This window comes from Escherichia sp. MOD1-EC5495 (genome assembly GCF_002965965.1).
In the GTDB taxonomy this organism is placed as follows: domain Bacteria; phylum Pseudomonadota; class Gammaproteobacteria; order Enterobacterales; family Enterobacteriaceae; genus Escherichia; species Escherichia ruysiae.
The window spans coordinates 1-112,760 of record NZ_PTRI01000003.1 but is presented as its reverse complement, the minus strand read 5'-3'; the positions used below and the strand labels follow the sequence as shown (position 1 = coordinate 112,760).

The 112,760-nt window shown below is 50.0% G+C and carries 130 protein-coding genes and 1 pseudogene (1 of these 131 running past the window's edge); 76 read left to right on the top strand and 55 right to left on the bottom strand.

The annotated features are described in order from the left end of the window. The 4 genes from ghrA to BEG40_RS03760 form a co-directional block, all read left to right on the top strand. Window positions 1-148: the final stretch of a glyoxylate/hydroxypyruvate reductase GhrA gene (gene ghrA, locus BEG40_RS03775; RefSeq protein ID WP_105284903.1), read on the top strand. Its footprint begins 791 nt before the window's first position; 148 of the gene's 939 nt are visible here — the last part of the coding sequence; its start codon lies beyond the left edge, outside the window; the stop codon is at window positions 146-148. A 54-nt stretch (window positions 149-202) separates the two neighbouring features. After that, window positions 203-940: a phosphatase gene (locus tag BEG40_RS03770; RefSeq protein WP_000283652.1), complete on the top strand. Its 738-nt coding sequence runs from the start codon at window positions 203-205 to the stop codon at window positions 938-940. Between the two features lie 23 nt (window positions 941-963). Continuing rightward, the gene (gene ycdY, locus BEG40_RS03765) at window positions 964-1,518 is read left to right on the top strand and encodes a molecular chaperone YcdY (protein ID WP_001001895.1); all 555 of its coding nucleotides are present in this window, start codon (window positions 964-966) and stop codon (window positions 1,516-1,518) included. A 101-nt stretch (window positions 1,519-1,619) separates the two neighbouring features. Continuing rightward, window positions 1,620-2,111, top strand: coding sequence for a DUF1097 domain-containing protein (locus tag BEG40_RS03760; RefSeq protein ID WP_032147879.1), 492 nt, complete (start codon window positions 1,620-1,622; stop codon window positions 2,109-2,111). A 62-nt stretch (window positions 2,112-2,173) separates the two neighbouring features. Here the strand turns inward: BEG40_RS03760 and csgG are convergent, their stop codons facing one another. From csgG to csgD, 4 genes are read right to left on the bottom strand one after another with little or no spacing between them, the layout of a single operon-like run. Next, entirely contained in the window at window positions 2,174-3,007 is an 834-nt protein-coding gene (csgG, locus tag BEG40_RS03755) for a curli production assembly/transport protein CsgG (protein WP_001189336.1), read from the bottom strand. A 26-nt stretch (window positions 3,008-3,033) separates the two neighbouring features. Next, entirely contained in the window at window positions 3,034-3,450 is a 417-nt protein-coding gene (gene csgF, locus BEG40_RS03750) for a curli production assembly/transport protein CsgF (RefSeq protein WP_001264079.1), read from the bottom strand. 23 nt (window positions 3,451-3,473) lie between these two features. Beyond that, window positions 3,474-3,863: a curli production assembly/transport protein CsgE gene (gene csgE / locus BEG40_RS03745; protein ID WP_000833234.1), complete on the bottom strand. Its 390-nt coding sequence runs from the start codon at window positions 3,861-3,863 to the stop codon at window positions 3,474-3,476. Between the two features lie 4 nt (window positions 3,864-3,867). Then, window positions 3,868-4,518 carry a biofilm master transcriptional regulator CsgD gene (csgD, locus tag BEG40_RS03740; protein WP_000481491.1) on the bottom strand — a complete coding sequence of 217 codons (651 nt, stop codon included), beginning with the start codon at window positions 4,516-4,518 and terminating at the stop codon, window positions 3,868-3,870. 756 nt (window positions 4,519-5,274) lie between these two features. Here csgD and csgB point away from each other — a divergent pair. The 6 genes from csgB to clsC all read left to right on the top strand — a co-directional run bounded on the left by csgB (window position 5,275) and on the right by clsC (window position 9,093). Beyond that, entirely contained in the window at window positions 5,275-5,730 is a 456-nt protein-coding gene (gene csgB, locus BEG40_RS03730) for a curli minor subunit CsgB (protein WP_010345644.1), read from the top strand. Between the two features lie 40 nt (window positions 5,731-5,770). Then, a complete protein-coding gene (gene csgA, locus BEG40_RS03725) occupies window positions 5,771-6,229 on the top strand; it encodes a curli major subunit CsgA (protein ID WP_000771421.1) in 459 nt (152 codons plus the stop codon). Window positions 6,230-6,287: 58 nt separating this feature from the next. Next, complete coding sequence (gene csgC, locus BEG40_RS03720; RefSeq protein WP_000992819.1) at window positions 6,288-6,620, top strand: curli assembly chaperone CsgC; 333 nt, start codon at window positions 6,288-6,290, stop codon at window positions 6,618-6,620. A gap of 116 nt (window positions 6,621-6,736) precedes the next feature. Continuing rightward, complete coding sequence (locus BEG40_RS03715) at window positions 6,737-7,042, top strand: YmdA family protein (RefSeq protein ID WP_000489601.1); 306 nt, start codon at window positions 6,737-6,739, stop codon at window positions 7,040-7,042. 94 nt (window positions 7,043-7,136) lie between these two features. Further along, on the top strand, window positions 7,137-7,670 hold the full coding sequence (gene ymdB, locus BEG40_RS03710) for an O-acetyl-ADP-ribose deacetylase (RefSeq protein ID WP_016158043.1): 534 nt from the start codon (window positions 7,137-7,139) through the stop codon (window positions 7,668-7,670). Continuing rightward, entirely contained in the window at window positions 7,612-9,093 is a 1,482-nt protein-coding gene (gene clsC / locus BEG40_RS03705) for a cardiolipin synthase ClsC (protein ID WP_123058454.1), read from the top strand. The genes ymdB and clsC overlap by 59 nt, the downstream gene beginning before the upstream one ends. A 7-nt stretch (window positions 9,094-9,100) precedes the next feature. Here the strand turns inward: clsC and mdoC are convergent, their stop codons facing one another. Continuing rightward, window positions 9,101-10,258 (bottom strand): glucans biosynthesis protein MdoC, encoded by a 1,158-nt coding sequence (mdoC, locus tag BEG40_RS03700; RefSeq protein WP_016158045.1) that lies wholly within the window; start codon window positions 10,256-10,258, stop codon window positions 9,101-9,103. A 392-nt stretch (window positions 10,259-10,650) separates the two neighbouring features. On the opposite strand from mdoC, the gene mdoG reads away from it, so the two are divergent. The 3 genes from mdoG to BEG40_RS03680 all read left to right on the top strand — a co-directional run bounded on the left by mdoG (window position 10,651) and on the right by BEG40_RS03680 (window position 15,098). Beyond that, window positions 10,651-12,186, top strand: coding sequence for a glucans biosynthesis protein MdoG (mdoG, locus tag BEG40_RS03690; protein WP_105284946.1), 1,536 nt, complete (start codon window positions 10,651-10,653; stop codon window positions 12,184-12,186). Beyond that, entirely contained in the window at window positions 12,179-14,722 is a 2,544-nt protein-coding gene (gene mdoH, locus BEG40_RS03685; RefSeq protein WP_010351277.1) for a glucans biosynthesis glucosyltransferase MdoH, read from the top strand. Before mdoG ends, mdoH begins: the two co-directional genes overlap by 8 nt. Before the next feature lie 148 nt (window positions 14,723-14,870). Next, window positions 14,871-15,098: a YceK/YidQ family lipoprotein gene (locus BEG40_RS03680; protein WP_001237191.1), complete on the top strand. Its 228-nt coding sequence runs from the start codon at window positions 14,871-14,873 to the stop codon at window positions 15,096-15,098. Here BEG40_RS03680 and BEG40_RS03675 read toward each other — a convergent pair whose 3' ends face one another. The 3 genes from BEG40_RS03675 to lpxL all read right to left on the bottom strand — a co-directional run bounded on the left by BEG40_RS03675 (window position 15,099) and on the right by lpxL (window position 17,872). Beyond that, window positions 15,099-15,473, bottom strand: a complete 375-nt coding sequence (locus BEG40_RS03675) for a MysB family protein (RefSeq protein WP_000180062.1) — start codon at window positions 15,471-15,473, stop codon at window positions 15,099-15,101. Between the two features lie 82 nt (window positions 15,474-15,555). After that, window positions 15,556-16,782, bottom strand: coding sequence for a multidrug efflux MFS transporter MdtG (mdtG, locus tag BEG40_RS03670; protein ID WP_000050574.1), 1,227 nt, complete (start codon window positions 16,780-16,782; stop codon window positions 15,556-15,558). 169 nt (window positions 16,783-16,951) lie between these two features. Continuing rightward, on the bottom strand, window positions 16,952-17,872 hold the full coding sequence (gene lpxL / locus BEG40_RS03665; RefSeq protein ID WP_010351771.1) for a kdo(2)-lipid IV(A) lauroyltransferase: 921 nt from the start codon (window positions 17,870-17,872) through the stop codon (window positions 16,952-16,954). A gap of 224 nt (window positions 17,873-18,096) precedes the next feature. On the opposite strand from lpxL, the gene trhO reads away from it, so the two are divergent. Next, the gene (gene trhO, locus BEG40_RS03660) at window positions 18,097-19,149 is read left to right on the top strand and encodes an oxygen-dependent tRNA uridine(34) hydroxylase TrhO (RefSeq protein ID WP_105284902.1); all 1,053 of its coding nucleotides are present in this window, start codon (window positions 18,097-18,099) and stop codon (window positions 19,147-19,149) included. A gap of 39 nt (window positions 19,150-19,188) precedes the next feature. Here the strand turns inward: trhO and BEG40_RS03655 are convergent, their stop codons facing one another. The 9 genes from BEG40_RS03655 to mdtH form a co-directional block, all read right to left on the bottom strand. Further along, window positions 19,189-19,764 carry a YceI family protein gene (locus tag BEG40_RS03655; RefSeq protein ID WP_105284901.1) on the bottom strand — a complete coding sequence of 192 codons (576 nt, stop codon included), beginning with the start codon at window positions 19,762-19,764 and terminating at the stop codon, window positions 19,189-19,191. A gap of 1 nt (window position 19,765) precedes the next feature. Further along, window positions 19,766-20,332, bottom strand: coding sequence for a cytochrome b (locus BEG40_RS03650; RefSeq protein ID WP_001131605.1), 567 nt, complete (start codon window positions 20,330-20,332; stop codon window positions 19,766-19,768). Window positions 20,333-20,593: 261 nt separating this feature from the next. Then, window positions 20,594-20,707, bottom strand: a complete 114-nt coding sequence (locus BEG40_RS03645) for a YceO family protein (RefSeq protein ID WP_001253739.1) — start codon at window positions 20,705-20,707, stop codon at window positions 20,594-20,596. Between the two features lie 47 nt (window positions 20,708-20,754). Then, a complete protein-coding gene (gene solA / locus BEG40_RS03640; RefSeq protein WP_105284900.1) occupies window positions 20,755-21,873 on the bottom strand; it encodes an N-methyl-L-tryptophan oxidase in 1,119 nt (372 codons plus the stop codon). A 114-nt stretch (window positions 21,874-21,987) separates the two neighbouring features. Continuing rightward, entirely contained in the window at window positions 21,988-22,242 is a 255-nt protein-coding gene (bssS, locus tag BEG40_RS03635) for a biofilm formation regulator BssS (RefSeq protein ID WP_000414435.1), read from the bottom strand. A 276-nt stretch (window positions 22,243-22,518) separates the two neighbouring features. Next, complete coding sequence (dinI, locus tag BEG40_RS03630; RefSeq protein ID WP_001217754.1) at window positions 22,519-22,764, bottom strand: DNA damage-inducible protein I; 246 nt, start codon at window positions 22,762-22,764, stop codon at window positions 22,519-22,521. Between the two features lie 73 nt (window positions 22,765-22,837). Beyond that, a complete protein-coding gene (gene pyrC / locus BEG40_RS03625; RefSeq protein ID WP_105284899.1) occupies window positions 22,838-23,884 on the bottom strand; it encodes a dihydroorotase in 1,047 nt (348 codons plus the stop codon). 105 nt (window positions 23,885-23,989) lie between these two features. Beyond that, window positions 23,990-24,550, bottom strand: coding sequence for a lipoprotein (locus tag BEG40_RS03620; RefSeq protein WP_105284898.1), 561 nt, complete (start codon window positions 24,548-24,550; stop codon window positions 23,990-23,992). 171 nt (window positions 24,551-24,721) lie between these two features. Then, on the bottom strand, window positions 24,722-25,930 hold the full coding sequence (gene mdtH, locus BEG40_RS03615; RefSeq protein ID WP_000092223.1) for a multidrug efflux MFS transporter MdtH: 1,209 nt from the start codon (window positions 25,928-25,930) through the stop codon (window positions 24,722-24,724). Window positions 25,931-26,165: 235 nt separating this feature from the next. Here mdtH and rimJ point away from each other — a divergent pair, with 235 nt between their 5' ends. The 4 genes from rimJ (at window position 26,166) to murJ (ending at window position 29,978) form a co-directional block, all read left to right on the top strand. Continuing rightward, window positions 26,166-26,750, top strand: a complete 585-nt coding sequence (rimJ, locus tag BEG40_RS03610; protein ID WP_000468197.1) for a ribosomal protein S5-alanine N-acetyltransferase — start codon at window positions 26,166-26,168, stop codon at window positions 26,748-26,750. Window positions 26,751-26,760: 10 nt separating this feature from the next. Continuing rightward, complete coding sequence (locus BEG40_RS03605; protein ID WP_000877098.1) at window positions 26,761-27,408, top strand: YceH family protein; 648 nt, start codon at window positions 26,761-26,763, stop codon at window positions 27,406-27,408. A gap of 1 nt (window position 27,409) precedes the next feature. Then, a complete protein-coding gene (locus BEG40_RS03600) occupies window positions 27,410-28,333 on the top strand; it encodes a Gfo/Idh/MocA family protein (protein ID WP_105284897.1) in 924 nt (307 codons plus the stop codon). Window positions 28,334-28,442: 109 nt separating this feature from the next. Then, window positions 28,443-29,978 (top strand): murein biosynthesis integral membrane protein MurJ, encoded by a 1,536-nt coding sequence (gene murJ, locus BEG40_RS03595; protein WP_105284896.1) that lies wholly within the window; start codon window positions 28,443-28,445, stop codon window positions 29,976-29,978. A 39-nt stretch (window positions 29,979-30,017) separates the two neighbouring features. Here the strand turns inward: murJ and flgN are convergent, their stop codons facing one another. The 3 genes from flgN to flgA form a co-directional block, all read right to left on the bottom strand. Further along, window positions 30,018-30,434 (bottom strand): flagella biosynthesis chaperone FlgN, encoded by a 417-nt coding sequence (flgN, locus tag BEG40_RS03590; RefSeq protein ID WP_105284895.1) that lies wholly within the window; start codon window positions 30,432-30,434, stop codon window positions 30,018-30,020. A gap of 4 nt (window positions 30,435-30,438) precedes the next feature. Next, entirely contained in the window at window positions 30,439-30,732 is a 294-nt protein-coding gene (gene flgM / locus BEG40_RS03585) for a flagellar biosynthesis anti-sigma factor FlgM (protein ID WP_000020871.1), read from the bottom strand. A gap of 75 nt (window positions 30,733-30,807) precedes the next feature. Beyond that, entirely contained in the window at window positions 30,808-31,467 is a 660-nt protein-coding gene (flgA, locus tag BEG40_RS03580) for a flagellar basal body P-ring formation chaperone FlgA (RefSeq protein WP_000880636.1), read from the bottom strand. A 153-nt stretch (window positions 31,468-31,620) separates the two neighbouring features. Between flgA and flgB the strand changes: the two genes are divergently transcribed. The 11 genes from flgB (at window position 31,621) to flgL (ending at window position 41,553) form a co-directional block, all read left to right on the top strand. Next, the gene (gene flgB, locus BEG40_RS03575) at window positions 31,621-32,037 is read left to right on the top strand and encodes a flagellar basal body rod protein FlgB (RefSeq protein ID WP_000884707.1); all 417 of its coding nucleotides are present in this window, start codon (window positions 31,621-31,623) and stop codon (window positions 32,035-32,037) included. A gap of 3 nt (window positions 32,038-32,040) precedes the next feature. Continuing rightward, window positions 32,041-32,445 (top strand): flagellar basal body rod protein FlgC, encoded by a 405-nt coding sequence (flgC, locus tag BEG40_RS03570; RefSeq protein ID WP_001196460.1) that lies wholly within the window; start codon window positions 32,041-32,043, stop codon window positions 32,443-32,445. Window positions 32,446-32,456: 11 nt separating this feature from the next. Next, window positions 32,457-33,152, top strand: coding sequence for a flagellar hook assembly protein FlgD (flgD, locus tag BEG40_RS03565; protein WP_000020457.1), 696 nt, complete (start codon window positions 32,457-32,459; stop codon window positions 33,150-33,152). Between the two features lie 24 nt (window positions 33,153-33,176). Further along, on the top strand, window positions 33,177-34,382 hold the full coding sequence (flgE, locus tag BEG40_RS03560; RefSeq protein ID WP_000885863.1) for a flagellar hook protein FlgE: 1,206 nt from the start codon (window positions 33,177-33,179) through the stop codon (window positions 34,380-34,382). Between the two features lie 19 nt (window positions 34,383-34,401). Further along, a complete protein-coding gene (gene flgF / locus BEG40_RS03555; RefSeq protein WP_000349337.1) occupies window positions 34,402-35,157 on the top strand; it encodes a flagellar basal-body rod protein FlgF in 756 nt (251 codons plus the stop codon). A 137-nt stretch (window positions 35,158-35,294) separates the two neighbouring features. Then, window positions 35,295-36,077 carry a flagellar basal-body rod protein FlgG gene (flgG, locus tag BEG40_RS03550; RefSeq protein ID WP_000625837.1) on the top strand — a complete coding sequence of 261 codons (783 nt, stop codon included), beginning with the start codon at window positions 35,295-35,297 and terminating at the stop codon, window positions 36,075-36,077. A gap of 52 nt (window positions 36,078-36,129) precedes the next feature. Beyond that, a complete protein-coding gene (flgH, locus tag BEG40_RS03545; RefSeq protein ID WP_010351791.1) occupies window positions 36,130-36,828 on the top strand; it encodes a flagellar basal body L-ring protein FlgH in 699 nt (232 codons plus the stop codon). A gap of 11 nt (window positions 36,829-36,839) precedes the next feature. Continuing rightward, a complete protein-coding gene (gene flgI / locus BEG40_RS03540; RefSeq protein WP_000589294.1) occupies window positions 36,840-37,937 on the top strand; it encodes a flagellar basal body P-ring protein FlgI in 1,098 nt (365 codons plus the stop codon). Then, window positions 37,937-38,878 (top strand): flagellar assembly peptidoglycan hydrolase FlgJ, encoded by a 942-nt coding sequence (gene flgJ / locus BEG40_RS03535; protein WP_016158060.1) that lies wholly within the window; start codon window positions 37,937-37,939, stop codon window positions 38,876-38,878. Before flgI ends, flgJ begins: the two co-directional genes overlap by 1 nt. A 65-nt stretch (window positions 38,879-38,943) precedes the next feature. Then, window positions 38,944-40,587 carry a flagellar hook-associated protein FlgK gene (flgK, locus tag BEG40_RS03530; RefSeq protein WP_000096515.1) on the top strand — a complete coding sequence of 548 codons (1,644 nt, stop codon included), beginning with the start codon at window positions 38,944-38,946 and terminating at the stop codon, window positions 40,585-40,587. Window positions 40,588-40,599: 12 nt separating this feature from the next. After that, window positions 40,600-41,553, top strand: coding sequence for a flagellar hook-associated protein FlgL (flgL, locus tag BEG40_RS03525; protein ID WP_001212794.1), 954 nt, complete (start codon window positions 40,600-40,602; stop codon window positions 41,551-41,553). A gap of 195 nt (window positions 41,554-41,748) precedes the next feature. On the opposite strand, the gene rne is transcribed toward flgL, so the two are convergent. Next, window positions 41,749-44,937, bottom strand: a complete 3,189-nt coding sequence (gene rne / locus BEG40_RS03520) for a ribonuclease E (protein ID WP_105284894.1) — start codon at window positions 44,935-44,937, stop codon at window positions 41,749-41,751. Window positions 44,938-45,508: 571 nt separating this feature from the next. On the opposite strand from rne, the gene rluC reads away from it, so the two are divergent. Further along, window positions 45,509-46,468: a 23S rRNA pseudouridine(955/2504/2580) synthase RluC gene (gene rluC, locus BEG40_RS03510; protein ID WP_024191101.1), complete on the top strand. Its 960-nt coding sequence runs from the start codon at window positions 45,509-45,511 to the stop codon at window positions 46,466-46,468. Between the two features lie 116 nt (window positions 46,469-46,584). Here rluC and yceF read toward each other — a convergent pair whose 3' ends face one another. Further along, entirely contained in the window at window positions 46,585-47,169 is a 585-nt protein-coding gene (yceF, locus tag BEG40_RS03505; protein ID WP_010352275.1) for a 7-methyl-GTP pyrophosphatase, read from the bottom strand. Window positions 47,170-47,367: 198 nt separating this feature from the next. Here yceF and yceD point away from each other — a divergent pair, with 198 nt between their 5' ends. The 14 genes from yceD (at window position 47,368) to ptsG (ending at window position 59,874) form a co-directional block, all read left to right on the top strand. Beyond that, window positions 47,368-47,889, top strand: coding sequence for a 23S rRNA accumulation protein YceD (gene yceD, locus BEG40_RS03500; protein WP_001174481.1), 522 nt, complete (start codon window positions 47,368-47,370; stop codon window positions 47,887-47,889). Window positions 47,890-47,940: 51 nt separating this feature from the next. Beyond that, the gene (gene rpmF, locus BEG40_RS03495) at window positions 47,941-48,114 is read left to right on the top strand and encodes a 50S ribosomal protein L32 (RefSeq protein WP_000290727.1); all 174 of its coding nucleotides are present in this window, start codon (window positions 47,941-47,943) and stop codon (window positions 48,112-48,114) included. Window positions 48,115-48,194: 80 nt separating this feature from the next. Beyond that, window positions 48,195-49,265 (top strand): phosphate acyltransferase PlsX, encoded by a 1,071-nt coding sequence (plsX, locus tag BEG40_RS03490; RefSeq protein ID WP_000197577.1) that lies wholly within the window; start codon window positions 48,195-48,197, stop codon window positions 49,263-49,265. A 67-nt stretch (window positions 49,266-49,332) separates the two neighbouring features. Further along, a complete protein-coding gene (fabH, locus tag BEG40_RS03485; RefSeq protein WP_000288127.1) occupies window positions 49,333-50,286 on the top strand; it encodes a beta-ketoacyl-ACP synthase III in 954 nt (317 codons plus the stop codon). Window positions 50,287-50,301: 15 nt separating this feature from the next. After that, window positions 50,302-51,231: an ACP S-malonyltransferase gene (gene fabD, locus BEG40_RS03480; protein ID WP_105284893.1), complete on the top strand. Its 930-nt coding sequence runs from the start codon at window positions 50,302-50,304 to the stop codon at window positions 51,229-51,231. Between the two features lie 12 nt (window positions 51,232-51,243). Then, a complete protein-coding gene (gene fabG, locus BEG40_RS03475) occupies window positions 51,244-51,978 on the top strand; it encodes a 3-oxoacyl-ACP reductase FabG (RefSeq protein ID WP_001008544.1) in 735 nt (244 codons plus the stop codon). Between the two features lie 210 nt (window positions 51,979-52,188). Further along, entirely contained in the window at window positions 52,189-52,425 is a 237-nt protein-coding gene (acpP, locus tag BEG40_RS03470; protein ID WP_000103754.1) for an acyl carrier protein, read from the top strand. Between the two features lie 88 nt (window positions 52,426-52,513). Continuing rightward, a complete protein-coding gene (fabF, locus tag BEG40_RS03465; protein ID WP_000044679.1) occupies window positions 52,514-53,755 on the top strand; it encodes a beta-ketoacyl-ACP synthase II in 1,242 nt (413 codons plus the stop codon). A gap of 118 nt (window positions 53,756-53,873) precedes the next feature. After that, entirely contained in the window at window positions 53,874-54,683 is an 810-nt protein-coding gene (gene pabC, locus BEG40_RS03460; RefSeq protein WP_000478661.1) for an aminodeoxychorismate lyase, read from the top strand. A gap of 2 nt (window positions 54,684-54,685) precedes the next feature. Continuing rightward, on the top strand, window positions 54,686-55,708 hold the full coding sequence (yceG, locus tag BEG40_RS03455; protein ID WP_105284892.1) for a cell division protein YceG: 1,023 nt from the start codon (window positions 54,686-54,688) through the stop codon (window positions 55,706-55,708). Continuing rightward, the gene (tmk, locus tag BEG40_RS03450; RefSeq protein WP_001257009.1) at window positions 55,698-56,339 is read left to right on the top strand and encodes a dTMP kinase; all 642 of its coding nucleotides are present in this window, start codon (window positions 55,698-55,700) and stop codon (window positions 56,337-56,339) included. The genes yceG and tmk overlap by 11 nt, the downstream gene beginning before the upstream one ends. Further along, complete coding sequence (gene holB, locus BEG40_RS03445) at window positions 56,336-57,340, top strand: DNA polymerase III subunit delta' (protein WP_105284891.1); 1,005 nt, start codon at window positions 56,336-56,338, stop codon at window positions 57,338-57,340. The genes tmk and holB overlap by 4 nt, the downstream gene beginning before the upstream one ends. A 10-nt stretch (window positions 57,341-57,350) precedes the next feature. After that, complete coding sequence (locus BEG40_RS03440) at window positions 57,351-58,148, top strand: metal-dependent hydrolase (protein WP_000480283.1); 798 nt, start codon at window positions 57,351-57,353, stop codon at window positions 58,146-58,148. A gap of 292 nt (window positions 58,149-58,440) precedes the next feature. Then, entirely contained in the window at window positions 58,441-59,874 is a 1,434-nt protein-coding gene (gene ptsG, locus BEG40_RS03435) for a PTS glucose transporter subunit IIBC (RefSeq protein ID WP_000475698.1), read from the top strand. Window positions 59,875-59,933: 59 nt separating this feature from the next. Here the strand turns inward: ptsG and fhuE are convergent, their stop codons facing one another. Beyond that, a complete protein-coding gene (gene fhuE / locus BEG40_RS03430) occupies window positions 59,934-62,123 on the bottom strand; it encodes a ferric-rhodotorulic acid/ferric-coprogen receptor FhuE (RefSeq protein ID WP_105284890.1) in 2,190 nt (729 codons plus the stop codon). 333 nt (window positions 62,124-62,456) lie between these two features. On the opposite strand from fhuE, the gene hinT reads away from it, so the two are divergent. The 8 genes from hinT to BEG40_RS03390 all read left to right on the top strand — a co-directional run bounded on the left by hinT (window position 62,457) and on the right by BEG40_RS03390 (window position 68,729). Then, the gene (gene hinT, locus BEG40_RS03425) at window positions 62,457-62,816 is read left to right on the top strand and encodes a purine nucleoside phosphoramidase (RefSeq protein WP_000807125.1); all 360 of its coding nucleotides are present in this window, start codon (window positions 62,457-62,459) and stop codon (window positions 62,814-62,816) included. A gap of 2 nt (window positions 62,817-62,818) precedes the next feature. Next, window positions 62,819-63,196 carry a YcfL family putative periplasmic lipoprotein gene (locus tag BEG40_RS03420; protein ID WP_001225286.1) on the top strand — a complete coding sequence of 126 codons (378 nt, stop codon included), beginning with the start codon at window positions 62,819-62,821 and terminating at the stop codon, window positions 63,194-63,196. A gap of 13 nt (window positions 63,197-63,209) precedes the next feature. Further along, window positions 63,210-63,851: a penicillin-binding protein activator LpoB gene (gene lpoB / locus BEG40_RS03415; protein WP_000164442.1), complete on the top strand. Its 642-nt coding sequence runs from the start codon at window positions 63,210-63,212 to the stop codon at window positions 63,849-63,851. After that, a complete protein-coding gene (gene thiK, locus BEG40_RS03410; RefSeq protein WP_105284889.1) occupies window positions 63,832-64,656 on the top strand; it encodes a thiamine kinase in 825 nt (274 codons plus the stop codon). The genes lpoB and thiK overlap by 20 nt, the downstream gene beginning before the upstream one ends. 10 nt (window positions 64,657-64,666) lie before the next feature. Continuing rightward, a complete protein-coding gene (gene nagZ / locus BEG40_RS03405) occupies window positions 64,667-65,692 on the top strand; it encodes a beta-N-acetylhexosaminidase (protein WP_000529325.1) in 1,026 nt (341 codons plus the stop codon). Between the two features lie 22 nt (window positions 65,693-65,714). Then, window positions 65,715-66,257 (top strand): alpha/beta hydrolase YcfP, encoded by a 543-nt coding sequence (gene ycfP, locus BEG40_RS03400; RefSeq protein WP_000587922.1) that lies wholly within the window; start codon window positions 65,715-65,717, stop codon window positions 66,255-66,257. A 401-nt stretch (window positions 66,258-66,658) separates the two neighbouring features. Further along, a complete protein-coding gene (gene ndh / locus BEG40_RS03395; RefSeq protein WP_105284888.1) occupies window positions 66,659-67,963 on the top strand; it encodes an NADH-quinone dehydrogenase in 1,305 nt (434 codons plus the stop codon). A gap of 226 nt (window positions 67,964-68,189) precedes the next feature. Beyond that, window positions 68,190-68,729 carry a glycine zipper 2TM domain-containing protein gene (locus BEG40_RS03390; RefSeq protein WP_010350841.1) on the top strand — a complete coding sequence of 180 codons (540 nt, stop codon included), beginning with the start codon at window positions 68,190-68,192 and terminating at the stop codon, window positions 68,727-68,729. A gap of 61 nt (window positions 68,730-68,790) precedes the next feature. Here the strand turns inward: BEG40_RS03390 and comR are convergent, their stop codons facing one another. Continuing rightward, window positions 68,791-69,423: a TetR family copper-responsive transcriptional repressor ComR gene (comR, locus tag BEG40_RS03385; RefSeq protein WP_105284887.1), complete on the bottom strand. Its 633-nt coding sequence runs from the start codon at window positions 69,421-69,423 to the stop codon at window positions 68,791-68,793. A gap of 240 nt (window positions 69,424-69,663) precedes the next feature. Here comR and bhsA point away from each other — a divergent pair, with 240 nt between their 5' ends. After that, window positions 69,664-69,921, top strand: coding sequence for a multiple stress resistance protein BhsA (gene bhsA / locus BEG40_RS03380; protein WP_105284886.1), 258 nt, complete (start codon window positions 69,664-69,666; stop codon window positions 69,919-69,921). Between the two features lie 80 nt (window positions 69,922-70,001). Here the strand turns inward: bhsA and ldtC are convergent, their stop codons facing one another. From ldtC to BEG40_RS03365, 3 genes are all read right to left on the bottom strand, one after another. Further along, on the bottom strand, window positions 70,002-70,964 hold the full coding sequence (ldtC, locus tag BEG40_RS03375; protein ID WP_105284885.1) for a L,D-transpeptidase LdtC: 963 nt from the start codon (window positions 70,962-70,964) through the stop codon (window positions 70,002-70,004). 143 nt (window positions 70,965-71,107) lie between these two features. Then, a complete protein-coding gene (gene mfd / locus BEG40_RS03370) occupies window positions 71,108-74,554 on the bottom strand; it encodes a transcription-repair coupling factor (RefSeq protein ID WP_105284884.1) in 3,447 nt (1,148 codons plus the stop codon). Between the two features lie 127 nt (window positions 74,555-74,681). After that, a complete protein-coding gene (locus BEG40_RS03365) occupies window positions 74,682-75,752 on the bottom strand; it encodes an acyltransferase family protein (RefSeq protein WP_105284883.1) in 1,071 nt (356 codons plus the stop codon). 260 nt (window positions 75,753-76,012) lie between these two features. On the opposite strand from BEG40_RS03365, the gene lolC reads away from it, so the two are divergent. The 5 genes from lolC to cobB are packed head-to-tail and all read left to right on the top strand — an operon-like array spanning window position 76,013 to window position 80,927. Continuing rightward, window positions 76,013-77,212, top strand: coding sequence for a lipoprotein-releasing ABC transporter permease subunit LolC (gene lolC / locus BEG40_RS03360; protein WP_000284717.1), 1,200 nt, complete (start codon window positions 76,013-76,015; stop codon window positions 77,210-77,212). Beyond that, window positions 77,205-77,906: a lipoprotein-releasing ABC transporter ATP-binding protein LolD gene (gene lolD, locus BEG40_RS03355; protein ID WP_001033695.1), complete on the top strand. Its 702-nt coding sequence runs from the start codon at window positions 77,205-77,207 to the stop codon at window positions 77,904-77,906. The genes lolC and lolD overlap by 8 nt, the downstream gene beginning before the upstream one ends. Continuing rightward, entirely contained in the window at window positions 77,906-79,150 is a 1,245-nt protein-coding gene (gene lolE, locus BEG40_RS03350; protein WP_001251372.1) for a lipoprotein-releasing ABC transporter permease subunit LolE, read from the top strand. Before lolD ends, lolE begins: the two co-directional genes overlap by 1 nt. Window positions 79,151-79,178: 28 nt before the next feature. Further along, complete coding sequence (nagK, locus tag BEG40_RS03345; protein WP_105284882.1) at window positions 79,179-80,090, top strand: N-acetylglucosamine kinase; 912 nt, start codon at window positions 79,179-79,181, stop codon at window positions 80,088-80,090. A gap of 15 nt (window positions 80,091-80,105) precedes the next feature. Then, window positions 80,106-80,927 (top strand): Sir2 family NAD+-dependent deacetylase, encoded by an 822-nt coding sequence (cobB, locus tag BEG40_RS03340; RefSeq protein ID WP_105284881.1) that lies wholly within the window; start codon window positions 80,106-80,108, stop codon window positions 80,925-80,927. Between the two features lie 138 nt (window positions 80,928-81,065). On the opposite strand, the gene BEG40_RS03335 is transcribed toward cobB, so the two are convergent. Genes BEG40_RS03335 through potA form a run of 6 tightly spaced genes read right to left on the bottom strand, consistent with a single transcriptional unit; the run spans window position 81,066 to window position 86,178 of the window. Further along, on the bottom strand, window positions 81,066-81,851 hold the full coding sequence (locus tag BEG40_RS03335; RefSeq protein ID WP_000714341.1) for a TPM domain-containing protein: 786 nt from the start codon (window positions 81,849-81,851) through the stop codon (window positions 81,066-81,068). Beyond that, window positions 81,848-82,309, bottom strand: a complete 462-nt coding sequence (locus BEG40_RS03330; RefSeq protein WP_010352234.1) for a DUF3592 domain-containing protein — start codon at window positions 82,307-82,309, stop codon at window positions 81,848-81,850. Before BEG40_RS03330 ends, BEG40_RS03335 begins: the two co-directional genes overlap by 4 nt. Before the next feature lie 57 nt (window positions 82,310-82,366). Further along, window positions 82,367-83,413: a spermidine/putrescine ABC transporter substrate-binding protein PotD gene (gene potD / locus BEG40_RS03325; protein ID WP_000759337.1), complete on the bottom strand. Its 1,047-nt coding sequence runs from the start codon at window positions 83,411-83,413 to the stop codon at window positions 82,367-82,369. Further along, a complete protein-coding gene (potC, locus tag BEG40_RS03320; protein WP_000580316.1) occupies window positions 83,410-84,204 on the bottom strand; it encodes a spermidine/putrescine ABC transporter permease PotC in 795 nt (264 codons plus the stop codon). The genes potD and potC overlap by 4 nt, the downstream gene beginning before the upstream one ends. Further along, on the bottom strand, window positions 84,201-85,058 hold the full coding sequence (gene potB, locus BEG40_RS03315) for a spermidine/putrescine ABC transporter permease PotB (RefSeq protein WP_000799415.1): 858 nt from the start codon (window positions 85,056-85,058) through the stop codon (window positions 84,201-84,203). Before potB ends, potC begins: the two co-directional genes overlap by 4 nt. Continuing rightward, window positions 85,042-86,178: a spermidine/putrescine ABC transporter ATP-binding protein PotA gene (gene potA, locus BEG40_RS03310; protein WP_000531593.1), complete on the bottom strand. Its 1,137-nt coding sequence runs from the start codon at window positions 86,176-86,178 to the stop codon at window positions 85,042-85,044. Before potA ends, potB begins: the two co-directional genes overlap by 17 nt. A 249-nt stretch (window positions 86,179-86,427) precedes the next feature. On the opposite strand from potA, the gene pepT reads away from it, so the two are divergent. Beyond that, a complete protein-coding gene (gene pepT / locus BEG40_RS03300; RefSeq protein ID WP_000359429.1) occupies window positions 86,428-87,654 on the top strand; it encodes a peptidase T in 1,227 nt (408 codons plus the stop codon). A 48-nt stretch (window positions 87,655-87,702) separates the two neighbouring features. On the opposite strand, the gene roxA is transcribed toward pepT, so the two are convergent. The 8 genes from roxA to rluE form a co-directional block, all read right to left on the bottom strand. Beyond that, complete coding sequence (gene roxA, locus BEG40_RS03295; protein WP_000456504.1) at window positions 87,703-88,824, bottom strand: [50S ribosomal protein L16]-arginine 3-hydroxylase; 1,122 nt, start codon at window positions 88,822-88,824, stop codon at window positions 87,703-87,705. A gap of 75 nt (window positions 88,825-88,899) precedes the next feature. Next, window positions 88,900-90,360 (bottom strand): two-component system sensor histidine kinase PhoQ, encoded by a 1,461-nt coding sequence (gene phoQ, locus BEG40_RS03290; protein ID WP_105284880.1) that lies wholly within the window; start codon window positions 90,358-90,360, stop codon window positions 88,900-88,902. After that, window positions 90,360-91,031, bottom strand: coding sequence for a two-component system response regulator PhoP (phoP, locus tag BEG40_RS03285; protein WP_001265481.1), 672 nt, complete (start codon window positions 91,029-91,031; stop codon window positions 90,360-90,362). The genes phoQ and phoP overlap by 1 nt, the downstream gene beginning before the upstream one ends. 157 nt (window positions 91,032-91,188) lie before the next feature. Beyond that, the gene (purB, locus tag BEG40_RS03280; protein ID WP_105284879.1) at window positions 91,189-92,559 is read right to left on the bottom strand and encodes an adenylosuccinate lyase; all 1,371 of its coding nucleotides are present in this window, start codon (window positions 92,557-92,559) and stop codon (window positions 91,189-91,191) included. Between the two features lie 3 nt (window positions 92,560-92,562). Then, window positions 92,563-93,204: a high frequency lysogenization protein HflD gene (hflD, locus tag BEG40_RS03275; RefSeq protein WP_001297479.1), complete on the bottom strand. Its 642-nt coding sequence runs from the start codon at window positions 93,202-93,204 to the stop codon at window positions 92,563-92,565. Between the two features lie 35 nt (window positions 93,205-93,239). Then, the gene (gene mnmA / locus BEG40_RS03270; RefSeq protein ID WP_010345559.1) at window positions 93,240-94,346 is read right to left on the bottom strand and encodes a tRNA 2-thiouridine(34) synthase MnmA; all 1,107 of its coding nucleotides are present in this window, start codon (window positions 94,344-94,346) and stop codon (window positions 93,240-93,242) included. A gap of 53 nt (window positions 94,347-94,399) precedes the next feature. Then, entirely contained in the window at window positions 94,400-94,861 is a 462-nt protein-coding gene (gene nudJ, locus BEG40_RS03265) for a phosphatase NudJ (RefSeq protein ID WP_105284878.1), read from the bottom strand. A 9-nt stretch (window positions 94,862-94,870) separates the two neighbouring features. Beyond that, on the bottom strand, window positions 94,871-95,524 hold the full coding sequence (gene rluE, locus BEG40_RS03260; protein WP_001248659.1) for a 23S rRNA pseudouridine(2457) synthase RluE: 654 nt from the start codon (window positions 95,522-95,524) through the stop codon (window positions 94,871-94,873). A gap of 171 nt (window positions 95,525-95,695) precedes the next feature. Between rluE and icd the strand changes: the two genes are divergently transcribed. Then, window positions 95,696-96,946 carry an NADP-dependent isocitrate dehydrogenase gene (gene icd, locus BEG40_RS03255; RefSeq protein WP_000444487.1) on the top strand — a complete coding sequence of 417 codons (1,251 nt, stop codon included), beginning with the start codon at window positions 95,696-95,698 and terminating at the stop codon, window positions 96,944-96,946. 101 nt (window positions 96,947-97,047) lie between these two features. Here the strand turns inward: icd and BEG40_RS03250 are convergent, their stop codons facing one another. The 14 genes from BEG40_RS03250 to BEG40_RS03180 form a co-directional block, all read right to left on the bottom strand. After that, window positions 97,048-98,190 (bottom strand): phage integrase Arm DNA-binding domain-containing protein, encoded by a 1,143-nt coding sequence (locus tag BEG40_RS03250; RefSeq protein ID WP_105284877.1) that lies wholly within the window; start codon window positions 98,188-98,190, stop codon window positions 97,048-97,050. After that, window positions 98,180-98,416: an excisionase gene (locus BEG40_RS03245; RefSeq protein ID WP_000088652.1), complete on the bottom strand. Its 237-nt coding sequence runs from the start codon at window positions 98,414-98,416 to the stop codon at window positions 98,180-98,182. The genes BEG40_RS03250 and BEG40_RS03245 overlap by 11 nt, the downstream gene beginning before the upstream one ends. A 139-nt stretch (window positions 98,417-98,555) precedes the next feature. Next, window positions 98,556-98,795, bottom strand: coding sequence for a DUF4222 domain-containing protein (locus BEG40_RS03240; protein WP_000488406.1), 240 nt, complete (start codon window positions 98,793-98,795; stop codon window positions 98,556-98,558). A gap of 47 nt (window positions 98,796-98,842) precedes the next feature. Further along, window positions 98,843-99,061: a TraR/DksA family transcriptional regulator gene (locus BEG40_RS03235; protein WP_000763385.1), complete on the bottom strand. Its 219-nt coding sequence runs from the start codon at window positions 99,059-99,061 to the stop codon at window positions 98,843-98,845. Between the two features lie 98 nt (window positions 99,062-99,159). Further along, a complete protein-coding gene (locus BEG40_RS03230) occupies window positions 99,160-99,375 on the bottom strand; it encodes a cell division protein ZapA (protein WP_198600201.1) in 216 nt (71 codons plus the stop codon). A gap of 76 nt (window positions 99,376-99,451) precedes the next feature. After that, window positions 99,452-99,643, bottom strand: coding sequence for a DUF1382 family protein (locus BEG40_RS03225; protein WP_000548537.1), 192 nt, complete (start codon window positions 99,641-99,643; stop codon window positions 99,452-99,454). Continuing rightward, window positions 99,616-99,798, bottom strand: coding sequence for a DUF1317 domain-containing protein (locus tag BEG40_RS03220; RefSeq protein WP_105270523.1), 183 nt, complete (start codon window positions 99,796-99,798; stop codon window positions 99,616-99,618). The genes BEG40_RS03225 and BEG40_RS03220 overlap by 28 nt, the downstream gene beginning before the upstream one ends. Beyond that, window positions 99,795-100,475, bottom strand: coding sequence for a lambda exonuclease family protein (locus BEG40_RS03215; RefSeq protein WP_000186848.1), 681 nt, complete (start codon window positions 100,473-100,475; stop codon window positions 99,795-99,797). Before BEG40_RS03215 ends, BEG40_RS03220 begins: the two co-directional genes overlap by 4 nt. After that, window positions 100,472-101,257, bottom strand: coding sequence for a phage recombination protein Bet (gene bet, locus BEG40_RS03210; protein ID WP_000100847.1), 786 nt, complete (start codon window positions 101,255-101,257; stop codon window positions 100,472-100,474). Before bet ends, BEG40_RS03215 begins: the two co-directional genes overlap by 4 nt. 5 nt (window positions 101,258-101,262) lie before the next feature. After that, on the bottom strand, window positions 101,263-101,559 hold the full coding sequence (locus BEG40_RS03205) for a host-nuclease inhibitor Gam family protein (RefSeq protein ID WP_000995441.1): 297 nt from the start codon (window positions 101,557-101,559) through the stop codon (window positions 101,263-101,265). A gap of 75 nt (window positions 101,560-101,634) precedes the next feature. Then, window positions 101,635-101,841, bottom strand: a complete 207-nt coding sequence (locus BEG40_RS03195) for a phage encoded cell division inhibitor protein (protein WP_000233576.1) — start codon at window positions 101,839-101,841, stop codon at window positions 101,635-101,637. Between the two features lie 484 nt (window positions 101,842-102,325). Next, window positions 102,326-103,258, bottom strand: a complete 933-nt coding sequence (locus BEG40_RS03190) for a hypothetical protein (protein ID WP_001288169.1) — start codon at window positions 103,256-103,258, stop codon at window positions 102,326-102,328. Beyond that, window positions 103,255-103,728, bottom strand: coding sequence for a DUF6932 family protein (locus BEG40_RS03185; protein ID WP_000414677.1), 474 nt, complete (start codon window positions 103,726-103,728; stop codon window positions 103,255-103,257). The genes BEG40_RS03190 and BEG40_RS03185 overlap by 4 nt, the downstream gene beginning before the upstream one ends. Window positions 103,729-103,809: 81 nt before the next feature. Continuing rightward, the gene (locus tag BEG40_RS03180; RefSeq protein WP_001295669.1) at window positions 103,810-104,502 is read right to left on the bottom strand and encodes an XRE family transcriptional regulator; all 693 of its coding nucleotides are present in this window, start codon (window positions 104,500-104,502) and stop codon (window positions 103,810-103,812) included. Between the two features lie 110 nt (window positions 104,503-104,612). Here BEG40_RS03180 and BEG40_RS03175 point away from each other — a divergent pair, with 110 nt between their 5' ends. From BEG40_RS03175 to BEG40_RS03105, 16 genes and pseudogenes are all read left to right on the top strand, one after another. Then, complete coding sequence (locus tag BEG40_RS03175) at window positions 104,613-104,840, top strand: helix-turn-helix domain-containing protein (RefSeq protein WP_000184665.1); 228 nt, start codon at window positions 104,613-104,615, stop codon at window positions 104,838-104,840. Between the two features lie 30 nt (window positions 104,841-104,870). Continuing rightward, window positions 104,871-105,410 (top strand): toxin YdaT domain-containing protein, encoded by a 540-nt coding sequence (locus BEG40_RS03170; RefSeq protein WP_001182866.1) that lies wholly within the window; start codon window positions 104,871-104,873, stop codon window positions 105,408-105,410. After that, window positions 105,407-106,426 (top strand): replication protein, encoded by a 1,020-nt coding sequence (locus BEG40_RS03165; protein ID WP_077871966.1) that lies wholly within the window; start codon window positions 105,407-105,409, stop codon window positions 106,424-106,426. The genes BEG40_RS03170 and BEG40_RS03165 overlap by 4 nt, the downstream gene beginning before the upstream one ends. Next, a complete protein-coding gene (locus tag BEG40_RS03160; protein WP_016248608.1) occupies window positions 106,423-107,124 on the top strand; it encodes a replication protein P in 702 nt (233 codons plus the stop codon). The genes BEG40_RS03165 and BEG40_RS03160 overlap by 4 nt, the downstream gene beginning before the upstream one ends. Further along, window positions 107,121-107,423 (top strand): annotated as a pseudogene (locus BEG40_RS03155) (protein ren). The gene BEG40_RS03160 and the pseudogene BEG40_RS03155 overlap by 4 nt, the downstream one beginning before the upstream one ends. A 67-nt stretch (window positions 107,424-107,490) precedes the next feature. After that, a complete protein-coding gene (gene emrE, locus BEG40_RS03150; protein WP_001070446.1) occupies window positions 107,491-107,823 on the top strand; it encodes a multidrug efflux SMR transporter EmrE in 333 nt (110 codons plus the stop codon). A gap of 64 nt (window positions 107,824-107,887) precedes the next feature. Beyond that, on the top strand, window positions 107,888-108,010 hold the full coding sequence (locus BEG40_RS21675; protein ID WP_032240663.1) for a hypothetical protein: 123 nt from the start codon (window positions 107,888-107,890) through the stop codon (window positions 108,008-108,010). Window positions 108,011-108,067: 57 nt separating this feature from the next. Then, complete coding sequence (locus BEG40_RS03145) at window positions 108,068-109,594, top strand: recombinase family protein (RefSeq protein WP_105284876.1); 1,527 nt, start codon at window positions 108,068-108,070, stop codon at window positions 109,592-109,594. Window positions 109,595-109,705: 111 nt separating this feature from the next. Continuing rightward, window positions 109,706-110,029, top strand: coding sequence for a P22AR C-terminal domain-containing protein (locus BEG40_RS03140; protein ID WP_000338660.1), 324 nt, complete (start codon window positions 109,706-109,708; stop codon window positions 110,027-110,029). Window positions 110,030-110,203: 174 nt separating this feature from the next. Next, the gene (locus BEG40_RS03135) at window positions 110,204-110,986 is read left to right on the top strand and encodes a hypothetical protein (protein ID WP_001348590.1); all 783 of its coding nucleotides are present in this window, start codon (window positions 110,204-110,206) and stop codon (window positions 110,984-110,986) included. 94 nt (window positions 110,987-111,080) lie between these two features. Beyond that, window positions 111,081-111,182: a hypothetical protein gene (locus BEG40_RS03130; protein ID WP_072097297.1), complete on the top strand. Its 102-nt coding sequence runs from the start codon at window positions 111,081-111,083 to the stop codon at window positions 111,180-111,182. After that, window positions 111,179-111,634 carry a DNA base-flipping protein YbcN gene (gene ybcN / locus BEG40_RS03125; protein ID WP_016243517.1) on the top strand — a complete coding sequence of 152 codons (456 nt, stop codon included), beginning with the start codon at window positions 111,179-111,181 and terminating at the stop codon, window positions 111,632-111,634. The genes BEG40_RS03130 and ybcN overlap by 4 nt, the downstream gene beginning before the upstream one ends. Further along, window positions 111,634-111,804, top strand: a complete 171-nt coding sequence (locus BEG40_RS03120) for a NinE family protein (protein ID WP_000224907.1) — start codon at window positions 111,634-111,636, stop codon at window positions 111,802-111,804. The genes ybcN and BEG40_RS03120 overlap by 1 nt, the downstream gene beginning before the upstream one ends. Next, window positions 111,797-112,087 carry a DUF1364 domain-containing protein gene (locus tag BEG40_RS03115; protein ID WP_105284875.1) on the top strand — a complete coding sequence of 97 codons (291 nt, stop codon included), beginning with the start codon at window positions 111,797-111,799 and terminating at the stop codon, window positions 112,085-112,087. The genes BEG40_RS03120 and BEG40_RS03115 overlap by 8 nt, the downstream gene beginning before the upstream one ends. Then, window positions 112,084-112,446 (top strand): crossover junction endodeoxyribonuclease RusA, encoded by a 363-nt coding sequence (gene rusA, locus BEG40_RS03110; RefSeq protein ID WP_016248611.1) that lies wholly within the window; start codon window positions 112,084-112,086, stop codon window positions 112,444-112,446. Before BEG40_RS03115 ends, rusA begins: the two co-directional genes overlap by 4 nt. After that, window positions 112,443-112,583 (top strand): YlcG family protein, encoded by a 141-nt coding sequence (locus BEG40_RS03105; protein ID WP_000971070.1) that lies wholly within the window; start codon window positions 112,443-112,445, stop codon window positions 112,581-112,583. Before rusA ends, BEG40_RS03105 begins: the two co-directional genes overlap by 4 nt. Window positions 112,584-112,760: the final 177 nt, after the last annotated feature.

Genomic DNA, 112,760 nt, shown 5'->3' with positions numbered 1-112,760 from the left:
CTGGCAACATCCACGCGTGACAATAACACCACATGTCGCAGCCATTACCCGACCCGTTGAAGCAGTGGAGTACATAGCACACACCATTACACAACTCGAAAAAGGGAAGACGGTCAGCGGACAAGTCGACCGTGTACGAGGCTACTAATAAACCATACGGATTCCTGCTATCCTTGGCGGGAATTGAATACAGGAGAGAGTTATGTATCCCGTCGACCTTCATATGCATACCGTTGCCAGTACACATGCATATAGCACATTAAGTGATTACATTGCCCAGGCCAAACAGAAAGGCATTAAACTTTTTGCAATCACCGATCATGGCCCTGATATGGAAGATGCACCGCATCACTGGCACTTTATTAATATGCGTATCTGGCCGCGAGTCGTCGATGGGGTGGGGATCCTGCGTGGCATCGAAGCCAATATCAAAAATATTGATGGTGAAATTGATTGCAGCGGCAAAATGTTTGACTCGCTGGATCTGATTATTGCTGGTTTTCATGAACCGGTTTTTGCGCCGCATGATGAAGCTACGAATACTCAGGCCATGATTGCCGCGATGGCGAGTGGGCATGTGCACGTGGTTAGCCATCCCGGAAATCCACGATATCCAATTGATTTTAAAGCTGTTGCTGAAGCTGCTGCTAAGTATCAGGTGGCGCTGGAAATCAATAACTCCTCATTCTTACATTCGCGTAAGGGCAGTGAAGATAACTGCCGTGCGGTTGCCGCTGCGGTGCGCGATGCCGGAGGTTGGGTCGCGTTAGGATCGGATTCTCATACCGCTTTTACCATGGGCGATTTTGAAGAATGCCGTAAGATCCTCGACGCAGTGGATTTTCCGGAAGAGAGAATATTGAATGTTTCGCCACGCCGTTTGCTGAATTTCCTTGAATCTCGCGGTATGGCGCCGATTGCGGAATTTGCTGATCTTTAATTGCTATTAACGGAAATAAATTAATGAACGAGTTTTCTATCCTGTGTCGTGTGCTGGGTTCGCTCTATTACCGTCAACCGCAGGATCCTTTACTGGTTCCGCTGTTTACCTTAATTCGTGAAGGGAAACTGGCGGCGAACTGGCCGCTGGAACAGGATGAATTGCTGGCGCGTTTGCAGAAAAGCTGTGATATGGCGCAAGTTTCTGCCGATTACAATGCATTATTCGTCGGTGATGAATGCGCAGTTTCACCTTATCGCAGCACCTGGGTTGAGGGAGCCACAGAAGCGGAAATCCGTACTTTCCTTTCTGAACGCGGGATGCCGTTAGCGGATACGCCAGCCGATCACATCGGTACTTTGCTGCTGGCCGCTTCCTGGCTGGAAGATCAGTCAACAGAGGATGAAAGCGAAGCTCTGGAAACACTGTTTAGCGAGTACTTGTTGCCCTGGTGCGGCGCATTTCTCGGAAAAGTAGAGGCTCATGCGACTACACCGTTCTGGCGCACCATGGCACCACTGACCCGCGATGCAATCAGCGCAATGTGGGATGAACTTGAGGAAGAATCAGAGGAGTAAATGTGATCGGAATCACTCATTACTGCAATCTATATATAGCTGTTGCATAAAATGCGTGCTCGATCTCATTCATAGTCGCGTTTTCTGCTATTATGCGCGGCATGAACATACTTCTCTCTATTGCAATCACAACAGGCATTCTCTCCGGTATCTGGGGCTGGGTGGCTGTTTCCCTTGGCTTACTTAGCTGGGCAGGTTTCCTGGGCTGCACGGCCTACTTTGCCTGTCCGCAAGGTGGGCTAAAAGGGCTGGCTATTTCCGCTGCAACACTGCTTAGCGGCGTGGTGTGGGCGATGGTTATTATTTACGGCAGTGCTCTGGCACCACATCTGGAAATTCTCGGTTATGTCATAACCGGTATTGTCGCTTTTCTGATGTGTATTCAGGCGAAACAGGTGTTGTTGTCGTTTGTTCCGGGGACGTTTATTGGCGCATGTGCGACGTTTGCCGGGCAAGGGAACTGGAAGCTGGTGCTACCTTCGCTGGCGCTTGGGCTGGTGTTTGGTTACGCAATGAAAAACAGCGGTCTTTGGCTGGCGGCGCGCAGTGCTAAGTCCGCTCACCGTGAGCAACAAGTCAAAAATAAAGCGTGAGGAGCACTCACGCTTTAGATTGAATCGTAAAGGGCCGGAATAAACTCCGGCTTTTTTATGTATCAGGATTCCGGTGGTACTGATAAGTGACGGTATTTCACCAGAATGTCATTCTGCCGCTCTGATTTATTCTGCAAATCCCACAAGCCACGGTCGATGCCGTCGTTAATCAGGAAGATAACGCCTGTTTCGATGGCGGACATTAGACAGAGCATAACCGGTTCGTTAGAGGTATAACCCACTTCCCCTTCCAGTAACCGCTGGTAGTCAATAAAGCGGAAGACACCCGCCTGGACTTCATACGAAAGGATCGTCTTACTGGTGTTCACCGAAGAGAGGATCTCACCGGTACTCACATTGACGACGCGCAGGTTCACGGCAATCTGATCAAGTTGGTATTGCGTATCTGCACCAATACCAAAATATCTCGCCCCAACACCGCCCGATTTGACGTTGCTTTCATAACCAATAATGGAGCCTTCAACCATGATATTGGCTGCGGTCAGCGATTGAAGCGGGATTCGGTTGTTTACCGCGACAGTGCCGTTTTCCTGTGCCGCACGAATAATCTTGCGTTCGTTGAGCAGGTTTTGTAAGCCCTGACGTTCCAGCGGTATAAACCAGCGAGAATCTTTCAATGCCGTGACCAGCATCGCAGTGGCGCTTTGCGGAACAGCAGTGGAGAAGTTACTCGCCGGGTAGGGTTTAAATTGCCCGGTTTCGTCCTGAATGTTGTATACCGAAACAAAGATCTTACCCGTTGGCGCTGGCAGGTGGGTCAAATCTTTGTAGCTCTGGGCACGAGGCATTAATGTCGGTCTGGCGGCTTCTTTAGGTGGGGCGGTTAAGCATCCGCTCAGCAACATGACGGCAACCAAAACAAATAAGCGCTGCATGATTATTTTCCTTATGAAGCTGGGGCTTAAAAATCGGTTGAGTTATTTTGTAAACCCGAAACCTGGATGGTCGAGGTTTGTCCTGTCTTGCGATCCGTCACATTCAACTGCAATTGACCATCGCGGTTGGCAATATCAACAATATATTCATTGGTCACCATTCTTCCTGGCTGACCCGTATTAATATTTGTCAGCAACCCACCTAAAATTTGGGACTGGATGGCTTGAGTAAAGTTATCTAACGCCGATGGCGTTTCAATACCAAAGTCATCGTCATAGCTCGGATCTTTATACGAGTTCTGCGCCTGGGCACTATTTAATAAAAAAGCACCGTTATTCGGGTTACCACCAAAGTTTGGATTGCGGAACTGGAAAGTCATATTTCCTGCCCAACTTAACGGTGAAATAAGCATGAGTAGAACTACTGCATGTTTGACACGCATTGCAGCCTCCGAACAATTTTTATTTAAAATTCATCATGCGCCAAATCGCCCGTACTCAATAACGCCTGATTTATCTGGCGACGATTTAGTGCTTCTTCAGTTTGAATCAGTGCAAAGACAACAGTTTTCTCGAAGTCTCTTTTCAATGGGAATAAAAATGTCTGGAAAATAACGTCCTGATTCACCGTTATTGTGATCCAGCTTCCCCATCGTGCACTGGGTCTTTCATTAATTGTTAAGTTACCGGTGTAGTCACTTTCCCATTTATCACTAAAGGCACGGTAAAAATCATGGCCAATAGAGGAAACGGTATGGTCAGTTAACAATCCCGGTACTTCTACTTCAACGGCGTGAACATTTCCCGCAGCGAAGAGAAGTTCTACTGCTACAATCCAGCATAAATAACGTTTCATGGCTTTATCGCCTGAGGTTATCGTTTGCCCATGAGACCGCTTGTGTTCGGTTTTTAACTGCTATCTTTTTGAAAAGATTATAAAGATGCGTTTTTACCGTGTTTTCGCTGATGAACAGCGAACGAGCAATCTCGTTATTGGAGGCGCCGATACGCAGCTTATTAAGGATCTCTTTTTCCCTATGAGTAAGGAGGGCTGATTCCGTGCTGTTATAACGATAGTTACCGGAATGTGTAATCAAGTAACTGGCAAGCTTTTGCGTAAAGTAGCATTCACCACGTAAGACGCCTTGCAACCCATTGACTACGCGTTCTTGATCCTCCATGGCGTAAAAAACACCATTGATATGCGGCCAGTTTTCAATGTCGCGGTACGGGTAATCATCTGGAGTATTTAACAACAGCGTTTTAATGTTGTTGTGTTTTCTGCTTAATGTATCCTGCCAGTAATGAATGAGCTTTTTATCTGCTTCCATCATATCCAACAGAATAATGCAGCCAGAAGATATATCGTCCAGAGAACGTTGAATATTATGCAGTTTTCCTGTGATTGCCAGCGATTGTTTTAAATGCTGCAATAACGCGGTCGCCTGCAAAGAAGGTTTAGTGATCAACAGTAATGTATGACCATGAATACTATGGACTTCATTAAACATGATGAAACCCCGCTTTTTTTATTAATCGCACACCTGACAGCTGCCTTTATAAAATAGAGGCACCAGAAGTACTGACAGATGTTGCACTGCTGTGTGTAGTAATAAATCAACCCTAAATGGGTAAAATATAAAACTAATGGATTACATCTGATTTCAATCTAGCCATTACAAATCTTAAATCAAGTGTTAAACGTGTAACAAAATGTAATCTGGAATTTTAAAATGTTAACGAAGCGTGGTTATAGAGTTTAGAATTGATAGAAAAGTTGTACATATGGCTTTTATTGCACAATTTTAAAAAGTCATACAAATGACGCTAAGTCTATAATTATGCATATAAAAATTATTTCCACATAGTTCTTTTGTCGTGTGAAAATTTCTTACTTTCGCTGATGTTGCCCTTGGACAAATTTTTGCCGTAAAAAGACGCTGTTTGTCACGGCTTGTCAAACAGACATATCGACGTAATCTTCGCGAACCATGAAGGAAGGCTGCCAGTTGATTTTTTGCTGTCAAAAAACGGTACTTTAAAAGAAAACAAAATAATTTTTGCGTAAATAACAGCGTATTTGCGAGAGTTTTAATACTTTGGTATGAACAAAAAAAGCAAAATACAACGCGCGGGTGAGTTATTAAAAATATTTCCGCAGACATACTTTCCATCGTAACGCAGCGTTAACAAAAAACGGTTTGCGTTAACAACCAAGTTGAAATGATTTAATTTCTTAAATGTACGACCAGGTCCAGGGTGACAACATGAAAAACAAATTGTTATTTGTGATGTTAACAATACTGGGTGCGCCTGGGATTGCAGCCGCAGCAGGTTATGATTTAGCTAATTCAGAATATAACTTAGCGGTAAATGAATTGAGTAAGTCTTCATTTAATCAGGCAGCCATAGTTGGTCAAGCTGGTACTAATAATAGTGCACAGTTACGGCAGGGAGGCTCAAAACTTTTGTCGGTTGTTTCGCAAGAAGGTAATAGCAACCGGGCAAAGATTGACCAGACAGGAGATTATAACCTTGCATATATTGATCAGGCGGGCAATGCCAACGATGCCAGTATTTCGCAAGGCGCATATGGTAATACTGCAATGATTATCCAGAAAGGTTCTGGTAATAAAGCAAATATTACGCAGCATGGTACTCAAAAAACGGCAATTGTAGTGCAGAGACAGTCGCAAATGGCTATTCGCGTGACACAACGTTAATTTCCATTCGACTTTTAAATCAATCCGATGGGGGTTTTACATGAAACTTTTAAAAGTAGCAGCAATTGCAGCAATCGTATTCTCCGGTAGCGCTCTGGCAGGTTCTATTCCTCAGTACGGCGGTGGCGGCGGCAACCACGGTGGTGGTGGCAATAACAGCGGCCCGAATTCAGAGCTGAATATTTACCAGTACGGTGGCGGTAACTCTGCTGTTGCATTGCAGGCTGATGCCCGCAACTCTGATCTGACTATTACCCAGCACGGCGGCGGTAACGGTGCAGACGTTGGACAAGGTTCTGATGACAGCTCAATTGAACTGACTCAGCGTGGCTTCGGTAACAGCGCCACTCTTGATCAGTGGAACGGTAAAAACTCTGAAATGACTGTTAAACAGTTCGGTGGTGGCAACGGTGCAGCAGTTGACCAGACTGCATCTAACTCCAGCGTCAACGTAACTCAGGTTGGCTTTGGTAACAACGCGACCGCTCATCAGTACTAATACAGAATTTGTATGACAGAAACAGGGCGCAAGCCCTGTTTTTTTTCGGGAGAATAGTATGAACGCGTTATTACTTCTCGCGGCGCTTTCCAGCCAGATAACCTTTAATACAACTCAGCAAGGTGACATGTACACCATTATTCCTGAAGTTACTCTGACGCAATCATGCTTGTGCCGGGTTCAGATATTGTCACTACGCGAAGGCAGCTCGGGACAAAGTCAGACGAAGCAAGAAAAGACCCTTTCATTACCCGCTAATCAACCCATTGCCTTGACGAAGTTGAGTTTAAATATTTCCCCGGACGATCGGGTGAAAATAGTTGTTACGGTTTCTGATGGACAGTCACTTCATTTATCACAACAATGGCCGCCCTCTTCAGGAAAGTCTTAATGTATTGATAGTTGAGCATAAAACGAGCCGGAAGAGAACGGTCTGATGCGAATCGACCAACCTGAAAGCATGGATAACCCCCTCAAGGATGATTAATCATTGAGGAAACAGAATAGATGTTCAGACCGTTGTTAAACTCCCTTATGCTCGGCAGCCTGGTTTTTCCTTTCTTTGCAACAGCGGAAAGCAATGCGCAAGGTGGCGTGATTCATTTTTATGGTCAAATCGTGGAACCCGCGTGTGACGTGATGCAAACGCCAGTTGAAATGACTTGTATGCAAAATGGTCCAGTACAGAGCAAAACGTATTCCAGCAAAGAGCTAATGAGTGGCAAAGTTAAAAATGCGCAAATTGCCTCAGTAAAAGTGCAGTATCTTGATGAGCAGAAAAAGCTGGCTGTGATGAACATCGAATATAACTAAGTTTCTGAACGACTCACGCTACTGACAAGAAAAATGCGATTTACCTAAAAACACTGCTGTACACTTAAGAAACAAGAGGGTGTAAGGAGGCGTTATGAAATCGCGTATTCATGTTGTGCAGGGTGATATTACTAAACTAGCCGTTGATGTTATTGTTAATGCGGCTAATCCGTCACTAATGGGGGGCGGCGGCGTTGATGGCGTTATTCATCGCGCAGCCGGCCCAGCGTTGCTGGATGCCTGTTTGAAAGTTCGCCAGCAACAGGGCGATTGCCCCACGGGACATGCAGTGATTACTCTTGCAGGCGATCTCCCCGCCAAAGCTGTTGTGCATACCGTTGGGCCTGTGTGGCGCGGTGGCGACCAAAACGAAGACCAGTTATTGCAGGATGCCTATCTCAATAGTCTACGACTGGTAGCGGCAAACGGCTATGCGACAGTGGCTTTTCCTGCCATCAGTACCGGCGTTTATGGCTACCCGCGTGCTGCAGCGGCTGAAATCGCAGTAAAAACCGTTTCAGAATTTATTACCCGTCACGCTTTACCTGAGCAGGTATACTTTGTCTGTTATGATGCAGAAAATGCCCACCTCTACGAAAGACTCCTTACCCAACAAGGAGATGAATGATTTGCCCCGGCTGGCGAGCGCGGTGCTGCCGCTGTGCTCGCAACATCCTGGGCAGTGCGGCATTTTCCCCCTGGATAAAAGTCTGGATGCGTTCGCTACACGATATCGTCTGGCAGAAATGGCGGAGCATACTCTGGATGTTCAGTATTACATCTGGCAGGACGATATGTCGGGGCGATTGCTATTTTCGGCTCTGTTAGCCGCAGCGAAGCGTGGCGTTCGCGTCCGTTTGTTGCTGGATGACAATAATACTCCCGGTCTTGATGATATTTTACGCTTGCTCGATAGTCACCCGCGTATTGAAGTTCGACTTTTTAATCCTTTCTCTTTCCGCCTGTTACGTCCGCTTGGTTATATCACCGATTTTTCCCGCCTCAATCGTCGTATGCACAATAAAAGTTTTACCATTGATGGTGTGGTGACGCTGGTGGGCGGGCGCAACGTTGGCGATGCCTATTTCGGCGCGGGAGAAGAGCCACTTTTTTCAGATTTAGATGTCCTGGCAATAGGGCCGGTTGTTGAGGACGTTGCCGATGATTTTGCCCGCTACTGGTATTGCAAATCAGTTTCACCGTTGCAACAGGTGCTGGATGTTCCCGATGGCGAAATGGCTGACCGTATTGAGCTACCTGCGTCCTGGTACAACGACACCGAGACACATCGTTATTTGCGCCAAATGGAGTTAAGTCCATTTATAAATCAACTGGTTGACGGAACGTTGCCGCTAATCTGGGCAAGAACGCGTTTATTAAGTGATGATCCGGCAAAAGGGGAGGGCAAAGCAAAACGGCATTCACTGTTACCGCAGCGCCTGTTCGATATCATGGGCTCACCCCGCGAACGTATTGATATTATCTCTTCCTATTTTGTGCCAACGCGCGCGGGTGTGGCGCAGCTTTTACGAATGGTGAGAAAAGGAGTTAGGATAGCCATCTTAACCAATTCACTTGCCGCTAACGATGTCGCTGTCGTTCATGCCGGGTATGCCCGCTGGCGAAAAAAATTGCTCCGCTATGGCGTGGAGTTGTATGAACTGAAGCCGATGCGGGAACAGAGCGGCACGTTGCACGATCGCGGTATAACCGGTAATTCCGGCGCAAGCCTTCATGCCAAAACATTCAGTGTCGATGGCAAAATAGTGTTTATCGGCTCATTCAATTTCGATCCGCGTTCAACATTGCTCAATACTGAAATGGGCTTCGTGATAGAGAGCGAAGCGCTGGCACAATTAATCGATAAACGCTTTATTCAGAGCCAGTATGATGCGGCCTGGCAGCTCCGTCTGGATCGGTGGGGACGAATCAACTGGGTCGATCGCCATGGGAAGGAGGAAATTATCCTCAAAAAAGAACCCGCCACCAGTTTCTGGAAGCGGGTTATGGTCAGACTAGCGTCAATATTGCCCGTTGAATGGTTATTGTAAGTATGGTTTAGCGAGCTGGCGCTTTGTCATTCTCGCGTTTTACGATCGGTTTGCCGGAGAACAAAAACTTCAACAACGGAATGCGTAAATGAATTTCGTACAGAATTATCGCAATCCCTACCACAAATATCAGACCGCAGAGGAAACCCAGCAGATTTGATGTGATGTGCGGAGTGATGTAAGCACCGAAAAAGAGCGTTAATGGGTGATGAACCAGATAAATAAATAGCGATGCGTTTACAAAATAGGTTACCCGCGCCGACTGAAAATTAAGCAAACGGTGGCCGAAGGAGAAGACCACATTCACCATCCACAGGCCGAGCACCATCGTGATCACTGACTCGGTTTCATACATCCAGGCATCGCCGCTGCCGTAGCGTTGATTGAGCAAATAAGCAACAAATGCCAGTGCTGCTGCGAGAGTGCATCCACGAGACGGTGTGGTAAACAAGGCCTTAAGATTAGGGAAAATGAAAGCCAGCGCACCGAGAATAAAGAACGGCATATAAAACAGCGTCTGCATGAAAATAAAATTGAACATGCCATCGCTTAATATGGGTGGATAAACGATAAATAACGTTCTTCTTATTGCTGCATAGCCAATTCCCAGACAGAAAAATAGTATCGATAGCTTAACCATCGAGAAATTTTTATTCGTTTTATCTGAATTTTCTAAATTATTTCTTATTCGTTTAAATATCCATACGCAAAGTGTCGTCATAACGACCAACACCAGTAAAAACCACAGGTGCGAAATTAATTCCCAGGCCAGCGTATTATATTTGTCATACAATGATAGCCCAGACCAGCTTTCCGCTTTGCCTTTGACATATTGCAGCATAATGAATTGCGGCAAGGTGAGCAGGGGAATAGCCGTTAACATCGGGATCCCTACACGTTCAACGCGCACTTTCCACCATTTTTTCAATGGGTAGCGTAAAAACAGCATGTAGGAAAAATATCCGGAAATAACGAAAAATACCTGCATACGGAAGGCGTGGATGAAATCGTTAAAAAGCGTCAGCCACCATGACGGTTCTGCGCTATTCACATGCCAGGTGTGGCTTGAATAGATTAAAGAAATATGAAAAGGGATCCCTAACAACATCAACCATGCGCGGATGGAGTCGAGGAAATATTCACGCTGCGCGGGTACTGGATTCATATATGGTTAACTAATCTCGGATTTTTCGTCTTATCCCTGCCGGGTAATGCCTTTAGGCTTTTGCCGTAACGACACTGACCTGCCGCATGTGGTGCCGGCTTCAAATGTGTTTTTGCGCGGCATAGCCGCAATCACTAACCAAAATGGAAGCGCCTGTAAGACGGTTGATAAATAAATTTGCTGGCAAACCCTACACGAACTCGCTCCTTCTGTCTTTAGGAGAAGCACGGAAAGTGAAAACGGTTGCAATCAGGTGCTTAATCCATGAGCCGGCACGCTGAATAATACCGGGATTCTGTTGTCGGAATGGCTGGTTATCCATTAAAATAGATCGGATCGATATAAGCACACAAAGGGGGAAGTGCTTACTTATTATGAAACATAAACTACAAATGATGAAAATGCGTTGGTTGAGTGCTGCAGTAATGTTAACCCTGTATACATCATCAAGCTGGGCCTTCAGCATTGACGATGTCGCAAAGCAAGCTCAATCCTTAGCCGGGAAAGGCTATGAGGCGCCTAAAAGTAACTTGCCCTCCGTTTTCCGCGACATGAAATACGCGGACTATCAACAGATCCAGTTTAATCATGACAAAGCATACTGGAACAATCTGAAGACCCCATTCAAGCTCGAGTTCTACCATCAGGGTATGTACTTCGACACACCGGTCAAAATAAATGAAGTCACTGCAACGGCAGTAAAAAGAATCAAATACAGCCCGGATTATTTCACTTTCGGCGAAGTTCAGCATGACAAAGACACGGTAAAAGACCTCGGTTTCGCCGGTTTTAAAGTGCTTTACCCGATCAACAGCAAAGATAAAAATGATGAAATCGTCAGTATGCTCGGGGCCAGCTATTTTCGCGTGATTGGCGCAGGTCAGGTTTACGGTCTTTCTGCCCGAGGCCTGGCAATTGATACCGCGTTGCCATCAGGTGAAGAATTCCCACGCTTTAAGGAGTTCTGGATCGAGCGTCCAAAACCGACCGACAAGCGTTTAACGATTTATGCGTTGCTTGATTCGCCGCGTGCGACAGGCGCTTATAAGTTTGTTGTTATGCCGGGACGTGACACGGTTGTTGATGTGCAATCGAAAATCTACCTGCGCGATAAAGTCGGCAAACTGGGGGTTGCACCGTTAACCAGTATGTTCCTGTTTGGGCCGAACCAGCCATCTCCGGCGAATAATTATCGTCCGGAATTGCACGACTCCAACGGTCTGTCTATCCATGCTGGTAACGGTGAGTGGATCTGGCGTCCGCTAAACAACCCGAAACATCTGGCGATCAGCAGCTTCTCGATGGAAAACCCGCAAGGCTTCGGCCTGTTGCAGCGTGGCCGCGATTTCTCCCGCTTTGAAGATCTCGACGATCGTTACGATCTCCGTCCAAGCGCGTGGGTGACACCGAAAGGGGAGTGGGGCAAAGGCAGCGTTGAGCTGGTGGAAATTCCAACCAACGATGAAACCAACGATAACATCGTTGCTTACTGGACGCCGGATCAGTTACCGGAACCAGGTAAAGAGATGAACTTTAAATACACCATTACTTTCAGCCGTGATGAAGACAAACTTCACGCGCCTGATAACGCCTGGGTGCAGCAGACGCGTCGTTCAACGGGGGATGTGAAACAGTCGAACCTGATTCGCCAGCCTGACGGCACTATCGCCTTTGTGGTCGATTTTACCGGCGCAGAGATGAAAAAACTGCCAGAGGATACTCCGGTCACTGCACAAACCAGCATTGGCGATAATGGTGAGATCGTAGAAAGCACGGTGCGTTATAACCCGGTCACCAAAGGCTGGCGTCTGGTAATGCGCGTGAAAGTGAAAGATGCCAAGAAAACCACTGAAATGCGTGCTGCCATGGTGAATGCCGATCAAACGTTGAGTGAAACCTGGAGCTACCAGTTACCTGCCAATGAATAAGACAACCGAGTACATTGACGCAATGCCCATCTCCGCAAGTGAGAAAGCGGCATTGCCGAAGACTGATATCCGCGCCGTTCATCAGGCGCTGGATGCTGAACACCGAACCTATGCGCGAGAGGATGACTCCCCGCAAGGGTCGGTAAAAGCACGTCTGGAACAAGCCTGGCCAGATTCACTCGCTGATGGACAGTTAATTCAAGACGACGAAGGGCGCGATCAGCTTAAGGCAATGCCGAAAGCAAAACGTTCTTCTATGTTCCCCGATCCGTGGCGTACTAACCCGGTTGGGCGTTTCTGGGATCGTCTGCGTGGGCGCGATGTGACGCCGCGCTATCTGGCGCGGTTGACCAAAGAAGAGCAGGAGAGCGAGCAAAAGTGGCGTACCGTCGGCACCATCCGTCGTTACATCCTGCTTCTCCTCACTCTGGCGCAAACCGTCGTCGCTACCTGGTATATGAAGACCATCCTGCCTTATCAGGGGTGGGCGCTGATTAATCCAGTTGATATGGTCGATCAGGATCTGTGGGTTTCCTTTATGCAGCTTCTGCCTTACATGCTGCAAACCGGTATTCTGATCCTCTTCGCTGTTCTTTTCTGCTGGGTGTCTGCCGGTTTCTGGACGGCGTTGATGGGCTTCCTGCAACTGCTTATTGGTCGCGATAAATACAGTATTTCCGCTTCAACCGTTGGCGATGAACCGTTAAATCCGGAGCATCGCACAGCATTGATCATGCCTATCTGTAACGAAGACGTGAATCGCGTTTTTGCAGGTCTGCGTGCAACGTGGGAATCAGTGAAAGCGACCGGTAATGCCAAACATTTTGATGTTTATATCCTGAGTGACAGCTACAACCCGGACATCTGCGTGGCAGAACAAAAAGCCTGGATGGAGCTGATCGCCGAAGTGCAGGGTGAGGGCCAGATTTTCTATCGCCGCCGTCGCCGTCGCGTGAAGCGTAAAAGCGGTAACATTGACGATTTCTGCCGTCGCTGGGGTAGCCAGTACAGCTACATGGTGGTGTTGGATGCGGACTCGGTGATGACCGGTGATTGTTTGTGCGGTCTGGTGCGCCTGATGGAAGCCAACCCGAACGCCGGGATTATCCAGTCGTCGCCGAAAGCGTCTGGTATGGATACGCTGTATGCACGCTGCCAACAGTTTGCGACCCGTGTCTATGGGCCATTGTTCACTGCTGGTTTGCATTTCTGGCAGCTCGGCGAGTCACACTACTGGGGGCATAACGCGATTATCCGCGTGAAACCGTTTATCGAGCACTGTGCGCTGGCGCCGCTGCCTGGCGAAGGATCATTTGCGGGTTCAATTCTTTCGCACGACTTCGTGGAAGCCGCACTGATGCGCCGTGCAGGCTGGGGGGTATGGATTGCTTACGATCTCCCTGGCTCTTATGAAGAGCTGCCGCCTAACCTGCTTGACGAGTTAAAACGTGACCGCCGCTGGTGCCATGGTAACCTGATGAACTTCCGTTTGTTCCTGGTTAAAGGGATGCACCCGGTTCACCGCGCGGTGTTCCTGACGGGCGTGATGTCTTATCTTTCCGCACCGCTGTGGTTTATGTTCCTCGCGCTCTCTACCGCATTGCAGGTCGTACACGCACTGACCGAACCGCAATACTTCCTGCAACCACGGCAGTTATTCCCGGTCTGGCCACAGTGGCGTCCTGAACTGGCGATTGCGCTGTTTGCCTCGACGATGGTGCTGCTGTTCCTGCCGAAGTTGTTGAGTATTTTGCTTATCTGGTGCAAAGGAACGAAAGAGTATGGCGGCTTCTGGCGAGTTACGTTATCGCTGCTGTTAGAAGTGCTGTTCTCCGTGCTGTTGGCGCCGGTGCGTATGCTGTTCCATACGGTATTCGTGGTTAGCGCCTTCCTCGGCTGGGAAGTGGTGTGGAATTCCCCGCAACGTGATGACGACTCTACCTCCTGGGGCGAAGCGTTTAAACGCCACGGCTCACAGCTGCTGCTGGGGTTAGTGTGGGCGGTCGGTATGGCGTGGCTGGATCTGCGTTTCCTGTTCTGGCTGGCACCGATTGTCTTCTCGCTGATTCTGTCACCGTTTGTTTCGGTGATCTCCAGCCGTACAACCGTTGGGCTGCGCACGAAACGCTGGAAACTGTTCCTGATCCCGGAAGAGTATTCACCGCCTCAGGTACTGATCGATACCGATCGTTTCCTTGAGATGAACCGTCAACGTTCTCTCGACGATGGCTTTATGCACGCAGTGTTTAATCCGTCGTTTAACGCTCTGGCAACGGCAATGGCCACCGCGCGTCACCGCGCCAGTAAGGTGCTGGAAATCGCCCGTGACCGCCATGTTGAACAGGCGCTGAACGAGACGCCAGAGAAGCTGAATCGCGATCGTCGTCTGGTGCTGCTAAGCGATCCGGTGACGATGGCTCGTTTGCATTTCCGCGTCTGGAATTCCCCGGAGAGATATTCTTCATGGGTGAGTTACTACGAAGGGATAAAGTTGAATCCACTGGCATTGCGTAAACCGGATACGGCTTCGCAATAAAAGCGTAGATGCCTGCAATATATTGAATTTGCAAGGCTTCGTAGGCCGGATAGGGGCGTTCACGCCGCATCCGGCAAAACAACAAGCACTTTGTCAGCAATAAAAATACCGGCGTAATGCCGGTATTTTTTTACAGAAGAGGGTTCAAATGCGCTTAATTGTAGTAGGCATCATGGTTGCTTTGCTGAGTGGTTGTGGCAGCATCATTAGCCGCACCATACCGGGACAGGGGCATGGCAACCAATATTATCCCGGCGTGCAATGGGATGTACGTGACTCCGCATGGCGCTATGTCACGATCCTTGATCTCCCATTCTCTTTAGTCTTTGATACCTTACTGTTACCGATCGACATTCATCACGGAGCATATGAGTAATTAACGCTCATCCCACTCATCGGCTGCTGCGCGTCCTTCTTCGGTATCCAGCGGTGGCTCAAGCTGGAATTCACCTTCGTCCCATTCATGCAGAGTATTTTCTTCCTGCCATTCCTGGCGGATTTCAATCTCATCATAGTCGCCATCAAAGATGCTTTGTGCGGCTTCTCCACTAAACATGGGCAGGCATTCACCTTCTTCGCCTTCATCGGCGAGAAACTCAACCTGCCACATAATGTCGCCATCTTGCAGAATATATTTCTGGACATTGAACTGTTGCACATTCGCTTCTTCGGCGTCGATGCCGGGGTTGTCAGCAAGAAATTCTTCGCGTGCGGCATCAATGGCTTCTTCAAGCGTTGCGTACATAGTCATCACGACTCTCCCTTTGATTTGCTGAGGTGTTCAGGGAAAGAATAGCTGATTCTCCGCTTTTGCAAGTATGAAAGGCGAAAAATCAGTTCGATACCTGGGGGAGTCGGCGACGGCGCAGGCTGTTCCACGAATAGACCGCGTTAAACAAAACGACTCCGGCGGTAACCAGAAATACAGCACGAAAGCCGTAGTGTGCTGAAATAGCTGCGCCCATCAACGGCCCCGTAACGTTGCCAATATCGCGAAACGACTGGTTGTAGCTGAAAATGCGCCCGGCGATTTGGTTGGTCGAATTATAAACCAGCAACGTTTGTACGGCGGGGAGCAGAGCGCCGTCTGCGGCGCCGAGCAAAAAGCGTAAAATCCCCAGTTGCAGTGGTGTCTGGACATAAGACATTGGGATCAACAGCAGCACAGAAAAGATCAGCGCAGTTATCAGGATCTTTTCTGGCCCGATACGATCGCCAAGTTTACCGAGTCGTGGAGCACTTAGCAGTGCAGCCACGCCGGGCACGGAGGCGATCATGCCGCTAATAAAGGCGATATTACTGACATTTCCTGCCAGTTCGCGGACATACAGCGTCAGGATTGGCGCGATAGATCCAGTAGCAATCTGGATAATTAATGTTGTGACAAACAGGCTAAGTACCAGTTTCGGATTTTTAAGCGATGTTACGACTTCCCGCATGTGCAGCATCTCTTTTTTGCTGACGGGCTGGAATTTTTCTCTGATACAAAACAGGGTGACGAAAAAGCAGAGTATGAGCACACTGGCGGTAATAAAGAATACCGGACGTAAGCCGTAGTTATCAGCGAGTAAGCCACCAGCCATCGGGCCGAGCAACGCGCCGCTAACGCCGCCGGTGGAGAGCGTACCCAGCGCCCAGCCGCTTTTATTACGCGGTACTTGTGTGGCGATAAGAGCATTGGCGTTGGGGACAAATCCGCCAAGCAAACCAAGCAGCGCCCGCAGGATCAAAAACTGCCAGATATTTTGCGCCAGCCCCATCAGCACCATCACGATGCCCATGCCAAGAGCAGAGCGCAATAGCATGATTTTTCGGCCTTTGCGGTCGGCAAGTCCACCCCAGAAAGGGGAGGCGATAGCGGAAAATAAAAAGGTAATACTGAAGACAATTCCCGACCACATATTCAGCGCGCTGTGGCCAGTGACGCCAAGTTGCTCAACGTAGAGGGGTAAGAATGGCATCACCAGACTGAAGGCGGCACCGGTAAGAAAACAACCTAGCCAGGCAACGATCAGGTTTCGTTTCCAGTTTATGGGGGTGTCATTTTCACAGAGTGACATAGCAATCCGCTGTTGGTGCGCCAGGCGCGGTGAATAAAAGGAGAAAAAGTAAGCACACTAATTATGCGCCTGACTTATAGGTGACGCAATGTACAGAGCTTTTATCGCTAAATCAGGGGGGGGGCAGCGGTAATGCCGGATGCAGTTCGAAACATCCGGCAAGGGAGATTTAATAGCGTGAAGGTACGCCTTCCGGGCGCGTTTTAAAGCGACGATGCAGCCACATGTACTGTTCCGGTGCCATCATGATGCATTTCTCGACCACTTTATTCATCCACGCTGCGGTGACTTCGGCGTTATCCAGAGGCGGTGAACACTCTGGCGGCAGCATGATCAACTGATAGCCTTTGCCGTCTGGCTTACGACGCGGAACGAACGGCACCAGGCACGCACCAGACATTCTCGCCAGCATCCAGGTGCCACTGGTGGTCGCCGCCTGCTCAACAGCAAACAGCGGCACGAAAACGCTCGAGCGCGGACCGTAATCGTGATCCGGCGCATACCAGACCACTTCGCCTTTCTTTAGTGCCCGGATCATGCCTTTTAAATCTTTGCGATCAAGCATCGATTTATTCGAACGCAGGCGCCCCCAGGTTTGCAGCCAGTCGAGCAACGGATTATCGTTTGGGCGATAGACGCCGATACCCGGTTCCTGCATACCAAATTGCCTTGCGCCCAGCTCCAGCGTCAGAAAATGGATGCCGACCAACAGAATGCCGCGCTTTTGCGCCTGCACGTCACGGATATGTTCCATGCCAATCACTTCCGTCCAGCGGGCAATTCGACGATCCGACCAGAACCACGCCATGCCGGTTTCCATCAACCCCATACCAACGGATTCGAAATTCTTCACCATCATTTCATGGCGTTCTTGTTCGCTCATCTCCGGAAAGCACAGTTCCAGGTTGCGATATACAATTTTGGCGCGACGTTTCATAACATGTAACGCCAGTCGTCCTGCCGCAATGCCAAGGCGGTAGATAATCGGGTAGGGTAACTGAACGACTAACCAAAGTACGCCAATACCCAACCAGGTTAACCAATAACGCGGATGAAGCAGTGCGGTGGAGAACTTGGGTAGATTCGTCATATCAATCCTGTCTTTCAACCTATACGGGCAATTGTATGTATTGTCGCATTTTTTCGTCCGCAACCAAAATTTGTGACCGAAGACTGGGCGAAATTACCGCGTATGTAAATCATTAATAATTTTTAATGCGCAAATGTAGCGTAAAATGTATGGATGTTAATTGCCGATAATTGCTATATCATGCTGCGGATTTTTACTTTCCCACCCCGCAGGAACCGTACACCATGCCAGTGTTACACAACCGCATTTCTAATGACGCGCTGAAAGCCAAAATGCTGGCCGAGAGCGAACCACGCACCACCATTTCGTTCTATAAATATTTCCACATTACCGATCCCAAAACGACCCGTGATGCTTTATATCAGCTATTTACCGCGTTGAATGTCTTTGGACGGGTCTATCTGGCGCATGAAGGGATCAACGCACAAATCAGCGTACCGGCGAGCAACGTAGAGACATTTCGCGCACAGCTTTATGCTTTTGATCCTGCTTTAAACGGTTTACGTCTGAATATTGCGCTGGATGATGACGGGAAATCCTTCTGGGTGCTGCGCATGAAGGTTCGCGACCGAATTGTTGCCGATGGTATTGACGATCCTCAATTTGATGCCAGTAACGTGGGGGAATACCTGCAAGCAGCGGAAGTGAACGCCATGCTTGATGATCCCGATGCGCTGTTTATCGACATGCGCAACCACTATGAATATGAAGTGGGGCATTTTGAAAACGCGCTGGAAATTCCGGCAGATACCTTTCGCGAACAACTGCCAAAAGCGGTTGAGATGATGCAGGCGCATAAAGATAAAAAGATCGTGATGTACTGCACCGGTGGTATTCGTTGCGAAAAGGCCAGTGCCTGGATGAAACATAACGGATTCAATAAAGTCTGGCATATTGAAGGCGGGATTATTGAATACGCTCGTAAGGCGCGTGAACAAGGTTTGCCTGTCCGCTTTGTTGGTAAAAATTTTGTTTTTGACGAGCGGATGGGCGAGCGGATCTCTGACGAAATTATTGCGCATTGTCATCAGTGTGGCACACCTTGTGACAGCCATACCAATTGTAGAAATGATGGCTGTCATCTGTTGTTTATCCAGTGTCCGGCGTGTGCCGAGAAATTCAAGGGCTGTTGTAGTGAGATTTGCTGTGAAGAAAGTGCATTACCGCCTGAAGAACAGCGCCGCCGTCGTGCCGGGCGAGAAAATGGCAATAAGATCTTTAATAAATCGCGTGGACGCCTGAACACGACGCTGATCATTCCTGATCCAACAGAATAAACATTCGTGCCGGATGCGTCATCCGGCAACATCTATGCATTACTTCTGCTGTACGCCTTCTACCGAAATAATCAGATCAACCTCCTGCGAAGCTGGACCTAAATCAGTATTAATGTTGAAGTCTTTCAGCTTAATTTTGCCTTCTGCCTCGAAGCCCGCACGTTTACCGCCCCACGGATCGTCGCCCTGACCAATCAATTTTGCTTCCAGCGTTACTGGTTTGGTTACGCCATTTAGTGTCAGATCACCCGTAATATCCAGTTCATCACCGTCTTTCTTCACGCTGGTAGAAGTGAACGTCGCCTGCGGATATTTTGCGGTATTGAGGAAATCTGCGCTGCGAAGATGCTTATCACGTTCGGCGTGATTGGTATCGACGCTGGTGGTGTTAATTGTCACATTCACTTTATCAGCCGCTGGATTCTTTTCATCAAAGGTAAAAGTACCGTCGAAATCTTTAAAGGTGCCATATAACCAGCTATAGCCAAGATGCTGGATGCGGAAATTGACAAAGGCGTGCTGACCTTCTTTGTCAATTTTGTAATCGGCGGCGATAGCTGAACCGGCGGAGAACATCAGGGAAGCAAAGGTTAAACCAAGCAGGCTTTTTTTCATTTTATACTCCATAGTCAGATGACGATTTTCCCAGCATACGCTTCAGGGTGTCGTCTTTATCGATGAAATGATGCTTCAGGGCCATAAATCCGTGCATAACGGACAGTACGACGACGCTCCACGCGAGCCAAAAATGCAGGGCACCGGCAAGGTCAGCCTGTGCGCCAGCATCGGCAAGGGTCGCGGGGATGTCAAACCAGCCAAAAACGCTGATCGGTTTGCCATCGGCGGTCGAGATGAGATAGCCGCTGATGCCAATGGCGAAGAGCAAAAAGTACAGCGTGAGATGTCCAATTTGTGCGCCGAGACGCGTCATGGGCGAATAACTTTGCAATGGACCAGGCGGTGGGGATATAACGCGCCACAGAATGCGTATAACCAGCCCCATCATTAACAGAATACCGACGCTTTTATGCAGCTCTGGTGCTTTGTGATACCAGCCATCGTAATAACTGAGCGTTACCATCCATAGTCCTAAAGCAAACATGCCGTAGATAATGATTGCACTCAGCCAATGAAAGGCCATCGATATAACACCATAGCGTTTGGGGGTATTTGTAAGGGGCATAAATGCATCCGAAACTTATTTGCGAAAGAATGAAAATGGCGCGTTGGAGAATGAATTGCAACTGAAAAATAACAATTCGAATGATATTTATTTTTATTTCAATAATTTTGATTTAATAATGAAAGAATCTTCATAAGTTTAGTGGTTTCAGGATGAGGTATGTCAGGGGAATGCTACCAGGACAGAAATAAAGTTATTCAATTTTTCACGCCAAATGAAAGAGAGATTAAGGTTTTGTCAATTTATGTCAGTGGGGTGCGGTTAAAAATAAAACACGTAGATCAGATCCATAATTGCCAATAATCCCCAGAGAAAAAGATATAGCATGAGATGCTCGCGGATATTATTAATGAGATAGTTCACCAGCCGACGCATTAAAAACTCCTGTAAAAACGGCCTCATTTTTGAGGCCGTGATGATGATTATTTGAAGCGGGCAAGTCTGAATGGCGTCAAATCAAAATCGCTATTTATGCCTTGCGCAAAATCGGCGGCTATTTCCCCTAATACCGATGCAAATTTAAATCCGTGTCCACTCAGACCGGTAATCAGCAGCGTATTATCGTGACCGGGCAGGGTGTCGATAATAAAATCTTCATCAGGTGAATTATCGTAGGTGCAGGAAGCGCCGTACAGGCAGCAACCAATGCCCGGCAGTATGCTACGTAAGAAGGGAAAGGCTTCAGAACCGTCACTGGCGATTTCAGCAAACGGAACGCGTTCGTCTGCTGAATGAATCACCTGTCCACCATTGTGTTTGCCAATTTTTAGGGCGTCATTTTCGGCGGGAAAGCCGTAATATTGATCGCCATTGGGCAGTTCTCCGGTAAAGGCCGGAAATTTATTTTTCATACTATAACGACCATCGGCCTGATACCAGGCGAACACTTTGCGTACTGGCTGGACAGGGAGTTCTGGCAGCAGGTCTTTTACCCAGGTTCCCGCGCAGACGATCGCTTTTTTCGCCTGATACTCGCCTTCAGCTGTTGTAATGGTTACGCCGTTGTCATCATGGTGAATAGCGGTAACCGGGCAATTAAACAGTTGAGCACAGCCAGCTTCATTCGCCAGTTTGATCCAGGTTTTAATCGCCAGTTCGCTGCGCAGAAAGCCAGAATCAGCCTCAAACAAGCCGATGTAATTGTCAGGAACGCGTATTTCAGGCCAGCGAGCCATAATGGCCTGCGCATCCAGTTTTTCGACGTTGAGTTGCCATTGTTCCGCGCTGTGGGCGACATTGGCGAGGAATTCGGAGTCGGCAGGGCCGAGGTTGATGACGCCAGAGCGCACAAAAACGGGGTCTTCTTCGTTGTAACGGGTGAGTTCATCCCACAGGGTTTGCGCGCGAAGTACCAACGGAACATACTTTTCGCCTTCACCATAAGCATGGCGAATTAATCGTGTATCACCGTGGTGGCTGCCGTGTTGGTGCGGCGGCATATGGGCGTCGGTCATCAGCACTTTCAAACCGGCCCGAGTGGCATAATACCCGGCTGCAGCGCCTACGGAACCGCTGCCAATAATGATGAGATCGTATTTCATTTTTTTCTCTCTGCTCTCATGGTTTAAGCAGAGTAATTAAGTGAATGCAGATATACAACCCAGAAATAGTAAAGGCACCAATCTGGTGCCTTTTGGGTGGATGGTCATGTCAAGTTAATGACGACGATACTCATTTACATGGAAATCACCAGATTCAATTTTGGCTATTCCTGCTTCTAATATCGAAATAAATTGTCTGGCAACATCAGTAGTTAACCAGAGTGTCTGACCAACTTCAGTCCCTTCCTGCTCGGACTTATTTGGGGTCTGGTAGTGCAAACGCAACATCAGAGCATCATAGCTATCAACGGTGCTGATGTCCCACCCTACGAGCGGATGAGTCTGAATGACTTCATTGTTTTTTTCCATCATGGCCCCCTAATTCGTGTTACTAGACAACGTTATTCGAGGTTCAATGCATTTTTATCTGAAGCAACTTCAGTATACCAATAAGTAAGGGTATCCACAGAATTTTTAAAGGGGGAAAGAGATATTTTTTTGTTTTTAAGATTTATATGAACAATAAAACAGCATGTCATTCATATTTTTTTAGCATATCGTGCAATTATTTTGAGGAAGTGTAGAAATTTTGTGCTGAAAATAAAAAAGCCGGGGCGACCCGGCAAAAACAAACATTACTGCATATTATTCGCTAACGAACCAGTCATCTGCGCTTTCCCATGTTTCTTGCAGAATTTCGCTAATGCGCTGTTTATCTTCTTTTGTTGCGCCAATAACCGATAAATTATTGGCTGCGGCATAACGAACAGAAACATGACCTTCGTTATCAGGAAACGCATATTGAATACGGCGGGAAAGTTCACCGGCCAGGGCGTCAATGGCTCCGGCAGGTAATGGAGAAGTTTTTGCTATGGTGACTTCAATTCTCATAATAGCCCCCTGTTTTATATACTGGTTATTTATACAGGTAAAATAACCTAATGACAACAGGGAACTACGTTTTTTATTGTTTAACTGTCCAGCGTACCGTTTCTCCGGCCAGGAATGGCACCAACGTGTCGTCAGTCAGAGCGATGCTTTCAGCCACTTTCTGCTCTTCGCGTACCAGTTCAATAAACGATTCGTTGACCGGTAAACCATAGAACTGCGGGCCGTTTAAAGAACAGAACGCTTCAAAGTGCTGTAACGCATTCATTTCTTCAAAGACAGTGGCGTAACTGCCCAGCGCCGTTGGTGCATTAAAACAGCCGGCACAACCGCAACTACTCTCTTTGCGATGACGCGCATGTGGCGCGGAGTCAGTCCCAAGGAAAACGCGACTAAAGCCACTGGCGACCAGTTCACGCAGCGCCTGTTGATGCACATTACGTTTGAGAATGGGCAGGCAGTACAGGTGCGGACGTACACCACCAACCAGCATGTGGTTACGGTTAAACATCAAATGTTGAGGGGTAATGGTAGCAGCCAGTAGTTCATTACCATCACGAACATATTCAGCGGCATCTTTAGTCGTGATGTGCTCAAAAACCACTTTCAGCCCAGCCAGGCGTTGGCGTAGCGGTTCCATAACAGTTTCAATAAAGCGAGCTTCACGGTCAAAAATGTCAATGTCGGCGTGTGTCACTTCTCCGTGTACCAGCAGTGGCATACCCATTTTTTCCATTCGCTCCAGTACGGGCATGATAGCGTCAACCGACGTCACGCCGTGGCTGGAGTTGGTGGTCGCGTTTGCCGGGTAAAGTTTTGCAGCGGTGAACACGCCTTCGTTAAACCCTCGCTCCAGTTCGTCTGCATCCAGTGAATCAGTTAAGTAGCAGGTCATCAGCGGGGTGAAGTCGTGCCCGGCAGGGACGGCGTCAAGAATACGTTGACGATAAGCCACGGCAGCTTCAACGGTCGTCACGGGCGGTGCCAGATTGGGCATAACGATGACCCGACCATAGGTTTGGCTGGTATACGGCACGACAGTTTTTAACATGTCGCCATCGCGGAGGTGAAGGTGCCAGTCGTCTGGGCGGCGGATCTTTAATACCTGGGATGGTGCAGTCATTAATCTCTATGCTCCGGCTGAAGGGATGTTTTTGCCGGACACAAAGGATAAGCGGAAACGTTTTCCTTTGCACGAAAAATAAAGGGCGCGAATGCGCCCTCGTGTTTAATCAGTAAACGGAATGACAATTTCGCCAGGTTTCACCTCAATACCTTTCGCCAGTTTTTTCGCCATTGCTTCACCTTTGCTGCCATCTTCGCGCAGAATGTAAGCCGGTTGCTGGTTAAAGTAGTTGCGTAATGCCTGATTCAAATAGGGGAGCAACGTTTGCATCACTGTCTGCATTTTTTCCGGTTGTACCGTCGCATCGACCACTTCCATTTCCTTCAGGAAGATAGCGCCTTTTTCTTTATCGAAAACCGGCAGTGCTTTCAGTTTTAGTTTCATGGTCGCTTTCTGGCTGCCGAACAGGGAGTTCATATCCAGATTTGCATCCCCGGTTAAGGTTATCTTATTCGGCTCTTCGCGACCAATTTGGCTGGTCAGGTTTGTCAGAACAATATGGGCGTCAGCTACGCCGGGCAAACCGATCTCTTTCGAGAAATTATTATGTTTCTCAAGCGACTGGTTAATTTCTTGTTCGCTAATCGTGTACTGGGTGAGTTGATTACAGCCAACGAGCAGGCCGCTGACGAGCAATGCAGCGGCAAATAAAAACTTGTTCATGGTAGTCCTCGACATGAAATCTGCGTCAATATCCTGACACAACGCAGCATGTGCCACCAGCGTTAAACTCGCCAGCAGAAAAAACTGAATTCTGCGGCGGCAGGTAATAACAAGCTGTTAAGGCGCGTCAGGTTGACAGGACGAGCAATGGTAACAGAACGCATCGCGTTTTCAGGCATCGCGTTCCAGCAACCGACGCGCAGCGCGCTTCTGGCTAAATTGCCAACCCAGAGCAAGAAAGGTGATTATGCCAATAATGCCCAACATCATCCACGGTAGCTCTGGTTGTTGTGCCGACTTACCCAGATCAAACAGCCAACCGCCGCCGATATAACCGATAGCGCCGCCAATCGCCAGACCCAGACGACTAAACCCCATATAGCTGCCGCGCGCTCGCGCATCCGCCAGCGAGGCACTTAATGTTTCACGCGCAGGTTCGGCAATGATCGAACCGATATAAAACAGACAAATCAGGGTGAAGAGTTGTTGCAGACTGCTGACCATTCCAACTGGCATCATGCTTAACGACATGACCAACAGCCCAGCCATCAACCGATGTTCCAGACGAAAACGCTTTTCGCTCCAGCGAGCGATAGGGTAGAGCAAGGTTAAGGAGAGACATGCTTCAATGGCATACATCCATTTAACGGCAGAGGGTGCGCCAGCAACATCGTTGACCATAATCGGCAGCATCAGCATCACCTGAACGGCCAGCATGTAGTAGCCCGCCAGCGTCAGGACGTAAGTGACAAAACGTTTATCACGCATCACGCGAGCCATGCCTTCGCGGACTGGCGTGCGCACGGTAGAGAGTTTCCACGCCGGTAACAACCAGGCATTAAATGCTGCACACAGCACAAACAGAATCGCCCCCGTGGCGCAGACCAGGCGGAAATCATATTGCAACAGCCAGCTCCCCAACAATGCGCCAATGACCGCACCGGCACTGTCCTGCATCATTAACAACGAGAAAAAGCGGCCACGCTGCTGCGGGCGAATCAATTTGACCACCAGCGCCGAACGCGGCGGATCGAAAAGAGTGCCGCCAAGACCTGAGAGAAGGCAGGAAAACCACAGTAGCCAGGGCTCCTGAGCGATGCCCATGGTGGCGAATCCGGCGGCGCGCATCAGCATACCGGTGACAATCATCGGTTTAGCGCCAAAGCGGTCGGCAATTGCGCCGCCAAAAATACCCAACCCCTGCTGAATGAACTGACGCAGACCGAGGGCAATACCGACCATCACGGCGGCCCAGCCCATTTGATCAACGAAGCGGATGGAGATCAGCGGAAAGACAACAAAGAACCCCAGCACGACCAGCATATTATCGATGAGCAGGAAATATTTACCCAGGTTCCTCGCCTGCGACACGCGCGACATTTCCCCTCCCGGGAAATAAAAGATGAGCACTTTCTATTCTGCATGGTCGCTAATACTTTTCCCACAATTCCCGGGACAATATTTTTTTATCGAAAGCCCTCTTTGATAGAGAGTTTTTATCAAATATGTGAATAATGCAGGAAATGGCATTTGGGACTTTTCACAGGCTCTGGTTGCGCAGGTATAGTAATACTTACAGCGTATTAAAGACGTTACGGGAAGGAGTAGGTATAGAATGTTTGGCTATCGCAGTAACGTGCCAAAAGTGCGCTTAACCACTGACCGACTGGTCGTGCGTCTGGTGCATGATCGTGATGCCTGGCGGCTGGCGGATTATTACGCAGAGAATCGCCATTTCCTCAAGCCCTGGGAGCCAGTGCGCGACGAAAGCCACTGCTATCCTTCAGGCTGGCAGGCCAGGTTAAGCATGATTAATGAATTTCATAAACAAGGTTCTGCATTCTATTTTGGGTTGTTCGACCCGGATGAGAAAGAGATTATTGGCGTTGCCAATTTTTCTAATGTGGTGCGAGGATCTTTTCATGCCTGCTATCTCGGTTATTCAATTGGGCAAAAATGGCAGGGCAAAGGGCTAATGTTTGAAGCCCTGACCGCCGCCATTCGTTATATGCAGCGCACCCAACATATTCATCGCATTATGGCCAACTATATGCCGCACAATAAACGCAGCGGTGATTTACTGGCGCGACTGGGTTTTGAAAAAGAAGGCTATGCGAAAGACTATCTGTTGATTGATGGACAATGGCGCGATCACGTACTGACGGCATTAACCACCCCAGACTGGACGCCCGGCCGCTAAGGAGAATCTCATGAAATATCAACTTACTGCACTGGAAGCCCGCGTGATTGGCTGCTTGCTGGAAAAACAGGTGACAACGCCGGAGCAATATCCGCTTTCTGTAAATGGTGTAGTAACGGCCTGTAATCAGAAAACGAACCGTGAACCGGTAATGAATCTGAGTGAATCCGAGGTGCAGGAGCAGCTGGATAATCTGGTCAAACGTCATTATTTACGCACGGTGAGCGGTTTTGGTAATCGGGTCACCAAATATGAGCAACGCTTTTGTAATTCAGAATTTGGCGATCTAAAACTGAGCGCCGCAGAAGTGGCGTTGATAACCACTTTGCTGTTACGCGGTGCCCAGACGCCAGGCGAATTGCGCAGCCGCGCGGCGCGGATGTATGAATTTAGCGATATGGCGGAAGTGGAGGCCACGCTGGAACAACTGGCTAATCGCGAAGACGGTCCTTTTGTGGTTCGCCTGGCTCGTGAACCGGGTAAACGTGAAAGCCGTTATATGCATCTTTTTAGCGGTGAGGTTGAGGATCAGTCGGTGTTAGCGGAGTCGTCGAACGCGGTTGACGGCGATTTACAGGCTCGTGTCGAAGCACTGGAAATCGAAGTGGCAGAACTGAAACAGCGTCTTGATTCATTGCTGGCCCATCTGGGAGATTAAAGTGAAAAAATTACGTATCGGCGTAGTGGGATTAGGCGGCATCGCGCAAAAAGCGTGGTTACCGGTGCTGGCGGCAGCATCTGGCTGGACGTTACAAGGCGCGTGGTCGCCAACGCGTGAGAAAGCTCTGCCAGTTTGTGAAAGCTGGCGCATTCCCTACGCTGATTCGTTATCCAGCCTCGCCGTCAGTTGCGATGCAGTTTTCGTGCATTCAAGCACTGCCAGCCACTTTGAGGTTGTCAGTGCGCTGTTAAATGCGGGGGTGCATGTTTGTGTCGATAAACCGCTGGCGGAAAATCTGCGTGATGCCGAGCGGCTGGTGGAACTGGCAGCACGGAAAAAACTCACCCTGATGGTCGGTTTTAACCGCCGTTTCGCACCGCTCTACTGTGAGTTAAAAACGCAACTCGCTACGGCGGCCTCGCTAAGAATGGATAAGCATCGTAGCAATAGTGTCGGGCCGCACGATCTTTATTTCACGTTGCTGGATGATTATCTGCATGTGGTGGATACCGCGCTGTGGTTGTCTGGCGGCAAAGCCTCCCTGGATGGCGGCACGTTACTGACTAACGATGCTGGCGAAATGCTGTTTGCCGAGCACCATTTTTCTGCGGGTTCTTTGCAGATTACTACCAGTATGCATCGCCGTGCCGGAAGTCAGCGTGAAGCCGTGCAGGCCGTGACTGACGGTGCGCTCATCGACATTACGGATATGCGTGAATGGCGTGAGGAGCGCGGGCAGGGGGTAGTGCATAAACCGATTCCAGGCTGGCAGAGTACCCTTGAACAGCGTGGATTTGTTGGTTGCGCACGTCACTTCATTGAATGCGTGCAAAATCAGACAGTTCCGCAAACCGCCGGTGAACAGGCTGTGCTGGCGCAGCGCATCGTTGACAAGATCTGGCGCGACGCTATGAGTGAATAAACCCTGTAACATCTGGCGGTAGCAATTCACCATAATCCAGGTAGACTATTCGCCTCTTTCAGCGCCTGCCTTGCAGGCGTTTTGCCCGTGGGTCTGGATTAGAACACCGATGAATTTATTAAAATCGCTGGCCGCCGTCAGCTCGATGACCATGTTTTCGCGTGTGCTTGGCTTCGCACGTGACGCAATTGTCGCCAGAATCTTTGGCGCAGGGATGGCAACCGACGCCTTTTTTGTCGCTTTTAAACTGCCTAACTTGTTGCGCCGTATCTTTGCCGAAGGGGCATTTTCCCAGGCGTTTGTACCAATTCTGGCGGAATATAAAAGCAAGCAGGGTGAAGACGCCACGCGGGTCTTTGTCTCTTATGTTTCTGGTCTGCTGACTCTCGCGCTGGCGGTTGTGACGGTTGCCGGGATGCTCGCCGCGCCGTGGGTAATCATGGTGACCGCGCCGGGCTTTGCTGATACTGCCGACAAATTTGCCCTGACCACCCAGCTATTACAGATTACTTTTCCCTATATTTTGCTGATCTCCCTGGCATCGCTGGTGGGGGCGATTCTGAATACCTGGAACCGTTTTTCGATTCCGGCATTTGCCCCGACGTTACTTAACATCAGCATGATTGGTTTTGCGCTGTTTGCCGCGCCGTACTTTAATCCGCCGGTGCTGGCGCTGGCGTGGGCTGTAACGGTGGGCGGGATCCTGCAACTGGTTTATCAGCTACCGCACCTCAAGAAGATAGGCATGTTGGTTTTGCCACGCATTAACTTCCACGATGCGGGTGCGATGCGCGTGGTGAAACAGATGGGGCCGGCGATTCTTGGCGTCTCTGTCAGTCAGATCTCCTTGATCATCAACACCATTTTTGCTTCGTTTTTGGCATCCGGTTCAGTCTCCTGGATGTATTATGCTGACCGTTTAATGGAGTTCCCGTCTGGCGTACTGGGCGTGGCGCTTGGCACCATTTTGCTACCATCGCTGTCGAAAAGTTTTGCCAGCGGCAATCACGATGAATACAACCGCTTGATGGACTGGGGGCTGCGTCTTTGTTTCTTGCTGGCGCTGCCAAGCGCGGTGGCGCTGGGTATCCTTTCCGGGCCGTTGACCGTTTCACTGTTTCAATACGGTAAATTTACCGCCTTTGATGCGCTGATGACCCAGCGGGCGTTAATTGCTTACTCGGTGGGTTTGATTGGCCTGATTGTGGTGAAAGTGCTGGCTCCGGGCTTTTATTCCCGACAGGACATTAAAACACCGGTAAAAATAGCCATCGTCACGCTGATCCTGACGCAATTGATGAACCTGGCGTTTATCGACCCGTTGAAACATGCCGGATTGTCGCTTTCCATTGGTCTGGCGGCTTGTCTGAATGCTTCGTTGCTGTACTGGCAGTTGCGTAAGCAGAAAATTTTCACCCCGCAGCCCGGCTGGACTGCGTTTCTGCTGCGTTTGTTGGTAGCCGTATTGGTGATGTCTGGCGTGCTGTTAGGTATGTTACACATCATGCCAGAGTGGTCATTGGGCACTATGCCCTGGCGCTTACTACGCTTGATGGCGGTTGTTGTGGCGGGGATTGCGGCATACTTTGCCGCGCTGGCGGTGCTGGGCTTCAAAGTTAAAGAGTTTGCCCGTCGGACGGTGTAATAATGCGTTCCGGCCTGCATTGCAGGCCGGAGAAAATCTTCAGATAGATATCTTTTTACTGCCGCGATAGGACGTTGAGGTTTGACCGTTAGCCCCGTACAGCGTCGGTTCCTGATGCGGTTTCAGCATCTCCAGCGCCTGTTGATTGCGCTCAATCTGTCCTTCCAGTAACCAGCCGTTATGTTGATTTAACTGGCGCAGTTTCTGCGTTTTCACGGTAATTTCCCGCCAACGCTGCGCGATATCGTCGCTGTTTGCAGTATCCAGTGTTTGCCGACGTAACTGCTCAAGGTAATCCAGCGTTGCCAGCAGTGAGCTTTTTTGTTCTGTAATCCATTGCAACTGGCTGCCGTTGATCTGCCCCATAGAGAGATGTTGTTGCTCTTGATCCATCACCATTTTAAGCTCGTTAAGCACTGCGGACATCTGGTCGAGGATCTCTGCAAGACGCGTCATAAGCCTATTTACTCAGTAAGTCTTGTTGTACTTCGCTGATCAGTGCGTCGGCAATTTTGCCGATATCCATTTTTAGCTCGCCGTTACGAATCGCCTGTCTCAACGCTTCTACGCGTTCAAGATTGATATCACTGCTGCCTGGCTGCATCAATTTTGCCTGCGCATCGCTTAACGTGACGCTGGTGCTGGTGGCTGCGGTCGTTTTAGTCGAGCGGGTATTGGCTACCGGCGCGTCAGTGTTTTCGCGTGGCTGAACGGTGCTTACGGGCTTTAGAGGTGAAGTGCGGTCAATACTCATGGTTTATTCCTCATTGAGGGCGCTTTTATCATTTGTTGCTTATTTATCGGCAATAGTCGGTCAATCTTTAATAGCTTACAGGTTTATAAGAATATTCCCATCAGCATCCACCACGCCACTGACCACCTGACCCGACACCATGCGGACACGAGCATTTTGCGCGACGGCGGCATTGTTCAGTGCCTGACCTTCAGCATTGGCACTGAATCCCTCGCCGCTGGCAATCACATTGACGCGTTGACCGGCTTTGACTCGCCAGGCCTGGCGCAGCATGGTTAGCTGTACAGGCTGCTCGGGCGCCAGATCGCGCAGGCTGACGGCATCAACAAGTTGATTGACATCCAGCACAGTACGCGGCGGTAAGGTATCCAGCCGTCCGCGTTTTAGTTTGACACTGCCAGATTCCAGCTTTCCTCCCCTCACAACGGGCATCGCAGCAACCACATAATTTCCCGTGGCCTGCACATTAACCTGCAAATATCGTTTGTCGTTGCCGCAGCGCGCCAGCACATTCACATTGCCCCACAGGCGAGAATTGCTGGTCATCGACAGCAACGGCTGTTCACACGGAGGCAGTAAATGGGGCGCAGTACGAATAGAGACCCGGACTTCATCACTCAACCCTGCCAGTTGTGCGGCAAAAAAGGTTTGCAATTGTGATGTGAGATCGCCAGCCGCACTCAGCGGACTGAACAGTATCGCGATGATCGCCATACAACGCTTCATTGCCAGCATTTTCGCCTCCAGCCATTTCTACGGGCCAAATTGTACCCGCGCGCTGTGACCATCAACGGCATAAATAGCGACCCATTTTGCGTTTATTCCGCCGATAACGCGCGCGTAAAGCCTTTAAGCTGACGGCAGAATTTTGATACCTGCGGAGGAGATATGCTCGACAAGCTCGATGCCGCCTTACGTTTTCAACAAGAGGCGCTCAATCTGCGCGCCCAGCGTCAGGAAGTGCTGGCGGCAAACATCGCCAATGCCGATACCCCTGGTTATCAGGCGCGCGATATAGATTTTGCCAGCGAACTTAAAAAAGTGATGCAGCGTGGACGGGATGAAACCAGCGTGGTCGCCCTGACTATGACCTCAACGCAACACATTCCGGCGCAGGCGCTGACGCCTCCTACCGCAGAACTGCAATACCGTATTCCGGACCAGCCTTCGCTGGACGGTAATACCGTCGATATGGATCGCGAACGTACCCAGTTTGCCGATAACAGCCTGCAATACCAGATGAGCCTTAGTGCGTTGAGTGGGCAAATCAAAGGCATGATGAACGTTTTACAGAGCGGAAATTAACGGATGGCACTGCTGAATATTTTTGATATCGCCGGATCGGCGTTAACTGCTCAGTCCCAGCGTCTGAACGTGGCGGCCAGTAATCTGGCGAATGCTGATAGCGTGACCGGTCCCGATGGACAGCCGTATCGGGCAAAACAGGTGGTGTTCCAGGTGAATGCCGCGCCAGGCGCTGCCACGGGCGGCGTAAAGGTTGCCGATGTTATTGAAAGTCAGGCTCCGGACAAACTGGTTTATGAGCCGGGTAATCCTCTGGCGGACGCGAAGGGCTACGTGAAAATGCCAAACGTTGATGTTGTCGGGGAGATGGTTAACACCATGTCGGCGTCGCGCAGCTATCAGGCCAACGTGGAAGTGCTCAACACGGTGAAAAGCATGATGCTGAAAACCCTCACGCTCGGTCAATAAAGGAGAAAGCCATGTCCATTGCGGTAACCACCACCGATCCGACAAATACCGGCGTCAGCACTACCAGCAGTAGTTCGATCACGGGCAGCAACGCCGCAGATTTACAAAGCAGTTTTCTGACTTTGCTGGTGGCACAGCTGAAAAACCAGGATCCGACCAATCCAATGGAAAACAACGAGCTGACGTCGCAACTGGCGCAAATCAGCACGGTCAGCGGGATTGAAAAACTCAATACAACGCTCGGTTCGATTTCCGGGCAGATAGACAACAGTCAGTCGCTACAGGCCAGTAACCTGATTGGTCATGGTGTGATGATCCCCGGCACCACCATTCTTGCCGGAACCGGCAGTGAAGAAGGCGCGGTAACCACGACCACACCGTTCGGTGTTGAACTGCAACAGGCGGCAGATAAAGTCACTGCCACTATCACTGATAAAAACGGCGCGGTTGTGCGCACTATTGATATCGGTGAACTGACCGCCGGCGTCCACAGTTTCACCTGGGACGGCACGTTAACTGACGGCACAACCGCTCCAAATGGTTCTTATAACGTGGCGATTAGCGCCAGTAACGGTGGTTCGCAGTTAGTGGCTCAACCGCTGCAGTTTGCTCTGGTGCAGGGCGTGATTCGCGGCAACAACGGGAACACGCTGGATCTTGGTACTTACGGCACCACCACGCTCGACGAAGTACGGCAGATAATCTAAGCCTTCACATTTCAGGAGTCAGTCATGGCCTTTTCTCAAGCGGTAAGCGGATTAAACGCTGCCGCCACCAACCTCGATGTCATTGGCAACAATATCGCCAACTCCGCCACCTATGGCTTTAAATCCGGCACGGCTTCATTTGCTGATATGTTCGCGGGTTCTAAAGTGGGACTGGGGGTAAAAGTTGCCGGTATCACCCAGGATTTTACCGATGGCACGACCACCAATACCGGACGTGGTCTTGACGTTGCTATCAGCCAGAACGGTTTTTTTCGCCTGGTAGACAGCAACGGCTCGGTGTTTTACAGCCGTAACGGGCAATTCAAACTCGATGAAAACCGCAACCTGGTGAATATGCAAGGTTTGCAATTGACGGGCTATCCGGCAACCGGCACGCCACCGACCATTCAGCAAGGGGCGAATCCGACCAATATTTCGATTCCAAATACCCTGATGGCGGCAAAAACCACCACCACGGCGTCGATGCAGATCAACCTGAACTCCAGTGATCCGCTTCCGTCTGTGACTACCTTCGATGCCAGTAATGCGGATAGCTATAACAAAAAAGGCTCGGTGACTGTTTTCGATAGTCAGGGCAATGCTCACGACATGAACGTCTTTTTTGTGAAGACCGGGGATAATAACTGGGATGTTTACACCCAGGACAGCAGTGATCCAACAGGCACAGCGAACCACGCAACGACGCTAGCGTTTAATGCCAATGGCATATTGACTTCGGGGGGGACTGCGAACATTACCACTGGCGCAATTAACGGCGCAGATCCTGCCTCATTCTCGTTAAGTTTCCTCAATTCTATGCAGCAAAACACCGGCGCGAACAACATTGTGGCAACCACCCAGGATGGCTACAAACCTGGCGATTTGGTGAGCTATCAAATCAACGATGACGGCACGGTAGTCGGTAACTATTCCAACGAACAAACCCAGTTGCTAGGGCAGATTGTACTGGCGAACTTCGCTAACAACGAAGGTCTGGCATCCGAAGGCGATAACGTCTGGTCTGCGACACAATCTTCTGGCGTGGCGCTGCTGGGCACTGCCGGAACGGGTAATTTTGGCAGTCTGACCAACGGCGCGCTGGAAGCGTCCAACGTCGATCTCAGCAAAGAACTGGTCAATATGATTGTCGCCCAGCGTAACTATCAGTCTAACGCCCAGACCATCAAAACCCAGGATCAGATCCTTAACACGCTGGTTAACTTACGCTAATCGCTGACGGGATAGCTCAATGGATCACGCAATCTATACCGCAATGGGCGCCGCCAGCCAGACGCTGAATCAACAGGCGGTAACCGCCAGTAATCTGGCCAATGCCTCTACGCCCGGTTTTCGCGCGCAGTTAAACGCCTTGCGCGCAGTGCCGGTGGAAGGGCTTTCTCTGCCCACGCGCACGTTGGTAACGGCGTCAACGCCGGGTGCAGACATGACACCCGGCAAGATGGATTACACCTCGCGCCCGCTGGACGTTGCATTACAGCAGGACGGCTGGCTGGCCGTGCAGACTACTGACGGCAGCGAAGGGTATACGCGTAATGGCAGCATTCAGGTTGATCCCACCGGGCAACTGACTATTCAGGGGCATCCGGTGATTGGCGAAGCGGGGCCAATTGCTGTGCCGGAAGGGGCAGAAATCACTATTGCCGCCGATGGCACTATTTCGGCGCTGAATCCCGGCGATCCGGCAAATACCGTCGCGCCAGTGGGTCGTCTGAAACTGGTGAAAGCCACGGGCAGTGAAGTACTGCGTGGTGATGACGGTATTTTTCGTTTAAGTGCGGAAAGCCAGGCAACGCGTGGCACGGTGCTGCAGACGGACCCGACGTTGCGCGTGATGTCGGGCGTACTGGAAGGCAGTAACGTCAATGCCGTTGCGGCAATGAGCGACATGATTGCCAGTGCGCGGCGTTTTGAAATGCAGATGAAGGTGATCAGCAGCGTCGATGATAACGCAGGCCGTGCCAACCAACTGCTGTCGATGAGTTAATTGAACGATTGATGACATTGCAATAAAAGCGCGCGGACTGTTCCCTCGCCCCTTTGGGGAGAGGGTTAGGGAGAGGGGAAATTCGCACCGCCGCGTGCTTTTGCTCTGCTTGTCAGCAATCCACCACAGGACATTTTATGATCAGTTCATTATGGATCGCTAAAACGGGTCTCGACGCCCAGCAAACCAATATGGACGTTATTGCCAACAACCTGGCAAACGTCAGCACCAACGGTTTTAAGCGCCAGCGGGCGGTGTTTGAAGATCTGCTTTATCAAACTATTCGCCAGCCTGGCGCACAGTCTTCCGAACAAACTACCTTACCATCCGGGTTGCAAATTGGCACCGGTGTGCGTCCGGTCGCCACTGAGCGTTTACACAGTCAGGGCAATCTGTCGCAAACCAATAACAGCAAAGATGTTGCCATCAAAGGGCAGGGTTTTTTCCAGGTCATGCTGCCGGATGGTTCATCAGCCTATACCCGTGACGGCTCTTTCCAGGTGGATCAGAACGGGCAACTGGTGACGGCCGGTGGCTTTCAGGTGCAGCCAGCAATCACCATTCCGGCGAATGCGTTAAGTATCACCATTGGTCGTGATGGCGTGGTAAGCGTTACCCAGCAAGGTCAGGCCGCTCCGGTTCAGGTTGGGCAACTCAATCTCACTACCTTTATGAACGACACCGGGCTGGAGAGTATTGGTGAAAACCTCTACACCGAAACGCAATCCTCCGGCGCGCCGAATGAAAGCACGCCAGGCCTGAACGGCGCGGGACTGCTGTATCAAGGGTATGTTGAAACGTCTAACGTCAACGTGGCGGAAGAACTGGTCAATATGATTCAGGTGCAACGCGCTTACGAAATCAACAGTAAAGCGGTATCCACCACCGATCAGATGCTGCAAAAACTGACGCAACTCTAAGGCATAACCGGTGGCAGGTTCACCGGTTTACTGATTTTTGAAGATGATAGCCATGCAAAAAAATGCTGTGCACACTTACGCCATTTCCAGCTTGTTGGTACTTTCACTATCCGGCTGTGCCTGGATACCCTCCACGCCGCTGGTGCAGGGGGCGACCAGTGCACAGCCGGTTCCCGGACCGACGCCCGTTGCCAACGGTTCTATTTTTCAGTCTGCCCAGCCGATTAACTATGGCTATCAACCGCTGTTTGAAGATCGCCGGCCGCGCAATATTGGTGACACGCTGACCATTGTGTTGCAGGAGAACGTCAGCGCCAGCAAGAGTTCCTCCGCTAATGCCAGCCGCGATGGCAAAACCAGCTTCGGTTTTGATACCGTGCCACGCTATTTGCAGGGGCTGTTTGGTAACGCCCGCGCCGATGTCGATGCCTCTGGCGGCAATAGTTTCAACGGTAAAGGCGGTGCTAATGCCAGCAATACCTTTAGCGGCACATTAACAGTGACGGTCGATCAGGTGCTGGTCAACGGTAACCTGCATGTAGTGGGCGAAAAACAGATCGCCATTAATCAGGGCACCGAATTTATTCGCTTCTCCGGCGTGGTCAATCCACGCACCATCAGCGGCAGCAATACCGTACCGTCTACTCAGGTGGCGGATGCGCGCATTGAGTACGTGGGTAACGGCTACATTAACGAAGCGCAAAATATGGGCTGGTTACAGCGTTTCTTCCTTAACCTGTCGCCAATGTAAGTGAGGCTGTGGTGATTAAATTTCTCTCTGCGTTCATTCTTCTGCTGGTTGCGACGGTGGCGCAGGCCGACCGTATTCGCGATCTCACCAGCGTTCAGGGCGTACGGCAAAACTCGCTGATCGGTTATGGCCTGGTCGTTGGCCTGGATGGTACGGGCGACCAGACGACCCAGACGCCGTTTACCACTCAAACGCTTAATAACATGCTCTCGCAGTTGGGTATTACCGTTCCGACTGGCACTAATATGCAACTCAAAAACGTGGCTGCGGTAATGGTGACGGCGTCGCTTCCGCCATTTGGTCGCCAGGGGCAAACCATCGACGTGGTGGTTTCTTCTATGGGGAACGCCAAAAGTTTGCGTGGCGGCACGTTGTTGATGACCCCGCTTAAGGGCGTTGATAGCCAGGTGTATGCGCTGGCGCAGGGCAACATTCTGGTTGGCGGCGCGGGCGCATCGGCGGGAGGCAGCAGTGTCCAGGTTAACCAACTGAACGGCGGACGGATCACTAATGGTGCGATTATTGAGCGCGAATTGCCCAGCCAGTTTGGCGCTGGCAATACCCTCAATTTGCAGCTCAATGAGGAAGATTTCACCATGGCGCAGGAAATTGCCGATACCATCAACCGCACACGTGGATACGGTAACGCTACGGCGTTAGATGCGCGAACCATTCAGGTGCGCGTGCCGAGTGGCAACAGTTCCCAGGTGCGTTTCCTTGCCGATATCCAGAATATGCAGGTTAATGTCATCCCGCAGGACGCCAAAGTGATTATTAACTCGCGTACTGGTTCAGTGGTGATGAACCGTGAAGTGACGCTGGACAGTTGCGCGGTAGCGCAGGGGAATCTCTCGGTTACGGTAAATCGTCAGGCTAATGTGAGCCAACCAGACACACCGTTTGGTGGCGGGCAGACCGTGGTAACGCCACAAACCCAGATCGACTTACGCCAGAGCGGTGGTTCGCTGCAAAGCGTACGTTCCAGCGCCAGCCTCAATAACGTGGTGCGCGCGCTCAATGCGCTGGGCGCTACGCCGATGGATCTGATGTCCATACTGCAATCAATGCAAAGCGCGGGATGTCTGCGGGCAAAACTGGAAATCATCTGATGATTAGCGACAGCAAACTACTGGCGAGTGCCGCCTGGGATGCGCAATCGCTTAACGATCTGAAAGCGAAAGCGGGCGAAGATCCTGCGGCAAATATTCGCCCGGTTGCCCGCCAGGTGGAAGGGATGTTCGTGCAGATGATGCTGAAAAGTATGCGTGAAGCCCTACCGAAAGAGGGTCTGTTCAGCAGCGAGCACACTCGCCTCTATACCAGTATGTATGACCAGCAGATTGCCCAACAGATGACGGCGGGAAAAGGTCTGGGACTGGCGGAGATGATGGTTAAACAGATGACGCCAGAACAACCACTGCCAGATGAAGCGACACCAGCGGCACCGATGAAATTCCCGCTCGAAACCGTGGTGCGTTATCAAAATCAGACACTCACGCAGCTGGTGCAAAAAGCCGTGCCACGCAACTACGATGATTCACTGCCTGGTGACAGTAAAGCATTCCTCGCCCAACTCTCATTGCCCGCACAACTGGCAAGCCAGCAAAGCGGTGTGCCACATCATCTGATCCTCGCCCAGGCTGCGCTGGAATCAGGCTGGGGTCAACGGCAAATTCGTCGTGAAAATGGTGAACCAAGCTATAACCTGTTTGGCGTCAAAGCCTCCGGCAACTGGAAAGGACCGGTGACTGAAATTACCACCACCGAATATGAAAACGGCGAAGCGAAAAAAGTGAAGGCGAAGTTTCGGGTTTACAGCTCTTATCTTGAAGCATTGTCGGATTATGTTGGACTGTTAACGCGTAATCCGCGTTACGCTGCCGTGACGACCGCCGCAAGCGCCGAGCAGGGGGCGCAGGCATTACAGGACGCGGGCTATGCTACCGATCCTCACTATGCCCGCAAACTCACCAATATGATTCAACAGATGAAATCGGTAAGCGACAAGGTGAGTAAAACCTACAACATGAGTATCGATAATCTGTTCTGAACAACTCAAGTCCGGCGGGTGTCTGCCGATAATGCTCTGTAATTGAAAGCTTATAAGGAACCTCCATGTCCAGCTTGATCAATAACGCCATGAGCGGACTTAACGCGGCTCAGGCGGCGTTAAATACGGCGAGTAATAATATTTCCAGCTATAACGTTGCCGGATATACCCGTCAAACGACCATTATGGCGCAGGCCAATAGCACTCTGGGTGCAGGCGGCTGGGTTGGCAATGGCGTCTACGTTTCTGGCGTGCAGCGTGAGTACGACGCCTTTATTACCAACCAGTTACGTGCGGCGCAGACCCAGAGTAGCGGCCTGACTTCCCGCTATGAACAGATGTCGAAAATCGACAATATGCTCTCTGGTAGCACCACGTCGCTGGCAACACAGATGCAGGACTTCTTCACCAGTCTGCAAACGCTGGTCAGCAACGCGGAAGATCCAGCAGCACGTCAGGCGATGATTGGTAAATCAGAAGGGCTGGTGAATCAGTTTAAAACCACCGATCAGTATCTGCGCGACCAGGACAAACAGGTCAATATCGCGATAGGTGCAAGTGTTGACCAGATCAACAATTACGCTAAACAAATCGCCAGCCTGAACGATCAAATCTCACGCCTGACAGGTGTGGGGGCAGGGGCGTCACCCAACGATCTCCTGGATCAACGCGATCAACTGGTGAGTGAATTAAACCAGATTGTTGGTGTAGAAGTCAGCGTTCAGGATGGCGGCACTTATAACATCACGATGGCCAATGGTTACTCGCTGGTACAAGGTAGCACGGCGCGCCAGCTTGCGGCAGTACCGTCCAGCGCCGATCCTTCTCGTACCACTGTCGCTTATGTTGATGGGACAGCAGGCAATATTGAGATCCCGGAGAAGTTACTGAATACCGGGTCGCTGGGCGGCATTCTGACATTCCGTTCTCAGGATCTTGACCAGACGCGCAATACGCTCGGGCAACTGGCGCTGGCATTTGCCGAGGCTTTCAATACCCAACATAACAAGGGATTTGATGCCAATGGTAAGGAAGGGCAGGATTTCTTTGCCGTCGGGAAGCCGGCTGTACTGGAGAATACTAAAAACCAGGGTAACAGCGCGATTAGCGCCACCGTGACCGATGGCTCCGCCGTGCTGGCGACAGATTACAAAATCTCCTTTAGCAACGATCAGTGGCAGGTCACCCGCCTTGCCAGCAATACCACTTTTACGGTGACGCCTGATGCTGACGGTAAAGTCACGTTTGATGGTCTGGAGTTGACGTTTACTGGCACACCAGACGCTAACGACAGCTTTACGCTGAAACCGGTAAGCGATGCCATCGTCAACATGGATGTTTTAATCACCGATGAAGCAGAAATCGCCATGGCGAGTGATAAAACGGCTGGTGAGAGCGACAACCGCAATGGTCAGGCGCTGCTGGATTTGCAAAGCAACAGTAAAACGGTGGGCGGGGCGAAATCCTTTAACGACGCCTATGCCTCGTTGGTCAGCGACATCGGTAATAAAACCGCTACCTTGAAAACCAGCAGTACTACGCAGGGTAATGTGGTGACGCAGCTTTCTAATCAGCAGCAATCTATTTCCGGCGTCAACCTCGACGAAGAGTACGGCAACCTGCAACGTTTTCAACAGTATTACCTGGCGAATGCGCAGGTTTTGCAGACGGCGAACGCCATTTTTGATGCGCTGATTAACATTCGCTAAGGGAGAGAAAAAATGCGTTTCAGTACTCAAATGATGTACCAGCAGAATATGCGCGGTATCACCAGTTCTCAGGCTGAATGGATGAAGTATGGCGAACAGATGTCGACGGGTAAGCGAGTCGTTAACCCTTCAGATGATCCCATTGCTGCATCACAAGCCGTAGTGCTCTCACAAGCGCAGGCGCAAAACAGCCAGTACACGCTGGCGCGTACTTTTGCCACTCAAAAAGTGTCACTGGAAGAGAGTGTGCTTAGCCAGGTGACCACTGCTATCCAGAATGCTCAGGAGAAAATTGTCTATGCCAGCAACGGCACCTTGAGTGACGATGACCGGGCATCGCTGGCAACGGATATTCAGGGGCTACGTGACCAGTTGTTGAATCTGGCGAATACCACTGACGGTAACGGGCGCTACATTTTTGCGGGTTATAAAACAGAAACCGCGCCGTTTAGCGAAGAGAAAGGTAAATATGTCGGCGGAACAGAAAGTATTAAGCAACAGGTCGATGCTTCGCGTTCGATGGTGATAGGGCATACCGGCGACAAAATTTTTAATAGCATTACCAGTAATGCTGTAGCGGAACCAGACGGTAGCGATTCTGAAACCAATCTTTTTGCCATGCTGGATAGCGCCATTGCGGCGCTTAAAACACCGATTGCGGATAGTGAAGCGGATAAAGAAACCTCCGCTGCGGCGTTAGATAAAACCAACCGTGGCCTGAAAAACTCGCTGAATAATGTGCTCACCGTACGCGCGGAATTAGGCACACAGCTGAACGAGCTGGAGTCGCTTGATTCTTTAGGTAGCGATCGCGCTTTAGGCCAAACGCAGCAGATGAGTGATTTGGTTGATGTGGACTGGAACGCGACTATTTCATCTTACATCATGCAGCAAACGGCGTTGCAGGCGTCGTACAAAGCGTTTACTGATATGCAGGGGTTATCACTTTTCCAGCTCAACAAATAAGCACTTTTTCAAACATATCATGAAACTGGGTATGTTTTGTCTGCCTGCTCTGGGATCGCCGGGGCGGGCATTTTTTTTGCCTGATTTGAGTAGTTGGCTAGCAAGAATGCCATTTGATGAATTTGAATCTGTTGATTCAAAGATGAAATAAAAAGCCCCAGCGGTTGCCAGGGCTTGATTACTTTGAGCTAATGATTACTCAACAGGTTGCGGACGCGCAGGAGCGGCAGAGGCATGATGCGTTGCCGTATGACCACCTGCGGCACCTTTACCTTCGAAGGCAAAAGTAGGGCGTTGCCAGTCACTGTGACGCGGTGCTTCCGGAACATATTCCGGAGCCGGAGCGCGTGTCATCGGCGCGGTAGCGTGGTTATGTTCAGCTGCGACCTCAGGTTCAACAGCGGCTACCGTTTCAACTTCTGCTGCGACTTCAGCGACCACAGGTGCGGCAGGTTGAGCGACAACTTCAGGTTCGGCAACCACAACCTCGGCAGTTTCAGCCACTTCTTCAATATCTGCCGTCTCTTCCTGTGGTTCAACCACTGGCTCCGCATGTTCTGCAACGTCCTGTGCTACAGCAACATCAGCCTCGGCAATCACCTGTGGCTGTTCAGTTACCGCTGCGGCAATCACTTCAGGATGCGTCGTTTCAACCACTTCCGGTTGCGCTTGTGCAACCTGAACTGGTGCTTCTACGGTTTCGGTCACTTCTTCAATAACCGGCGCAGTAACGACGGGTTCGACGGCGGCGGCGACAGGAACTTCAGTCACCATCGGCTGCATCTGTACTTCTTCCTGTTCGCGTTGCTCTTCAACCTGTACATCTTGCGGACGTACTACCGGATAGCGAATCCAGACTTTGCCAGAGGCCAGTTCAGGAGACGCACACGCTACGGTTAATGGCATTGGTGACTGAACCGGATAACGCTCATCACGATAGCGGCGACGACGCTGACCACTCACGCGCAGGTGGCGCGGCGAGCGGCGAGAACGACGCGGCATACCACCGTTGTCACGGTTATCGGCATTGTTCTCTTCTTGTTGTTGTTCCGGCGCAGTTTGTGCAACGACTGGCAATGGTACTTTCACCAGTTCAGTACGCTGGGCAGGCGCTTCCGGCATAACAGGTTCGGCGGCGACGGTTTCTTCAACCACCGGTGCGGCTACTACTTCTTCCGCAACGCTTTGCTCGTAACGCACTTTCTGATTTAGCTGGCGCTGTTTACGACGCGGCTGAACCGGACGTACACGCTCCTCCTGTTCGGTTTCCTGAACAGATTGCTCTTCAACATTCAGTGCCTTCGCTTCTTGTTGTACCTGACGTTTATCATCGTTGCGGCGACGACTACGCTCACGACGCGGTGCTTGTTGCTCGTCGGTGGTACGCGCTTTTTCTGTTACATCAGTCTGCTGACGGCTCTCTCGAGTTTCGGCAGTCTGCTGTTGCGTCTGGCGACGATTACGACGGTTCTCTTCGCGATTATCGCTACCCTCTGTACGTTCGCTACGCGTGTCGCGGCGTTCATTACGGTCACGGCGATTGTTCTGACGAGGCTTGCGGCGATCCTGTTGACGTTCCGGTTTCGCTTCTGCTTTCGGTGCAGGCTGCTCGGTTGGTTTGGTTTCTTCACCACCGCTGAACAGCGATTTCAGGGCGCTGAATAGACGGCTTAACAGGCCTGGTTGGGCAGGAGCAGCAGGCGTTGTCGGCGCTGCTTTAGGCGCCGGGGCTGCTGCAGGCGCTACAGGTTCAGCCGGGGCTGGAGCAGGTGGCACATCCGGCATGGCAAAAGTTGCCAGTGCAGGTTGTTCCGGACGTTTACGCTCCGCAAACTCTTCTTCTGACGGCAGCGCCATTGCTTCTTCATGCAGCTTCGGCAGCATGTAGCTTAAGGTCGGCGTCTCTTCCCCTTTACGCACGCGCAGTACGTGGTAGTGCGGAGTTTCCATCTGATCGTTTGGTACAATCACACAGCGCACGCCGTCCTGACGGGTTTCAATTGCATTTACCGCAGAACGTTTTTCGTTCAGCAGGTAAGAGGCAATAGGGACAGGAACAATAGCGTGGACTTCCTGAGTGTTCTCTTTCAGGGCTTCTTCTTCAATCAGACGCAGAATAGAGAGCGACAGGGATTCATTATCACGCACGGTGCCAGTACCAGAGCAACGCGGGCAGACGTGATGGCTGGATTCACCCAGCGACGGGCTCAGGCGCTGACGGGACATCTCCAGCAGGCCAAAGCGAGAGATATGACTGATTTGAATACGCGCACGATCCTGACGCACTGCTTCACGCAGACGGTTTTCTACTGCACGCTGGTGGCGTACTGGCGTCATGTCGATGAAGTCGATAACAATCAGACCGCCGAGGTCACGCAGGCGTAGCTGACGAGCAATTTCATCGGCAGCTTCCAGGTTGGTGTTAAACGCGGTTTCTTCGATATCGCCGCCGCGAGTTGCACGAGCGGAGTTGATGTCGATGGCGGTTAACGCTTCGGTGCTGTCGATAACAATGGAGCCACCAGACGGCAGACGGACTTCACGCTGGAAAGCGGACTCGATCTGCGATTCGATCTGGTAGTGGCTGAACAGTGGAATTTCACCCGTGTACAGTTTGATTTTGCTGCTGAAATCCGGGCGACCTAATGCAGCGATATGCTGACGCGCCAGTTCGAGTACTTTCGGGTTATCGATAAGGATTTCGCCGATGTCCTGGCGTAAGTAATCGCGGAATGCGCGAACGATAACATTGCTCTCCTGATGGATCAGGAACGGAGCAGGGCGACTTTCAGCGGCTTTTTTGATTGCTTCCCAGTGTTTCAGACGGAAGCTTAAATCCCATTGCAGCGCCTCAGCAGATTTGCCGACGCCTGCGGTGCGCACGATAAGCCCCATGCCTTCAGGCAGTTCGAGGCTCGCCAGTGCTTCTTTTAATTCGGTACGGTCGTCGCCTTCAATACGGCGAGAAATGCCACCCGCGCGCGGGTTGTTCGGCATCAGAACCAGATAGCTACCCGCCAGACTGATAAAGGTGGTTAATGCCGCGCCTTTGTTGCCGCGCTCTTCTTTATCGATCTGAACAATGACTTCCTGACCTTCACGCAACACATCTTTAATGTTGGGACGACCATGAGCACTGTAGTTAGCAGGGAAATATTCGCGGGCAATTTCTTTTAGTGGGAGGAAACCATGACGTTCAGCGCCGTAATCAACAAAAGCAGCTTCCAGACTCGGTTCAATGCGGGTGATTTTACCTTTGTAGATGTTCGCCTTTTTCTGTTCATGCCCTGGACTTTCGATATCCAGATCATACAGACGCTGCCCATCTACAAGGGCAACGCGCAACTCTTCCTGCTGAGTTGCGTTGATTAACATTCTTTTCATCGTAACTTACTCATTATTCTTACATTGACGACTAAGCTGCGGGCAAAGTAACGCCTTCCGGGTGTGAACCGATGGCCTCGTGTCTAGTCGCGTCGCCAACCTCACGGTTATCGTCAGCTCAAAGAGGCGCAGAGTGTCGGTTGCCCGTTTTTCATGCGGAAAAACAGCGCAATTATCAGAGAAACAGACTGGGTATTACTCTCCAGAAATATTTCCATCTACCGGTAAGGACTGCAACCCGCAGCCCGCTAACTGCCTGAAAGATCAATACGTCTTACGCCATTGCTGCGTTGATGATCGGTCGGGCAAAATGGGGTATTCCGTAAAATTTCTTGTTTTAACAAGGTTGGACACGGAAACGTTCTCATTATTCCACTGCAAGCCTTGTTATAGCAAGATGACTTTTACCATTTATCACCCACTTACTCACAGTTTTTTCACTTCTTGCTGGCGATTGGTTTAATAACCATCAATTAAGTGATTGCACTGGGAAGTAATAAGGTGCAGAACTAAATATAAGCATAGAAAAATGAGTGGCGCGAATCCTGTTGGCTATTTAGAATCGCCCACCATGAAAACAGAGACTCCATCCGTAAAAATCGTTGCTATCACCGCTGATGAAGCGGGGCAACGTATCGACAACTTTTTGCGTACCCAATTGAAAGGCGTACCAAAAAGTATGATTTACCGTATTTTGCGTAAAGGCGAAGTGCGGGTGAACAAAAAACGTATTAAGCCTGAATATAAACTCGAAGCTGGTGATGAAGTGCGTATTCCGCCGGTTCGCGTTGCCGAACGGGAAGAAGAGGCTGTTTCGCCGCATCTGCAAAAAGTGGCGGCGCTGGCGGACGTCATCTTATATGAAGATGATCATATCCTGGTGCTCAATAAACCCTCAGGTACGGCGGTGCATGGCGGCAGTGGTTTGAGTTTCGGCGTTATTGAAGGGCTGAGGGCGTTGCGCCCGGAAGCGCGGTTCCTTGAACTGGTGCATCGACTCGACCGGGACACTTCAGGTGTATTGCTGGTAGCGAAAAAACGTTCGGCGTTACGTTCTCTGCATGAGCAATTACGTGAAAAAGGGATGCAAAAAGATTATCTGGCGCTGGTGCGCGGTCAGTGGCAGTCACACGTGAAGAGTGTCCAGGCTCCGCTGCTGAAGAATATTCTGCAAAGCGGCGAACGTATTGTGCGTGTGAGCCAGGAAGGTAAACCGTCAGAAACACGCTTCAAAGTGGAAGAACGCTATGCGTTTGCCACGCTGGTTCGTTGCAGTCCGGTTACCGGACGTACACACCAGATCCGTGTGCATACTCAATACGCTGGTCATCCGATTGCGTTTGATGATCGTTACGGCGATCGTGAGTTTGATCAACAGCTCACTGAGACCGGAACGGGGCTGAAGCGTTTGTTCCTGCACGCAGCAGCGTTGAAGTTTACCCATCCGGGTACGGGTGAGGTGATGCGTATCGAAGCGCCGATGGATGATGGTCTGAAGCGTTGTTTGCAGAAACTGCGTAATGCGCGTTAATACAAACATATAAGCCAGATATAATGGGTGGTAGACCTGATAAGGTGTTTACGTCGCGTCAGGCTGCCAGAACCGATTGCCGGATGCGGCGTAAATGCTTTATCCGGCAGACAAAACTACCCCATCAGCGGGTTTTTCCCTTCCCGACGTAACATCTGACAGAGCGCGATGAGCGGTAAACCAACCAGCGTATTAGGGTCACGTCCTTCTAAACGTTCGAATAGCGTAATGCCAAACCCTTCACTCTTAAAACTGCCAGCGCAGTGCAGGGGATGTTCTTTACGCACGTAATTATCAATCTCCGCCTCGCTTAAGTGGCGGAAATGAACGTCAAAAGGTTCCACTTCCGTTTGCAGATGCCCGCTCGCCGAATTAAACAGCGCCAGCCCAGTATAGAAGGTGACAATATTGCCGCTGGCTTTGCGTAATTGCAGACGCGCATTTTCTTCCGTTAACGGTTTACCGGTGATTTCGCCATCAAGAACACACACCTGGTCTGAACCGATAATTAAATGAGAGGGATAACGTGATGCTAAGGATTGCGCTTTTTCTTGCGCCAGCCGGAGCACCAGCTGGCGCGGCGATTCATCGCTATGCGGGGTTTCGTCGACCTCCGGAGCGGCACATTCGAAAGAGATTTGTAGTTTTTCAAGTAAGGCGCGGCGCCAGGGCGAAGTGGAGGCTAAAATAAGTTTAGACATATTTTTTTCCATCAGATATAGCGTATTGATGATAGCCATTTTAAACTATGCGCTTCGTTTTGCAGGTTGATGTTCGTTATCAGCACTGAACGAAAATAAAGCAGTAACCCGCAATGTGTGCGAATTATTGGCAAAAGGCAACCACAGGCTGCCTTTTTCTTTGACTCTATGACGTTACAAAGTTAATATGCGCGCCCTATGCAAAAGGTAAAATTACCCCTGACTCTCGATCCGGTTCGTACGGCTCAAAAACGCCTTGATTACCAGGGTATCTATACTCCTGATCAGGTTGAGCGCGTCGCCGAATCCGTAGTCAGTGTGGACAGTGATGTGGAATGCTCCATGTCGTTCGCTATCGATAACCAACGTCTCGCAGTGTTAAACGGCGATGCGAAGGTGACGGTAACGCTCGAGTGTCAGCGTTGCGGGAAGCCGTTTACTCATCAGGTCTACACAACGTATTGTTTTAGTCCTGTGCGTTCAGACGAACAGGCTGAAGCACTGCCGGAAGCGTATGAACCGATTGAGGTTAACGAATTCGGTGAAATCGATCTGCTTGCAATGGTTGAAGATGAAATCATCCTCGCCTTGCCGGTAGTTCCGGTGCATGATTCTGAACACTGTGAAGTGTCCGAAGCGGACATGGTCTTTGGTGAACTGCCTGAAGAAGCGCAAAAGCCAAACCCATTTGCCGTATTAGCCAGCTTAAAGCGTAAGTAATTGGTGCTCCCCGTTGGATCGGGGATAAACCGTAATTGAGGAGTAAGGTCCATGGCCGTACAACAGAATAAACCAACCCGTTCCAAACGTGGCATGCGTCGTTCCCATGACGCGCTGACCGCAGTCACCAGCCTGTCTGTAGACAAAACTTCTGGTGAAAAACACCTGCGTCACCACATCACTGCCGACGGTTACTACCGTGGCCGCAAGGTCATCGCTAAGTAATCACGCATCTGCGTGATGAAGCTTAGTGAGGATTTTCCCCAGGCAACTGGGGAAAGACCAAACCGGGCGGCGACGATACCTTGACACGTCTAACCCTGGCGTTAGATGTCATGGGGGGCGATTTTGGCCCTTCTGTGACAGTGCCTGCAGCTTTGCAGGCACTGAACTCTAATTCGCAACTCACTCTTCTTTTAGTCGGTAACCCCGACGCCATCACGCCATTACTTGCTAAAGCTGATTTTGAACAACGTTCGCGTTTGCAGATTATTCCTGCGCAGTCAGTTATCGCCAGTGATGCCCGGCCTTCGCAGGCTATCCGCGCCAGTCGCGGTAGCTCAATGCGCGTGGCGCTGGAGCTGGTGAAAGAAGGTCGAGCGCAAGCCTGTGTCAGTGCTGGCAATACCGGGGCGCTGATGGGGCTGGCTAAATTATTACTCAAGCCCCTGGAGGGGATTGAGCGCCCGGCGTTGGTGACGGTGTTACCGCATCAACAAAAGGGCAAAACGGTGGTTCTCGATTTAGGAGCCAACGTCGATTGTGACAGCACAATGTTGGTGCAATTTGCCATTATGGGCTCAGTTTTGGCTGAAGAGGTGGTGGAAATCCCTAACCCTCGCGTGGCGTTGCTCAATATTGGTGAAGAAGAAGTAAAGGGTCTCGACAGTATTCGGGATGCCTCAGCGGTGCTTAAAACAATCCCTTCTATCAATTATATCGGCTATCTTGAAGCCAATGAGTTATTAACTGGCAAGACAGATGTGTTGGTCTGTGACGGCTTTACAGGAAATGTCACATTAAAGACGATGGAAGGTGTTGTCAGGATGTTCCTTTCTCTGCTGAAATCTCAGGGAGAAGGGAAAAAACGGTCGTGGTGGCTACTGTTATTAAAGCGTTGGCTACAAAAGAGCCTGACGAGGCGATTCAGTCACCTCAACCCCGACCAGTATAACGGCGCCTGTCTGTTAGGATTGCGCGGCACGGTGATAAAAAGTCATGGTGCAGCCAATCAGCGAGCTTTTGCGGTCGCGATTGAACAGGCAGTGCAGGCGGTGCAGCGACAAGTTCCTCAGCGAATTGCCGCTCGCCTGGAATCTGTATACCCAGCTGGTTTTGAGCTGTTGGACGGTGGCAAAAGCGGATCTCTGCGGTAGCAGGACGCTGCCAGCGAACTCGCAGTTTGCAAGTGACGGTATATAACCGAAAAGTGACTGAGCGTACATGTATACGAAGATTATTGGTACTGGCAGCTATCTGCCCGAACAAGTGCGGACAAACGCCGATCTGGAAAAAATGGTGGATACCTCTGACGAGTGGATTGTCACTCGTACTGGCATCCGCGAACGCCACATTGCCGCGCCAAACGAAACCGTTTCTACCATGGGCTTCGAAGCGGCGACGCGTGCAATTGAAATGGCGGGCATTGATAAAGACCAGATTGGCCTGATCGTTGTGGCAACAACTTCTGCCACGCACGCCTTCCCGAGCGCAGCATGTCAGATTCAAAGCATGTTGGGCATCAAAGGTTGCCCGGCGTTTGACGTTGCTGCAGCCTGTGCAGGTTTCACCTACGCGCTGAGCGTAGCCGATCAATATGTGAAATCTGGTGCGGTGAAGTATGCTCTGGTCGTCGGTTCCGATGTACTGGCGCGCACCTGCGATCCAACAGATCGCGGGACCATTATCATTTTTGGCGACGGCGCGGGCGCTGCGGTGCTTGCTGCCTCTGAAGAGCCTGGAATTATCTCCACGCATCTTCATGCCGATGGCAGCTATGGTGAATTGCTGACATTGCCTAACGCCGACCGTGTGAATCCAGAAAATTCAATTCATCTGACCATGGCGGGCAACGAAGTCTTCAAGGTTGCGGTAACCGAGTTGGCGCACATCGTTGATGAGACGCTGGCGGCAAATAACCTTGATCGTTCCCAACTGGACTGGCTGGTTCCGCATCAGGCGAACTTGCGTATTATCAGCGCGACGGCGAAAAAACTCGGCATGTCGATGGACAATGTCGTCGTGACGCTGGATCGACACGGTAATACCTCTGCCGCTTCTGTGCCTTGTGCACTTGATGAAGCTGTACGCGACGGGCGTATTAAGCCTGGACAGCTGGTTCTGCTTGAAGCCTTTGGCGGTGGGTTCACCTGGGGCTCCGCGCTGGTTCGTTTCTAGGATAAGGATTTAAAGATGACGCAATTTGCATTTGTGTTCCCTGGACAGGGCTCTCAAACCGTTGGGATGCTGGCTGATATGGCGGCGAGCTATCCTATTGTCGAAGAAACGTTTGCTGAAGCCTCTGCGGCGCTGGGCTACGACCTGTGGGCGCTGACCCAGCAGGGGCCTGCCGAAGAACTGAATAAAACCTGGCAAACCCAGCCTGCGCTGTTGACTGCATCTGTTGCGTTGTACCGTGTGTGGCAGCAGCAGGGCGGTAAAACACCGGCGATGATGGCCGGTCACAGCCTGGGTGAATACTCCGCGCTGGTTTGCGCTGGTGTGATTGATTTTGCTGATGCAGTGCGTCTGGTTGAGATGCGCGGCAAGTTCATGCAGGAAGCTGTACCGGAAGGGACAGGCGCAATGGCGGCAATCATCGGTCTTGATGATGCGTCTATTGCTAAAGCTTGCGAAGAAGCTGCAGAAGGTCAGGTGGTTTCTCCGGTAAACTTTAACTCTCCGGGGCAGGTCGTTATTGCCGGTCATAAAGAAGCGGTTGAGCGTGCAGGTGCTGCCTGTAAAGCTGCGGGCGCAAAACGTGCGTTGCCGTTGCCAGTGAGCGTACCGTCTCACTGTGCGCTGATGAAACCGGCTGCCGATAAACTGGCTGTTGAATTGGCGAAAATCACCTTCAATACCCCAACCGTCCCGGTTGTGAATAACGTTGATGTGAAATGCGAAACTAATGGCGATGCTATCCGTGATGCGCTGGTACGTCAGCTGTATAATCCGGTTCAATGGACGAAATCTGTTGAATACATGGCAGCGCAAGGCGTTGAACATCTTTATGAAGTAGGACCAGGCAAAGTGCTTACTGGCCTGACAAAACGCATTGTCGACACCCTGACCGCCTCGGCGCTGAACGAACCTTCAGCGATGGCAGCGGCGCTCGAGCTTTAAAAGAGGAAAAACATGAATTTTGAAGGAAAAATCGCACTGGTAACCGGTGCAAGCCGTGGGATTGGTCGCGCAATTGCGGAAACGCTCGCAGCTCGTGGCGCGAAAGTTATCGGTACTGCGACCAGTGAAAGCGGTGCTCAGGCGATCAGCGATTATTTAGGTGATAACGGTAAAGGTCTGATGTTGAATGTGACCGACCCTGCATCTATCGAATCTGTTCTGGAAAAAATTCGCGCAGAATTTGGTGAAGTCGATATCCTGGTCAATAATGCCGGTATCACTCGTGATAACCTGTTAATGCGAATGAAAGATGATGAGTGGAACGATATTATCGAAACCAACCTTTCATCTGTTTTCCGTCTGTCAAAAGCGGTAATGCGCGCTATGATGAAAAAGCGTCATGGTCGTATTATCACTATCGGTTCTGTGGTTGGTACCATGGGAAATGGCGGTCAGGCCAACTACGCTGCGGCGAAAGCGGGCTTGATCGGCTTCAGTAAATCCCTGGCGCGCGAAGTTGCGTCACGTGGTATTACTGTAAACGTTGTTGCTCCGGGCTTTATTGAAACGGACATGACACGTGCGCTGAGCGATGACCAGCGTGCGGGTATCCTGGCGCAGGTTCCTGCGGGTCGCCTAGGCGGCGCACAGGAAATCGCCAACGCGGTTGCATTCCTGGCATCCGACGAAGCAGCTTACATCACGGGTGAAACTTTGCATGTGAACGGCGGGATGTACATGGTCTGACCGCGATTTGCACAAAATGCTCATGTTGCGCGCAGTCTGCGTGGTTATGAGTAATAATTAGTGCAAAATGATTTGCGTTGTTGGGGGGTATGGCCTCAAAATAACGTAAAATCGTGGTAAGACCTGCCGGGATTTAGTTGCAAATTTTTCAACATTTTATACACTACGAAAACCATCGCGAAAGCGAGTTTTGATAGGAAATTTAAGAGTATGAGCACTATCGAAGAACGCGTTAAGAAAATTATCGGCGAACAGCTGGGCGTTAAGCAGGAAGAAGTTACCAACAATGCTTCTTTCGTTGAAGACCTGGGCGCGGATTCTCTTGACACCGTTGAGCTGGTAATGGCTCTGGAAGAAGAGTTTGATACTGAGATTCCGGACGAAGAAGCTGAGAAAATCACCACCGTTCAGGCTGCCATTGATTACATCAACGGCCACCAGGCGTAAGTGAACATCTCCAGGCGGTCGTTCGACCGCCTGAGTTTTATCTTTTTGTCCCACTAGAATCATTTTTTTCCCTCCCTGGAGGACAAACGTGTCTAAGCGTCGTGTAGTTGTGACCGGACTGGGCATGTTGTCTCCTGTCGGCAATACCGTAGAGTCTACCTGGAAAGCTCTGCTTGCCGGTCAGAGTGGCATCAGCCTAATCGACCATTTCGATACTAGCGCCTATGCAACGAAATTTGCTGGCTTAGTAAAGGATTTTAACTGTGAGGACATTATCTCGCGCAAAGAACAGCGCAAGATGGATGCCTTCATTCAATATGGAATTGTCGCTGGCGTTCAGGCCATGCAGGATTCTGGCCTTGAAATAACGGAAGAGAACGCAACCCGCATTGGTGCCGCAATTGGCTCCGGGATTGGCGGCCTCGGACTGATCGAAGAAAACCACACATCTTTGATGAACGGTGGTCCACGTAAGATCAGCCCATTCTTCGTTCCGTCAACGATTGTGAACATGGTGGCAGGTCACCTGACTATCATGTATGGCCTGCGTGGCCCAAGCATCTCTATCGCGACCGCCTGTACTTCCGGCGTGCACAACATTGGTCATGCTGCGCGTATTATCGCGTATGGCGATGCTGACGTGATGGTTGCAGGTGGCGCAGAGAAAGCCAGTACGCCGCTGGGCGTTGGCGGTTTCGGCGCGGCACGTGCATTATCTACCCGCAATGATAACCCGCAAGCGGCTAGCCGCCCGTGGGATAAAGAGCGTGATGGTTTCGTACTGGGCGATGGTGCCGGTATGCTGGTGCTCGAAGAGTACGAACACGCGAAAAAACGCGGTGCGAAAATTTACGCTGAACTCGTCGGCTTTGGTATGAGCAGCGATGCCTATCATATGACGTCGCCGCCGGAAAATGGCGCAGGCGCAGCTCTGGCAATGGCAAATGCTCTGCGTGATGCAGGTATTGAAGCGAGCCAGATTGGCTACGTTAACGCGCACGGTACTTCAACGCCTGCTGGCGATAAAGCCGAAGCGCAGGCAGTGAAAACCATCTTTGGTGAAGCTGCAAGCCGTGTGCTGGTAAGCTCCACGAAATCCATGACCGGTCACCTGTTAGGTGCGGCGGGTGCGGTAGAGTCTATCTACTCCATCCTGGCGCTGCGCGATCAGGCTGTTCCGCCGACCATCAACCTGGATAACCCGGATGAAGGTTGCGATCTGGATTTCGTACCGCATGAAGCACGTCAGGTCAGCGGAATGGAGTATACCCTGTGTAACTCCTTCGGCTTCGGTGGCACTAATGGTTCTTTGATCTTTAAAAAGATCTAAGTTGCTATTTCCCACCTGTATAAAGGTCCGCTTGCGGGCCTTTTTTCTTAGGTTTTATTCAGACTTGTTCCGCAGTGAACATGCTGCCACACTAACAATCCTCTGATAAGGAGCCGGTATGTTCTTAATTAACGGTCATAAACAGGATTCGCTGGCAGCAAGCGATCGGGCAACGCAATTTGGCGATGGTTGTTTCACCACAGCCAGAATTATCGACGGTGAAGTCAGTTTGTTATCCGCGCATATACAGCGACTACAGGAAGCCACTCAGCGGTTAATGATCGCCTGTGATTTCTGGCCGCAGCTTGAGCAAGAGATGAAAACGCTGGCAGCAGCACAGCAGAACGGTGTGCTGAAAGTGGTGATCAGTCGCGGCAGTGGTGGGCGAGGATACAGCACATTGAACAGCGGTCCGGCAACGCGCATTCTCTCCGTTGCGGCTTACCCTGCACATTATGACCGCTTACGCAAAGAGGGCATTACTCTGGCGCTAAGTCCAGTACGCCTTGGACGCAATCCTTATCTCGCAGGTATTAAACATCTTAATCGGCTTGAGCAAGTGCTAATTCGCTCTCATCTTGAGCAGACAAACGCCGATGAGGCGCTGGTTCTTGACAGCGAAGGGTGGGTTACGGAATGCTGTGCGGCTAATTTGTTATGGCGCAAGAGCAACGTAGTTTATACGCCGCGACTGGATCAGGCAGGTGTTAACGGCATTATGCGACAATTCTGTATCCGTTTACTGGCACAATCCTCTTATCAGCTTGTCGAAGTACAAGCCTCGCTGGAGGAGGTGATGCAGGCAGATGAGATGGTAGTTTGTAATGCGTTGATGCCAGTGATTCCCGTGCGTGCCTGTGGCGAGGCCTCCTTTTCGTCAACAACGCTATATGAATATTTAGCCCCACTTTGTGAGCACCCGAATTAGTCATGAAAAAAGTGTTATTGATTGTTTTGTTATTGCTGGTGGTACTGGGTATCGCCGCTGGTGTGGGCGTCTGGAAGGTTCGCCACCTCGCCGACAGCAAATTACTTATTAAAGAAGAGACGATATTTACTCTGAAACCGGGGACCGGACGTCTGGCGCTCGGTGAACAGCTTTATGCCGATAAGATCATCAATCGCCCACGGGTATTTCAATGGCTGCTGCGTATCGAGCCGGATCTTTCTCATTTCAAAGCCGGGACTTACCGCTTTACACCGCAGATGACTGTGCGTGAGATGCTGAAATTACTGGAAAGCGGTAAAGAAGCACAGTTTCCACTACGCCTGGTGGAGGGGATGCGTCTGAGCGATTACCTCAAGCAATTGCGTGAGGCCCCGTATATCAAGCATACGCTGAGCGACGATAAGTACGCCACCGTAGCGCAGGCACTTGAACTGGAAAACCCGGAGTGGATTGAAGGTTGGTTCTGGCCAGACACCTGGATGTATACCGCCAATACCTCCGATGTCGCGTTACTCAAGCGAGCGCACAAGAAAATGGTGAAAGCGGTCGATAGCGCCTGGGAAGGGCGTGCGGACGGTCTACCTTATAAAGATAAAAACCAGCTGGTGACGATGGCATCAATTATCGAAAAAGAAACCGCCGTTGCCAGTGAACGCGATCAGGTTGCCTCGGTATTTATCAACCGCTTACGCATTGGTATGCGCCTGCAGACCGACCCGACGGTGATTTACGGGATGGGAGAGCGTTATAATGGCAAACTTTCTCGTGCAGATCTGGAAACGCCGACAGCGTATAACACCTACACCATAACTGGTCTGCCGCCAGGCGCGATTGCTACGCCGGGGGCAGATTCGCTGAAGGCTGCTGCGCATCCGGAGAAAACGCCGTATCTCTATTTTGTGGCCGATGGTAAAGGTGGTCACACGTTTAATACCAATCTTGCCAGTCATAACAAGTCTGTGCAGGATTATCTGAAAGTGCTTAAGGAAAAAAATGCGCAGTAAGTATATCGTCATTGAAGGGCTGGAAGGCGCAGGCAAAACCACCGCACGCAACGTGGTGGTTGAGACGCTTGAGCAACTGGGTATCCGCGACATGGTTTTCACTCGGGAACCCGGCGGTACGCAACTTGCCGAAAAGTTAAGAAGCCTGGTGCTGGATATCAAATCGGTAGGCGATGAAGTCATTACCGATAAAGCCGAAGTGCTGATGTTTTATGCCGCGCGTGTACAACTGGTAGAAACCGTCATCAAACCGGCACTGGCAAACGGCACATGGGTGATTGGTGATCGCCACGATCTCTCCACTCAGGCGTATCAGGGCGGTGGTCGTGGTATTGACCAGCATATGCTGGCAACGTTGCGTGATGCCGTTCTTGGGGATTTTCGCCCTGATTTAACGCTCTATCTCGATGTTACTCCAGAAGTCGGCCTTAAGCGCGCGCGTGCGCGCGGCGAGCTGGATCGCATTGAGCAAGAGTCTTTTGATTTCTTTAATCGCACCCGCGCTCGCTACCTGGAACTGGCTGCACAAGATAAAAGCATTCACACTATTGATGCAACACAATCGCTGGAAGATGTCATGGACGCGATTCGCACCACCGTGACTCACTGGGTTAAGGAGCAGGGCGAATGAGATGGTATCCATGGTTACGACCTGATTTCGAAAAACTGGTAGCCAGCTATCAGGCCGGAAGGGGTCACCATGCGCTACTGATTCAGGCATTACCTGGCATGGGCGATGAGGCCTTAATCTACGCTCTGAGCCGTTATTTACTTTGCCAACAACCGCAGGGCCACAAAAGCTGTGGTCATTGTCGCGGATGCCAGTTGATGCAGGCGGGGACGCACCCCGATTATTACACTCTTGCTCCCGAAAAAGGGAAGAATGCTCTGGGCATTGATGCCGTGCGTGAAGTCACCGAAAAGCTTAATGAACACGCACGATTAGGCGGTGCGAAAGTTGTCTGGGTCACCGATGCCGCCTTGCTGACCGATGCCGCTGCCAATGCCTTGCTGAAAACACTGGAAGAGCCGCCAGCGGAAACCTGGTTTTTCCTCGCTACACGAGAACTTGAACGCTTACTGGCAACACTGCGCAGCCGTTGTCGCTTGCATTATCTTGCACCGCCGCCGGAACAGTACGCAGTGAGCTGGCTTGCGCGTGAAGTGACAATGTCACAAGAGGCTATGCTAACCGCATTGCGCCTGAGCGCCGGTTCGCCTGGCGCTGCATTGGGGCTGTTTCAAGGGGATATCTGGCAGGCACGTGAGACACTTTGTCAGGCGTTGGCAAACAGCGTGCAATCTGGCGACTGGTATTCGATGTTGTCGGCACTTAACCACGAACAAGCTCCGGCGCGTCTGCACTGGTTGGCAACTTTGTTGATGGATGCGCTCAAACGCCATTATGGCGCTTCACAAGTCACCAATATTGATGTTCCTGGCGTTGTCGCCGCGCTGGCAAACCAGCTTTCTCCCTCTCGCCTGCAGGCTATACTGGGGGATGTTTGCCAAAGTCGTGAGCAGTTAATTTCTGTCACAGGCGTAAACCGCGAGCTTGTCATTACCGATCTTTTACTGCGTATTGAGCATTACCTGCAACCGGACGTTGTGTTACCGGTTCCTCATCTTTAAGAGAGACATTATGTTTTTAGTCGACTCACACTGCCATCTCGATGGTTTGAATTATGAATCTTTACACAAGGACGTGGATGACGTTCTGGCGAAAGCCGCCGCGCGCGATGTGAAATTTTGTCTGGCGGTCGCCACGACATTGCCCGGTTACCTGCATATGCGGGATCTGGTTGGCGAACGTGACAACGTCGTTTTTTCTTGCGGTGTGCATCCGCTAAACCAGAATGATCCCTACGATGTGGAAGATTTACGCCGTCTGGCAGCAGAAGAGGGCGTTGTTGCGCTGGGTGAAACCGGGCTGGATTATTATTACACGCCGGAAACAAAAGTCCGTCAGCAAGAATCCTTCATTCATCATATCCAGATTGGTCGCGAACTGAACAAGCCGGTTATCGTCCATACGCGTGACGCCCGCGCCGATACGCTGGCTATTCTGCGTGAAGAAAAAGTGACGGATTGTGGTGGCGTACTACACTGTTTTACAGAGGACAAAGAAACGGCGGGCAAGTTACTGGATCTCGGATTTTACATCTCCTTTTCCGGCATTGTGACCTTCCGTAATGCGGAACAACTGCGCGATGCCGCGCGTTATGTCCCGCTGGATCGGCTACTGGTGGAAACTGACTCGCCTTACCTGGCGCCAGTGCCACATCGAGGAAAAGAGAATCAACCTGCAATGGTTCGTGACGTTGCAGAATACATGGCTGTGTTGAAAGGTGTTGCCGTTGAAGAACTGGCGCAGGTAACCACCGATAACTTCGCCCGTCTGTTTCACATCGACGCTTCCCGCCTGCAGTCCATCAGTTGAATGAATTTTTTTTAAGCTCGTAATTAATGGTTAAAACGAGTAAAGTTCACCGCCGCAAATTGGGCGGTGGCTAACCATGTTTGAAACATCTTGACATATGTTTTGTCAAAATGTGCAACTTCGCTAAAGACCTGAAGTTGAAACGTGATAGCCGTCAAACAAATCGACACTGAATTATTTTACTCTGTGTAATAAATAAAGGGCGCTTAGATGCCCTGTACACGGCAAGGTTCTCCCCCCTTGCCACGCGTGAGAACGTAAAAAGCACCCATACTCAGGAGCACTCTCAATTATGTTTAAGAATGCATTTGCTAACCTGCAAAAGGTCGGTAAATCGCTGATGCTGCCGGTATCCGTACTGCCTATCGCAGGTATTCTGCTGGGCGTCGGTTCCGCGAATTTCAGCTGGCTGCCAGCCGTTGTATCGCATGTTATGGCAGAAGCAGGCGGTTCCGTCTTTGCAAACATGCCACTTATTTTTGCGATCGGTGTCGCCCTTGGCTTTACCAATAACGATGGCGTATCCGCTCTTGCCGCAGTAGTTGCCTATGGCATCATGGTAAAAACCATGGCTGTGGTCGCGCCGCTGGTACTGCATTTACCTGCTGAAGAAATTGCCGCTAAACATCTGGCGGATACTGGCGTACTTGGGGGGATCATCTCCGGTGCGATTGCAGCGTACATGTTTAACCGTTTCTACCGTATTAAGCTGCCTGAGTATCTTGGCTTCTTTGCCGGTAAACGCTTTGTACCGATCATTTCTGGTCTGGCTGCCATCTTTACTGGCGTTGTGCTGTCCTTCATTTGGCCGCCGATTGGTTCCGCAATCCAGACTTTCTCCCAGTGGGCTGCTTACCAGAACCCGGTAGTTGCGTTTGGTATTTACGGCTTCATCGAACGTTGTCTGGTGCCGTTTGGTCTGCACCACATCTGGAACGTACCTTTCCAGATGCAGATTGGTGAATACACCAACGCAGCAGGTCAGGTCTTCCACGGCGATATTCCGCGTTATATGGCGGGTGACCCGACTGCGGGTAAACTGTCTGGCGGCTTCCTGTTTAAAATGTACGGTCTGCCGGCTGCTGCGATTGCTATCTGGCACTCTGCTAAACCAGAAAACCGCGCTAAAGTTGGCGGTATCATGATCTCCGCTGCGTTGACCTCGTTCCTGACCGGTATCACCGAGCCGATCGAGTTCTCCTTCATGTTCGTTGCGCCGATCCTGTACATCATCCACGCTATTCTGGCTGGTCTGGCATTCCCAATCTGTATTCTGCTGGGAATGCGCGACGGTACGTCGTTCTCGCACGGCCTGATCGACTTCATCGTACTGTCTGGTAACAGCAGCAAACTGTGGCTGTTCCCGATTGTCGGTATTGGTTATGCGATTGTTTACTACACCATCTTCCGTGTGCTGATTAAAGCTCTGGATCTGAAAACGCCGGGCCGCGAAGACGCAACTGAAGATGCGAAAGCAACCGGTACTAGCGAAATGGCTCCGGCTCTGGTTGCCGCATTTGGTGGTAAAGAAAACATCACTAACCTCGACGCATGTATTACTCGTCTGCGCGTCAGCGTTGCTGATGTGTCCAAAGTGGATCAGGCTGGCCTGAAGAAACTGGGCGCAGCGGGCGTAGTGGTTGCTGGTTCTGGTGTTCAGGCGATTTTCGGTACTAAATCCGATAACCTGAAAACCGAGATGGATGAGTACATCCGCAACAACTAATCAGTAGAATGTTGGGGAGACTAAGGCAGCCGAATGGCTGCCTTTTTTACAGGTGTTAATCAGAATTGATACGTGCCAGTAATACTGAAATTACGTGGTGCGCCGTAGACGATAGAACCTTCCACATTGGTATCGTAGGTTTTGTCGAACAGGTTATTGACGTTCCCCTGCAACGAGAAGTTTTTCGTCACCTGGTAGCGGGTGAACAGATCCACCAGCGCGTAGCTACCTTGCTCGGCGCGGAAGGTGCCATACGGTGTCACGGTGTCGGTATACACCCGATTTTGCCAGTTAACGCCGCCGCCGACCGTCAACTCTGGCATGACAGGCAACCGATAGCTGGCAAACATTTTAACCGTGGTACGTGGCAGATTCGGATTAACGGCATTCCCCTCGTTATCTTCCGCCACATAGCGCGTTGCGCCAAACGTCAGCTGCCAGTTGTCGGTAATTGCGCCGTTAAGTTCAAATTCCACGCCTTTACTTACTGTCCCATCCACCGCTTTATAGGCGGTTTCGCCGTTACTGCCCGGGATAGGCATTCCGGTGGACTGGGCGACATTATCCTGCTCAATACGGAAGATGGCTAACGTGGTGGTCAGACGGCTATTCATCCAGTCTGATTTTAGACCCAGTTCGTAGTTGTTACCGGTGATTGGCGCCAGATATTTGCCCGAACTGTCGCGATCATTTTGCGGCTGGAAAATAGAGGTATAGCTGGCATAGGTCGACCAGTTGTCATTGATGTCAAACACCAGACCCGCATAAGGCGTAGTGTGGTTTTTCTCCATGCTGTAAGTCAGCGTATCAACCCGCCAGTTGGTATAACGTGCGCCGAGGATAAGATGCAGCGGATCGGCAAGGGTGACACGAGTGGCGGCATATAACGATTTCATATGTGTGGTATCGTCCTGCGCCAGGCTTTGCGGCGCCCAGTTAGTCTGCGGGAAGTTACCGTTGAAGTTGTAGAAACTGCCAATTTCATTGGGGAAAACGTTAGCCCAGGAGCTGAAATAGCGGTTGTTTTGTTTACTGTAGCTACCGCCGAGCATCAGATTGTGCTGGCGACCAAATAATTCATAACTGCCGTCGGCAAACAGATCCAGCGCGTCAACTTTACGTTTGCCACTGTTCCAGCCAGTGCCGCCAACATAATCAAATCCGGGGCCATAGCTGCCATATGGTCCCACCAGCGTTCCATCTGCTTTATTTACGTAGGCATCGACATACATCATTTTGCTGTCAAATTCGACTTCGGAATGGGTAGCATTCAGCGTCGCCTGCCAGGTATCGGCAAATCGCTGCTTCAGTGACAGAAAGACTTTGTTGATCTCTTTGTCGTTATACGCCCAGTCAGGCGCGGTACTGCGGGCGCGATCGTAACTGTTGCTGCTGCCATCGGTATTCCAGCGTGGCAGGCCGCCCCAGGTCGGGCTGTTAACATCAATACGTTGATATTCATAACCGGCAGAAAATGTGGTCAGCTCGCCCAAATCAGCATCCACAATGCCGGAGAAGAAAGTTTTTTCGCTATTGTAGCGATCCAGCCATAAATCGTTGTTCTGATAGCCGCCAACAATTCGTGCGCGGACTTTACCATCTTCCGTGAGCGGACTTTGTAAATCCGCCACATAACGTTCTTTGTTCCAGCTACCGTATTCCGCCGAGACATCGCCTTTAAATTCACGGCTGGTGGCGTGTTTGCGGACCATATTAATCGCCGCAGAAGGATTGCCGGTGCCGGTCATTAGCCCGGTCGCGCCACGCACCACTTCTACACGCTCGAACAGCGCCATATCCGTGAGTGCGTCGCCCAGATTCCAGCGCGATTCAAAATAGGTGGGGAGGCCATCGACCATATAGTTATCGATCTGGAATCCACGCGAATAATAGAGGGTGCGGTCGGAGTCGGCCTGGCTTTTGCTTATCCCCAGAGTGTTTTCCATCACTTCGCCCAGCGTTTGCAGTTGCTGATCTTCCATTCGCTGCTGGCTGACAATAGTGACCGACTGTGGAATATCACGTTGGGTCATCTGCATTTTAGTACCTACAGAGGTAGACGTTACGCTGTAATCATTTTCGTCATCAACTGGAGCATTGGCAGCCCCTTCAACAATCACTGTTTCTTCGGCGGTTGGCACGGCCAGTGTAGCGGAAGGAAATAAAGCCAGAGCAATGCAGGCTGCGAGCAGCGACGGCGTGGCTGCGGCTTGATGCTGATTATCCCTGTTAAATTGTGTCGAAAGCATCTGAAATCTCTTGATTTATGTTGTAGTCAGGCTCATTCCAGAGGAGGGCGATGAGCAGTAATATTTAGCGCGCTAATAATTTTTTCATGGTAATGCAAATGAGAAATATACGCATTCATATTTAACGTGTAAACCAAAGAGAAAGTGTGTTTTCGGTTCATTCGCAGGCATAAAGGGGAATAATGGCGACGTATGCGGCAGTAAAACGGTTTTTGCTTAATAAATCGTGGGTTAAGGTTGAAAGAGCGGGTTTAACTCGACCATACTCTATACTCGCAGTGTGGCGCGGCGTAGCATGGCGCAACGCATGACTATTTGAAAAAGGAAAATGTCGTGGCAGAAGAAACTATTTTCAGCAAAATTATTCGTCGAGAGATCCCCTCCGATATCGTCTACCAGGATGATCTGGTAACGGCGTTTCGCGATATTTCGCCGCAAGCGCCAACGCATATTTTAATCATTCCTAATATCCTGATTCCTACCGTAAACGACGTCTCTGCCGAGCATGAGCAGGCGCTGGGACGCATGATCACTGTAGCGGCAAAAATTGCTGAGCAAGAAGGCATTGCCGAAGATGGCTATCGTCTGATCATGAACACCAACCGCCATGGCGGGCAAGAGGTGTACCACATCCATATGCACTTGCTAGGTGGCCGTCCTCTGGGCCCAATGTTGGCGCATAAAGGTCTGTAACGATGAGAAAAGGATGCTTTGGGCTGGTGTCTCTGGCGCTGTTATTGCTGGTGGGGTGTCGTTCACATCCGGAGATTCCGGTGAATGAAGAACAATCTCTGGTGATTGAGTCATCTCTTCTGGCTGCGGGCATCAGTGCAGAAAAGCCCGTTCTTTCAATGTCTGATATTCAGCCTTCTGCATCCTCGACGCTTTATAACGAAAGGCAAGAACCCGTTACCGTTCATTATCGTTTTTACTGGTATGACGCCAGAGGGCTGGAGATGCATCCTCTGGAAACGCCCCGCAGCGTTACCATTCCCGCACGTTCGGCGGTAACTCTGTACGGCAGCGCCAATTATCTGGGGGCGCACAAAGTCAGACTTTATCTATATTTGTAAGGGGTGAATCTTGATGACAAAAATGAGTCGCTACGCCTTAATCACCGCGCTGGCGATGTTTCTCGCCGGGTGTGTGGGGCAACGAGAACCTGCACCGGTAGAAGAGGTGAAACCTGCGCCGGAGCAACCTGCCGAGCCGCAACAGCCTGTACCAACCGTGCCATCGGTGCCGACGATCCCGCAGCAGCCAGGGCCAATTGAGCACGAAGATCAAACCGCACCGCCTGCGCCGCATATTCGTCATTATGACTGGAACGGTGCAATGCAGCCGATGGTCAGTAAAATGCTTGGGGCTGATGGTGTGACCGCAGGCAGCGTTCTGCTGGTTGATAGCGTTAACAACCGTACTAACGGCTCGCTGAATGCCGGAGAAGCGACCGAAACGCTACGTAATGCGCTGGCCAATAACGGTAAATTTACACTCGTTTCTGCCCAACAGCTTTCAATGGCCAAGCAGCAGTTAGGTTTGTCGCCGCAGGACAGTTTAGGCACTCGCAGTAAAGCGATTGGCATTGCCCGTAACGTCGGCGCTCATTATGTGCTGTACTCCAGTGCCTCTGGTAACGTCAACGCACCGACCCTGCAAATGCAACTCATGTTGGTGCAGACGGGTGAAATTATCTGGTCAGGTAAAGGTGCCGTTCAGCAACAATAATCCCATCACGCGCGACGAATTATTGTCGCGCTATTTCCCGCAGTACCATCCCGTCGCGACGTTTAATCATGGACTTAGCGGCGGGAGTTTTCTCATTGAACATCAGGATCTGCGTTTCGTTGTGCGTCAGACTCACGATCCTGATGCACTGCAGTCCGTGTTCCTGCGCCAGTATCGGGCGTTATCACGATTACCGGCATACCTTGCACCGAAGCCACATCTCTATCTCCGTGGCTGGATGGTGGTTGACTATTTGCCCGGCGAGGTAAAAACGCAATTGCCGGATACCGACGAACTGGCAGGCTTGCTGTATTATCTGCATCAACAACCGCGCTTTGGCTGGCGAATAACCCTGCTGCCGTTACTGGAAAGGTACTGGCAGCGAAGCGATCCTGCGCGACGGACAGCGGGTTGGCTGCGACTATTAAAACGTCTGCGCAAAATACGGGAACCACAGCCATTACGCTTAAGCCCATTGCATATGGATGTTCATGCCGGAAACTTAGTGCATAGTGCTTCTGGGTTAAAACTCATTGACTGGGAGTATGCTGGTGATGGCGATATCGCGCTGGAACTGGCGGCGGTGTGGGTGGAAAATACTGAGCAGCACCGGCAATTGGTCAATGACTATGCCGCGCGGGCGAAGATTAATCCGGCGCAATTATGGCGTCAGGTCAGGCGCTGGTTTCCCTGGTTGCTGATGCTCAAAGCAGGGTGGTTTGAGTACCGCTGGCAACAAAGCGGCGATCAACAATTTATCAGGCTTGCCGATGACACCTGGCGGCAGCTATCAATAAAACAATAAGGAGAGCAGTGTGGGTCCAGTAATGTTGGATGTTGAAGGTTACGAACTGGACGCGGAAGAGCGTGAAATACTGGCGCATCCGCTGGTGGGTGGGCTGATTCTCTTTACGCGTAACTATCATGATCCTGCCCAGTTACGCGAACTGGTGCGCCAAATTCGCACAGCTTCGCGCAATCATCTGGTGGTGGCGGTGGATCAGGAAGGTGGGCGCGTGCAGCGTTTTCGTGAAGGTTTTACCCGCTTGCCTGCGGCGCAATCATTCGCTGCGCTGTTGGGAATGGAAGAAGGCGGCAAACTGGCACAAGAGGCAGGCTGGTTGATGGCCAGTGAAATGATCGCCATGGATATTGATATCAGCTTTGCACCCGTGCTGGATGTAGGGCACATTAGCGCGGCGATTGGCGAGCGTTCTTACCATGCCGATCCCGAAAAAGCCCTCGCAATTGCCAGCCGGTTTATTGATGGTATGCATGAAGCCGGAATGAAAACCACCGGTAAACACTTTCCAGGCCACGGTGCAGTAACGGCTGACTCACACAAAGAGACGCCGTGCGACCCACGTCCGCAAGCGGAAATTCGCGCCAAAGATATGTCGGTATTCAGCACCTTAATCCGTGAAAATAAACTCGATGCCATTATGCCTGCACATGTGATCTACAGCGATGTTGATCCGCGTCCGGCGAGCGGTTCTCCCTACTGGCTGAAAACAGTTTTACGCCAGGAACTGGGGTTTGACGGCGTGATTTTCTCAGACGATTTATCGATGGAAGGTGCCGCGATTATGGGCAGTTATGCCGAACGTGGGCAGGCATCACTGGATGCGGGTTGCGATATGATCCTGGTCTGCAATAATCGTAAGGGAGCCGTCAGCGTGTTAGATAATCTGTCACCGATCAAGGCAGAGCGTGTTACACGTTTGTATCATAAAGGTTCATTTTCGCGACAGGAGCTGATGGACTCGACTCGCTGGAAAGAGATCAGCGCCCGTCTGAATCAGTTACATGAACGCTGGCAGGAAGAGAAAGCAGGTCACTAACCCTGGCTTATGTGAGGAAGCGATGATTATCTATTTACACGGTTTTGACTCTAACAGTCCGGGTAACCACGAGAAAGTTTTACAATTGCAGTTTATTGACCCGGATGTACGCTTGATAAGCTACAGCACTCTGCATCCGAAACACGATATGCAGCATCTGCTCAAAGAAGTAGACAAAATGCTGCAACTGAATGTTGACGAGCGCCCGCTAATTTGCGGTGTCGGGCTGGGCGGTTACTGGGCAGAACGGATTGGTTTTCTCTGCGATATCCGCCAGGTGATCTTCAACCCCAATTTGTTCCCTTACGAGAACATGGAAGGGAAGATTGATCGCCCGGAAGAGTACACCGATATCGCGACTAAATGTGTGACCAATTTCCGTGAGAAGAATCGCGATCGTTGTCTGGTGATTTTGTCGCGTAACGATGAGGCGCTTAACAGTCAGCGGACATCTGAAGAGTTGCATCATTATTACGAGATTGTCTGGGACGAAGAGCAGACGCACAAATTCAAAAATATCTCCCCGCATTTGCAGCGCATTAAGGCGTTCAAAACCCTCGGTTAAAAGCTATCGTCGGTCGCATCAGGTAACCTTGCTGGTATCTGATGCGCCCCGGATTCTGTAGGTTGGATGAAGCGTCCACGCCGCATCCGACAGCCGTGCACCAATGCCTGATGCGATGCTGCGCATTGTATCTGGCCTACCAAATGCCCTCCATATACGCCTCACTCTCCCGATTCCGCTTAAATAATAAACAACAATCTCTGTTTTTTGATCTCACCCGGTAAATCCGCCTATCTTTTCAGCAACAAAACTTGATTCATATCAATTTTGGTATGACCAATGCACCATTCATGTTATTCTCAATAGCGAAGAGCATTTTCATCACTGTAACCTGCTGTTAATTAAGGGCTATGCATATAACCATTAATTAACAATTGGTTAATAAATTTAAGGGGGTCACGTTGACTACGCCATTGAAAAAGATTGTGATTGTCGGCGGCGGTGCTGGTGGGCTGGAAATGGCGACACAGCTTGGACATAAGCTGGGACGTAAGAAAAAAGCCAAAATTACGCTGGTAGATCGCAATCACAGCCACCTGTGGAAACCGCTGCTGCACGAAGTAGCGACTGGCTCGCTCGATGAAGGCGTCGATGCACTGAGTTACCTGGCTCATGCGCGTAATCATGGTTTTCAGTTCCAGTTGGGTTCTGTAGTTGATATCGATAGAGAAGCGAAAACAATCACCATTGCTGAACTGCGCGACGAAAAAGGCGAACTGCTGGTGCCGGAACGCAAAATCGCTTATGACACGCTGGTGATGGCGCTGGGCAGCACCTCTAACGATTTCAATACGCCGGGTGTAAAAGAGAACTGTATTTTCCTCGATAACCCACATCAGGCGCGTCGTTTCCATCAGGAGATGCTGAATCTGTTTCTGAAATACTCCGCCAACCTTGGCGCGAATGGCAAAGTGAATATTGCGATTGTTGGCGGCGGCGCGACTGGCGTAGAACTCTCCGCTGAATTGCACAACGCCGTCAAGCAACTGCACAGCTACGGTTACAAAGGCCTGACCAACGAAGCGTTGAACGTAACGCTGGTAGAAGCGGGCGAGCGTATTTTGCCTGCGCTGCCGCCACGTATCTCTGCTGCCGCTCACAATGAGTTGACGAAACTGGGCGTTCGCGTGCTGACGCAAACTATGGTCACCAGTGCTGATGAAGGTGGTCTGCACACTAAAGATGGCGAATATATTGAGGCTGATCTGATGGTGTGGGCAGCCGGGATCAAAGCGCCAGATTTCCTGAAGGATATTGGTGGGCTGGAGACCAACCGTATCAACCAGCTGGTGGTGGAACCGACGCTGCAAACCACGCGCGATCCAGACATTTACGCTATTGGCGACTGTGCGTCATGCCCGCGTCCGGAAGGGGGTTTTGTCCCGCCGCGCGCTCAGGCCGCACACCAGATGGCTACCTGCGCAATGAACAATATTCTGGCGCAGATGAATGGCAAACCGCTGAAAAATTATCAGTATAAAGATCACGGTTCGCTGGTATCGCTGTCGAACTTCTCCACCGTCGGTAGCCTGATGGGTAACCTGACGCGCGGCTCAATGATGATTGAAGGGCGTATTGCGCGCTTTGTGTATATCTCGCTGTATCGGATGCATCAGATTGCGCTGCATGGCTACTTCAAAACTGGACTAATGATGTTGGTAGGTAGTATCAACCGCGTTATCCGTCCGCGTTTGAAACTGCATTAATCAACTTGTACTGGCGGATGCGGCGTAAACGCCTTATCCGCCCAGGATAAATGGTACGAGCGGCAGGCCTGATAAGACGCGTTAAGCGTCGCATCAGGCATTCCCTCAGACTCCTCCGAATCCTTAAGTATTTCCTGCTATTCCTGCGCTTTTCATCTTCTGTCTGATGGTTGTTTCACCCCTTCGATTGCATGATTGACATAACTGCAAAGAAGGAGGTGTTCCCGTGAATAAATCAATGTTGGCGGGTATCGGGATTGGTGTCGCGGCTGCGCTGGGCGTAGCGGCAGTGGCCAGCCTGAACGTGTTTGAACGTGGCCCGCAATACGCTCAGGTTGTTTCTGCAATCCCAATCAAGGAAACAGTTAAAACACCGCGCCAGGAGTGCCGCAATGTCACAGTGACCCATCGCCGGCCGGTGCAGGATGAAAATCGCATCGCGGGTTCAGTTCTGGGCGCTGTGGCTGGTGGGGTGATAGGGCATCAGTTTGGCGGTGGTCGCGGTAAGGATGTTGCTACAGTCGTTGGGGCGCTTGGTGGTGGATATGCTGGTAACCAGATCCAGGGCTCTCTCCAGGAACGTGATACTTACACCACCACCCAACAGCGTTGTAAAACGGTGTATGACAAGTCAGAAAAAATGCTCGGTTATGATGTGACCTATAAGATTGGCGATCAGCAGGGCAAAATCCGCATGGACCGCGATCCGGGTACACAAATCCAATTAGATAACAACGGGCAACTGATTCTGAATAACAAAGTATAACAAGGCTGTACTCTGCAATTTAGCCCCTCATTCGCTCAGGCTGAGGGGCTTTTTTTGCGTTTTATTTCACCAGTTCGGGCCATAAACGCAAAGTGGTTTGGGCAATCTGCATCAGTTTTTCCAGCGATGCGCCTTCGCGGGCGCTGATCGACATCCCCTGAATAATACAGTTAAGGAATTCCGCCAGATGCGTCACGTCACAGTGGGTCGGGATTTCCCCGCGCGCCTGTCGTTGACATAAAAACTGCTGCAAAGTGCGCTCTTGCATCGCATGGCGTGATTTCAACGTATTGGCGATATCTCCTGAATCCGGGGAGAGCGTGGTGCAGTTGTTGATCATAAAGCAGCCAGCAGGGGTATCTTTGCTGGTAAAGCAGTTGGCGATGGCAGCGAAATAGTCAGTCAGCGCAGACACCACGCTTTTCTCTTCACAAAACAGTTGTGCTTCGTGCTTTGCGGCAAAACGGTCGATATAGCGATCCAGTACGGCGCGGAATAATCCCTCTTTATTGGTGAACTCCGCGTATAGCGTTGGCGCTTTGGCTCCGGTCGCTTCGACGAGATCGGCAAGAGAAGTCGCTTCATAACCGTGCTGCCAGAACAACTTCATGGCCTTATCAAGCGCGGCTTCCCTGTCGAACACTTTTGGGCGACCACGGCTTTTTTTTACACAATGTGTTGAGTCAGTTGCCATGATGCCGTTGTACCTTTTAGCTGTGAATGAATGGTTATTATAAAAATAATCACTTCCGTTCACCAGTCCAGAAGTCAGAAAAATAATTGTTCTCTATTTAACTGAAATTTAAAGAATTTTCATTTAATTAATGAATGTTATAAAAAACATCTTGTATGTGATCCAGATCACATCTATCATTTAGTTATCGATCGTTAAGTAATTGCTTGCGACGCCATTCATCTGCATAAGGTCACTATTATGAAAAACGTAAAAACCCTCATCGCTGTGGCGATTTTAAGCTCCATGTCATTTGCCAGCTTTGCGGCTGTTGAAGTTCAGGCAACACCAGAAGGTCAACAAAAAGTGGGTACTATCAGTGCTAACGCGGGGACAAATCTGGGATCGCTGGAAGAACAACTGGCACAAAAAGCGGATGAGATGGGCGCAAAATCTTTCCGTATTACTTCAGTAACCGGTCCGAATACCCTCCACGGAACGGCAGTAATTTATAAATAAGCATTAACCCTCATTAATGCCTGTTATTGCTGCTTTTTCCCCGCAACACCCTGTGCTGCGGGGATTTTTTTGTCCGCGATTTACAGCGTTTGTTGATTCACTTGATGACGACGCACATCAACCGGCATTCCGGAACGCACGTCCATTACGTGCTGCATCACTTCGGCGTCAGTTTGCGCAGCATTTTTAAATGCCTGCATCGCACTGTTGAGCGTAATCGGCAACAATTGCGGATCGTCATCTATCTTCTCTGACAGCGGCTGATGCACTTCCACCAGACGTGCGCCGTTTGGTTCGGCGGAGACTTTAATCGGCGTATTGATAATATTCACTTTGGTGCCGGGGCTGACCTGGCTGAAAAGTGTTTTGATATCGTCATCGCGCAAACGGATGCAGCCAGAGCTTACCCGCATACCAATACCGAAATCGGCGTTCGTACCGTGAAGCAAATAGACACCGCCATAGGCCGCCAGACGAATCGCATGATGGCCCATCGGGTTATCCGGTCCTGCCGGAACGACTGGTGGAAGCTCAATCCCCTGGGCTTTATAACGGGCGCGGATGTTTGCCGTCGGCGTCCAGGTTGGGTTTGCACGCTTGTCCGAAACGGTAGTCACCATTGTCGGCGTCAGTGTGTCACCCCCCAACTGACCAATGCCGATGGGGTACACGGTCACTGAATTTTTGCCCGGTGGGTAGTAATAGAGACGCAACTCCGCAATGTTGATCACAATGCCTTCACGCGGCGCGTCTGGCAGTAAAGTTTGCAATGGAATGGTTAACACACTGCCTGCGCGCGGTACATACGGATCAATACCGGGATTAGCCTGTAACAGAGCGAGGAAACCGACGTTATATTTTTTCGCGATAGCTTCCAGCGAACCACCATCGTTTTCCACCACATGAAATTTGTTTTCGCCAACCAGACGACTACCCGCTGGCGGTAGCGGCCAGGTGTTGGCTTTTGCCGGTAGCGCCAGAGCCACGGCAGCGGCGAACGTAAAAAACGTTAGCCAGCGAGAAAAACGCGTTTTGATCATCACCAAAAATCCATAATAAATATAAGGTTATTGTAATAAACAGATAAGCATGAATTATGGATGGTGACAGTGTCGGATAGTGCAGGGAAGTGCAAAGAATTTGTAAATGTTGCAGACGGGGGCGCAGAAACGCCCCCGATTTACCATTAAGCGATCGCGTTCTCTTCCAGTTCACGCATAAACTGGCGTACCCATTCGATACGCGTTTTCCGCTCGCTCAAATCCTGAATAAACTTAAGGCGCGTCGGACCATCAAGGCGGTAATGCTGCGGCTGTTTTTGCAGCAAACCAATCAACCAGGCCGGATTAACGTGATTCTTCTCGGCAAATTCGATCACGCCGCCTTTCTCATTACCTTCCAGCTTCCTGATCCCCAGTTTCTGCGCTTGCTGGCGCAGACGGGCAATATCCAGCAGGGTACGCGCCGGATCCGGCAGCAGGCCGAAGCGATCGATAAGCTCGACTTTGATCTCTTCCAGTTCGCTTTCCGTTTTGGCGCTGGCAATACGTTTATAGAACGACAGACGGGTATTTACATCAGGAATGAAGTCATCCGGCAACAGCGACGGCATCCGCAGTTCGACTTCCGTTTGCTGGCTGGTGAGATCTTCCAGCGACGGCTCTCGTCCGGCTTTCAGTGCATCGACGGCGTTTTCCAGCAACTCCATATACAGCGAGAAACCGATAGTTTCCATCGAACCACTTTGTTCTTCGCCGAGCAGTTCACCGGCGCCGCGAATCTCCAGATCGTGCGTTGCCAGCGCAAAGCCCGCGCCAAGGTCTTCCAGAGACGCAATCGCTTCGAGACGTTTTTGTGCATCGGTAGTCATCGCTTTCGGATGCGGCGTCAGCAGCCATGCATATGCCTGGTGATGCGAACGTCCGACGCGGCCACGCAACTGGTGTAGTTGCGCCAGACCGAAGTGATCTGCTCGTTCAATAATAATGGTGTTGGCGGTAGGGATGTCGATCCCGGTTTCGATAATGGTGGTACAAACCAGCACGTTAAAACGCTGATGATGGAAATCATTCATCACCCGTTCCAGTTCGCGTTCGCGCATCTGCCCGTGACCGATGGCGATCCGCGCTTCTGGCACCAGTTCCGCCAGTCGTTCGGCGGCTTTCTGAATGTTTTCCACGTCATTATAAAGATAGTAAACCTGTCCCCCGCGCAGAATTTCACGCAGGACAGCCTCTCTGACCACCAGACTATCGTACTCACGGACAAACGTTTTAACTGCCAGACGACGGGCGGGCGGCGTGGCGATAATCGACAGATCGCGCATTCCGCTCATTGCCATATTCAGCGTACGTGGGATCGGCGTTGCGGTAAGCGTCAGAATATCAACGTTCGCGCGCATCGCTTTAATGCGCTCTTTATGACGCACCCCGAAGCGGTGCTCTTCATCGACAATCAGCAGGCCTAAATCTTTAAACTTGACGTCACTTTGCAGCAGTTTGTGCGTACCGATCAGAATATCGATTTTCCCTTCCGCCACTTCCGTAAGGATTTGCGTCTGCTCTTTGGCGCTGCGGAAACGGGAGATCATTTCGATGCGTACCGGCCAGTTGGCGAAACGGTCGCGGAAGTTGTCGTAATGCTGTTGCGCGAGAAGGGTAGTGGGCACCAGCACCGCCACCTGCTTGTGGTTCTCTACTGCCAGGAAAGCGGCGCGCATCGCCACTTCTGTTTTACCAAAGCCAACATCGCCGCACACCAGACGATCCATTGCCAGCGGCTGACACATGTCGCTAAGCACCGCATTAATCGCCTGCGCCTGATCCGGCGTGGTTTCGAACGGGAAGCTGTCGCAGAACAATTGGTATTGCTCGCGATCGTGTTTAAACGCGAAGCCCTCTTTGGCGGCGCGTTGCGCGTAGATATCCAGCAATTCCGCTGCCACATCACGCACTTTTTCCGCCGCTTTCTGCCGCGCCCGCGACCAGGCATCGCCGCCAAGTTTATGCAGCGGGGCATTTTCTTCCGCGCCACCGGCGTAACGGCTAATCAGATGCAGCGACGACACCGGGACATACAGTTTGGCGTCGTTGGCGTAAGTGAGCATCAGGTACTCGCCGGTAATGCCGCCAGCCTCCAGGGTGGTCATTCCGGCATAGCGCCCGACGCCGTGCTCCAGATGCACCACCGGCTGACCAATGTGCAGCTCCGCGAGGTTGCGGATCAGCGTGTCAGGGTTGATGGTGCGGCGAGAATCCTGACGACGACGGGCAACGCGTTCACCGAGCAGATCGCTTTCGCAAATCAGCGCCAGATTACGTACCGTATCAACAAAACCATGTTCGGCAGCGCCAATCATCAGATAACGCCCACGGTCGCTGGCCTCATCGAGACGCATAATACGTTGTGGAGCTATTTTAATACGGGCGAGCAGTTCACCGAGTGCTTCACGGCGACCTTCACTTTCTACCGAGAACACCACCGGGCCGTCGAAAGATTCAAGAAATTTACGCAGCGCATCCAGCGGGGCTTTTTGCTGCGCCTGAACGGCAAGGTCTGGCAGTTTCTGAAAGCCTAAATTGGCATTCGCTGCTTTTGTCGGTAAATGTTCATTTTTTAGCTGTACACGCGGCCAGTTTTTCAGCTCTGAGAACAGTTCATCGACCCGCAGCCAGAGCGATTGTGGCGGCAGCAGTGGACGCATCGGATCGACGCCGCGATTCTCAAAACGCGCCAGCGTGTCAGCCTGGAAACGTTCGGCACTGTTTTCCAGATCGCCAGTATTCACCAGCAATGTATTGGCAGGGAAATAACTGAACAGTGGCGGCAACGGTTCGCTGAAGAATAGCGGTTGCCAGTACTCGATCCCGGCAGGCAATGTGCCTTTGCTCACTTGTTGATAAATATGTTCTGGATCGCGTTTTACTTCGAAAGAATCACGCCACTGACTGCGGAACAGTTCAATTGCCGCTTTATCGGTCGGAAATTCGTGCGCGGGTAGCAGGTTGATAGCTTCAACTTCCTCCAGCGTGCGTTGGCTATCGACATCAAATACTCGCAGGCTGTCGATTTCATCATCAAAGAAATCAAGACGATAAGGTAGCTCACTACCCATCGGGAAGAGATCCAGCAATGCGCCGCGCGTGGCGTATTCACCGTGCTCCATCACCTGATTAACATGGCGATAACCGGCGCTGTCCAGTTGGGTACGCAATGCATCTCGTGACAGGCGCTGACCTTTTTTCATCACCAGCGCATGACCGTGGAGAAAACTGTGCGGGCAAACGCGCTGCATAAGCGTATTCACCGGAACAATCAGTACGCCACGTTGCATCGTTGGTAACTGGTAAAGGGTGGAAAGACGCGAGGAGATAATATCCTGATGAGGCGAAAAACTGTCGTAAGGGAGGGTTTCCCAGTCCGCCAGATTCATCACCATCTGGTCGGTGAACTGGCTGATTTCATCATGCAAACGTAGAGCATTTTGCATATCTGGTGCAATGAGCACCACCGGTCCGGTGTGACGTTCGGCAATTTCCGCTACCAGCGTCGCGCAGGCAGCGCCGGTTAACTCGCCCAGCAGACGCTGTTCACCCGCTTTGACGGGCAGCGTATAACGATATTGTTCAGGCATAACGGTTGTCAGATTCTCGTTAGGATATGCCTCAACATATGGGGGCATATCTCTGATAAGCAATGCTGTTCATTATCCGGAATCGACATGGTTTAGCAAATTGAATCGCCCCGGCTGGGGCGATGGCTTAGCGAGAATAACTGGTTGCAGGCAGAGAAGGTGGGGAGAACAACAGATCGCTGAATGCGCGTTGTGAAAATTTTCGCACCAGCAAGCCAGCCAGTGTACAAATCAACAAACTGACAAAGGGATAAACCAGCAGGAGTGTCAGTTCGAGTTGTGGCGACCAGCGCGCCGCGTTCATTTGCGGAATCAGACTTAAGCTGAATATCTCTACCAGAATGCGATGGGTGGTGTAGATGGCAATGGTGTTGGAACCAATCACATTCAGCAGGCTGGAGGAGCGCATACCGAAACGCTGCTCGTACTGATAAAACAGCTTCATGATCACCACAATCGACACCAGCGACAACAGCAACGAAATATTAAACAACCAGGCACTGACCGCCAGAACGGCCAGCAGCGAAGACATCAGCAGATGGCGGCGCAACGGTACTTCTTTAACACAGGTCATTAATGTTGCGCCAAACCATGCGCCAAGGCTGTAATAAGGCAAATTGCGGATCACACTGTTCATTCCCCACCACGGCGTGGGAACGAAATTAACAGCCACACTCATCAGTACAAACAGGGCGAATAACGGCAGAGCCTGGCGATTAAAAATTTTACATATCACGAAATAGACAATTAAAGCGTACAGATACCACAAGCTGGTGCTGGCGGTGAGCATCCCGTGCAGGAATTCACCGGTGGAATCGGCATAAGCGGCATTGGAGGCATTGCTTAAATCGCGCTCAGGTGCCAGCCACTGATTCAGTGCGCTTAGCGCCAGCCACTGCACCACGCCCCAAAGCGCCAGCACCCAGAAGATGCTCCAGATGCGTTTATCGAGACAATTTCCCCACGGCACACTGTCGATATAGCGGCGAATCAAATAGCCGGAGATAAAGAAAAAAACCGGCATACGGAAGGGCGCAAGGTAAAGATTGAAATAGATCCAGCATTTACTCAGTACTTCCGATAACGGATGCTGAAAAGTGGTCAGATGCGGGTAAAAGGTGATTACCGAGTGATAAACCACCACCAGACAGATGCATAACCCTTTGATCTGGTTAATCCATAGTTCTTTTTGTTTCATCAGAACAACACGCTCTTTTATTTAACATGCTGTTGATCCTGCGGGGCGAGTCGCGTGGTGTAATGCGTATCTGTCTGTATTTGGTTATTTTTCAGATAAAGATCAGGCCACAAGGCCGATGAGAAAATGAGACCCTTTAGCCGATTGATTTACTGATGCTTTTCAGATTAGCCCTGATGATCACTTACAGTTCAGGCGTTTACCCATCCTGCTTTCGCTTATATACTCGTGTCTTTGCTAACAGCAACCAGACGGATTTCATGTACCAACCTGTCGCTCTATTTATTGGCCTGCGTTACATGCGTGGGCGTGCAGCGGATCGCTTCGGTCGTTTCGTCTCCTGGCTTTCTACCATCGGCATTACCCTCGGGGTGATGGCGCTGGTCACAGTATTGTCAGTGATGAACGGCTTTGAGCGCGAACTGCAAAACAACATCCTTGGCCTGATGCCACAGGCGATTCTCTCTTCGGAGCAGGGCTCTCTTAACCCGCAGAAACTCCCGGAAACGGCAGTCAAACTGGACGGCGTAAATCGCGTCGCGCCTATCACTACTGGTGATGTGGTGCTGCAAAGCGCACGCAGCGTGGCGGTAGGCGTCATGCTGGGTATCGATCCGGCGCAAAAAGATCCGCTAACCCCGTATCTGGTCAATGTGAAACAAGCCGACCTCGAGCCAGGGAAATATAATGTCATCCTCGGTGAACAGCTTGCTTCACAGTTGGGCGTTAATCGCGGTGATCAAATCCGCGTGATGGTGCCTTCTGCCAGCCAGTTCACGCCGATGGGGCGTATTCCAAGTCAGCGCCTGTTCAATGTGATTGGTACTTTTGCCGCTAACAGTGAAGTCGACGGCTATGAAATGCTGGTGAATATTGAGGATGCCTCGCGTCTGATGCGTTATCCGGCAGGCAATATCACCGGCTGGCGTCTGTGGCTGGATGAGCCGCTGAAAGTGGACTCGTTAAGCCAGCAAAAACTGCCAGAAGGCAGTAAATGGCAGGACTGGCGCGACCGTAAAGGTGAGCTGTTCCAGGCCGTGCGCATGGAAAAAAATATGATGGGCTTGCTGCTGAGCCTGATTGTCGCCGTTGCGGCGTTTAACATTATTACCTCGCTGGGGCTGATGGTGATGGAGAAGCAGGGCGAAGTGGCAATCCTGCAAACGCAAGGTCTAACTCCGCGACAAATCATGATGGTCTTTATGGTACAGGGTGCCAGCGCCGGAATTATTGGTGCGATCCTGGGCGCGGCGCTTGGTGCGCTGCTTGCCAGCCAGTTGAATAATCTGATGCCGATAATCGGCGTCCTGCTTGATGGCGCGGCGCTGCCGGTCGCTATCGAACCTTTACAGGTCATTATTATTGCGCTGGTGGCGATGGCTATCGCTCTGCTTTCTACGCTTTACCCTTCCTGGCGCGCTGCCGCCACTCAACCTGCTGAGGCTTTACGTTATGAATAAGATCCTGTTGCAATGCGACAACCTGTGCAAACGCTATCAGGAAGGCAGTGTGCAAACCGACGTGCTGCACAATGTCAGTTTCAGCGTGGGCGAAGGCGAAATGATGGCTATCGTTGGTAGCTCTGGTTCTGGCAAAAGCACCTTGCTGCACTTGCTGGGTGGGCTGGATACGCCAACTTCCGGCGATGTGATTTTTAACGGTCAGCCGATGAGCAAGCTGTCGTCGGCAGCGAAAGCAGAACTGCGTAACCAGAAGCTGGGCTTTATTTATCAGTTTCACCACCTGCTGCCGGATTTTACCGCGCTGGAAAACGTGGCTATGCCGCTGCTGATTGGCAAGAAAAAGCCCGCTGAAATCAACAGTCGAGCGTTGGAAATGTTAAAAGCGGTGGGGCTGGAGCATCGCGCGAATCACCGTCCATCCGAACTTTCTGGCGGCGAACGTCAGCGTGTGGCGATTGCCCGTGCGCTGGTTAATAACCCGCGTCTGGTACTGGCGGATGAACCTACCGGTAACCTTGACGCACGTAACGCCGACAGCATCTTCCAGTTGCTTGGGGAGTTGAATCGCTTGCAGGGCACCGCTTTCCTGGTGGTTACTCACGACCTGCAACTGGCGAAACGTATGAGCCGCCAACTGGAAATGCGTGATGGTCGTCTGACGGCGGAACTGAGCCTGATGGGGGCGGAGTAATGGCGATGCCTTTATCGTTATTAATTGGTCTGCGTTTTAGTCGCGGACGGCGGCGTGGCGGCATGGTGTCGCTGATCTCCGTCATTTCTACCATTGGCATTGCACTTGGTGTGGCGGTATTGATCGTCGGCTTAAGCGCGATGAACGGCTTTGAGCGTGAACTGAATAACCGCATTCTGGCGGTAGTACCGCATGGCGAAATTGAAGCGGTGGATCAGCCGTGGACTAACTGGCAGGAAGCACTGAATAACGTGCAAAAAGTGCCAGGTATTGCCGCCGCTGCGCCGTATATCAACTTCACGGGGCTGGTGGAAAGCGGTGCGAATCTGCGCGCGCTTCAGGTAAAAGGGGTTGATCCGCAACAGGAACAGCGCCTAAGTGCGCTGCCCTCGTTTGTCCAGGGCGATGCCTGGAACAATTTTAAAGCCGGTGAGCAGCAGATTATTATCGGCAAAGGCGTAGCGGATGCGTTAAAAGTGAAGCAGGGCGATTGGGTGTCGATCATGATCCCAAATTCGAATCCCGAGCATAAATTGATGCAGCCAAAACGTGTGCGCTTGCAAATTGCCGGAATTTTGCAGCTGAGCGGTCAACTCGATCACAGTTTTGCCATGATCCCGCTGGCGGATGCCCAACAATATCTTGATATGGGTTCCAGTGTGTCAGGTATTGCCCTTAAAATGACGGATGTTTTTAACGCCAACAAACTGGTGCGTGACGCGGGCGAAGTGACCAATAGCTATGTTTATATCAAGAGCTGGATCGGCACTTACGGCTATATGTATCGTGATATCCAGATGATCCGCGCCATTATGTATCTGGCGATGGTACTGGTGATTGGTGTGGCCTGTTTTAACATCGTCTCCACTTTAGTGATGGCGGTAAAAGACAAGAGTGGCGATATCGCAGTATTAAGAACGCTGGGCGCGAAAGACGGTTTAATTCGCGCCATTTTTGTCTGGTATGGATTGCTGGCTGGGTTGTTCGGCAGCTTGTGTGGTGTGATTATCGGCGTGGTGGTTTCGCTGCAACTCACTCCGATTATCGAGTGGATTGAAGATCTGATCGGCCATCAGTTCCTCTCCAGTGACATTTATTTTATTGACTTCCTGCCATCGGAATTGCACTGGCTGGACGTCTTCTACGTACTGGTCACAGCATTGTTGCTGAGTCTTTTGGCAAGTTGGTATCCGGCGCGGCGCGCCAGTAATATTGACCCTGCGCGAGTCCTTAGCGGCCAGTAAAGGCAGTACATTAAAACAAGGAGCGGCAATGTATTACGGGTTTGATATTGGTGGAACAAAAATTGCGCTAGGTGTGTTTGATAGCAGTCGGCAGTTGCAGTGGGAAAAGCGGGTGCCGACGCCGCGTGACAGCTATGACGCATTTTTGGATGCAGTGTGCGAGCTGGTAGCCGAAGCTGACCAGCGTTTTGGCTGTAAAGGTTCTGTCGGCATTGGTATTCCGGGAATGCCAGAAACAGATGATGGCACGCTGTATGCCGCCAATGTCCCCGCCGCCAGCGGTAAACCGCTGCGTGCCGACCTGAGCGCACGTCTTGAGCGCGATGTGCGACTGAATAATGACGCTAACTGTTTTGCCCTTTCTGAAGCCTGGGATGATGAATTTACCCAATATCCGCTGGTGATGGGGTTAATTCTCGGCACCGGCGTTGGCGGTGGACTGGTATTCAACGGTAAGGCGGTGACGGGTAAGAGCTACATTACCGGCGAGTTTGGTCATATGCGTCTGCCGGTCGATGCGTTAACCATGATGGGGCTGGATTTCCCATTACGCCGCTGTGGCTGTGGTCAGCATGGCTGCATTGAAAATTATCTGTCTGGTCGCGGTTTTGCGTGGCTGTATCAACACTATTATCATCAACCGTTGCAGGCTCCCGAAATTATTGCGCTTTATGATCAAGGCGATGAGCAGGCAAGGGCGCACGTTGAGCGTTATCTGGATCTATTAGCGGTTTGTCTGGGAAACATCCTGACCATTATTGACCCTGATCTGGTGGTCATTGGCGGTGGGTTATCCAATTTCCCGGCAATCACAACGCAACTGGCGGACAGGCTGCCTCGTCATCTCTTACCTGTAGCTCGTGTTCCGCGTATTGAACGCGCGCGCCACGGTGATGCAGGCGGAATGCGTGGAGCTGCGTTCCTACATCTAACCGATTAAACAACAGAGGTTGCTATGCTGTCGCGTCGGGGTCATCGGTTAAGTCGTTTTCGTAAAAATAAACGCCGCCTGCATGAGCGTTTACGTCAGCGTATTTTTTTCAGAGATAAAGTGGTGTCGGAAGCAATGGAAAAACCAAGAGTACTCGTACTGACAGGGGCTGGTATTTCTGCGGAATCAGGTATTCGTACCTTTCGCGCCGCAGATGGCCTGTGGGAAGAGCATCGTGTTGAAGATGTTGCGACGCCAGAGGGCTTTGATCGCGACCCGGAACTGGTGCAAGCGTTTTATAATGCTCGTCGCCGACAGTTACAGCAGCCAGAAATACAGCCTAACGCCGCGCATCTTGCGCTGGCTAAACTGCAAGACGCCCTCGGCGATCGCTTTTTACTGGTGACGCAGAATATCGATAACCTGCATGAACGCGCAGGCAATACCAATGTGATTCATATGCATGGAGAATTGCTGAAAGTACGTTGTTCACAAAGTGGGCAGGTTCTCGACTGGACTGGCGATGTTACGCCAGAAGATAAATGTCATTGTTGCCAGTTCCCGACTCCGCTGCGCCCGCACGTGGTGTGGTTTGGTGAAATGCCGCTCGGCATGGATGAAATTTATATGGCACTGGCGATGGCGGATATTTTCATTGCCATTGGCACATCCGGGCATGTTTATCCGGCGGCTGGGTTTGTTCATGAAGCAAAATTGCATGGCGCGCACACCGTGGAACTCAATCTTGAGCCGAGCCAGGTTGGTAACGAATTTGCCGAGAAATATTACGGTCCGGCAAGCCAGGTAGTGCCAGAGTTTGTTGAGAAGTTGCTGAAGGGCTTATAAAGCAGGCAGCATTGCCTGATGCGCTACGCTTATCAGGCCTACGATGGGGCGCAATTAATTGAATTTGCGGGTTTTGTAGGCCGGATAAGGCGTTCGCGCCGCATCCGGCATAATACACGCGCACTTTACCGGCCTCTTTTAACTTTTACTCGTCCATAACAGTGCTGCAAAAAACGTACAGACTCCAATCAGCCCCGCCCAGAGCGGCGATATTTTAACAATCGCAAAGCTATTATCGATATACAGGCATAAAGCCTGATAGCCCATATTGGCGACAGTCATAGCCACTGCAAATTTTAAGGCATAATAAAAGCGCGACGTGTAGTTAAAAATTGCAGCAAAGATGATGAATGCAACTGCCCAGGCAAAAAGACCTAATGTCGAGGTGCTGCCTGGCGGATCATTCTCATGCTTTTGTTCGGGATGCGGATAATATGTCAGTGGTGGCGTCGGTTGTTTTAATATCTGTGCTTGCAAAATATCCAGGGCATTATTGATTCCCTGATACCAGAGGTCCGCATGTAAATAAGCCAGCGTGTGATTTTCTACCAGAAGGCCAAGATGTTTATCGTCCATGCTGCTTTCAACCTGGCCGTTGGTTATCACAATTAACCGTGGCTCGCGGGTAGTAAAGATTAACAGAACACTCCCTTTTACATCAGTCAATGAAGATGACGCATACGCCAGCATCGCTTTGCCATTTTGCCTGAGACTGGCTTCATTAATGCCAGGAACAACCACGATAAATGGCGCGATCCCGGTTTGTTGGTGGAAGTGTTCTGCTTTACGCGCGATCTCTTCAGCATCTGGTACAGTACCTGTAACATCCGTAAAAAGTGTCTTCATTATTGGAATTAAGGGCTTACTGGTTACCGTCAGAGGCAGAAATATCAGTAAACTGAGCAGTATCATGAATTTTTTCATGGGCGGGACTTCCGTTTCCTGCGTGATTTTTTAGAGGAGGGGACCATGATTATCAGACCGATACCACCGAAAATAATGCCTGCTATGCCAACAAAGCCCCATTCAAAAAAATTAACCCAGGGATTGTTTATTTCGGCTTCTTCTGGATGCCCTGGCGGATAATAGACATTGACTCTGTCACCTTCGCTATCTTCATAAAAATCACTACCAATACTCGAATTAAAAATTAGCGTGTAATCTGGTGTAGGGCGAAAGGCAACCACTGGATACCAGGAACCATTATCACCGACGTCGTTTGAATGATTGTTGTACCAGACGACATCAACAATGACCCCTTCGGTATGCATCGCATTTTTGGTATAGGTGAACTGGTTGTAAAATATAACAACAGAAATAACGAGCAGTACCAAACCAATACCGACGAAAGAGCGGGATAAAACGTTACTGTCCTGACTCATTAGCCACATCCTTGCTAAATAAAAAACGGGCGGTAATACCACCGCCCGTTTGCTGAATTAACGTCCTGCTTTCAGCTTCTGATAATACTCTTCATAAATGCTGCTGGCTGCGCCAACGTCATTCTGCCATTCACCATTTTTAATGGTTTCAGCATCCGGGTAGAGTGTTTTATCGTTCGCCACTTCCGGGCTTAACAGCTTACGCGCCGCAAGGTTTGGCGTTGGATAACCGATAGTTTCGGCAACCTGTTTTGCCACATCCGGGCGCAGCAGGAAGTTGATCAATTTCAGCGCGCCTTCTTTGTTTTTGGCATTTGCCGGGATCGCCAGGCTGTCCATCCAGAAAATGCCGCCTTCTTTCGGCCATACCACGTCAATTGGCGTACCCGCCTGGCGCGCAACGAAAGCAGAGCCGTTCCAGATCATGCCGAGGTTAACTTCGCCTTCCATGTACGGGTTAGCCGGGTTATCGGAGTTAAACGCTGCCACGTTTGGCATCAGTTTTTTCAGCTCGTTATACGCAGCTTCAATCTCTTTCGGGTCGGTAGTGTTACCGGAGTAGCCCAGCTTACGCAGCGCCATCTGGAATACTTCACGGGCATCATCGGTCAGCAGCAGGCTGCCTTTGTACTCAGGCTTCCACAGATCGGCCCAGCTGGTAACGGATTTCGGATCCACCGCATCACCGTTAACGCCAATCGCCGTCGCACCCCAGATATACGGAATGGAGTAGTCGTTATTCGGGTCAAACGGCTTGTTGAGCATGTCTGGATCGAGGTTGCTGAAGTTGCTTAACTTCGACTTGTCGATCTTCTGGATCATCCCTTCTTTACGCATTTTATCGACGTAATAGGTTGAAGGAACCACCAGGTCATAGGCACCGTCTTTGTACGTTTTCAGTTTTGCGTACATGGTTTCATTTGACTCGTAAGTCGAATAGATAACCTTAATACCGGTTTCTTTGGTGAACTGTTCAAGCAGTCCTGGCGGCACGTACTCGGTCCAGTTGTAGAAATACAGCGTGTTGTTGTCATCGGCGTGAGCGGCGCTCATGCCCAGTACCAGAGCACCCGCCGCGAGCAGGTGGCGTGACCATTTTTTCATTTAACGTCCCCTGTGTTACCTTTCGTTTTATCACGAGCAATAAGCTGGCTGGCAATAACCATCACCAGCGACAGCACCAGTAATATGGTTGCCAGCGCGTTAACTTCTGGCGATACGCCGACTTTGACCATCGAATAAATTTTTAACGGCAGAATTTCATAGCTCGGTCCGGTGACAAACGACGAAACTACCACATCGTCCATCGACAGGGTAAAGCTTAGCACCCAGCCCGCCGCCACAGCCGGCATTGCCAGTGGCAAAATGATTTTCCGTAGAATGGTAAATTCGCTGGCGCCGAGATCTTTCGCCGCTTCCAGCATCCGCACATCAAAACCTTTCAGGCGCGAATACACTGTCACCACCACAAATGGCAGGCAGAAGGTGATATGCGAGAACAATAGCGACCAGAAGCCAAGCTGAATACCCAACAGCATAAACAGCACCAGCAGAGAAATCGCCATCACGATATCTGGCGACATCATCACCACAAACAGCATTCCGCTAACGAACGGCTTACCGCGAAAGCGATAACGGTACAGCGCAACCGCCGTCAGTGAACCGATAAGCGTAGCAAACGTCGCCGAGAATACCGCCATCGTCAGTGAATGTTGCGCCGCCTGTAACAAGCTGTCGTTGTTCATCAGCAGGCTATACCATTTGGTGGTAAAACCCTGCCAGTTAATGCCAAAGCGCGAGCTGTTAAAGGAGTTCACAATCAAAATAATGATTGGGATATACAGGTACGCGTAGATAGCGGTCATAAAACCGCCGCGAAGCAGTCGACCGATCATTCGAGTTCCACCTTCTTATTCAGCAAACGAGAAGCGCGCCAGTAAACCAGCAACATCAGGCCCATTACGATAGTTAGCGTAATGCTGGTGGCGGCACCAAACGGCCAGTCACGAATATTGAGGAACTGTACCTTGATGACGTTACCGATCAGCAGGTTTTTCGCACCGCCCATCAGGTCGGATACATAGAACAAGCCCATGGCTGGCAGCATCACCAGCAGACATCCGGCAATAATTCCTGGCATCGTCAGCGGAATAATAATACGGATAAAAGTCTGCAGTTTGCTGGCACCGAGATCGCGTGCCGCTTCCAGTAAAGGTTTATCCAGTTTTTCAATACTGGAATAGAGTGGCATCACCATAAACGGTAGCAGAATGTAAACCAGACCGATAATCACCGCGCTGGGGGTGAACATGATGCGAATTGGGGTATCAATAACGCCCAGCCACAGCAGGAACTCGTTGAGATAGCCTTTGGTGCTGAGGAAAATTTTTAGCCCATAGATTCGAATCAGCGAGTTTGTCCAGAACGGAACAATCAGCAGAAACAGCAGCAGCGGTCGCACTTTATGCGGCAGTTTTGCCAGAAACCAGGCAAACGGGTAGCCCAGCACCAGGCAGGCGAGAGTGGCGATCAGCGCCATATTCAGCGAGTGCACGAGCACTTCAAAATAGAGCGGATCGAGCAGACGTGTGTAATTATCCAGCGTAAAGACCATTTTGACGAAACTGGCGTCGTCGCGGGTCAAAAAGCTGGTGCCAATGATCATCAGGTTGGGCAGAAAGACAAACAACACAAGCCAACCGACAATAGTGACAATCACTACATTCTGGAACTTACTTGTGTTCTTCATCAGCCAGTACGACCTCCCAGCTTTCTACCCAATTAATGGCCATTTTCTGGTCGAGAGAGTGGTCAAAGTCAGGATCGTCTTCATTAAAGAATTCGCTGACCATCACCATCTTGCCATTTTCCAGTTCGACAACTGACTCCAGCGTCATGCCTTTGTAGTTGCGTTCGCGAACGTAACCAATCAGCCCTTCGACGTGGTTATCGTCGTTGATTTCGTCAACGCGTAAGTCTTCCGGGCGTAGCAGAACATGCAGTTTTTGCCCCGGCTCAACGGCGAAGTTAACGTAAATATTACACTCGCGGCCTTCAACGTTGGCGCGTACGCGTTGCTCGTCGAGACGTTCGATCACCGTGGCGTTAAACATATTGATTTCGCCAATGAACCCGGCAACGAACAGGTTTTTTGGCTCTTCGTAGATTTCACGTGGTGTGCCGTCTTGTTCAATGCGACCATCGCGCATCACCACAATCCGGTCAGACATAGTGAGTGCCTCTTCCTGGTCGTGGGTAACGAAGACGAAAGTAATGCCAAGTTTTCGCTGTAACGCTTTTAACTCGTTCTGCATCTGTTTGCGCAGTTTGTAATCCAGCGCGGAAAGCGATTCATCAAGCAACAACAGACGAGGCTTGTTAACCACCGCGCGGGCAATGGCCACGCGTTGCTGCTGACCGCCAGAGAGTTGATGCGGTTTGCGTTGAGCGAAGGTTTCCAGTTGTACCATCCGCAGGGCTTCCATCACGCGAGGCGTAATTTCAGCAGCGGGGGTTTTTTGCATACGCAAGCCAAAGGCCACATTTTCGAATACGGTCATGTGGGGGAATAACGCGTAGCTTTGGAAAACGGTGTTCACATAGCGGTTTTCCGCCGGAACGTGGGTGATGTCCTCGTTATCCAGCATGATGCGCCCGGAATCAACAGTTTCCAGACCCGCAATCAGGCGAAGAACGGTTGTTTTACCGCAGCCAGAAGGGCCAAGCAGCGTGAGGAACTCGCCATTGTTGATAGTCAGATCAAGCTGGGGAATGACTTCTTTACCATCAAAGCATTTGCGAATTCCCGCCAATTGCACCAGCGGTGAAAGCGAACTCGGTTGTTTATTCAATTTTTTACTCTGTCCCATGTAAACGCAACGGATGGCTTACCGATGCGGGGTTTGTGGTTAACCACCTTGGTGACTCTTAATGAGGGCGGTAATTCTACGGCAAACCATCGGAATCGCCAATCCTTGTTGTGAATTACTGGCTTAGCTTTATATTGATTAAGGTAATGTTGATAAATATTCCCGCTTGCAGGGGTAAAAGTGACCTGACGCAATATTTGTCTTTTCTTGCTTCTTAATAATGTTGTCACGAAAAGTGAGGGTGACTACATGGATAAACTACTTGAGCGTTTTTTGAACTACGTGTCTCTGGATACCCAATCAAAAGCGGGAGTGAGACAGGTTCCCAGCACGGAAGGTCAGTGGAAGTTATTGCATCTGTTGAAAGATCAGCTCGAAGAGATGGGGCTTATCAATGTGACCTTAAGTGAGAAAGGAACGCTAATGGCGACGTTACCGGCTAACGTTCCTGGCGATATCCCGGCGATTGGTTTTATTTCTCATGTGGATACCTCTCCGGATTGCAGCGGTAAAAATGTAAATCCGCAAATTGTTGAAAACTATCGTGGTGGTGACATTGCGCTGGGTATCGGCGATGAAGTTTTATCACCGGTTATGTTCCCGGTTCTGCATCAGCTTCTGGGTCAGACGCTGATTACCACCGATGGTAAAACCTTGTTAGGTGCCGATGACAAAGCAGGTATTGCAGAAATCATGACCGCGCTGGCGGTACTGCAACAGAAAAACATTCCGCATGGTGATATTCGCGTCGCCTTTACGCCAGATGAAGAAGTGGGGAAAGGGGCGAAACACTTTGATGTTGACGCCTTTGATGCCCGTTGGGCTTACACCGTCGATGGCGGTGGCGTAGGCGAACTTGAGTTTGAAAACTTCAACGCCGCATCGGTGAATATCAAAATTGTCGGTAACAACGTTCACCCAGGCTCGGCAAAAGGCGTGATGGTTAACGCGCTATCGCTGGCCGCACGTATTCATGCAGAAGTTCCGGCGGATGAAAGCCCGGAAACTACCGAAGGTTATGAAGGTTTTTATCACCTGACGAGCATGAAAGGCACCGTTGAGCGTGCCGATATGCACTACATCATTCGTGATTTCGACCGTAAACAGTTTGAAGCACGCAAACGTAAAATGATGGAAATTGCCAAGAAAGTGGGCAAAGGGCTGCACCCTGACTGCTACATTGAACTGGTGATTGAAGACAGTTACTACAACATGCGCGAGAAAATTGTGGATCATCCGCATATTCTCGATATCGCCCAGCAGGCGATGCGTGATTGTGATATTGAACCGGATCTGAAACCGATCCGTGGCGGCACCGACGGTGCGCAGTTGTCGTTTATGGGATTACCGTGCCCGAACCTGTTCACTGGTGGTTACAACTATCATGGTAAACATGAATTTGTGACCCTGGAAGGAATGGAAAAAGCGGTGCAGGTGATCGTGCGTATTGCCGAGTTAACGGCGCAACGGAAGTAAGCGAAAAGGGATGCGGCATGTGATGCCGCATCCGGCTTACATTCAAACTTACCCTTCGAAGAACCAATACCCGCTATTGACCAGCGCCGCGAGCATCGCGAGGAATGACGGATCTTCCAGCGCATCGCCAAAATTCTCGGCGGTCAGCACAATATTGCTGGCGAGCGCATCCAGCGCCGGACGGTGCGGAGAATCGATCTTTTCACCATTGGCGTATACATCATCACCAATGCGCAATACGCGCAGACCACCCAGGCGCACCAGCACATCACCTTGTTTCAGCGCATCGTAGATTTCATCCGGCTGATAAGGCGGCTCTGGCGGCGCGATATCCAGTTCATGACGTGACTGGGAAATAAACTCGCCAAACCATTGTTTAAAGTGTTCCGGCTGGTTGATCAATTCGAGCATCATCTCACGCAGTTTATCCATCTCCTGCGGCAGAACATCAGCCGGATGGGCGCGAGGAGGGATATCCGGATCGCTGTAATAATTACCGCCCAGCTCACGTTGCAGAACATAATCGGCAAAACCGCTGATCAGCTCCCGCGTATTGGGCGCACGAAAACCGACAGAGTAGTTCATCGCATTTTCCAGCGCGTAGCCTTCGTGCGGGAATCCCGGTGGAATATAAAGAATATCGCCCGGCTCCAGTTCTTCGTCGATAATTGCTTCAAACGGATCGACCTGTAACAGATCCGGGTGCGGACAATGCTGTTTCATTTGCAGCTTTTCGCCGACCCGCCAGCGACGACGACCGGTGCCCTGGATAATAAACACGTCGTACTGATCGAGATGCGGGCCGACGCCACCACCAGGTACGGAAAATGAGATCATCAGATCGTCAATGCGCCAGTCCGGTAATTCACGGAACGGACGCATCAGCGCGGCGGTTGGTTCATGCCAGTGATTCACTGCCTGCACCAGCAATGACCAGTTGGTCTCACCGAGATGATCGTAGCTTTCGAACGGGCCGTGGCTGACCTGCCATTTGCCATCCTGGTGACTGACCAGTCGACTGTCGACTTCACTTTCCATCGCCAGACCCGCCAACTCGTCTGGAGAGATCGGATCAATAAAATTATTAAAGCCGCGTTTTAACACTACCGGACGTTTCTGCCAGTGGCGTTCAAGAAAATCGGGCCAGTTAAGGGTAAGTTGGTATTCCATGTTAAGCGTCCATAGGCGGGTATCTGCAACCGATTATAACGGATGCTTAACGTAATGCGTGAAGAAAGGGCATATTTATTCACTCTTTGGCGAAGGATGCTGGCGACCAAAAATCACTTCCATTTGTGCACCGCCGAGCATACTCTCTCCGGCGATGATTTTTCCGTCGTATTGCTCGGTAATTTCACGTGCGACAGCCAGACCAACACCTTGTCCGGGACGCAAGGTATCAACCCGTTGACCACGGTCGAAGACCACTTCACGCTTGCTTTTCGGGATACCGGGGCCATCATCCTCGACCACAATATAGAGATGATCATCGGTTTGTCTGGCTGAAATTTCGACAAACTCAAGACAGTATTTACAGGCGTTATCCAGTACGTTGCCCATCACTTCGACAAAATCGTTCTGCTCACCCACAAAGCTGATTTCTGGCGAGATATCGAGGGAAATATTAACCCCTTTACGCTGATAAACTTTGTTCAGTGCTGAGGTGAGATTGTCCAGCAGAGGGGCGACAGGATGCAACTCGCGGCTAAGTAATGTACCACCGCGCATACTGGCGCGATGCAGGTAGTAGCCAATTTGCTGCGAGATGCGGCTGATTTGTTCCAGCATTACCGGCTCTGCTTCGCTGACGCTCATCTTCTCACTACGCATAGAACGTAGCGTACTTTGCAGCACCGCCAGCGGTGTTTTCAGACTGTGCGTCAGGTCGGTGAGCGTGGTGCGGTATTTGTCGTAACGTTCACGCTCACTTTTTAACAGTCGGTTCAGGTTACGTACCAGGCTGGTAAGTTCCCTCGTGGTGGTGGGGTTGAGCAGTTCCCGGTTGTGCTCCTCCAGTTCGCGGACTTCTTTTGCCAGGGCTTCGATAGGGCGTAAACTCCACCATGCGGCGACCCATAACAGAGGGATCACTAACAGCAGGTTGGCTGAGAGCACATAGACAAACCAGCTCCACACCATATAGGAACTTTTAAGCTCTACAGGGATGGTATCAACCACCACAATGGTTAACTTCGGCATCTGCGACGTTGCCGGATAGATGTTTACCGCCACCGAGTGAGTCATCTCAGCGTCGTCGTCATCTTCCCGTACCTCCTGCAACTGTTGCTGTATAGAATGATCTTCACTCAGCAAGATGCTGGTATCGTTAACATCCGCTTCTATTTCATGGAAGCCATTAGATTTCAGCCAGTCAGGCTGGATCATTTTCATCAGCCAGGGAACGTCACGTTGCGCCCATAAAAGCTGCCCGTTCTCATCATAGATCAGTGTCATAGTAGGGCTTTGCTTGTCGATATTTTCTGGCAATTCGACATGCAATTTGTTGTTTTCCCACTTCGCGAGGGTATAGAACAGGTTGCTCTCGCCACGTAACAGCCGAAACGTGGTTTTATCGAAACTGACGCTATAACCGATCAGCGCGACCATCCCGTAGGCAAGCGAAAGCACCAGCACTACCGCTGCCGTTGCCAACAGAAAACGTACCCGTAGCGAGAGTGGGGAAAAAAGGCGCAGTAATTTTTTCATCAGCGCAATTCGAACAGATAGCCCTGGCCGCGAACGGTGGTAATCACTTCTTGCGGATATTGCGCCTGAATTTTCTTACGCAGTCGGCCCATTAATACATCAATGGTATGGCTTTCCCGCAATTCGGCATCCGGGTAGAGCTGTAACATCAGCGAATCTTTGCTGACCACTTTGCCGTTATTACGGATTAGCGTTTCCATAATGGTGTATTCAAACGCGGTCAGTTTGATCACTTCGTCGTTAATGGATAATTCACGGCGGGAGAGATCAACCTGAAACGGTGGCAGCGAAATAACCTGTGAAGCCAGACCGCTATTACGCCGCATCAACGCCTGCATACGCGCCATCACCTCTTCAATATGAAACGGTTTGGTCACGTAATCATCAGCACCGGCACTTAAAACTTCGACTTTGTCCTGCCAGCTTTCACGGGCGGTTAATACCAGAATCGGTAGTGAAACATCATTGCTACGCCAGCGGCGGATCAGCGACAGGCCATCTTCATCAGGTAAGCCAAGATCGACAATGGCAATATCCGGTAAATGTTCATTGAGATAATAATCTGCTTCTTTGGCATCTTCTGCGTCATCGACCTGATGACCAGCGTCCTGAATCTGAACTTTAAGATGGTGACGTAACAACGCATTGTCTTCGACAACCAGTACGCGCATTTTTATTCTCCCTGTCTTAATTATTAAAATAGTGTAACGCGATTATGTGTTTATGGGAGTAAACATTAATTAAACCAGCGGGTAGGGGAGGTAATACAGGAAAAGATTAGCTTAAGAAGCAGGCCGGACAGCATCGCCATCCGGCCTTGACAGGGGATTATTTCAGCTCATCAACCATCGTGATGGCACGACCAATATAATTAGCCGGCGTCATCGCTTTCAGGCGCGCCTTCTCTTCTTCTGGCAGCGCCAGACCGTCGATAAACTGCTTCATGCCTTCGGCGTCAACACGCTTACCGCGAGTCAGCTCTTTCAGCTTCTCATACGGTTTTTCAATGCCATAGCGACGCATGACTGTCTGGATCGGCTCAGCCAGCACTTCCCAGTTGTGATCCAGTTCATCCAGCAGATGGTCACGGTTCACTTCCAGTTTGCTCACGCCTTTGAGGGTAGACTGATAAGCAATCAGTGCATAACCAATACCCACACCGAGGTTACGCAGCACGGTAGAGTCAGTCAGGTCGCGCTGCCAGCGGGAAACCGGCAGTTTGCTTGCCAGGTGCTGCAATACCGCGTTGGAAAGCCCCAGATTACCTTCGGAGTTTTCGAAGTCGATCGGGTTAACCTTGTGCGGCATGGTGGAAGAACCAATCTCACCAGCGATAGTTTTCTGTTTGAAGTGGTTAAGAGCGATATAACCCCAGACGTCACGGTCAAAGTCGATCAGGATGGTATTAAAGCGCGCAACGCAATCAAACAGTTCGGCGATGTAGTCGTGTGGCTCAATCTGAGTTGTGTACGGGTTCCACTGAATACCCAGCGAGGTGACGAACTCTTCGCTGAACTGATGCCAGTCAACTTCCGGGTAAGCGGCGATGTGGGCGTTATAGTTACCGACCGCACCGTTGATTTTGCCGAGGATCTCCACCTGGTTAAGCTGGCGGTACTGGCGTTCCATACGGTAGGCAACGTTTGCCATCTCTTTACCGATGGTTGACGGCGTGGCTGGCTGACCGTGGGTACGGGACAGCAGCGGGATATCGCGATACTGAACGGCGAGATCTTTAATGCCATCAATCAGTTGACGCCAGTACGGCAGGATAACTTCATCACGCGCGGTTTTCAGCATCAACGCGTGGGAGAGGTTATTGATATCTTCCGAAGTACAGGCAAAGTGAATGAATTCAGATACCGCGTGCAGTTCCGGGATATCTGCCACTTTTTCTTTCAGGAAATACTCAACCGCTTTAACGTCGTGGTTAGTGGTACGCTCGATGGTTTTGATGCGTGCAGCATCTTCTTCGCTGAAATTAGCGACGATTGCATCAAGGTAACCGATTGCGTCGGCAGCAAAAGCAGGAACTTCCTTGATCGCTGCGTGCGCGGCCAGTTTTTGCAGCCAACGTACTTCAACTTGTACACGGAATTTCAGCAAACCGTATTCGCTGAAAATCCCGCGCAGCGCGCTGACTTTATCGCCGTAGCGTCCATCGACAGGGGAAACGGCGGTCAGTGAGGATAATTCCATAGATCACAACTCCGGGGTTAAATGAGCAAGAATTTGTTTTGCCTGAGTGGTCAGGCGATTACGAGAAAACATCAGTTGCAGACGTCCACCGCCGACCTGGTGCCAGAGCACGGCGGCGCGAATGCCTGCCAGCAGGGTTGCGCGAACTTTCGCCTGCACCTGCGGGCTTTGCAGTACAGCAGGGGAACCGGTGACCTGAATGCGCGGGCCAAGCGGGCTGATAACATCAACATAGATGGCGGCCATCGCGCTCATCAGCGTTTCGGACTGTAAATCGAAGTGTTCGAGCTGGCGTTGCAGGCCGTTGATCCGGTTGCCCAGAGTGTCGAGCGCACCTTTGGCAGATGAAAGTTTACGCTCAAGCACCATCAGGCTAAGGGTGTAGCGGGTTAACTCAGCGTTCAAACCCTGACGGCTGCTGGCATTGAGCACGCCGAGCAGGGTTTCCAGCCCGACGCGCAGGTTGGCTTCGCTACCGCCAAAAACCGCCAGCGTGGAGCTGGGGTTCATATCAATAATACTGTTGAGTGAAACGTGTAGCGCATCGGCATCACAATGCCCCTGGTGAGCGAGTTGTTGCACCAGGCGAGCCGACTGACAAATACCGGCCAGGGCGAGGGTGATGTCATAGTAATTCTTTGCCACGTTCACTGCTTCCTTGTTTTAAGTAAAGAAAATAATCAGACCGGCAGCGGCAGACGCTGCTCAATAATACCGCCACCGAGGCACACTTCACCGTTGTAGAAGACGGCAGACTGACCCGGAGTCACTGCGGCAACGGGTTCATCGAAAATCACTTCAATGCGATCGTCGTCCAGCGCCTTGACGGTGCACGGGATGTCGGTCTGGCGATAGCGGGTTTTCACCGTGCAACGCATAGTGCCGGTGAAGGGTTCACGATCGACCCAGTGCAACTGCTGGGCAATCAGCCCGACAGACATCAGACGTGGATGTTCATGACCCTGTGCGACAACCAGAATGTTGTTCTCGACGTCTTTATCGACGACGTACCACGGTTCTTCGGTGCCGTCTTTGGTGCCACCGATACCCAGACCTTTACGCTGACCGAGGGTGTGATACATCAGTCCCTGGTGTTCGCCAATTTCATCGCCATCAACGGTAATGATTTTGCCCGGTTGCGCCGGGAGATAACGACCCAGGAACTCGCGGAATTTACGTTCGCCAATAAAGCAGATGCCGGTAGAGTCTTTTTTCTTCGCGGTAACAAGTCCGAGATCTTCAGCAATCTTACGCACCTGTGGCTTTTCCAGTTCGCCGACCGGGAACAGGCTTTGTGCAATCTGCTCATGGCTGAGCGTATAAAGGAAGTAGCTCTGGTCTTTGTTGCTGTCCAGCCCGCGCAGCAGGCGGCTCTTGCCATCGACATCTGCCCGACGCACGTAATGACCGGTGGCGATATAATCGGCACCTAAATCTTCGGCGGCAAATTCGAGGAAGGCTTTAAATTTGATCTCTTTGTTGCACAGAATATCCGGGTTAGGTGTACGACCGGCTTTATATTCGGCAAGGAACAGTTCAAAGACGTTGTCCCAGTATTCGGCAGCAAAGTTTACGGTGTGCAGTTCAATGCCGAGCTTGTCGCAGACAGCCTGGGCATCAGCCAGATCCGCTGCCGCCGTGCAATATTCCTCACCGTCATCTTCTTCCCAGTTCTTCATAAACAGGCCTTCGACCTGATATCCCTGTTGTTGCAACAGCCAGGCAGAAACGGAGGAATCGACACCGCCGGACATGCCGACGATTACTTTTTTTGCGGTTTCAGACATTGGATTACTCACGACATTGAACTTCAAGGCGGCGTATTCTATCACGCAGCCTTTTAGATGACACCCTTTGTAAAAGGCCAGTTAAAATCGCCAATCATCTCCAGCGGATAACGTTGCCCGCTTTGATAACAACGAATACTTTCTGCCACTAACGGCGAGCGCAGATTTGGCGCCTGTAAAATTTCTTCGGCGCTGACCCAACGGCAGCAGTCGATATCGCTGTCATGAGGCTGGGCCGGGCATATTTGCTCAAGCTCAATGGCAAACAGGAAACGCAAAAACGGCGTTTTATCTGGCGCAATCCACTGATGCATACGAATAAAGTGTTGCGGTTGCGCGCTGATGCCGGTTTCTTCCCACAGCTCACGGGCGGCGGCTTCCACTAAGGTTTCATCTGCTTCCAGATGCCCGGCAGGTTGGTTCCATAACGCTTTACCATTAATCGTCTCTTCAACGACTAAAAATTTGCCTTCTGCGTGCACCACGCAAGCAACGGTAACGTGCGGTTTAAACATTTTGCATCCTTAATCTGTCGCTTCTCGCCATTCGCCGTTGGCAAGATTATCCAAAGAGTAATCACCCATTGCATAGCGAATCAGTCGCAGCGTGGGGAAACCAACATGGGCGGTCATGCGGCGCACCTGGCGATTACGTCCTTCATATAAGGTGATCTTCAGCCAGCTGGTGGGAATACTTTTGCGTTCACGAATTGGCGGATTACGCGGCCATAACCACTCCGGTTCTTCAACCAGGTCCACACCTGCGGGCAGGGTAGGGCCATCATTTAAGGTTACGCCATTGCGCAAGGCTTCAAGTGCATCTTGTGTGGGAATGCCTTCCACCTGCACATAGTAGATTTTTCCGGTGCGTTTACCCGGCTGGGTTAAACGCGCCTGTAACGCGCCATTATTGGTCAGTACCAGTAATCCTTCGCTATCGCGGTCAAGACGACCTGCTGCATAAACCCCCTGAACCGGGATGAATTCTTTTAATGTTTTACGCCCGGCTTCATCGGTGAACTGCGGAAGAACATCGTAGGGTTTATTGAACAGGATCACGCGCGTGGGCAGGTTTTCAGGTTTGCGCCTGGTAGTACGTTGCGAGCTGAATCGCTTAACCTGGTGATTTTTAAAAGAAGTTTTTTGCATAGTATTTTCAGGGATTATGAATTGCCGCATTATAGCCTAATAACGCGCATCTTTCATGACGGCAAACAATAGGGTAGTATTGACAAGCCAATTACAAATCATTAACAAAAAATTGCTCTAATGCATCCGTATCGCAGGACGCAAACGCATGTGCAACGTGGTGGCAGGTGAGCAAACCAGAAGCGCTCGAAGGAGAGGTGAATGGAAAGTAAAGTAGTTGTTCCGGCACAAGGCAAGAAGATCACCCTGCAAAACGGCAAACTCAACGTTCCTGAAAATCCGATTATCCCTTACATTGAAGGTGATGGAATCGGTGTAGATGTAACCCCAGCCATGCTGAAAGTGGTCGACGCTGCAGTCGAGAAAGCCTATAAAGGCGAGCGTAAAATCTCCTGGATGGAAATTTACACCGGTGAAAAATCCACACAGGTTTATGGTCAGGATGTCTGGCTGCCTGCTGAAACCCTTGATCTGATTCGTGAATATCGCGTTGCCATTAAAGGCCCGCTGACCACTCCGGTTGGTGGCGGTATTCGTTCTCTGAACGTTGCCCTGCGCCAGGAACTGGATCTCTACATCTGCCTGCGTCCGGTACGTTACTATCAGGGCACCCCAAGCCCGGTTAAACACCCTGAACTGACCGATATGGTTATCTTCCGTGAAAACTCGGAAGACATTTATGCGGGTATCGAATGGAAAGCTGACTCTGCCGACGCCGAGAAAGTGATCAAATTCCTGCGTGAAGAGATGGGCGTGAAGAAAATTCGCTTCCCGGAACATTGCGGTATCGGTATTAAGCCATGTTCGGAAGAAGGCACCAAACGTCTGGTTCGTGCAGCGATCGAATACGCAATTGCTAACGACCGTGACTCTGTGACCCTGGTGCACAAAGGCAACATCATGAAGTTCACCGAAGGTGCGTTTAAAGACTGGGGCTACCAGCTGGCGCGTGAAGAGTTTGGCGGTGAACTGATCGACGGCGGCCCGTGGCTGAAAGTTAAAAACCCGAACACCGGCAAAGAGATCGTCATTAAAGACGTGATTGCTGATGCATTCCTGCAACAGATCCTGCTGCGTCCGGCTGAATACGACGTTATCGCCTGTATGAACCTGAACGGTGATTACATTTCTGATGCTCTGGCAGCACAGGTTGGTGGTATTGGTATCGCACCTGGCGCAAACATCGGTGACGAATGCGCACTGTTTGAAGCCACCCACGGTACTGCGCCGAAATACGCCGGTCAGGACAAAGTTAACCCAGGCTCTATCATCCTCTCCGCTGAGATGATGCTGCGCCATATGGGTTGGACTGAAGCCGCAGACCTGATTGTTAAAGGTATGGAAGGCGCAATCAACGCCAAGACCGTAACCTATGACTTCGAACGTCTGATGGAAGGCGCTAAACTGTTGAAATGTTCAGAGTTTGGTGACGCGATCATCAAGAACATGTAATCTCTACATGTGTTAAATATTGAAACGGGCGTGTTATACGCCCGTTGTTTTATGAAGATGTAAAATCTTCCCCAAAACCCTTCCCCAAAACTGGCTATTTTCTATGCTGTTTTAATATCTACGATAACCCAGTCTTTACCACGATCATCATTGTATCGGTCGGTCATTTTTCTAGATTTATGACCTAACAACTTTTGCGTATCCAGACCCTGTTCCCGATATAACCGTTCTGACAGAGATCGCTGCTCATGAAATGTGGGCGCAGTTCCTTGCTCCCATTTTATGCCACATTTTTCCCGGGCCTTTTTAAAAGCCGTTGTCAGAGTATTTGCAGAAACCTGGTCTCCTCTGTTTGCTTGAGAGGTAGTGTGACGGTAATGGACCAGATATTTACTAACAACAGCATCCCTGCACTGAGATATAACTTCACGAAGGGTAATATTCAGAGCATCGCATTTCAGGTTAAGCGGAATAGCAAGTTTTGAACCGGTTTTTTCCTGAGTAATGTGCAACATGTCGTCCCATATATCAGAGAATTTCAAATTGCAGATATAGCCTAAACGTTGTCCAGTAACAAGAGCAAGTAGCATGCCGCATTTTAAATAGGGCTGCCGTCTGCTTACGCTTTCAAATATTGCCTGCCATTCGGGCAGTGACAATCTTTGGCGGTTTACTCGATTTCGCGGTTGTTTTGTTGCCTGCGCTGGGTTAAATCCTGGCGGAACATGTCCTGCGTGTTGTGCTTCTTTGAAGACGTCGATCAACACCATTCTCACGACTTGCGCCATCCTGTTATGACCTTCAGCCTTTACAGCATCAATTATTTCGGCAATATCAAGTGCGGTAATATCCTTGAGGTGTTGCATTCCACAATGCTCACGGAAAAGACGAATGGGTTTGCCTTTTTGCCGATAGGAGTTGGGTCTTAGTTCATTATGTTGCAGCCTGTCCTCCTGGATAGAAATATATTTATCAAGCCATTCTGTCACCGTAATGTCTGAGCGCCTGCCTTTCATTCTTTCCAGACGCTCATTGACGCTTAATATTTGTCTGGTACGTTGTTCAGCAATAATGGTATTTGCTTCAGTAGCAACTTGTTTTGCTTCATTCTCATCAGTTCCTAAGCTATGAAAACGACCGGATAGTGGATGTTTGTATTGCCAATATACCTTTCCGGTTCGCTTATCTAATTTGCAATATAAATTGGGTATAGAGATTTTGTGAGATCGGGGTCTAGCAGCCATCAGCGATTATCCGTTGGAGTTTTGGGTTTGCGTTTATTAGGAGTTGCGGTTCTGCAAGCGTTCCTACAAAACGGGAATTTCGGTCAATCATCCAGTAGCGACCAACTTTTATAGCGGGTGGGGCCATCATTTTCCCTTGCGCGTATTTTTTCAGAACTCGCTCACTTGGTGCTAAGTCCCCAAATTCTTCTTTAGCCCAGTCCTGTAAAGTGATTAGTCGAGACATTTGTCCTCCTCTTAGCTGCTGAGGGAGTTTGTGACCGATATATCTGACATGATATTAAGCTCATGGCAGGTACATCTCTTGACTGGTCATAGAGATAAATTTAATGCTGAGAAATGCAGTATTGAATTTATCAATTTTTCTATTTCCTGCGTATGGCACGTAACTTCTTAATGTGTTCTGCCGTTTCGATCTCTTCTGCTATCCGATCTGCATCAGCTTTATTCACAGGTTCAAAGTCATGATTAAAGCGGAACATGCTGGCGATACATGTTCTGCCTTTTCGGATGTAGTGAACTTTGTTATGGGTAGAACGCAGGATTTTGCAGGGAGTGCCGTGGTGGTCGACGTACCAGGTGTTAGGAAAAATGATTCTGAACATTTTTACACCTCAGTTGGACGATGTTGAAATTTGCTGCTTTGAGGCCATCACAGTCCCCATTGTTTGTTCTTAAGTTCGATCTCCTCCTGGCAACTTGCACAAGTCCGACAACCCTGAACAGCCAGGCGTCTTCGCTCATCTATCGGATCGCCACATTCACAACAATGAGTTGCGGATACAGTCTGATAGTTCAGACGACGCATTTTTATTGCTGTATTGCGCTGTAATTCTTCGATTTCTGATGCTGAATCAATGATGTCTGCCATCTTTCATTAATCCCTGAATTGTTGGTTAATACGCTTGAGGGTGAATGCGAACAATAAAAAAGGAGCCTGTAGCTCCCTGATGATTTTGCTTTTCATGTTCACCGTTCCTTAAAGACGCCGTTTAACATGCCGATCGCCAGGCTTAAATGAGTCGGTGTGAATCCCATCAGCGTTACCGTTTCGCGGTGCTTCTTCAGTACGCTACAGCAAATGTCATCGACGTTTTTATCCGGAAACTGCTGTCTGGCTTTTTTGATTTCAGAATTAGCCTGACGGGCAATACTGCGAAGGGCGTTTTCTTGCTGAGGTGTCATTGAACAAGTCCCATGTCGGCAAGCATAAGCACACAGAATATGAAGCCCGCTGCCAGAAAAATGCATTCAGTGGTTGTCATACCTGGTCTCTCTCATCTGCTTCTGCTTTCGCCACCATCATTTCCAGCTTTTGTGAAAGGGATGTGGCTAACGTATGAAATTCTTCGTCTGTTTCTACTGGTATTGGCACAAACCTGACTCCAATTTGAGCGAGGCTATGTGCCATCTCGATACTCGTTCTTAACTCAACGGGAGATGCTTTGTGCATACAGCCCCTCGTTTATTATTTATCGCCTCAGCCAGCCGCTGTGCTTTCAGTGGATTTCTGATAACAGAAAGGCCGGGAAATACCCAGCCTCGCTTTGTAATGGAGTAGACGAAAGTGATCGCGCCTACCCGGATATTATCGTGAGGATGCGTCATCGCCATTGCTCCCCAAATACAAAACCAATTTCAGCCAGTGCCTCGTCCATTTTTTCGATGAACTCCGGCACCATCTCGTCAAAACTCGCCATGTACTTTTCATCCCGCTCAACCACGACATAATGCAGTCCTTCACGCTTCATACGCGGGTCATAGTTTGCAAAGTACCAGGCATCTTTTCGTGTCACCCACATGCTGTACTGCACCTGGGCCATGTAAGCCGACTTTATGGCCTCGAAACCACCGAGCCGGAACTTCATGAAATCCCGGGAGGTAAACGGGCATTTCAGCTCAAGGCCATTGCCGTCACTGCATAAACCATCGGGAGAGCAGGCGGTGCGCATACTTTCGTCGCGATAGATGATCGGGGATTCAGTAACATTCACGCCGGAAGTGAATTCAAACAGGGTTCTGGCGTCGTTCTCGTACTGTTTTCCCCAGGCCAGCGCCTTAGCATTAACTTCCGGAGCCACACCGGTGCAAACCTCAGCCAGCAGGGTGTGGAAGTAGGACATTTTCATGTCAGGCCACTTCTTTCCTGAGCGGGGCTTTGCTATCACGTTGTGAACTTCTGAAGCGGTGATGACGCCGAGCCGTAATTTGTGCCATGCATCATCCCCCTGTTCGACAGCTCTCACGTCGATCCCGGTACGCTGCAGGATAATGTCCGGTGTCATGCTGCCACCTTCTGCTCAGTGGCTTTCTGTTTCAGGAATCCAAGAGCTTTCACTGCTTCGGCCTGTGTCAGTTCTGACGATGCGCGAATGTCGCGGCGAAATATCTGGGAACAGAGCGGCAATAAGTCGTCATCCCATGTTTTATCCAGGGCAATCAGCAGAGTGTTAATCTCCTGCATGGTTTCATCGTTAACCGGAGTGATGTCGCGTTCCGGCTGACGTTCTGCAGTGTATGCGGTATTTTCGACAATGCGCTCGGCTTCATCCTTGTCATAGATACCAGCAAATCCGAAGGCCAGACGGGCACACTGAATCATGGCTTTATGACGTAACATCCGTTTGGGATGCGACTGCCACGGCCCCGTGATTTCTCTGCCTTCGCGGGTTTTGAATGGTTCGCGGCGGCATTCATCCATCCACTCGGTAACGCAGATCGGATGATTGCGGTCCTTGCGGTAAATCCGGCATGTGCAGGATTCATTGTCCTGCTCAAAGTCCATACCATCAAACTGCTGGTTTTCATTGATGATGCGGGACCAGCCATCAACGCCCACCACCGGAACGATGCCGTTCTGCTTATCAGGGAAGGCGTAAATTTCTTTCGTCCACGGATTAAGGCCGTACTGGTTGGCGACGATCAACAATGCGATGAACTGCGCATCGCTGGCATCACCTTTAAATGCCGTCTGGCGAAGAGTGGTGATCAGTTCCTGTGGGTCGACAGAATCCATGCCGACACGTTCAGCCAGCTTCCCTGCCAGCGTTGCGAGTGCTGTACTCATCCGTTTTATACCTCTGAATCAATATCAACCTGGTGGCGGGCAATAGTTTCAACCATGTACCGGATGTGTTCTGCCATGCGTTCCTGAAACTCAACATCGTCATCAAACGCACGGGTAATGGCTTTTTTGCTGGCCCCGTGGCGTTGCAAATGATCGATGCATAGCGATTCAAACAGGTGCTGGGGCAGGCCTTTTTCCATGTCGTCTGCCAGTTCTGCCTCTTTCTCTTCACGGGCGATCTGCTGGTAGTGACGCGCCCAGCTCTGAGCCTCAAGACGATCCTGAATGTAATAAGCGTTCATGGCTGAACTCCTGAAAATGGCTGTGAAAATATCGCCCGCGAAATGCCTGGCTGATTAGGAAAACAGGAAAGGGGATTAGTGATTCAGGCCGTTACCGCGTCCGTCGAGAAAAACTTCTACGAGCAAATCACGGGTATAAGTGCGCTCGATGCCGCGATGCAGATAAAGCCGTCCGCGTAAATTAGCTGATGCAGTCCAGGTACCATCTTTGTGTTTGACCAGCATTCCTGGCATGACCGCACCTCGATTAACGGTCTGCGTTCCGTAATGTTGATGAACCATAAAAAACTCCTGCCCGTAAGCTGGGCTGCTGAACATATTGAGACTTCTGCGCGTATTCAGGCGGTGGATGGCCGCCGGTTGTCATAACTAAGTCGCCTCGTTGAAGCGACTGAGGTATGAAGTGTTGAGTTGATTTCAGCTGGTCACACCGACGTTCACGCGTCCGCTTCACCCCTCGCACTCCCCGGAGCCTGCTGAAATTCAAGCTGCGGATCTAAGCGGTCATCGCAACGGTGAATCAGGTGGTTGCCGTATCGTTGTGTTGTTGCGATATGGTGATAATAGCTATTGCTATTGGTGATATCAATACTTATCGCTATTGGCTGATGTGTTTTGATATTAAATGTTTGATAGCAAAAAGAATTAATTTTGTGACTTGCATCGCATAGCGATAACTGAAGCGGGGGTTATGGTGGTTTTTCGAACGGTTTGTGTGATGAGGGGGAGGCAAAAGAAAACCCGGCACGGTGGCCGGGTAGCATCACTATTCGATTTTTTTAACCATGTAGTTACGTCGTGATGTTCCTAATCTTTCATTGTGAATCTCAGAAACGCTTACTACGAGCGATATTCGTTCACCAACTTTATATTTACTTTGAATTTCTCCTAACATATCAATCGGATAAGAAGCCTTTATTTTTCCAAGCTCGCTTGCAATCTCCAATTTCCCGTACATGGATAAAATAGCAAGTTCGCCTGATATATGCTCATCCGGTAGCTGAATGACCTTCGTTAAAGCTAAGCGAGCATTCAGTTTTTTTATATCTTCTGAAGAAATTGACACTTGTCTGGTACCATCACTTAAAGGTCCAATCCAAGTAAGATCAAAGTTAAGACTATATTTTTCGCACTCATTTATGATGTTTTTTAGGTTAGCTGTTGATTGCGAACCAATTTCGGCAATTTTAGCCGTGAATGTTTCTTCATCAATGGATGAGAGTAGTGCAAAAATCTCCTTAACAGCATGACTGGATACTGTTTCGATGAGCTCGCAAGAACCAGTAGAAAAAGTAACACCTAACTTCGTCGAACCTGGACGCAAGTCTGCCAATCTCATGTCTAATGATTTTTTAACATCAATCGGCACACGACTAGAATCTTTCCCAGATCCAAGTCGGTAAACTGCTTTCTGTACAAGGGATGCGAGATTACCTGAAATTACAGATAGAATATCTAACGGAATAGACCCGAAATCGACCAAAACACCTTTTAATCTCAACTCCATGAAATCACGTAAAGGATGTTGGTTATCGATTGCACGTTGTCTCTCTCGGAGATCGCTCAGATGGGAGTCAAGTGATCTAAATATAATGTCATCAGCAAATGATCTCCCCTTATTTTGAGCAAGCAGATCCACATCGCGTTGAATGAACGCAATTCGCTCCTTGAGGGAGTTGAATGTTTTTTCTTCGCTCATAACATTACCCTCACGAGGCCTTTAGGATTCTCCTTCCGATCAAAACCAAACCACCCTCTCCAGTAACTTCGCCTTTCACTATAATCGATTTCTGGATGATTTTCAGGCAGCAAAAGAACGTCAATGCTGTAGTTTTCTTTAATAAAATCTCTATTTAACAATGAGCTAACCAATGGCATCAGCGTGTTTGGCAAAGAGTTTAGGGCCAAATAATCGACGACCACGAGTATATCTATGTCATCAGGTTCAGGTTTCTCTGTAGTGAATGAACCATCGATCCACACTTCAGAGAAACATAGACACTGCTGATTAACAAGTTTAAATTGCTCAATAAGCTGTATAAAATTACAGTATAGCATACTTCTTCTAACGGATTTTGGGAAGGTGTCGACACAAAGAGACTTGATGCCATCACTATCCATATCATGAAATCCTGCTGTAAGAAGAGGTGGGAAGCTAGGCTTTTCCATCCTAAGTCCTTGTTTATGCCATATAGCGTTCTATTTAATATTCTTGAAAAGAGTGTGCCTTAAAAAGCTACAGGCTAATTATTAACCATGCTTCCTGTACGTCTGCGGCATGCTCCCAATAACCTTACCGAAGATGAACACCCGGTTCATCTCGTCTTTCTCGATCGGGTCCCACGGTGAGTAGCTCTTGTTATCAGAGATAACCAGTAGCTTATCTTTCATCATTTGCAGGCGCTTTACATGGGCTGTGTCGTCGTACAGAAACGCATAGATACCATCACCGTCGAAAGATTTAACCGTGATATCAACGAACAGCAGATCACCTGGTTCGATCGTTCCTGACATGCTGTCACCACGCACGTTAATGATGCGGATATTTTCCGCCTTCCTGCCATCGAACATGTGACGAGCATCGTCAAACGAGTACTCAACCGAGCGTAGAACTTCTACAAACTCACGGTTGATTACACCCGGCCCGGCACTGACTTCTATATCAAGAACGTCAATTTTGAAGTATTTGGAATGGCTGACAGCAGGCTTCCCTGATTGTTGACCGTCATTTCTCATCGGGCCTATGCCTGATGAGAGCCATTCTGTTCGAACACCCAATGCATTAGCTATTTCAACAATTTTTGTTGAGCCGCGCGCGTTGCCGCTTGTCAGTCTCCAGATTGTGGGTTGAGCTACGCCAGACGCCTTTGCAAGAGCGCCTTGAGACATTCCAGATTGTTCCATCGCTAGGTTTAAGCGATCAGCAAGAGTTTCTTTTTTCATAAGTTTTAATTTATACGCTTGCGTATTGATGGTCAAAACACGTTTTGCTATTGCTTGGATTAATACGCATTGCTATTATTCATTCATTGCAATACCAGTAGGAATTGATAATGACAAATCAAACCATTCAACTCGCAATCAGTATTACAGGTAGTCAAAAACGACTGGCAGATCTATGCGGTGTAGCCCAACCCACTGTTTGGCGTTGGCTACACGGTGGCGGAATTGATGCCCGCTATGTAATGAAAATTGTCTCAGCCACTGGTGGAAAGATTAAACCAGCAGATATTCGTCCCGACCTCGCACCATTGTTTAACGCGAGTAATTCTGCCGCCTAAACTGCGGCGTTAACTGATAAGGCAATGACTATGCAACCACTTACATACCAACAGACTAGCGGATTTATCCCGACTGCGGTGATAAATCGTTCTCAAATAAAACAGGTGCCAGGCCACGAAAAAATCCGTGATGCCATCCGCGCCTGGTCGGCTGTAGATAATCAGGATGTCGTTGCCGCACTCATTGTGAATGAGTATCGAGCACAGGGCGGCGGCACTATCGATTTTCCTGATGATGTCAGTCGTGCACGCCAGAAGCTGTTCCGCTTTCTCGATAACAAATTCGATTCTGAAAAATACCGAAATAACGTGCGTGAACTGACTCCAGCAATTCTGGCAGTACTACCGCTGAAATATCGCGGCCACCTGGTTGAGCAGGATAGCTTCATGGCTCGGCTGGCTGAAATGGAAAAGGAACTCAGTGAGGCAAAACAGGCTGTCATTCTCAACGCACCACGCCACCAGAAACTGAAGGAGATGAGTGAAGGCATTGTGTCGATGTTTCGTGTGGACCCGGATTTGGCTGGTCCACTGATGGCGATGGTCACCACCATGCTGGGGGCAATATGACAGGTTCAGAAATGGCGAAAGCCGGTCTGCGCGAACAGAACCGACTTTCAGGTGCAAATCGTAACACACTCATTGCGGGAGGAATTATGGCAAACACTGCTGAGATATTCAATTTTCCAGTGCCGGATGTGGCACAAAAGGAGCCGCGCGTGGCAGATCTCGATGATGGTTATACGCGCATTGCAAATGAGTTGCTGGAAGCTGTGATGCTGGCCGGATTAACACAGCACCAGCTTCTGGTCTTCCTGGCTGTCATGCGCAAAACATATGGCTTTAATAAAAAACTGGATTGGGTGAGCAACGAGCAACTTTCCGAATTGACCGGGATATTGCCGCACAAGTGTTCTGCTGCAAAAAGCGTTCTGGTAAAGCGTGGGATTCTTATTCAGAGCGGGCGGAATATCGGCATTAATAATGTGGTCAGTGAATGGTCAACATTACCCGAATCAGGTAAGAAAAATAAAGTTTACCTGAAAGAGGTAAATTTACCTGAATCAGGTAAGAAAAGTTTACCCAAATCAGGTAAAGGCGTTTACCCGAATCAGGTAAACACAAAAGACAAACTAACAAAAGACAATATAAAACCTTTTTCGTCCGAGAATTCTGGCGAATCCTCTGACCAACCAGAAAACGATCTTCCTGTGGAGAAGCCAGATGCTGCAATTCAGAGCGGCAGCAGGTGGGGGACAGCAGAAGACCTGACCGCCGCAGAGTGGATGTTTGACATGGTGAAGACCATCGCGCCATCAGCCAGAAAACCGAATTTTGCAGGGTGGGCTAACGATATCCGCCTGATGCGTGAACGTGACGGACGTAACCACCGCGACATGTGCGTGCTGTTCCGCTGGGCATGCCAGGACAACTTTTGGTCTGGTAACGTGCTGAGCCCGGCCAAACTTCGCGACAAGTGGACCCAACTCGAAATCAACCGTAACAAACAACAGGCTGGCGTGACAGCCGGAAAACCAAAACTCGACCTGACAAACACAGACTGGATTTACGGGGTGGATCTATGAAAAACATCGCCGCACAGATGATTAACTTTGACCGTGAGCAGATGCGTCGGATCGCCAACAACATGCCGGAACAGTACGACGAAAAGCCGCAGGTACAGCAGGTAGCGCAGATCATCAACGGTGTATTCAGCCAGTTGCTGGCAACTTTCCCTGCGAGCCTGGCTAACCGTGACCAGAACGAACTGAACGAAATTCGCCGCCAGTGGGTTCTGGCTTTCCGGGAAAACGGGATCACCACAATGGAACAGGTTAACGCTGGAATGCGCGTAGCCCGTCGGCAGAATCGACCATTCCTGCCATCACCCGGGCAGTTTGTCGCCTGGTGCCGGGAAGAAGCATCCGTTACCGCCGGGCTGCCAAACGCCAGCGAGCTGGTTGATATGGTTTACGAGTATTGCCGGAAGCGCGGGCTGTATCCGGATGCAGAGTCTTATCCGTGGAAATCAAACGCGCACTACTGGCTGGTTACCAACCTGTATCAGAACATGCGGGCTAATGCGTTGACTGACTCGGAATTACGGCGCAAGGCTGCCGATGAACTTGCCCATATGACTGCGAGAATTAACCGTGGTGAGGCTATACCTGAACCAGTAAAACAACTTCCTGTCATGGGCGGTAGACCTCTAAATCGTGCACAGGCTCTGGCGAAGATCGCAGAAATCAAAGCTAAGTTCGGACTGAAAGGAGCAAGTGTATGACGGGCAAAGAGGCAATTATTCATTACCTGGGGACGCATAATAGCTTCTGTGCGCCGGACGTTGCCGCGCTAACAGGCGCAACAGTAACCAGCATAAATCAGGCCGCGGCTAAAATGGCACGGGCAGGTCTTCTGGTTATCGAAGGTAAGGTCTGGTGAACGGTGTATTACCGGTTCGCTACCAGAGAAGAACGGGAAGGAAAGGTGAGCACGAATCTGATTTTTAAGGAGTGTCGCCAGAGTGCCGCGATGAAACGGGTATTGAGGGTATATAAAAGAACATCAATGGGTACACAATGATGAAACAGGTGAGTTGAGTTCAAACTGTAGTACAATTCTCTCCAGTTTGAACAGGAAAGAATATGTTATGAACCCTTATATTTATCTTGGTGGTGCAATACTTGCAGAGGTCATTGGTACAACCTTAATGAAGTTTTCAGAAGGTTTTACACGGTTATGGCCATCTGTTGGTACAATTATTTGTTATTGTGCATCATTCTGGTTATTAGCTCAGACGCTGGCTTATATTCCTACAGGGATTGCTTATGCTATCTGGTCAGGAGTCGGTATTGTCCTGATTAGCTTACTATCATGGGGGTTTTTCGGCCAACGGCTGGACCTGCCAGCCGTTATAGGCATGATGTTGATTTGTGCCGGTGTGTTGGTTATTAATTTATTGTCACGAAGCACACCACATTAAAAATAATTTCTTTTAAAAGACTGAAATATGGCGGTTCATATCTTTACATGGGCCGCTTTTGTTAATGTTTTTAGTTTTTGTGTATTCTTTTGTGCCTTCAAGATTATTGCGTAAGCAAATTGCAATACGATTATTGTTGTATATTCAAAAGAATGTGATCGTAATTGTCTTTTTAAATAAAAATTAAACAAAAATTATATCTCACCACTAAGGTTTATAAAAGCATACGTTAGCAGGTGTCACCATGAAAAAAGCCATAGCATATATGCGATTTTCATCACCAAGTCAGATGTCTGGCGACTCATTAAACCGACAGAGAAGACTTATTGCTGAATGGTTAAAGGTAAATAGTGATTATTATCTTGATACCATAACATATGAAGATTTAGGATTAAGTGCATTCAAAGGAAAGCATGCACAATCAGGAGCTTTTTCGGAATTTTTAGATGCTATAGAGCATGGTTATATATTGCCAGGAACTACATTGCTAGTTGAAAGTCTGGACAGACTTTCAAGAGAAAAAGTCGGTGAAGCGATTGAGCGTCTGAAATTGATTTTGAATCACGGTATTGATGTTATAACTCTTTGCGATAATACAGTCTATAATATTGACTCTTTGAATGATCCATATTCATTAATAAAAGCCATACTTATAGCACAAAGGGCAAATGAAGAAAGCGAGATAAAGTCAAGTCGGGTTAAATTATCATGGAAGAAAAAACGGCAGGATGCACTGGAGTCAGGCACGATTATGACGGCGTCTTGTCCGAGATGGCTCTCATTGGATGACAAAAGAACAGCTTTTATTCCAGACCCCGACAGGGTGAAAACGATTGAGCTAATTTTTAAACTCAGGATGGAAAGGCGATCATTGAATGCAATAGCCAAGTATTTAAATGATCATGCTGTAAAAAATTTCTCAGGAAAAGAAAGTGCATGGGGGCCTTCTGTAATTGAAAAATTATTAGCGAATAAAGCTCTGATAGGTATATGCGTACCTTCATATCGTGCAAGAGGTAAAGGAATAAGTGAAATCGCTGGCTATTATCCCAGAGTCATATCAGATGATTTGTTTTACGCTGTGCAGGAAATTCGGTTGGCACCTTTTGGTATTAGCAATAGTAGCAAAAATCCTATGTTGATAAATCTACTTCGAACAGTTATGAAGTGCGAGGCTTGTGGTAATACCATGATTGTTCATGCGGTATCTGGAAGTTTGCATGGCTATTATGTTTGTCCGATGAGAAGACTGCATCGATGTGGCAGGCCATCAATAAAGAGAGATTTGGTTGATTATAATATCATTAATGAGTTGCTTTTTAATTGTAGTAAAATCCAACCAGTTGAAAACAAGAAAGATGCTAATGAAACTTTAGAGTTGAAAATTATTGAGCTCCATATGAAAATTAATAATTTAATTGCTGCATTATCTGTTGCGCCTGAAGTTACCGCTATAGCAGAAAAAATCAGAGTATTAGATAAGGAATTACGAAGGGCTTCTGTATCATTAAAAACTTTGAAGAGTAAAGCGGTGAGCTCACTTGGTGATTTTCATGCTATTGACTTAACCAGTAAAAATGGGCGAGAGCTATGTCGTACACTTGCCTATAAAACATTCGAAAAAATCATAATCAATACAGATAATAAAACCTGTGATATCTATTTTATGAATGGCATTGTTTTTAAACACTATCCTTTAATGAAAACAATATCCGCCCAGCAGGCGATAAGTACTCTCAAATATATGGTTGATGGTGAGGTTTATTTTTGAGTAATAATCACTTTTTCAACCGTGCTATAGTAAGAAAGTTAGGTAAGTACAATAAAATTATCTATCCTGAACGAAGCGTCCTGAGCTATGGTTTTACTATAGGGACTGCCAATGGATGCTGGCGTTCTCGTTCTAGCAGTTCAACAATCCCCAATCACAAAACAATTCACTGATAACGAACTTTGCACACTCGCCTGGTTATGGCGAGCAGGGAATGTGATGTTAATTGCCTACCAGAACGTTACTCATCTTCTTCAGGATGCGGAGCATGGTGAAGCTGGTCACTTCACTTCCATCGAGCAAGAATATCCCCAGATACTCAACAGAGCGCGAGCAATCCTCGTCCGAGAAACGGCACATGTAAAACTTCAGCCGTGGCAGGATGATAAGTGGAGTCGAGTATTGCCGCATTTACCTCAGAATCTGTTTCAATAAAGGCGCTAGTTAGTAAGGCTTCCGTCATTCTGCGATGACGGAAGTGCGGGCTGCGTACGGGAGAGCAATTGCATGAATAATATAAATATTCCGCTCACTCCATATAGCGATTTCTGATACAAACTTATCTATTGTGGTAAAATTATAGAAACAAACTTATAGCGTACTAACCATATGGACAATATTAATAAACACGGGCTCTCAAGAAGAATACCTGAGACAATAAAACGTCAGATAAGGCAAAGGTGCGGCTTTGGCTGTGTAATTTGTGGATTTGGATTTTATGATTATGAGCATTTTAAACCTGACTTCGTTGATGCCAAAGTACATGATCCGAATGGAATGACACTTCTTTGCTCCCAATGCAATCAAAAAAGAGCTCGTGGTAGACTTTCAGCACAGACAGTGGAAATAGCTGACAGAAATCCCAAGTGCTTACAGGCTGGTTTTGCAAATGAAATGTTTGATTTTCATAATGAGCCTATAACAGTAAAATTTGCAGGAGTGACGTTTCATAACTGTCAAAATTTGATTGTAGTCAACGAACAACCCATTCTTTCTGTGAAACCTTCACCCATACCACATGGACCGATGCTTTTATCAGGAATTTTCTGTAATTCTATTGGTAAGGAGACTTTACTGATAGATGAAAATGAATGGAAAGCTAAATCAGACAATTGGGATGTGGAGTGTACCGGCCCGCGTATAACAATACGACGTGGGCCAGGAGAGTTTGCCCTCGTTCTAAAAATGGAACCTCCAACAGGATTGATTGTTGAGCGTCTTGATATGTTGTATGAAGGGGTCAGGATGAAAGGAGATAAAGATCTGCTGGAAGTTTCGATTAATGGAGGTCCCTTGCACAGATGGCAATCATGCTCAATGTCAAATTGCCATACAGGGCTTGCGATTCAGGGCGGTATTAGAGCTGCTAATGATCCTTTGTATTGCGCCTAAATCCACTAAATTGATTTTCAACAATCAACTTGCCATAATTAAGTCACCGGAGTTTGAACTCCTCCGGTGACTTCTGCGCTAAACGGGGACGTTTATGCGCACATACAATCCAACCTCTCTTCTCCATTCACAGATGCAGAAATGCACCTGCGATATTTTGCATCCAGCGTTTGATCTCTGCGGAGGTGAAGCGTGAACCTCCCACAAGATGGTATCAAATTGCATCGCGGTAACTTCACCGCTATCGGTCGGCAGATCCAGCCTTATCTGGAGGACGGCAAATGCTTTCGCATGGTGCTTAAACCGTGGCGCGAGAGACGCAGTCTTTCCCAGAATGCACTCAGCCACATGTGGTACAGCGAAATCAGTGAATACCTCATCAGCAAGGGTAAAACGTTCGCCACTCCAGCTTGGGTAAAAGATGCTCTCAAACACACATATCTCGGTTATGAAACCAAAGACCTGGTTGATGTCGTAACCGGTGATATCACCACTATCCAGTCGTTACGCCATACCTCCGATCTTGATACCGGAGAGATGTATGTCTTCCTGTGTAAGGTTGAAGCCTGGGCGATGAATATTGGCTGCCACCTGACTATTCCGCAGAGCTGCGAGTTCCAGCTGCTGCGTGATAAGCAGGAGGCGTAATGGCTACACCGCTTATTCGTGTCATGAACGGACACATCTACAAAGTACCAAATCGTCGTAAGCGTAAGCCTGAGCTGAAACCATCCGAAATACCAACACTGCTCGGATATACCGCCAGCCTGGTTGATAAAAAATGGTTGCGACTGGCAGCAAGGAGGAATCATGGCTGATTTGAGAAAAGCAGCGCGTGGTCGGGAATGCCAGGTAAGAATCCCTGGCGTATGTAATGGCAATCCTGAAACGTCAGTACTGGCACATATCCGGCTGGCTGGATTGTGCGGTACCGGTATCAAACCGCCAGACCTGATTGCCACCATTGCATGTTCTGCCTGCCACGACGAAATCGACCGTCGCACGCATTTTGTTGACGCTGGATATGCAAAAGAATGTGCGCTGGAAGGTATGGCGAGAACACAGATTATCTGGCTGAAAGAGGGGGTAATTAAGGCGTGAATACTTACAGCATCACATTACCCTGGCCTCCGAGCAATAATCGCTATTACCGCCATAATCGCGGGCGCACGCACATCAGCGCAGAGGGGCAGGCATACCGCGATAACGTCGCCCGAATCATCAAAGGCTCCATGCTGGATATCGGCCTGGCTATGCCAGTGAAAATCCGTATTGAGTGCCACATGCCGGATCGCCGTCGCCGTGACCTGGATAATCTGCAAAAAGCCGCTTTTGACGCACTCACCAAAGCAGGTTTCTGGCTGGATGATGCTCAGGTCGTTGATTACCGCATTGTGAAGATGCCTGTTACCAAAGGTGGGAGGCTGGAACTGACCATCACCGAAATGGGGAATGAATGATGTTTGAGTTTTATATGGCAGAACTTCTTCGCCACCGCTGGGGGCGTCTGCGCTTATATCGTTTCCCCGGTTCTGTTTTGACCGATTACCGAATACTGAAGAATTACGCCAAAACCCTGACAGGAGCAGGAGTATGAAGTCAGAGATAACAATCAACTAATACTGTTTTGTTGATTTTTGCTTGTAATTGGCGTTCTGGTCTGATTTTTGTGGAGTAAGTTGATGCGTGATATTCAGATGGTTCTTGAGCGTTGGGGAGTGGATTTGCCCCTATATTTCCAGACACCTGTTATCACTTAACCCATTACTGGCCT

Coding starts and splice junctions, on each gene's coding strand:
- BEG40_RS03770 (WP_000283652.1), top strand. CDS start 203: ATGTATCCCGTCGACCTTCATATGCATACCGTTGCCAGTACACATGCA.
- ycdY (WP_001001895.1), top strand. CDS start 964: ATGAACGAGTTTTCTATCCTGTGTCGTGTGCTGGGTTCGCTCTATTAC.
- BEG40_RS03760 (WP_032147879.1), top strand. CDS start 1,620: ATGAACATACTTCTCTCTATTGCAATCACAACAGGCATTCTCTCCGGT.
- csgG (WP_001189336.1), bottom strand. CDS start 3,007: ATGCAGCGCTTATTTGTTTTGGTTGCCGTCATGTTGCTGAGCGGATGC.
- csgF (WP_001264079.1), bottom strand. CDS start 3,450: ATGCGTGTCAAACATGCAGTAGTTCTACTCATGCTTATTTCACCGTTA.
- csgE (WP_000833234.1), bottom strand. CDS start 3,863: ATGAAACGTTATTTATGCTGGATTGTAGCAGTAGAACTTCTCTTCGCT.
- csgD (WP_000481491.1), bottom strand. CDS start 4,518: ATGTTTAATGAAGTCCATAGTATTCATGGTCATACATTACTGTTGATC.
- csgB (WP_010345644.1), top strand. CDS start 5,275: ATGAAAAACAAATTGTTATTTGTGATGTTAACAATACTGGGTGCGCCT.
- csgA (WP_000771421.1), top strand. CDS start 5,771: ATGAAACTTTTAAAAGTAGCAGCAATTGCAGCAATCGTATTCTCCGGT.
- csgC (WP_000992819.1), top strand. CDS start 6,288: ATGAACGCGTTATTACTTCTCGCGGCGCTTTCCAGCCAGATAACCTTT.
- BEG40_RS03715 (WP_000489601.1), top strand. CDS start 6,737: ATGTTCAGACCGTTGTTAAACTCCCTTATGCTCGGCAGCCTGGTTTTT.
- ymdB (WP_016158043.1), top strand. CDS start 7,137: ATGAAATCGCGTATTCATGTTGTGCAGGGTGATATTACTAAACTAGCC.
- clsC (WP_123058454.1), top strand. CDS start 7,612: ATGATGCAGAAAATGCCCACCTCTACGAAAGACTCCTTACCCAACAAG.
- mdoC (WP_016158045.1), bottom strand. CDS start 10,258: ATGAATCCAGTACCCGCGCAGCGTGAATATTTCCTCGACTCCATCCGC.
- mdoG (WP_105284946.1), top strand. CDS start 10,651: ATGATGAAAATGCGTTGGTTGAGTGCTGCAGTAATGTTAACCCTGTAT.
- mdoH (WP_010351277.1), top strand. CDS start 12,179: ATGAATAAGACAACCGAGTACATTGACGCAATGCCCATCTCCGCAAGT.
- BEG40_RS03680 (WP_001237191.1), top strand. CDS start 14,871: ATGCGCTTAATTGTAGTAGGCATCATGGTTGCTTTGCTGAGTGGTTGT.
- BEG40_RS03675 (WP_000180062.1), bottom strand. CDS start 15,473: ATGACTATGTACGCAACGCTTGAAGAAGCCATTGATGCCGCACGCGAA.
- mdtG (WP_000050574.1), bottom strand. CDS start 16,782: ATGTCACTCTGTGAAAATGACACCCCCATAAACTGGAAACGAAACCTG.
- lpxL (WP_010351771.1), bottom strand. CDS start 17,872: ATGACGAATCTACCCAAGTTCTCCACCGCACTGCTTCATCCGCGTTAT.
- trhO (WP_105284902.1), top strand. CDS start 18,097: ATGCCAGTGTTACACAACCGCATTTCTAATGACGCGCTGAAAGCCAAA.
- BEG40_RS03655 (WP_105284901.1), bottom strand. CDS start 19,764: ATGAAAAAAAGCCTGCTTGGTTTAACCTTTGCTTCCCTGATGTTCTCC.
- BEG40_RS03650 (WP_001131605.1), bottom strand. CDS start 20,332: ATGCCCCTTACAAATACCCCCAAACGCTATGGTGTTATATCGATGGCC.
- BEG40_RS03645 (WP_001253739.1), bottom strand. CDS start 20,707: ATGCGTCGGCTGGTGAACTATCTCATTAATAATATCCGCGAGCATCTC.
- solA (WP_105284900.1), bottom strand. CDS start 21,873: ATGAAATACGATCTCATCATTATTGGCAGCGGTTCCGTAGGCGCTGCA.
- bssS (WP_000414435.1), bottom strand. CDS start 22,242: ATGGAAAAAAACAATGAAGTCATTCAGACTCATCCGCTCGTAGGGTGG.
- dinI (WP_001217754.1), bottom strand. CDS start 22,764: ATGAGAATTGAAGTCACCATAGCAAAAACTTCTCCATTACCTGCCGGA.
- pyrC (WP_105284899.1), bottom strand. CDS start 23,884: ATGACTGCACCATCCCAGGTATTAAAGATCCGCCGCCCAGACGACTGG.
- BEG40_RS03620 (WP_105284898.1), bottom strand. CDS start 24,550: ATGAACAAGTTTTTATTTGCCGCTGCATTGCTCGTCAGCGGCCTGCTC.
- mdtH (WP_000092223.1), bottom strand. CDS start 25,930: ATGTCGCGCGTGTCGCAGGCGAGGAACCTGGGTAAATATTTCCTGCTC.
- rimJ (WP_000468197.1), top strand. CDS start 26,166: ATGTTTGGCTATCGCAGTAACGTGCCAAAAGTGCGCTTAACCACTGAC.
- BEG40_RS03605 (WP_000877098.1), top strand. CDS start 26,761: ATGAAATATCAACTTACTGCACTGGAAGCCCGCGTGATTGGCTGCTTG.
- murJ (WP_105284896.1), top strand. CDS start 28,443: ATGAATTTATTAAAATCGCTGGCCGCCGTCAGCTCGATGACCATGTTT.
- flgN (WP_105284895.1), bottom strand. CDS start 30,434: ATGACGCGTCTTGCAGAGATCCTCGACCAGATGTCCGCAGTGCTTAAC.
- flgM (WP_000020871.1), bottom strand. CDS start 30,732: ATGAGTATTGACCGCACTTCACCTCTAAAGCCCGTAAGCACCGTTCAG.
- flgA (WP_000880636.1), bottom strand. CDS start 31,467: ATGCTGGCAATGAAGCGTTGTATGGCGATCATCGCGATACTGTTCAGT.
- flgB (WP_000884707.1), top strand. CDS start 31,621: ATGCTCGACAAGCTCGATGCCGCCTTACGTTTTCAACAAGAGGCGCTC.
- flgC (WP_001196460.1), top strand. CDS start 32,041: ATGGCACTGCTGAATATTTTTGATATCGCCGGATCGGCGTTAACTGCT.
- flgD (WP_000020457.1), top strand. CDS start 32,457: ATGTCCATTGCGGTAACCACCACCGATCCGACAAATACCGGCGTCAGC.
- flgE (WP_000885863.1), top strand. CDS start 33,177: ATGGCCTTTTCTCAAGCGGTAAGCGGATTAAACGCTGCCGCCACCAAC.
- flgF (WP_000349337.1), top strand. CDS start 34,402: ATGGATCACGCAATCTATACCGCAATGGGCGCCGCCAGCCAGACGCTG.
- flgG (WP_000625837.1), top strand. CDS start 35,295: ATGATCAGTTCATTATGGATCGCTAAAACGGGTCTCGACGCCCAGCAA.
- flgH (WP_010351791.1), top strand. CDS start 36,130: ATGCAAAAAAATGCTGTGCACACTTACGCCATTTCCAGCTTGTTGGTA.
- flgJ (WP_016158060.1), top strand. CDS start 37,937: ATGATTAGCGACAGCAAACTACTGGCGAGTGCCGCCTGGGATGCGCAA.
- flgK (WP_000096515.1), top strand. CDS start 38,944: ATGTCCAGCTTGATCAATAACGCCATGAGCGGACTTAACGCGGCTCAG.
- flgL (WP_001212794.1), top strand. CDS start 40,600: ATGCGTTTCAGTACTCAAATGATGTACCAGCAGAATATGCGCGGTATC.
- rne (WP_105284894.1), bottom strand. CDS start 44,937: ATGAAAAGAATGTTAATCAACGCAACTCAGCAGGAAGAGTTGCGCGTT.
- rluC (WP_024191101.1), top strand. CDS start 45,509: ATGAAAACAGAGACTCCATCCGTAAAAATCGTTGCTATCACCGCTGAT.
- yceF (WP_010352275.1), bottom strand. CDS start 47,169: ATGTCTAAACTTATTTTAGCCTCCACTTCGCCCTGGCGCCGCGCCTTA.
- yceD (WP_001174481.1), top strand. CDS start 47,368: ATGCAAAAGGTAAAATTACCCCTGACTCTCGATCCGGTTCGTACGGCT.
- rpmF (WP_000290727.1), top strand. CDS start 47,941: ATGGCCGTACAACAGAATAAACCAACCCGTTCCAAACGTGGCATGCGT.
- fabH (WP_000288127.1), top strand. CDS start 49,333: ATGTATACGAAGATTATTGGTACTGGCAGCTATCTGCCCGAACAAGTG.
- fabD (WP_105284893.1), top strand. CDS start 50,302: ATGACGCAATTTGCATTTGTGTTCCCTGGACAGGGCTCTCAAACCGTT.
- fabG (WP_001008544.1), top strand. CDS start 51,244: ATGAATTTTGAAGGAAAAATCGCACTGGTAACCGGTGCAAGCCGTGGG.
- acpP (WP_000103754.1), top strand. CDS start 52,189: ATGAGCACTATCGAAGAACGCGTTAAGAAAATTATCGGCGAACAGCTG.
- pabC (WP_000478661.1), top strand. CDS start 53,874: ATGTTCTTAATTAACGGTCATAAACAGGATTCGCTGGCAGCAAGCGAT.
- yceG (WP_105284892.1), top strand. CDS start 54,686: ATGAAAAAAGTGTTATTGATTGTTTTGTTATTGCTGGTGGTACTGGGT.
- tmk (WP_001257009.1), top strand. CDS start 55,698: ATGCGCAGTAAGTATATCGTCATTGAAGGGCTGGAAGGCGCAGGCAAA.
- holB (WP_105284891.1), top strand. CDS start 56,336: ATGAGATGGTATCCATGGTTACGACCTGATTTCGAAAAACTGGTAGCC.
- BEG40_RS03440 (WP_000480283.1), top strand. CDS start 57,351: ATGTTTTTAGTCGACTCACACTGCCATCTCGATGGTTTGAATTATGAA.
- ptsG (WP_000475698.1), top strand. CDS start 58,441: ATGTTTAAGAATGCATTTGCTAACCTGCAAAAGGTCGGTAAATCGCTG.
- fhuE (WP_105284890.1), bottom strand. CDS start 62,123: ATGCTTTCGACACAATTTAACAGGGATAATCAGCATCAAGCCGCAGCC.
- BEG40_RS03420 (WP_001225286.1), top strand. CDS start 62,819: ATGAGAAAAGGATGCTTTGGGCTGGTGTCTCTGGCGCTGTTATTGCTG.
- lpoB (WP_000164442.1), top strand. CDS start 63,210: ATGACAAAAATGAGTCGCTACGCCTTAATCACCGCGCTGGCGATGTTT.
- ycfP (WP_000587922.1), top strand. CDS start 65,715: ATGATTATCTATTTACACGGTTTTGACTCTAACAGTCCGGGTAACCAC.
- comR (WP_105284887.1), bottom strand. CDS start 69,423: ATGGCAACTGACTCAACACATTGTGTAAAAAAAAGCCGTGGTCGCCCA.
- bhsA (WP_105284886.1), top strand. CDS start 69,664: ATGAAAAACGTAAAAACCCTCATCGCTGTGGCGATTTTAAGCTCCATG.
- mfd (WP_105284884.1), bottom strand. CDS start 74,554: ATGCCTGAACAATATCGTTATACGCTGCCCGTCAAAGCGGGTGAACAG.
- BEG40_RS03365 (WP_105284883.1), bottom strand. CDS start 75,752: ATGAAACAAAAAGAACTATGGATTAACCAGATCAAAGGGTTATGCATC.
- lolC (WP_000284717.1), top strand. CDS start 76,013: ATGTACCAACCTGTCGCTCTATTTATTGGCCTGCGTTACATGCGTGGG.
- lolD (WP_001033695.1), top strand. CDS start 77,205: ATGAATAAGATCCTGTTGCAATGCGACAACCTGTGCAAACGCTATCAG.
- lolE (WP_001251372.1), top strand. CDS start 77,906: ATGGCGATGCCTTTATCGTTATTAATTGGTCTGCGTTTTAGTCGCGGA.
- nagK (WP_105284882.1), top strand. CDS start 79,179: ATGTATTACGGGTTTGATATTGGTGGAACAAAAATTGCGCTAGGTGTG.
- cobB (WP_105284881.1), top strand. CDS start 80,106: ATGCTGTCGCGTCGGGGTCATCGGTTAAGTCGTTTTCGTAAAAATAAA.
- BEG40_RS03335 (WP_000714341.1), bottom strand. CDS start 81,851: ATGAAAAAATTCATGATACTGCTCAGTTTACTGATATTTCTGCCTCTG.
- BEG40_RS03330 (WP_010352234.1), bottom strand. CDS start 82,309: ATGAGTCAGGACAGTAACGTTTTATCCCGCTCTTTCGTCGGTATTGGT.
- potD (WP_000759337.1), bottom strand. CDS start 83,413: ATGAAAAAATGGTCACGCCACCTGCTCGCGGCGGGTGCTCTGGTACTG.
- potC (WP_000580316.1), bottom strand. CDS start 84,204: ATGATCGGTCGACTGCTTCGCGGCGGTTTTATGACCGCTATCTACGCG.
- potB (WP_000799415.1), bottom strand. CDS start 85,058: ATGAAGAACACAAGTAAGTTCCAGAATGTAGTGATTGTCACTATTGTC.
- potA (WP_000531593.1), bottom strand. CDS start 86,178: ATGGGACAGAGTAAAAAATTGAATAAACAACCGAGTTCGCTTTCACCG.
- pepT (WP_000359429.1), top strand. CDS start 86,428: ATGGATAAACTACTTGAGCGTTTTTTGAACTACGTGTCTCTGGATACC.
- roxA (WP_000456504.1), bottom strand. CDS start 88,824: ATGGAATACCAACTTACCCTTAACTGGCCCGATTTTCTTGAACGCCAC.
- phoQ (WP_105284880.1), bottom strand. CDS start 90,360: ATGAAAAAATTACTGCGCCTTTTTTCCCCACTCTCGCTACGGGTACGT.
- phoP (WP_001265481.1), bottom strand. CDS start 91,031: ATGCGCGTACTGGTTGTCGAAGACAATGCGTTGTTACGTCACCATCTT.
- purB (WP_105284879.1), bottom strand. CDS start 92,559: ATGGAATTATCCTCACTGACCGCCGTTTCCCCTGTCGATGGACGCTAC.
- mnmA (WP_010345559.1), bottom strand. CDS start 94,346: ATGTCTGAAACCGCAAAAAAAGTAATCGTCGGCATGTCCGGCGGTGTC.
- nudJ (WP_105284878.1), bottom strand. CDS start 94,861: ATGTTTAAACCGCACGTTACCGTTGCTTGCGTGGTGCACGCAGAAGGC.
- rluE (WP_001248659.1), bottom strand. CDS start 95,524: ATGCGGCAATTCATAATCCCTGAAAATACTATGCAAAAAACTTCTTTT.
- icd (WP_000444487.1), top strand. CDS start 95,696: ATGGAAAGTAAAGTAGTTGTTCCGGCACAAGGCAAGAAGATCACCCTG.
- BEG40_RS03250 (WP_105284877.1), bottom strand. CDS start 98,190: ATGGCTGCTAGACCCCGATCTCACAAAATCTCTATACCCAATTTATAT.
- BEG40_RS03245 (WP_000088652.1), bottom strand. CDS start 98,416: ATGTCTCGACTAATCACTTTACAGGACTGGGCTAAAGAAGAATTTGGG.
- BEG40_RS03240 (WP_000488406.1), bottom strand. CDS start 98,795: ATGTTCAGAATCATTTTTCCTAACACCTGGTACGTCGACCACCACGGC.
- BEG40_RS03235 (WP_000763385.1), bottom strand. CDS start 99,061: ATGGCAGACATCATTGATTCAGCATCAGAAATCGAAGAATTACAGCGC.
- BEG40_RS03230 (WP_198600201.1), bottom strand. CDS start 99,375: ATGACACCTCAGCAAGAAAACGCCCTTCGCAGTATTGCCCGTCAGGCT.
- BEG40_RS03225 (WP_000548537.1), bottom strand. CDS start 99,643: ATGCACAAAGCATCTCCCGTTGAGTTAAGAACGAGTATCGAGATGGCA.
- BEG40_RS03220 (WP_105270523.1), bottom strand. CDS start 99,798: ATGACGCATCCTCACGATAATATCCGGGTAGGCGCGATCACTTTCGTC.
- BEG40_RS03215 (WP_000186848.1), bottom strand. CDS start 100,475: ATGACACCGGACATTATCCTGCAGCGTACCGGGATCGACGTGAGAGCT.
- bet (WP_000100847.1), bottom strand. CDS start 101,257: ATGAGTACAGCACTCGCAACGCTGGCAGGGAAGCTGGCTGAACGTGTC.
- BEG40_RS03205 (WP_000995441.1), bottom strand. CDS start 101,559: ATGAACGCTTATTACATTCAGGATCGTCTTGAGGCTCAGAGCTGGGCG.
- BEG40_RS03195 (WP_000233576.1), bottom strand. CDS start 101,841: ATGGTTCATCAACATTACGGAACGCAGACCGTTAATCGAGGTGCGGTC.
- BEG40_RS03190 (WP_001288169.1), bottom strand. CDS start 103,258: ATGAGCGAAGAAAAAACATTCAACTCCCTCAAGGAGCGAATTGCGTTC.
- BEG40_RS03185 (WP_000414677.1), bottom strand. CDS start 103,728: ATGGAAAAGCCTAGCTTCCCACCTCTTCTTACAGCAGGATTTCATGAT.
- BEG40_RS03180 (WP_001295669.1), bottom strand. CDS start 104,502: ATGAAAAAAGAAACTCTTGCTGATCGCTTAAACCTAGCGATGGAACAA.
- BEG40_RS03175 (WP_000184665.1), top strand. CDS start 104,613: ATGACAAATCAAACCATTCAACTCGCAATCAGTATTACAGGTAGTCAA.
- BEG40_RS03170 (WP_001182866.1), top strand. CDS start 104,871: ATGCAACCACTTACATACCAACAGACTAGCGGATTTATCCCGACTGCG.
- BEG40_RS03165 (WP_077871966.1), top strand. CDS start 105,407: ATGACAGGTTCAGAAATGGCGAAAGCCGGTCTGCGCGAACAGAACCGA.
- BEG40_RS03160 (WP_016248608.1), top strand. CDS start 106,423: ATGAAAAACATCGCCGCACAGATGATTAACTTTGACCGTGAGCAGATG.
- emrE (WP_001070446.1), top strand. CDS start 107,491: ATGAACCCTTATATTTATCTTGGTGGTGCAATACTTGCAGAGGTCATT.
- BEG40_RS21675 (WP_032240663.1), top strand. CDS start 107,888: ATGTTTTTAGTTTTTGTGTATTCTTTTGTGCCTTCAAGATTATTGCGT.
- BEG40_RS03145 (WP_105284876.1), top strand. CDS start 108,068: ATGAAAAAAGCCATAGCATATATGCGATTTTCATCACCAAGTCAGATG.
- BEG40_RS03140 (WP_000338660.1), top strand. CDS start 109,706: ATGGATGCTGGCGTTCTCGTTCTAGCAGTTCAACAATCCCCAATCACA.
- BEG40_RS03135 (WP_001348590.1), top strand. CDS start 110,204: ATGGACAATATTAATAAACACGGGCTCTCAAGAAGAATACCTGAGACA.
- BEG40_RS03130 (WP_072097297.1), top strand. CDS start 111,081: ATGCGCACATACAATCCAACCTCTCTTCTCCATTCACAGATGCAGAAA.
- BEG40_RS03120 (WP_000224907.1), top strand. CDS start 111,634: ATGGCTACACCGCTTATTCGTGTCATGAACGGACACATCTACAAAGTA.
- BEG40_RS03115 (WP_105284875.1), top strand. CDS start 111,797: ATGGCTGATTTGAGAAAAGCAGCGCGTGGTCGGGAATGCCAGGTAAGA.
- BEG40_RS03105 (WP_000971070.1), top strand. CDS start 112,443: ATGATGTTTGAGTTTTATATGGCAGAACTTCTTCGCCACCGCTGGGGG.